The sequence below is a fragment of the Bradyrhizobium genosp. L genome, assembly GCF_015624485.1.
Lineage (GTDB): Bacteria > Pseudomonadota > Alphaproteobacteria > Rhizobiales > Xanthobacteraceae > Bradyrhizobium.
Window position 1 is genome coordinate 6824442 of sequence record NZ_CP061378.1, and the last position, 114142, is coordinate 6938583.

107 protein-coding genes and 1 pseudogene (2 of these 108 only partly in view) are annotated in these 114142 nt (G+C 65.5%); 55 read left to right on the top strand and 53 right to left on the bottom strand.

The annotated features are described in order from the left end of the window. Positions 1-1302, top strand: partial view of an aromatic ring-hydroxylating dioxygenase subunit alpha gene (locus IC762_RS32525; RefSeq protein ID WP_195786164.1) — the 3' portion only. Its footprint begins 57 nt before the window's first position; only the last 1302 of its 1359 coding nucleotides appear in the window; its start codon lies beyond the left edge, outside the window; it ends in the stop codon at positions 1300-1302. Between the two features lie 193 nt (positions 1303-1495). Further along, the gene (locus IC762_RS32530; RefSeq protein ID WP_195786165.1) at positions 1496-2932 is read left to right on the top strand and encodes a glutamine synthetase family protein; all 1437 of its coding nucleotides are present in this window, start codon (positions 1496-1498) and stop codon (positions 2930-2932) included. Positions 2933-3078: 146 nt separating this feature from the next. Here the strand turns inward: IC762_RS32530 and IC762_RS32535 are convergent, their stop codons facing one another. From IC762_RS32535 to IC762_RS32570, 8 genes are all read right to left on the bottom strand, one after another. Continuing rightward, positions 3079-3807: an ABC transporter ATP-binding protein gene (locus tag IC762_RS32535; protein ID WP_246801348.1), complete on the bottom strand. Its 729-nt coding sequence runs from the start codon at positions 3805-3807 to the stop codon at positions 3079-3081. Beyond that, positions 3800-4567, bottom strand: a complete 768-nt coding sequence (locus tag IC762_RS32540) for an ABC transporter ATP-binding protein (RefSeq protein WP_195790387.1) — start codon at positions 4565-4567, stop codon at positions 3800-3802. Before IC762_RS32540 ends, IC762_RS32535 begins: the two co-directional genes overlap by 8 nt. Positions 4568-4571: 4 nt before the next feature. Further along, positions 4572-5519 (bottom strand): branched-chain amino acid ABC transporter permease, encoded by a 948-nt coding sequence (locus IC762_RS32545; RefSeq protein WP_195786166.1) that lies wholly within the window; start codon positions 5517-5519, stop codon positions 4572-4574. After that, positions 5516-6433: a branched-chain amino acid ABC transporter permease gene (locus tag IC762_RS32550; protein WP_195786167.1), complete on the bottom strand. Its 918-nt coding sequence runs from the start codon at positions 6431-6433 to the stop codon at positions 5516-5518. The genes IC762_RS32545 and IC762_RS32550 overlap by 4 nt, the downstream gene beginning before the upstream one ends. A gap of 207 nt (positions 6434-6640) precedes the next feature. Then, positions 6641-7813 carry an ABC transporter substrate-binding protein gene (locus IC762_RS32555; RefSeq protein WP_195786168.1) on the bottom strand — a complete coding sequence of 391 codons (1173 nt, stop codon included), beginning with the start codon at positions 7811-7813 and terminating at the stop codon, positions 6641-6643. A 473-nt stretch (positions 7814-8286) separates the two neighbouring features. Then, positions 8287-8958 carry a flavin reductase family protein gene (locus tag IC762_RS32560; protein WP_246801349.1) on the bottom strand — a complete coding sequence of 224 codons (672 nt, stop codon included), beginning with the start codon at positions 8956-8958 and terminating at the stop codon, positions 8287-8289. 2 nt (positions 8959-8960) lie between these two features. After that, positions 8961-9872: a fumarylacetoacetate hydrolase family protein gene (locus tag IC762_RS32565; protein ID WP_195786169.1), complete on the bottom strand. Its 912-nt coding sequence runs from the start codon at positions 9870-9872 to the stop codon at positions 8961-8963. 10 nt (positions 9873-9882) lie between these two features. Further along, positions 9883-11010, bottom strand: a complete 1128-nt coding sequence (locus tag IC762_RS32570; RefSeq protein ID WP_195786170.1) for a cupin domain-containing protein — start codon at positions 11008-11010, stop codon at positions 9883-9885. 119 nt (positions 11011-11129) lie between these two features. On the opposite strand from IC762_RS32570, the gene IC762_RS32575 reads away from it, so the two are divergent. Then, positions 11130-11864 (top strand): GntR family transcriptional regulator, encoded by a 735-nt coding sequence (locus IC762_RS32575; RefSeq protein WP_195786171.1) that lies wholly within the window; start codon positions 11130-11132, stop codon positions 11862-11864. Positions 11865-11990: 126 nt separating this feature from the next. Continuing rightward, positions 11991-12542, top strand: coding sequence for a DUF805 domain-containing protein (locus IC762_RS32580; protein WP_195786172.1), 552 nt, complete (start codon positions 11991-11993; stop codon positions 12540-12542). 101 nt (positions 12543-12643) lie between these two features. Here IC762_RS32580 and IC762_RS32585 read toward each other — a convergent pair whose 3' ends face one another. After that, positions 12644-13576, bottom strand: a complete 933-nt coding sequence (locus IC762_RS32585) for a sigma-70 family RNA polymerase sigma factor (RefSeq protein WP_195786173.1) — start codon at positions 13574-13576, stop codon at positions 12644-12646. Between the two features lie 20 nt (positions 13577-13596). Beyond that, positions 13597-13905, bottom strand: coding sequence for a hypothetical protein (locus IC762_RS32590; protein ID WP_195786174.1), 309 nt, complete (start codon positions 13903-13905; stop codon positions 13597-13599). 182 nt (positions 13906-14087) lie between these two features. Here IC762_RS32590 and IC762_RS32595 point away from each other — a divergent pair, with 182 nt between their 5' ends. Together IC762_RS32595 and IC762_RS32600 are read left to right on the top strand one after the other, a co-directional pair. Then, on the top strand, positions 14088-15494 hold the full coding sequence (locus IC762_RS32595) for a DHA2 family efflux MFS transporter permease subunit (RefSeq protein ID WP_195786175.1): 1407 nt from the start codon (positions 14088-14090) through the stop codon (positions 15492-15494). A 116-nt stretch (positions 15495-15610) separates the two neighbouring features. After that, the gene (locus IC762_RS32600) at positions 15611-16885 is read left to right on the top strand and encodes an NAD(P)/FAD-dependent oxidoreductase (RefSeq protein WP_195786176.1); all 1275 of its coding nucleotides are present in this window, start codon (positions 15611-15613) and stop codon (positions 16883-16885) included. Positions 16886-17155: 270 nt separating this feature from the next. Here IC762_RS32600 and IC762_RS32605 read toward each other — a convergent pair. Then, a pseudogene (locus IC762_RS32605) lies at positions 17156-18366 on the bottom strand (ABC transporter substrate-binding protein). Positions 18367-18402: 36 nt separating this feature from the next. After that, the gene (locus IC762_RS32610; RefSeq protein ID WP_195786177.1) at positions 18403-19605 is read right to left on the bottom strand and encodes a cytochrome P450; all 1203 of its coding nucleotides are present in this window, start codon (positions 19603-19605) and stop codon (positions 18403-18405) included. A gap of 82 nt (positions 19606-19687) precedes the next feature. Between IC762_RS32610 and IC762_RS32615 the strand changes: the two genes are divergently transcribed. Continuing rightward, positions 19688-20212, top strand: a complete 525-nt coding sequence (locus IC762_RS32615; protein ID WP_246801350.1) for a MarR family winged helix-turn-helix transcriptional regulator — start codon at positions 19688-19690, stop codon at positions 20210-20212. 428 nt (positions 20213-20640) lie between these two features. Here the strand turns inward: IC762_RS32615 and IC762_RS32620 are convergent, their stop codons facing one another. After that, on the bottom strand, positions 20641-22497 hold the full coding sequence (locus tag IC762_RS32620; RefSeq protein WP_195790390.1) for a feruloyl-CoA synthase: 1857 nt from the start codon (positions 22495-22497) through the stop codon (positions 20641-20643). Positions 22498-22869: 372 nt separating this feature from the next. Here IC762_RS32620 and atzF point away from each other — a divergent pair, with 372 nt between their 5' ends. After that, the gene (atzF, locus tag IC762_RS32625) at positions 22870-24657 is read left to right on the top strand and encodes an allophanate hydrolase (protein WP_195786178.1); all 1788 of its coding nucleotides are present in this window, start codon (positions 22870-22872) and stop codon (positions 24655-24657) included. 110 nt (positions 24658-24767) lie between these two features. On the opposite strand, the gene IC762_RS32630 is transcribed toward atzF, so the two are convergent. From IC762_RS32630 to ugpB, 10 genes are all read right to left on the bottom strand, one after another. Further along, positions 24768-25505: a GntR family transcriptional regulator gene (locus IC762_RS32630; RefSeq protein WP_195786179.1), complete on the bottom strand. Its 738-nt coding sequence runs from the start codon at positions 25503-25505 to the stop codon at positions 24768-24770. A gap of 47 nt (positions 25506-25552) precedes the next feature. Beyond that, positions 25553-25942 carry an oxalurate catabolism protein HpxZ gene (gene hpxZ, locus IC762_RS32635; RefSeq protein WP_195786180.1) on the bottom strand — a complete coding sequence of 130 codons (390 nt, stop codon included), beginning with the start codon at positions 25940-25942 and terminating at the stop codon, positions 25553-25555. Position 25943: 1 nt separating this feature from the next. Beyond that, the gene (locus tag IC762_RS32640; RefSeq protein WP_195790391.1) at positions 25944-27320 is read right to left on the bottom strand and encodes an AtzE family amidohydrolase; all 1377 of its coding nucleotides are present in this window, start codon (positions 27318-27320) and stop codon (positions 25944-25946) included. A gap of 26 nt (positions 27321-27346) precedes the next feature. Further along, positions 27347-27526: a DUF4089 domain-containing protein gene (locus IC762_RS32645; protein ID WP_195786181.1), complete on the bottom strand. Its 180-nt coding sequence runs from the start codon at positions 27524-27526 to the stop codon at positions 27347-27349. A gap of 20 nt (positions 27527-27546) precedes the next feature. Then, on the bottom strand, positions 27547-29322 hold the full coding sequence (locus tag IC762_RS32650) for a dipeptide ABC transporter ATP-binding protein (RefSeq protein ID WP_195786182.1): 1776 nt from the start codon (positions 29320-29322) through the stop codon (positions 27547-27549). Between the two features lie 82 nt (positions 29323-29404). Beyond that, the gene (locus IC762_RS32655; RefSeq protein WP_195786183.1) at positions 29405-30304 is read right to left on the bottom strand and encodes an ABC transporter permease; all 900 of its coding nucleotides are present in this window, start codon (positions 30302-30304) and stop codon (positions 29405-29407) included. Positions 30305-30306: 2 nt separating this feature from the next. Next, the gene (locus tag IC762_RS32660; RefSeq protein ID WP_195786184.1) at positions 30307-31320 is read right to left on the bottom strand and encodes an ABC transporter permease; all 1014 of its coding nucleotides are present in this window, start codon (positions 31318-31320) and stop codon (positions 30307-30309) included. 315 nt (positions 31321-31635) lie between these two features. After that, positions 31636-33255 (bottom strand): ABC transporter substrate-binding protein, encoded by a 1620-nt coding sequence (locus IC762_RS32665; RefSeq protein ID WP_195786185.1) that lies wholly within the window; start codon positions 33253-33255, stop codon positions 31636-31638. Positions 33256-33494: 239 nt separating this feature from the next. Next, a complete protein-coding gene (locus tag IC762_RS32670; RefSeq protein ID WP_195786186.1) occupies positions 33495-34442 on the bottom strand; it encodes an aminoglycoside phosphotransferase family protein in 948 nt (315 codons plus the stop codon). Between the two features lie 158 nt (positions 34443-34600). Continuing rightward, on the bottom strand, positions 34601-35839 hold the full coding sequence (gene ugpB / locus IC762_RS32675; protein ID WP_246801728.1) for a sn-glycerol-3-phosphate ABC transporter substrate-binding protein UgpB: 1239 nt from the start codon (positions 35837-35839) through the stop codon (positions 34601-34603). A 268-nt stretch (positions 35840-36107) separates the two neighbouring features. On the opposite strand from ugpB, the gene IC762_RS32680 reads away from it, so the two are divergent. From IC762_RS32680 to IC762_RS32705, 6 genes are all read left to right on the top strand, one after another. Then, on the top strand, positions 36108-37103 hold the full coding sequence (locus IC762_RS32680) for a TRAP transporter substrate-binding protein (protein ID WP_195786188.1): 996 nt from the start codon (positions 36108-36110) through the stop codon (positions 37101-37103). 43 nt (positions 37104-37146) lie between these two features. After that, positions 37147-39204, top strand: coding sequence for a sensor histidine kinase (locus IC762_RS32685; protein WP_195790392.1), 2058 nt, complete (start codon positions 37147-37149; stop codon positions 39202-39204). Continuing rightward, positions 39174-40922, top strand: a complete 1749-nt coding sequence (locus IC762_RS32690) for an ATP-binding response regulator (protein ID WP_195786189.1) — start codon at positions 39174-39176, stop codon at positions 40920-40922. The genes IC762_RS32685 and IC762_RS32690 overlap by 31 nt, the downstream gene beginning before the upstream one ends. Continuing rightward, positions 40919-41656, top strand: coding sequence for a response regulator (locus IC762_RS32695; RefSeq protein WP_195786190.1), 738 nt, complete (start codon positions 40919-40921; stop codon positions 41654-41656). Before IC762_RS32690 ends, IC762_RS32695 begins: the two co-directional genes overlap by 4 nt. A 193-nt stretch (positions 41657-41849) precedes the next feature. Continuing rightward, positions 41850-44903 (top strand): DNA polymerase I, encoded by a 3054-nt coding sequence (gene polA, locus IC762_RS32700; RefSeq protein ID WP_195786191.1) that lies wholly within the window; start codon positions 41850-41852, stop codon positions 44901-44903. Between the two features lie 371 nt (positions 44904-45274). Then, complete coding sequence (locus IC762_RS32705) at positions 45275-45910, top strand: LysE family translocator (protein WP_195786192.1); 636 nt, start codon at positions 45275-45277, stop codon at positions 45908-45910. A gap of 117 nt (positions 45911-46027) precedes the next feature. On the opposite strand, the gene IC762_RS32710 is transcribed toward IC762_RS32705, so the two are convergent. Continuing rightward, a complete protein-coding gene (locus tag IC762_RS32710) occupies positions 46028-46654 on the bottom strand; it encodes a glutathione S-transferase family protein (protein WP_195786193.1) in 627 nt (208 codons plus the stop codon). A 202-nt stretch (positions 46655-46856) separates the two neighbouring features. Here IC762_RS32710 and pyrE point away from each other — a divergent pair, with 202 nt between their 5' ends. Together pyrE and IC762_RS32720 are read left to right on the top strand one after the other, a co-directional pair. After that, a complete protein-coding gene (gene pyrE, locus IC762_RS32715; protein ID WP_195786194.1) occupies positions 46857-47420 on the top strand; it encodes an orotate phosphoribosyltransferase in 564 nt (187 codons plus the stop codon). A 291-nt stretch (positions 47421-47711) separates the two neighbouring features. Next, positions 47712-48485 carry a DUF2865 domain-containing protein gene (locus IC762_RS32720; protein WP_195790393.1) on the top strand — a complete coding sequence of 258 codons (774 nt, stop codon included), beginning with the start codon at positions 47712-47714 and terminating at the stop codon, positions 48483-48485. Here IC762_RS32720 and IC762_RS32725 read toward each other — a convergent pair whose 3' ends face one another. Beyond that, complete coding sequence (locus IC762_RS32725; protein ID WP_195786195.1) at positions 48486-48917, bottom strand: hypothetical protein; 432 nt, start codon at positions 48915-48917, stop codon at positions 48486-48488. 192 nt (positions 48918-49109) lie between these two features. Between IC762_RS32725 and IC762_RS32730 the strand changes: the two genes are divergently transcribed. Next, on the top strand, positions 49110-49403 hold the full coding sequence (locus IC762_RS32730) for a GIY-YIG nuclease family protein (protein WP_195786196.1): 294 nt from the start codon (positions 49110-49112) through the stop codon (positions 49401-49403). A gap of 287 nt (positions 49404-49690) precedes the next feature. On the opposite strand, the gene IC762_RS32735 is transcribed toward IC762_RS32730, so the two are convergent. Further along, positions 49691-49921 carry a hypothetical protein gene (locus IC762_RS32735; protein WP_195786197.1) on the bottom strand — a complete coding sequence of 77 codons (231 nt, stop codon included), beginning with the start codon at positions 49919-49921 and terminating at the stop codon, positions 49691-49693. Positions 49922-50216: 295 nt separating this feature from the next. Between IC762_RS32735 and IC762_RS32740 the strand changes: the two genes are divergently transcribed. The 3 genes from IC762_RS32740 to rocF all read left to right on the top strand — a co-directional run bounded on the left by IC762_RS32740 (position 50217) and on the right by rocF (position 54874). Further along, positions 50217-52736, top strand: a complete 2520-nt coding sequence (locus IC762_RS32740) for a glycogen/starch/alpha-glucan phosphorylase (protein ID WP_433995866.1) — start codon at positions 50217-50219, stop codon at positions 52734-52736. A gap of 240 nt (positions 52737-52976) precedes the next feature. Continuing rightward, positions 52977-53795: an acyl-CoA thioesterase gene (locus tag IC762_RS32745; protein ID WP_195786199.1), complete on the top strand. Its 819-nt coding sequence runs from the start codon at positions 52977-52979 to the stop codon at positions 53793-53795. Positions 53796-53902: 107 nt separating this feature from the next. Continuing rightward, the gene (gene rocF / locus IC762_RS32750; RefSeq protein WP_195786200.1) at positions 53903-54874 is read left to right on the top strand and encodes an arginase; all 972 of its coding nucleotides are present in this window, start codon (positions 53903-53905) and stop codon (positions 54872-54874) included. A 314-nt stretch (positions 54875-55188) separates the two neighbouring features. On the opposite strand, the gene IC762_RS32755 is transcribed toward rocF, so the two are convergent. Further along, the gene (locus tag IC762_RS32755; RefSeq protein WP_195786201.1) at positions 55189-56805 is read right to left on the bottom strand and encodes a phosphoenolpyruvate carboxykinase; all 1617 of its coding nucleotides are present in this window, start codon (positions 56803-56805) and stop codon (positions 55189-55191) included. Positions 56806-57629: 824 nt separating this feature from the next. Further along, complete coding sequence (locus IC762_RS32760; protein WP_195786202.1) at positions 57630-58367, bottom strand: HugZ family protein; 738 nt, start codon at positions 58365-58367, stop codon at positions 57630-57632. 244 nt (positions 58368-58611) lie between these two features. Here IC762_RS32760 and IC762_RS32765 point away from each other — a divergent pair, with 244 nt between their 5' ends. The 5 genes from IC762_RS32765 (at position 58612) to IC762_RS32785 (ending at position 62606) form a co-directional block, all read left to right on the top strand. Continuing rightward, positions 58612-59313 carry a response regulator transcription factor gene (locus IC762_RS32765; RefSeq protein ID WP_195786203.1) on the top strand — a complete coding sequence of 234 codons (702 nt, stop codon included), beginning with the start codon at positions 58612-58614 and terminating at the stop codon, positions 59311-59313. A 110-nt stretch (positions 59314-59423) separates the two neighbouring features. Next, positions 59424-61232 (top strand): sensor histidine kinase, encoded by a 1809-nt coding sequence (locus IC762_RS32770; RefSeq protein ID WP_195786204.1) that lies wholly within the window; start codon positions 59424-59426, stop codon positions 61230-61232. Further along, a complete protein-coding gene (locus tag IC762_RS32775; protein WP_195786205.1) occupies positions 61229-61795 on the top strand; it encodes an HPr kinase/phosphorylase in 567 nt (188 codons plus the stop codon). The genes IC762_RS32770 and IC762_RS32775 overlap by 4 nt, the downstream gene beginning before the upstream one ends. Before the next feature lie 86 nt (positions 61796-61881). Continuing rightward, positions 61882-62283 carry a PTS sugar transporter subunit IIA gene (locus IC762_RS32780; RefSeq protein WP_021076632.1) on the top strand — a complete coding sequence of 134 codons (402 nt, stop codon included), beginning with the start codon at positions 61882-61884 and terminating at the stop codon, positions 62281-62283. After that, positions 62280-62606, top strand: coding sequence for an HPr family phosphocarrier protein (locus IC762_RS32785; RefSeq protein ID WP_195786206.1), 327 nt, complete (start codon positions 62280-62282; stop codon positions 62604-62606). Before IC762_RS32780 ends, IC762_RS32785 begins: the two co-directional genes overlap by 4 nt. Positions 62607-62839: 233 nt before the next feature. Here IC762_RS32785 and IC762_RS32790 read toward each other — a convergent pair whose 3' ends face one another. The 3 genes from IC762_RS32790 to IC762_RS32800 all read right to left on the bottom strand — a co-directional run bounded on the left by IC762_RS32790 (position 62840) and on the right by IC762_RS32800 (position 66675). After that, positions 62840-64453: a glycosyltransferase family 39 protein gene (locus tag IC762_RS32790; protein ID WP_195786207.1), complete on the bottom strand. Its 1614-nt coding sequence runs from the start codon at positions 64451-64453 to the stop codon at positions 62840-62842. An 80-nt stretch (positions 64454-64533) separates the two neighbouring features. Beyond that, positions 64534-65301 (bottom strand): M15 family metallopeptidase, encoded by a 768-nt coding sequence (locus IC762_RS32795; RefSeq protein WP_195786208.1) that lies wholly within the window; start codon positions 65299-65301, stop codon positions 64534-64536. Continuing rightward, a complete protein-coding gene (locus tag IC762_RS32800; protein WP_195786209.1) occupies positions 65302-66675 on the bottom strand; it encodes a YARHG domain-containing protein in 1374 nt (457 codons plus the stop codon). It lies immediately after the preceding gene. 160 nt (positions 66676-66835) lie between these two features. Here IC762_RS32800 and lepA point away from each other — a divergent pair, with 160 nt between their 5' ends. The 5 genes from lepA (at position 66836) to IC762_RS32825 (ending at position 73162) form a co-directional block, all read left to right on the top strand. Then, positions 66836-68647 carry a translation elongation factor 4 gene (gene lepA / locus IC762_RS32805; RefSeq protein WP_195786210.1) on the top strand — a complete coding sequence of 604 codons (1812 nt, stop codon included), beginning with the start codon at positions 66836-66838 and terminating at the stop codon, positions 68645-68647. A 101-nt stretch (positions 68648-68748) separates the two neighbouring features. Continuing rightward, the gene (locus IC762_RS32810) at positions 68749-69081 is read left to right on the top strand and encodes a hypothetical protein (RefSeq protein ID WP_195786211.1); all 333 of its coding nucleotides are present in this window, start codon (positions 68749-68751) and stop codon (positions 69079-69081) included. Between the two features lie 166 nt (positions 69082-69247). Next, a complete protein-coding gene (locus IC762_RS32815; RefSeq protein ID WP_195786212.1) occupies positions 69248-70420 on the top strand; it encodes an acyl-CoA dehydrogenase family protein in 1173 nt (390 codons plus the stop codon). A gap of 258 nt (positions 70421-70678) precedes the next feature. Continuing rightward, entirely contained in the window at positions 70679-72646 is a 1968-nt protein-coding gene (locus IC762_RS32820; protein WP_195786213.1) for a methyl-accepting chemotaxis protein, read from the top strand. Between the two features lie 63 nt (positions 72647-72709). Further along, complete coding sequence (locus tag IC762_RS32825) at positions 72710-73162, top strand: DUF1801 domain-containing protein (RefSeq protein WP_195786214.1); 453 nt, start codon at positions 72710-72712, stop codon at positions 73160-73162. A gap of 225 nt (positions 73163-73387) precedes the next feature. On the opposite strand, the gene IC762_RS32830 is transcribed toward IC762_RS32825, so the two are convergent. Together IC762_RS32830 and IC762_RS32835 are read right to left on the bottom strand one after the other, a co-directional pair. Next, a complete protein-coding gene (locus IC762_RS32830) occupies positions 73388-75583 on the bottom strand; it encodes a putative bifunctional diguanylate cyclase/phosphodiesterase (protein ID WP_433995929.1) in 2196 nt (731 codons plus the stop codon). Between the two features lie 384 nt (positions 75584-75967). Then, positions 75968-76405: a L,D-transpeptidase gene (locus IC762_RS32835; RefSeq protein WP_210338406.1), complete on the bottom strand. Its 438-nt coding sequence runs from the start codon at positions 76403-76405 to the stop codon at positions 75968-75970. Between the two features lie 197 nt (positions 76406-76602). On the opposite strand from IC762_RS32835, the gene mepA reads away from it, so the two are divergent. The 7 genes from mepA (at position 76603) to IC762_RS35640 (ending at position 83583) form a co-directional block, all read left to right on the top strand. Beyond that, entirely contained in the window at positions 76603-77547 is a 945-nt protein-coding gene (gene mepA / locus IC762_RS32840) for a penicillin-insensitive murein endopeptidase (protein WP_195786216.1), read from the top strand. 99 nt (positions 77548-77646) lie between these two features. Further along, complete coding sequence (locus IC762_RS32845; protein ID WP_195786217.1) at positions 77647-79221, top strand: serine hydrolase domain-containing protein; 1575 nt, start codon at positions 77647-77649, stop codon at positions 79219-79221. Positions 79222-79287: 66 nt separating this feature from the next. Next, positions 79288-79794, top strand: a complete 507-nt coding sequence (locus tag IC762_RS32850; protein ID WP_195786218.1) for a hypothetical protein — start codon at positions 79288-79290, stop codon at positions 79792-79794. Between the two features lie 192 nt (positions 79795-79986). Further along, complete coding sequence (modA, locus tag IC762_RS32855) at positions 79987-80772, top strand: molybdate ABC transporter substrate-binding protein (RefSeq protein WP_195786219.1); 786 nt, start codon at positions 79987-79989, stop codon at positions 80770-80772. 4 nt (positions 80773-80776) lie between these two features. After that, positions 80777-81472 carry a molybdate ABC transporter permease subunit gene (modB, locus tag IC762_RS32860; RefSeq protein ID WP_195786220.1) on the top strand — a complete coding sequence of 232 codons (696 nt, stop codon included), beginning with the start codon at positions 80777-80779 and terminating at the stop codon, positions 81470-81472. Between the two features lie 2 nt (positions 81473-81474). Then, a complete protein-coding gene (gene modC / locus IC762_RS32865; protein ID WP_195786221.1) occupies positions 81475-82146 on the top strand; it encodes a molybdenum ABC transporter ATP-binding protein in 672 nt (223 codons plus the stop codon). Positions 82147-82239: 93 nt separating this feature from the next. After that, the gene (locus tag IC762_RS35640) at positions 82240-83583 is read left to right on the top strand and encodes a hypothetical protein (protein ID WP_283816312.1); all 1344 of its coding nucleotides are present in this window, start codon (positions 82240-82242) and stop codon (positions 83581-83583) included. Between the two features lie 205 nt (positions 83584-83788). Here IC762_RS35640 and IC762_RS32875 read toward each other — a convergent pair whose 3' ends face one another. Further along, on the bottom strand, positions 83789-85582 hold the full coding sequence (locus IC762_RS32875) for a potassium/proton antiporter (RefSeq protein ID WP_195786222.1): 1794 nt from the start codon (positions 85580-85582) through the stop codon (positions 83789-83791). Between the two features lie 273 nt (positions 85583-85855). Between IC762_RS32875 and IC762_RS32880 the strand changes: the two genes are divergently transcribed. Beyond that, the gene (locus IC762_RS32880; protein ID WP_195786223.1) at positions 85856-87172 is read left to right on the top strand and encodes a mechanosensitive ion channel family protein; all 1317 of its coding nucleotides are present in this window, start codon (positions 85856-85858) and stop codon (positions 87170-87172) included. A gap of 148 nt (positions 87173-87320) precedes the next feature. Further along, on the top strand, positions 87321-88148 hold the full coding sequence (map, locus tag IC762_RS32885; protein ID WP_195786224.1) for a type I methionyl aminopeptidase: 828 nt from the start codon (positions 87321-87323) through the stop codon (positions 88146-88148). 26 nt (positions 88149-88174) lie between these two features. Here the strand turns inward: map and IC762_RS32890 are convergent, their stop codons facing one another. Then, entirely contained in the window at positions 88175-88894 is a 720-nt protein-coding gene (locus IC762_RS32890; protein ID WP_195786225.1) for a DNA-3-methyladenine glycosylase I, read from the bottom strand. A gap of 184 nt (positions 88895-89078) precedes the next feature. Here IC762_RS32890 and IC762_RS32895 point away from each other — a divergent pair, with 184 nt between their 5' ends. Both IC762_RS32895 and radC read left to right on the top strand, forming a co-directional pair. Next, entirely contained in the window at positions 89079-89933 is an 855-nt protein-coding gene (locus IC762_RS32895; protein ID WP_195786226.1) for an intradiol ring-cleavage dioxygenase, read from the top strand. Between the two features lie 51 nt (positions 89934-89984). Then, complete coding sequence (radC, locus tag IC762_RS32900) at positions 89985-90698, top strand: RadC family protein (protein ID WP_195786227.1); 714 nt, start codon at positions 89985-89987, stop codon at positions 90696-90698. A gap of 130 nt (positions 90699-90828) precedes the next feature. Here radC and IC762_RS32905 read toward each other — a convergent pair whose 3' ends face one another. The 4 genes from IC762_RS32905 to IC762_RS32920 all read right to left on the bottom strand — a co-directional run bounded on the left by IC762_RS32905 (position 90829) and on the right by IC762_RS32920 (position 94349). Next, positions 90829-91290 carry a DUF3237 domain-containing protein gene (locus tag IC762_RS32905; RefSeq protein WP_195786228.1) on the bottom strand — a complete coding sequence of 154 codons (462 nt, stop codon included), beginning with the start codon at positions 91288-91290 and terminating at the stop codon, positions 90829-90831. Positions 91291-91294: 4 nt separating this feature from the next. Further along, entirely contained in the window at positions 91295-92611 is a 1317-nt protein-coding gene (locus tag IC762_RS32910; protein WP_195786229.1) for a TRAP transporter large permease, read from the bottom strand. A gap of 6 nt (positions 92612-92617) precedes the next feature. Next, positions 92618-93184 carry a TRAP transporter small permease gene (locus IC762_RS32915; protein ID WP_195786230.1) on the bottom strand — a complete coding sequence of 189 codons (567 nt, stop codon included), beginning with the start codon at positions 93182-93184 and terminating at the stop codon, positions 92618-92620. 142 nt (positions 93185-93326) lie between these two features. Beyond that, positions 93327-94349, bottom strand: a complete 1023-nt coding sequence (locus IC762_RS32920; RefSeq protein ID WP_195786231.1) for a TRAP transporter substrate-binding protein — start codon at positions 94347-94349, stop codon at positions 93327-93329. Between the two features lie 281 nt (positions 94350-94630). Between IC762_RS32920 and pobA the strand changes: the two genes are divergently transcribed. Together pobA and IC762_RS32930 are read left to right on the top strand one after the other, a co-directional pair. Continuing rightward, positions 94631-95800 (top strand): 4-hydroxybenzoate 3-monooxygenase, encoded by a 1170-nt coding sequence (gene pobA / locus IC762_RS32925; protein WP_195786232.1) that lies wholly within the window; start codon positions 94631-94633, stop codon positions 95798-95800. 214 nt (positions 95801-96014) lie between these two features. Further along, on the top strand, positions 96015-96455 hold the full coding sequence (locus IC762_RS32930; RefSeq protein WP_195786233.1) for a PaaI family thioesterase: 441 nt from the start codon (positions 96015-96017) through the stop codon (positions 96453-96455). Here IC762_RS32930 and IC762_RS32935 read toward each other — a convergent pair. Then, positions 96452-97345: a LysR family transcriptional regulator gene (locus IC762_RS32935; RefSeq protein ID WP_195786234.1), complete on the bottom strand. Its 894-nt coding sequence runs from the start codon at positions 97343-97345 to the stop codon at positions 96452-96454. The genes IC762_RS32930 and IC762_RS32935 overlap by 4 nt on opposite strands. 118 nt (positions 97346-97463) lie before the next feature. On the opposite strand from IC762_RS32935, the gene IC762_RS32940 reads away from it, so the two are divergent. Further along, entirely contained in the window at positions 97464-98090 is a 627-nt protein-coding gene (locus tag IC762_RS32940) for a pyridoxamine 5'-phosphate oxidase family protein (protein WP_195786235.1), read from the top strand. Positions 98091-98182: 92 nt separating this feature from the next. On the opposite strand, the gene IC762_RS32945 is transcribed toward IC762_RS32940, so the two are convergent. Continuing rightward, positions 98183-98911 (bottom strand): glutathione S-transferase family protein, encoded by a 729-nt coding sequence (locus IC762_RS32945; protein WP_195786236.1) that lies wholly within the window; start codon positions 98909-98911, stop codon positions 98183-98185. 62 nt (positions 98912-98973) lie between these two features. Beyond that, positions 98974-99207: a hypothetical protein gene (locus tag IC762_RS32950; RefSeq protein WP_195786237.1), complete on the bottom strand. Its 234-nt coding sequence runs from the start codon at positions 99205-99207 to the stop codon at positions 98974-98976. A 169-nt stretch (positions 99208-99376) separates the two neighbouring features. On the opposite strand from IC762_RS32950, the gene IC762_RS32955 reads away from it, so the two are divergent. After that, positions 99377-100075, top strand: a complete 699-nt coding sequence (locus tag IC762_RS32955; protein WP_195786238.1) for a helix-turn-helix transcriptional regulator — start codon at positions 99377-99379, stop codon at positions 100073-100075. Next, the gene (locus IC762_RS32960) at positions 100075-100404 is read left to right on the top strand and encodes a YkgJ family cysteine cluster protein (protein ID WP_195786239.1); all 330 of its coding nucleotides are present in this window, start codon (positions 100075-100077) and stop codon (positions 100402-100404) included. The genes IC762_RS32955 and IC762_RS32960 overlap by 1 nt, the downstream gene beginning before the upstream one ends. Before the next feature lie 32 nt (positions 100405-100436). Here IC762_RS32960 and IC762_RS35190 read toward each other — a convergent pair whose 3' ends face one another. From IC762_RS35190 to IC762_RS32975, 3 genes are all read right to left on the bottom strand, one after another. Continuing rightward, positions 100437-100742, bottom strand: a complete 306-nt coding sequence (locus IC762_RS35190) for a hypothetical protein (protein ID WP_210338407.1) — start codon at positions 100740-100742, stop codon at positions 100437-100439. Between the two features lie 308 nt (positions 100743-101050). Beyond that, positions 101051-101449, bottom strand: coding sequence for a hypothetical protein (locus IC762_RS32970; RefSeq protein WP_195786241.1), 399 nt, complete (start codon positions 101447-101449; stop codon positions 101051-101053). Positions 101450-101616: 167 nt separating this feature from the next. Next, on the bottom strand, positions 101617-101970 hold the full coding sequence (locus tag IC762_RS32975; protein WP_195786242.1) for a DUF3307 domain-containing protein: 354 nt from the start codon (positions 101968-101970) through the stop codon (positions 101617-101619). Positions 101971-102007: 37 nt separating this feature from the next. Between IC762_RS32975 and IC762_RS32980 the strand changes: the two genes are divergently transcribed. The 3 genes from IC762_RS32980 to IC762_RS32990 all read left to right on the top strand — a co-directional run bounded on the left by IC762_RS32980 (position 102008) and on the right by IC762_RS32990 (position 104474). Further along, the gene (locus IC762_RS32980) at positions 102008-102355 is read left to right on the top strand and encodes a hypothetical protein (protein WP_195786243.1); all 348 of its coding nucleotides are present in this window, start codon (positions 102008-102010) and stop codon (positions 102353-102355) included. A gap of 75 nt (positions 102356-102430) precedes the next feature. Next, positions 102431-103837 (top strand): TAXI family TRAP transporter solute-binding subunit, encoded by a 1407-nt coding sequence (locus IC762_RS32985; protein WP_195786244.1) that lies wholly within the window; start codon positions 102431-102433, stop codon positions 103835-103837. A gap of 130 nt (positions 103838-103967) precedes the next feature. Beyond that, positions 103968-104474 (top strand): ArsI/CadI family heavy metal resistance metalloenzyme, encoded by a 507-nt coding sequence (locus IC762_RS32990; protein ID WP_195786245.1) that lies wholly within the window; start codon positions 103968-103970, stop codon positions 104472-104474. A 44-nt stretch (positions 104475-104518) separates the two neighbouring features. Here the strand turns inward: IC762_RS32990 and IC762_RS32995 are convergent, their stop codons facing one another. Together IC762_RS32995 and IC762_RS33000 are read right to left on the bottom strand one after the other, a co-directional pair. After that, the gene (locus IC762_RS32995; protein WP_195786246.1) at positions 104519-105274 is read right to left on the bottom strand and encodes a Crp/Fnr family transcriptional regulator; all 756 of its coding nucleotides are present in this window, start codon (positions 105272-105274) and stop codon (positions 104519-104521) included. Positions 105275-105415: 141 nt separating this feature from the next. After that, positions 105416-105778 carry a PRC-barrel domain-containing protein gene (locus IC762_RS33000; protein ID WP_195790395.1) on the bottom strand — a complete coding sequence of 121 codons (363 nt, stop codon included), beginning with the start codon at positions 105776-105778 and terminating at the stop codon, positions 105416-105418. A gap of 344 nt (positions 105779-106122) precedes the next feature. Here IC762_RS33000 and IC762_RS33005 point away from each other — a divergent pair, with 344 nt between their 5' ends. Genes IC762_RS33005 through IC762_RS33015 form a run of 3 tightly spaced genes read left to right on the top strand, consistent with a single transcriptional unit; the run spans position 106123 to position 106826 of the window. Continuing rightward, the gene (locus tag IC762_RS33005) at positions 106123-106311 is read left to right on the top strand and encodes a hypothetical protein (RefSeq protein WP_195786247.1); all 189 of its coding nucleotides are present in this window, start codon (positions 106123-106125) and stop codon (positions 106309-106311) included. 27 nt (positions 106312-106338) lie between these two features. Then, positions 106339-106554, top strand: coding sequence for a hypothetical protein (locus IC762_RS33010; protein WP_195786248.1), 216 nt, complete (start codon positions 106339-106341; stop codon positions 106552-106554). Positions 106555-106604: 50 nt separating this feature from the next. Then, positions 106605-106826: a hypothetical protein gene (locus IC762_RS33015; RefSeq protein ID WP_195786249.1), complete on the top strand. Its 222-nt coding sequence runs from the start codon at positions 106605-106607 to the stop codon at positions 106824-106826. Positions 106827-107079: 253 nt separating this feature from the next. Here the strand turns inward: IC762_RS33015 and IC762_RS33020 are convergent, their stop codons facing one another. Together IC762_RS33020 and IC762_RS33025 are read right to left on the bottom strand one after the other, a co-directional pair. After that, entirely contained in the window at positions 107080-107979 is a 900-nt protein-coding gene (locus IC762_RS33020) for a DUF6537 domain-containing protein (protein ID WP_195786250.1), read from the bottom strand. Positions 107980-108000: 21 nt separating this feature from the next. After that, positions 108001-108669, bottom strand: a complete 669-nt coding sequence (locus IC762_RS33025) for a Crp/Fnr family transcriptional regulator (protein WP_195786251.1) — start codon at positions 108667-108669, stop codon at positions 108001-108003. A gap of 315 nt (positions 108670-108984) precedes the next feature. Here IC762_RS33025 and IC762_RS33030 point away from each other — a divergent pair, with 315 nt between their 5' ends. Next, positions 108985-110097 (top strand): cyclic nucleotide-gated ion channel, encoded by a 1113-nt coding sequence (locus tag IC762_RS33030; RefSeq protein WP_195786252.1) that lies wholly within the window; start codon positions 108985-108987, stop codon positions 110095-110097. A gap of 11 nt (positions 110098-110108) precedes the next feature. After that, positions 110109-110894 carry an enoyl-CoA hydratase/isomerase family protein gene (locus tag IC762_RS33035; RefSeq protein ID WP_195790396.1) on the top strand — a complete coding sequence of 262 codons (786 nt, stop codon included), beginning with the start codon at positions 110109-110111 and terminating at the stop codon, positions 110892-110894. Between the two features lie 223 nt (positions 110895-111117). Here the strand turns inward: IC762_RS33035 and IC762_RS33040 are convergent, their stop codons facing one another. Then, a complete protein-coding gene (locus tag IC762_RS33040) occupies positions 111118-111576 on the bottom strand; it encodes a DUF6157 family protein (protein WP_195786253.1) in 459 nt (152 codons plus the stop codon). Positions 111577-111588: 12 nt separating this feature from the next. Then, positions 111589-112233, bottom strand: coding sequence for a glutathione S-transferase family protein (locus IC762_RS33045; protein ID WP_195786254.1), 645 nt, complete (start codon positions 112231-112233; stop codon positions 111589-111591). Between the two features lie 77 nt (positions 112234-112310). Here IC762_RS33045 and IC762_RS33050 point away from each other — a divergent pair, with 77 nt between their 5' ends. Beyond that, positions 112311-113315, top strand: a complete 1005-nt coding sequence (locus IC762_RS33050; protein ID WP_195786255.1) for a helix-turn-helix transcriptional regulator — start codon at positions 112311-112313, stop codon at positions 113313-113315. Between the two features lie 3 nt (positions 113316-113318). Here IC762_RS33050 and IC762_RS33055 read toward each other — a convergent pair whose 3' ends face one another. Then, positions 113319-114029, bottom strand: coding sequence for a nitroreductase (locus tag IC762_RS33055; RefSeq protein ID WP_195786256.1), 711 nt, complete (start codon positions 114027-114029; stop codon positions 113319-113321). A gap of 2 nt (positions 114030-114031) precedes the next feature. Then, positions 114032-114142: the end of an acyl-CoA dehydrogenase gene (locus tag IC762_RS33060; protein ID WP_195786257.1), read on the bottom strand. Its footprint extends 1134 nt past the window's final position; 111 of the gene's 1245 nt are visible here — the last part of the coding sequence; its start codon lies beyond the right edge, outside the window — the gene reads right to left on this strand; the stop codon is at positions 114032-114034.

Genomic DNA, 114142 nt, shown 5'->3' on the forward strand with positions numbered 1-114142 from the left:
GGCAAGCTGATGCGGAAGTACTGGCAGCCGGCGGCGCTGGTGGACGAATTGCAGGGCGAGCGCCCGGTGCGCCCGGTCAAACTGCTCGGCGAGAACCTGGTGCTGTTCCGCGACAAGGACGGCTGCTACGGGCTGATCGATCGCCACTGCGCGCATCGCGGCGCCGACCTCGCCTTCGGCCGGCTGGAGCATGGCGGGCTGCGCTGCGCCTTCCACGGCTGGCTGTTCGACGCCAGCGGCCAGTGCATCGAGACGCCGGCCGAGCCGGTCGGATCGCAGCTCTGCAAGGGCATCAAGCAGCGCGCCTATCCGGTGGTCGAGAAGAGCGGCATCCTCTGGGCCTGGCTCGGCGAAGGCGAGCCGCCGTCGTTTCCCGAGCTCGATTGTTTCGTCGCGCCCGACAGCCACACCTTTGCGTTCAAGGGACATTGGGGCTGCAACTGGCTGCAGGCGCTCGAGGTCGGCATCGACCCGTCGCACGCCTCCTTCCTGCATCGCTTCTTCGAGGACGAGGATACGTCGACCGGCTACGGCAAGCAGTTCCGCGGCGCCTCCGAAGGCACCGACATGCCGATGACCAGGATCATGCGCGAGTTCGATCGGCCCATCATCAATGTCGAGCACACCGAATACGGGCTGCGCCTGATCACGCTGCGCCAGATCGACGACGAGCGCACCCATGTGCGGGTGACCAACCAGGTCTTCCCGCACGGCTTCGTGCTGCCGATGTCGACCGAGATGACGATCACGCAGTGGCACGTGCCGGTCGATGACGAGAACTGCTACTGGTATGCGATCTTCACCAGCTTCACCGCGCCGGTCGACAAGCAGAAGATGCGCGAGCAGCGGCTCGAGCTCTATGAGCTGCCGGACTACACCTCGCGCAAGAACCGGTCGAACGACTACGGCTTCGACCCGCACGAGCAGGCGACCGCGACCTATACCGGCATGGGCGCCGACATCAACGTGCACGACCAGTGGGCGGTGGAATCGATGGGCGCGATCCAGGATCGCACCAACGAGCATCTCGGCCAGAGCGACAAGGCGATCGTGCAGTATCGCCGCCTGCTGCGGCAGGAGATCGAGAAGGTCGCGGGCGGCGAAACGCCGATCCTGGTCCTCGATGCGGCCTCGGCGCGCAGCATCCAGGGCCCGGCGACGATGGACGGCATCGGCCCGACCCAGGGCTGGGAGCTCTACTGGATGGAGGTCGACGTCAAGCGCCGCCGCGGCGCGCCCTGGGCGGCGCCCGTGCCGCGCGAGATCGCCGACAATGTGCATCGTTTGACGGCGGCTGAGTGATGTTGGCTTCGATGGCGCAGCACCGCACTCTTCACCTCGCCCCGCCTGCGGGGAGAGGTCGGATCGCATCACCAGATGCGATCCGGGTGAGGGGGTACAGGTCTATCGATACATCTCACCCGCGGAGAAAGCCCCTCACCCCAACCCTCTCCCCGCGAAGAGCGGGGAGAGGGAGAAGCAAAGGAGTGACGCCGTGAGTTTCGTGGAGCGCCACGGGTTATGGTCGGACGAGCAGAAGGACGCGGCACTGCGCCTCCGTCGCGTCGTCGAGGAGAAGAACCTCGAAGTTGTCAGGCTGTCCTTTCCCGACCAGCACGGCATCCTGCGCGGCAAGACATTGATCGCCTCCGAAGCGCTGCGCGCGCTGGAGAGCGGCTGCTCCATCACCACGTCGCTGCTCGCCAAGGACACCTCGCACAAGACGGTGTTCCCGGTGTTCAGCGCCGGCGGCGGCTTCGGCATGAAGGAGATGGAGGGCGCGGCCGACGTGCTGATGGTCGCCGACCCCACCACGTTCCGTGTGCTGCCCTGGGCGCAAAACACCGGCTGGCTGCTCTGCGACCTGCATTTCGGCGACGGCCGCCCGGTGCCGTTCGCGACCCGCAACCTCTATCGCAAGGTGCTCGATCAGCTGACGCGCCGCGGTTACGACTTCGTTGCAGGCCTCGAAGTCGAATTCCATCTGTTCAAGCTCGACGATGCGCACATGGCGCCTGACGATGCCGGCCAGCCCGGGCGGCCGCCCGATGTCAGCCTGCTGTGGCACGGCTACCAGTATCTGTCCGAGCAGCGCTACGACCTGATGGAGCCGGCGCTGGAGAGCATCCGCCGCGACATCATCGCGCTCGGCCTGCCGCTGCGCTCGGTCGAGCTCGAGTTCGGCCCGAGCCAGTGCGAATTCACCTTTGCGCCCACCGTGGGGCTCACGCCGGCCGACACCATGGTGCTGTTCCGCTCGGCAGTGAAGCAGATCGCGCGCCGCCACGGCCATCACGCCACCTTCATGTGCCGGCCGAAGCTGCCGAACGTGTTCGCCAGCGGATGGCACCTGCATCAATCGCTGGTGTCACGCGCAAGCGGCGCGAATGCCTTCATGGCGAACGAGACCGGCGAGCCGCTCAGCGCATTCGGCCGCGCCTGGCTTGCCGGCCTGATCGAGCACGCGCGCGCATCGACCGTGTTCACGACGCCGACCATCAACGGCTACAAGCGCTATCGCTCCTATTCGCTGGCGCCGGATCGCGCGATCTGGGGCCGCGACAACCGCGGCGTGATGATCCGCGTGCTCGGCAGCGCAGGCGATCCGGCGACACGGCTGGAGAACCGGATCGGCGAGCCGGCCGCGAACCCCTATCTCTACATGGCCTCACAAATCCTCTCCGGCCTCGACGGCGTCGATCGCAAGCTCGATCCCGGACCGTCAGCCGACATGCCCTACGAGACCAAGGCTGCGCTGCTGCCGAAGTCGCTGCGCGAGGCGGTGTTCGCGCTCGACGACGATCCGTTCTTCCGTGAGGCGCTGGGGCCGGAGTTCGTGGACTATTATGTCCACATCAAGAACGCGGAGATCGAGCGTTTCCAGGCCGAGGTGACGGACTGGGAGCAGCGCGAATATTTCGAGATGTTTTGAGGCCGTTCGTCGTCCCGGCCCCAATACCCCGGATGTTGATTGCTGAAATGGGCTGAGGCCACAGCGCGCTCTAACAATGCGCTTCTGTGGTTATGGGTCCCGGCCTTCGCCGGGACGACGTTGGAGTATGGCGCGACAGCGGTGGCTTAAATCCCAAGATACTTATGCTGCAAATCCGGCTCGGCGATCAGCTGCTCGCTTGTGCCGCTCCACACCGTCTTGCCGCGCTCGATGATGTAATGGCGGTCGGCGATGCGCGAGAGGTTCTCGACGTTCTTGTCGATCACGAGCACCGACTGCCCGCGGCCCTTCAGCATCGACAGGCAGCTCCAGATCTCGTCGCGGATCAGCGGCGCAAGGCCTTCAGTCGCCTCGTCGAGGATCAGGAGCCTTGGGTTGGTCATCAGCGCGCGGCCGATCGCGAGCATCTGCTGCTCGCCGCCGGACAGCGTGACACCCATGTTGCTGGTGCGCTCGGCGAGCCGCGGGAACAGGGCGTGGATTTTTTCGAGCGTCCACGGGTCGGATGCACCCTGGCGATTGCCCGAGGCGGCGACGAGGTTCTCGCGCACGGTGAGGTTCGGAAAGATCTGGCGTCCCTCGGGCACCAGGCCGATGCCGAGTTTTGCGATCCTGTAGGACGGCATGCCGCGCACGGCTTCGCCGGCGAATCGGATGGCGCCTGATCGTGCCGGGGTCAGGCCCATGATCGAGCGGATGGTCGTGGTCTTGCCCATGCCGTTGCGGCCCATCAGGGCGACCATTTCGCCGGACTTGATCCGCAGCGACAGGCCGAACAGCACCTGGCTCAGGCCATAGCAGGTCTCGATCGCGTCGACTTCCAGCAACGTCTCAGCCATTCTGGGTTCAGCCATGGCGCGTCACCGCGTGCTGCTCGCCGAGATAGGCGCGCTTGACCTCGTCATGCTTGCGGATCGCATCCGGCACGTCGCAGGCGATGACGCGGCCATAGACCAGCACCGTGATGCGGTCGGCGAGCGCGAACACCGCCTCCATGTCGTGCTCGACCAGCACGATGGTGACTTCCTTGCGCAGCTCCTTGAGCAGCGCGACCATCCGCGCCGATTCCGTGACACCGAGGCCGGCCATCGGCTCGTCCAGCAGCAGGAGCTGCGGCTTGGTCGCGAGCGCGACCGCAAGCTCGAGCTCGCGCTGCTCGCCATGGCTCAATTGCGACACCACGACATCGGCGCGCGCACCGAGCCCGACGCGCTCCAACGCAGCGCGCGCGGTCTCGCGCAGCGGCTTCTCCTTGCGCGCGTTGCCCCAGAAGCGGAAGGAGTGGCCGTCATGCGCCTGCGCCGCCAGCGCGACATTGTCGAGCGCGGAAAAATCCTTCAGCAGCGAGGTGATCTGGAACGAGCGCGCCAGCCCGAGCCTGGAGCGCTTGTAGGACGGCAGATGCGTGACGTCGCGGCCGCCGAAATAGATGGCACCGGAATTCGGCATCACCTGGCCGGTGAGCTGGCTGATCAAAGTGGTCTTGCCGGCGCCGTTGGGACCGATGATGGCGTGCAGCTCGCCCGGCACGACTTCCATCGACAGATTGTCGGTCGCGGTGATGCCGCCGTAACGGCGGACCAGATTGTCGACGCGGAGCAAGGGTTCAGCCAAAGAATTAGGCACGGCTCATCCTCCCGAGCAGGCCCATGATGCCGCCGCGCGCGAACACGACGATCAGCAGCAGGACGGGGCCGAGGACCAGCCCCGAAAATTCGGTGAACTGCGACAGCAGTTCCTCGAGCAGGAGATAGACGATCGCGCCGATCACGGGCCCGAACAGCGAACCCATGCCGCCCAGGATCACCATCACCATAAGATCGCCGGAGCGGGTCCAGTACATCACGGCCGGGCTGACGAAATCGGTGTTGTTGGCGAGCAGCGCACCGGCGAGACCGCAGATGGTCCCTGCGATGACGAAGCAAACCAGGCGGTAGCGATTGGCGTGGAAGCCGATCGCCTGCATGCGCTGTTCGTTGGAGCGGACGCCCTGCACCACCAGGCCGAAGCGCGAATTGACGATCCGCCAGATCAGTGAGATGCCGCCGAACAGGCAGGCGAGGCAGAGGTAATAGAATTGCGTGCGGTCCGACAGGTTGATCAGGCCGCCGAAATCGCTGCGTTTGTAGACGGTCAGGCCATCGTCGCCGCCATAGCGGGATAGGCCGGAGGTGATGTAGTAGGCCATCTGGGCAAAGGCCAGCGTGATCATGATGAAGTAGACGCCGCGGGTGCGCAGCGAGAGCGCGCCGATCACCAGCGCGAACAGTGCGGACACCACGAGCGCGACCGGCCACTGGATGAAGCCGGAGCCGATGCCCTCGGCGGCGAGGATGCCGACCGCATAGCCGCCGATGCCGAGATAGGCGGCGTGGCCGAAGCTCATCATGCCGCCATAGCCCATGATCAGATTGAGGCTCGCGGCCGCCAGCGCGAAGATCACGATCCGGGTGAACAGCGTGAGGATGAAGATGTTGCCGGTCAGCGCCGAATAGACCGGCAGCAGGACCAGGGCGGCGCACAGCAGCGCCACGACGGCATTGGCGACGTTGAGCTTGGGCATCATCGTTTCGCCGCCGGAAACAGCCCTTCAGGCCGGACCACGAGGATGATCGCCATCAGCAGATAGATCAGCATCGACGACAGCGCCGGCGCCGCGGTCGAGGCCGCCGCACCGCTCAAAACCTTGCGCAAGAGGTCGGGCAGGAAGGCGCGGCCCATCGTGTCGATGATGCCGACGAAGAGCGCGGCCATGAACGCGCCACGGATCGAGCCGATGCCACCGATCACGATGATGACGAAGGCGAGGATCAGGATGTTCTCGCCCATGCCGATCTGCACGGTGAGGATCGGCGCCTGCATCAGGCCGGCGAGGCCGGCGAGCGCGGCGCCCAGGCCGAACACCAGCGTGAACAGCAGCTTGATGTTGATGCCGAGCGCGCCGATCATCTCGCGGTTGGAGGCGCCGGCGCGGATCAGCATGCCGATGCGGGTGCGCATCACGACGAGATAGAGCAGCGCCGCGACCGCGAGCGCCACCGTGATGATCGCAAGGCGGTAGGCTGGATAGTACACGCCCGGAATGATCTGCACGGGGACCGTCAGCCAGGTCGGCAACGGCAGCGCGAGGCCGGCCGGTCCCCAGATCAGGCGGACGGCATCGTTGAAGAACAGGATCAAGCCGAAGGTCGCGAGCACCTGGTCGAGATGGTCGCGGCCATAGAGATGCCGGAGCGCGACATATTCCAGGACAATGCCGAGCAGCAGTGTGGCCCCCAGCGCCAGCAGCGCGCCGAGCACGAAGCTGCCGGTCCAGGCCACGAAGGTCGCCGCGAAATAGGCGCCCATCATATAGAGCGAGCCGTGCGCCAGGTTGACGAAGTCCATGATGCCGAACACCAGCGTCAGGCCGGCTGCGAGCAGGAACAGCAGCAGGCCGAATTGCAGGCCGTTCAGGAGTTGTTCGACGACGAGATACATGGACCCTTCATATCGGGCTGAAACAAAACGGCGGCAGCGCATTTGCGCCGCCGCCTTTACGGCTTGTCGTTCTCCCTCGCCCCGCCCTTGCGGGGAGAGGGTTGGGGTGAGGGGCTGCCTCCACGAACGGAGTTCGCGGAAAGAGCCCCTCACCCGATTGCTTCGCAATCGACCTCTCCCCGCAAGAGCGGGCGAGGTGACTTCAAATCACTTCATCGGACACTTGTCGTGAAACTTGTCCTGGTCGTCCTTGACGATGGTCGCGACCGTCTTCAGCGACAATTGGCCGTCGGCATCCTTGACCACGTCCTGCAGGTAGAAGTTCTGGATCGGGATGTGGTTGTTGCCGTACTTGAACGGACCACGCAGCGACTTGAAGTTGGCCTTCTCCATCTCGGCCTTCATCGCGTCCTTCTTGGTGAGGTCGCCCTTGACAGCGACGACCGCGCTGTTGATGAGCTGGGCGGCGTCGTAGGCTTGGGCGCCGTAATAGGTCGGACGCAGGCCCGGATATTTCTTGCGATAGTCCTCGACGAACTTCTTGTTCTCCGCGTTCGGCAGGTCGTTGACCCATTCCTGCGCGCCGGGAATGCCGATCGCATTGTCCTTCTGCAGCGGCAGCGACAATTCGTCGACCGTGAAGGCCGTATAGAGCGGGATCTGTGCCTTGATGCCGGCCTGGGCATATTGGTTGAGGAACTGGACGCCGGCGGCGCCCGGGTAGAACACGAAGATCGACTCGGCCTTGGAATTGCGCGCCTTGGTCAGCTCGGCGGAGAAGTCGAGCTGGCTCGGCCACACCGTGTATTCCTCGCCGACCACCTCACCCTTGAAGGTGCTCTTCAGGCCGGCGAGCATGTCCTTGCCGGCGGCGTAGTTCGGGCCGATCAGGAACACCGACTTGACGCCCTTCTGGTTCATGTAGAGGCCCATCGCGGCGGGCGTCTGGTCGTTCTGCCAGGAGGTCGAGAAGGTGTAGGGCGAGCACAGTTCGCCGGCGAGCTGCGACGGACCGGCATTGGCCGAGATCAGGAAGGTTTTGGAATCGGCCGCGGTCTTCAGCGAGGCCAGCAGCACGTTCGACCAGATGTAGCCGACGATGAAATCGACCTTGTCGGATTGCACCAGCTTCTCGGTCTTCTGCTTGCCGACGTCAGGCTTCTGCTGGTCGTCCTCGTAGATCACCTCGACCGGCTTGCCGTCGATCTTGCGGCCGAGATGGTCGAGCGCGAGCTCGAACGAATTGCGCATGTCGTTGCCGATCACGGCGGTCGGGCCGCTGAAGGTCGACACAAAGCCGATCTTGATGCTGTCAGCCGCCGCCGCCGGCTGCGCCAGCGCCAAACCCATGGCGCCCGCCAGCCAAAATGCCTTCTTCATATTCACTCCCCTCCTCAGCCAAAACTCTCCGCCAGCCCATCGAAACCGGTCTGGCGCCGCGCTTTTGCGCGCGGTTCTCGTGACCTGTTTTGTGCGCGATATCGCAACTCTGCGGCAAGCACGAACCGATGGCGGTGATTTAGAACCTTCGGCGCATACCCCAGCACCTTGCATCATAATTCGTCCAAATCGGCCATGGCAAGAAATATAATGCCGGTTGCGTAGGCAACTATTGTCGCAGGCCAATCCTTTTGCTCGACCGGCCTGAGAGTATGCGAGGCTATCTTCCCACCCGACGGTGTCATCGCCCGGCCTGTGCGCAATTGCGCACATGGACCGGGCGACCCAGTACGCCGCGGCCCGTCGGCTCAAGCACTGCCGTCTCTGGAATACTGGATCACCCGCATGCGCGGGTGATGACACCGAGTGAGATGGGTAAATCAGGCCGTCACCCCCGAGCGATGCCATCGCGATCACGTCGCGTGCCCCGGCTGGGGCGGATCGGCGCCGCGCCGCTGCCATTCCGCCCAGCTCGGCCGGTCCATCTGGAACAGATCGGTGCAACGGGCATACCAGCCGCTACCATGCATGCGGCCGATCAGTTGCAGCGCCGGCGTATCGATGTGGCAGCGCTCGGCGTCCAGCACGACCGTGGCGTCGACATGGGCGCGGACGATGCGGCCGATCACTGCGGTCTGGCGCGGGCCGGTGACCAGCGACGACAGCACGCGGCACTCGAACGACACCGGCGATTGCTTGATGCGCGGCGGCTTCACGGCATCGCAGGGCGACGCGGTGAGGCCGGCCAGCGCCAGTTCGTCGATCTCCGGCGGCGCATCGATGCAGGTGATGTTCATCGCGGAAGCGGTCGCCTCGGACACCAGGTTCACCACGAACTCGCCGGTCGCCAGGATATTCGTCGCGGTGTCCTTGAACCGCCCCTGCCCCGCCAGCAGCCCGATCGCCAGGGTCGGCGGCTCGTGGCCGAGCACGTTGAAGAAGCTGTAGGGCGCCGCGTTGACGATGCCGTCTTCGGATAGCGTCGTGACCCAGGCGATCGGCCGCGGCGTCACGGTGGCGGTCAGTATCTTGTAGCGGTGCGCGGCGTCCAGCGTCTCCATGTCGAACAGCATTTTGGCGCTCATGCTCAGACCGCCACCACGGGATGGCGCAGCCCGCCGATACCAGCCACGCCGGCCTCGACGACATCGCCCGGCCACAGCCATTCCTGCGGCGAGCGTCCGGCGCCGACGCCGTCGGGCGTGCCGGTCGCGATGATGTCGCCGGGCTCGAGCGTGATCGCCGCCGAGATATCCGCGATCAGATGCGGGACCTTGAACAGCATGTGGCGGGTGTTGGAGCGCTGCTTTTCGACGCCGTTGACGGTGAGCCAGAGATCGAGCGCGTGCGGGTCGGAAATCTCGTCCGCGGTGACGATGCACGGCCCGAACGGCGCGTAAGTGTCCTGGCCCTTGGAATAGATCCACTGGCCGGCGCGGCGATTGTCACGCGCGCTGACGTCGATCATCACGCTGTAGCCGAACACGACGCCGAGTGCGTCTCTCTCCGCGACGCGGCGCGCGGTGCGGCCGATCACCACCGCAAGCTCGACCTCCCAATCGAGCTGCTGCGTGATCGCCCTGTTGTGCTCGATCGCCTCGTCCGGGCCGATCACGCTGGTCGGCGGTTTCGAGAAGATCACCGGCTGCTTCGGCAATTCCTTCGCGGTGTCGAGGGCGCGCGAAGATTCCGCGACGTGCTCGACATAGTTCAGCCCGATGCCGAAGATGTTTTTGCGCGGCCGCGGGATCGGCGCCAGCAGCTTGACGTTGGCGAGCGGCAGCGCGGCACCCACCGGCCAGCCGTCGTTGCGCTCGGCCAGCAGCTTCTTCAGCGCGGCCGGGGCGGCCGGCCCCAGATCGATGAAATCGAGCATCGCGGCCGACAACGGCACGCCGGCATGGCTGCCGATGCGTTCGACGTCGACGACGAGATCATCGACGATGGCACCGAGGCGGGCGGCAGCCTCGACATGGGCGCGGTAGGTAACGAGACGCATCTGGACTTTCCTACGTGGCCGGCTTCTGCCGGCCCTCATTGTCGCCGAACGCTTCCTCCCGGTACAAACCGAGCGAATGCATCACGGGCAGATCGTTGAAGCCGAACAGGCAGGCATCGTCGCTCGAGGAGGCGTTGGCGTGCTCGTGCCAGGCCCAGGACGGCACGCAGAAGATGTCGCGCTCTTTCCAGTCGAACCGCTTGCCGTCGATGATCGAATGGCCGCGTCCCTTGGCGACCTGGTAGATCGCGCAGCCGGTGTGACGATGCGCCTTGGTCGCTTCGCCTGCCCGCAGCAGCTGCATCGAGGCGCCGATCGTCTGCATCACCGGGCCACCGGTGACTGGGTTCACGTAGTTCATGAGGATGCCGTCGTAGGGCGAGCCGTCACTCGCCTTGCCGTAGCGCTGCAACGCCTCGTAGGTCGGGCCCCACTCGTATTTGAGCAGCGGCGAATAGCCCTTGCTCCATTCCGCGCCGGCCGGCCGCAGGCCGGGATTGCCCCAGGCGTGGCTCATGTCGTCGACGGGATAGCCGACCTGCTGCTGCATCTTCGGATGCACCGCGTAGAAATTCGCTTCCAGCGCATTCACCAGGGGAATGTCGAGGCCGTCCTGCCAGATGCAGGCCGTGCCGTCGCTGTCGACGCCATGCTCGTGCCAGGTGCCGTTCGGTGTCAGCACGAAATCATTGGCGCCGAGCGTCAGCTTGTGGCCATCGACGATGGTGTAGGCGCCCTTGCCTTCCATGATGAAGCGCAGCGCGGACGCCGAATGCGCATGCGCCGACGCCACCTCACCGGGATGCATCACCTGCAGGCCGGAGTAGAGCCAGCCGACCGCGGCGGCATGCTCGCGGCGGCCCGGATTGTTCAGATAGATCACGCGGCGGCCGGCTTTTTCCGGCGAGACCAGCTCGACCGAGCGCAGCACGTGCCGGCGCAGATCCTCGTAGCGCCAGAGCACCGGGACGGATGATGATTTGGGCTGCCAGGGCTCGATCTTGTTGGCGACGGTCCACAGCGCGCCGGCATCGAGGTTTTCCAGCTCGTCGTAGTAGGCGAGCAGCTCGGGCGTGTCTTCGACATTGGCCCGCCCGGCGACGTCTTCGCGATGGTTTTCACGAGGTCCTGTTGCCATCTCGGCCTCCTGGCTGTTGCCATCATATAAAATAGTAACTATCTTCGATGCAATATAGAATTTTCGAAAGAATTGGCCGGATCGCGTGAACTGGCCAAGACTCCGGAGACATCAAGGACATGGCAAATCCGGCTGGAGACCGCCGCACCGTCGCTGAGGCCGCGGGAGAGCCCGCGACCCTCGGCGAGGCGGCCTATCAACGCCTGCGCGCCGACATCGTCGCCGGCGTGCTGGAAGCTGGCAAGCCGCTACGGCTGGAAGCGCTGCGGCAACGCTATGGCTTGAGCTTTTCGCCGCTGCGCGAGGCCTTGATGCGGTTGCAGTCGGAGCGCCTGGTGCTGTCGACGGCGCTGCGCGGCTTCTCGGTCGCGCCGCTGTCGCGCGCGGAGATGAAGGATGCCACCGAGACCCGCATTCTGATCGAATGCGAAGCGCTGCGCCGCGCGATGCGCGATGGCGACGACGATTGGGAGGCCGGCATCGTCGCCGCGTTCCATGCGCTCGGCCGGCAGGTCGAGCGCATGGCGAAGAGCTCCGGCAAGGCCGACGCCGCCGATGTCGCGGCGCTGGAGGAGCGACACCGGCAATTCCACCATGCGCTGATCGCCCGTTGCGGATCGCCGCGCCTGCTCGAGCTCGCCGACCAGCTCTATATCGAGACCCAGCGCTACCGGCTGCCGAGCCTGGTCGGCCAAATCGCGGGAACGCCGCCGCGTGACGTCACCGCCGAGCATCGCGAGATCATGGACGCCACGCTCCGCCGCAGCGACGACGCGGTCGGCCACCTGGCCGCGCATTACCGGCGGACCGCCGCCGCGATCGAAGCCGCGATGGCCTGGCCACGACCGGCGTGACCGCGCACCTCGTGCAATTTGACGTAAGCCTGCAAGCATTCGGAAACCACGCGCCGGCAAGGCGTGGCACGCTTCACGGAGTTGAAAGCATGATCGGGTGACGCTTCCCCCGGAGGGGAACGTCAGATGTTGAATTACCTGTTTGGCTTCAATGCCCGGATCGGCCGGTTGGCCTTCTTCTTCGGCAGCTTCGTGATCGGCTGCGGCTACGTGATGCTGGTCTACGGCGTCACCGGCAACGCGCTGGCGAGCGGCCGGACCGATGTGCTGCTGGCGCAGGCCGCGAGCAACACCCCGCTGGTGATCGGCTTCTATGCCACGCTCGCCATCAGCTTCATGCTGCAATCGATGCGCGTCCGCGACATCGGCTGGGACCCGGTCTGCGTAATGATCGGGTGGGTTGGGCTGGTCGTGCTCGATCGGGTGATCGCGTCGCGATTTCCGGAGTATGCCCTGACCTACCAGCACACCAACACTGTGGCCGGCGCGCTCGTCAACGGCGCGCTGATGCTGGCGCTATTGTTCTGGCCGGCGCCCCGGTCCGAGGAAGCGCAGTCGAGCCCGTACGATTCGGGCAGCGAGTCCAGCGGGGTCTGGCGCAACAGCAGCGCGCCCACCGCGTCCACCAACCGCATCGCCCGCGTCGCCAGCGGCGAATTCGGCGGACGGACGCGATAGCAGCCCACTGTCGTCCCTGCGAAATCAGGGACCCATAACCACAGGGTCCAGGGTTGAAGCGAGCTGGGACCCCAGCATTGCATAGCAATTCGCATTGGTGGTTATGAGTCCCGGCTCGGAGGCCGGGACGACACTGAGTTTGTTGCCGCATCCACTGTCCACTCCGCGCCCTCGACGGCATAGGGCGCGTAGCGGAAATCGCGGATGGCAGCGACCCTGTCGACGGCCCACTCGATCAAGATGAACGACTTCGGCGCATCCGGCTGGCTCGGGTCGAACACCAGGATCGCGGGACGGCCCTCGACCTGCCCCGCCACCAGGCGCCAGTCGCTGGCCGCAGAATAATTGCCGAAATATCGCGACACCTCGGCCTTGCCGTTCATCCGCTTGCGGTTGACGAGCTCGAGCCTGATGTCGTCGGCGATCATGGCGCGGATGGCGTCGAAGTCGCGGGCGTTGAAGCTGTCGACATAGGCGTGCAGCCTGACGCGATCGGCCGCCGAGAGGCCGGGCTGCGGCGCATCGTCCGGCTCGCCGGCGAACTCACGCAGCTGCGTGCGTCCGCGATGCAGCGCGGCCTTCACCGCGGGCAGGCTGAAATCCACGATGCCGCAGACCTCCTGCAAGGAGCAGCCGAGCACGTCCATCAGGATCACGCATGAGCGCTGCGCCACCGGCAGGCGCATGAAGGTGCGCAGGCTGCTTGCCGCGATCTGGCGGCGCTCGACGTCATCCAGTTGGTCGGCGATCATCTCCACCTCCTCGGCCGACTGCATCGCCTGCTGCCGGTTGCGACGGCGCAGGAAATCGAGCGCCGTGTTGTGCGCGATCCGGAACAGCCAGGCTTCGGGATGATCGATCGGCACGGCGGATGCAAAGCCCGCCACGGCCTTGATCAGCGCGTCCTGCAGCACGTCCTCGCCGTCGATCACCGAGCCGACCATGCGCGCGCAGTAGCGATGCAGCCTGGGCCGCATCGCCGCCACCAGCGCCTCGATATCGATCGCGGCCCGCGGGCCGGGAGATGATGTCATCGGTACTCCGCCTGATCCGTTCAGGACCCGTCCAGCATACGATAATTGCCGATGATCCGGGCATTCTTCACCAGCGGCGGCTCGGCGCAGCGGTCGCGGATGCCGTCCTGGAAGGCCTGGAACGCCGCGAGCTTCGGGATCGGGCTCGAGCCGTCCTCGGCCGCGGCCTCGACGAAATGGATGAAGGTGTCGTCCTCCAGCCGCAGCGTCAGATAGCGCACGCCATCGGGATTGGCCGCCTTCAGCTCCGCGAACACCGCCGCCACCAGCTCGGCATTCCTGTCGGCCAACTCCGGCTTCGTCTTGTACCTGATCAGGGTCCGTCTCATCGCTCGCTCCTTCTCATTGTCCCGGCCCCAAGCGGCCGTGTCAGCCCCAAGGACGTTTGCCGACGGCAGAAGGATGCGGTCCGGCAAAAAATATTATCGGGCCGCATCCTTTGCCCCTTCCGGGCCGTCCTGGCCTGCGGAACGCGCCGCGACAGTGCGGCGCGACAAACGGAGCACGGGCAATGCAGACCCCGACCGACCGCGCCGAACAGAACTGGGTGCTCGGCGTCACCGCACTGGCATCCTTCATGATGGCGCTGGATGCCATGATCATCACGACGGCCTTCGCGACCATCCGCGCCGACTTCGACAGCCCGGTCGAGACGCTGCAATGGACCGTCAACGCTTTCAACCTGACCTTCGCGGTGCTGCTGCTCTCCGGCGCCGCGCTCGGCGACCGCTTCGGCCGCCGCCGGATGTTCGCGGCCGGGATCGCGCTGTTCGTGCTGGCGTCGGCGGCCTGCGCGCTGGCCGGCAATGCCGCGGCATTGATCGCAGCCCGCGCCCTGCAAGGCGCCGCCGCTGCGCTCGTGATGCCGCTGGCGATGGCGATCCTGAGCGGCGCGTTCGGCCGCGAGCAGCGCGCCCGCGCGCTCGGCATTTTCGGCGGCATCACCGGATGCGCGCTGATCATCGGGCCTGCGATCGGCGGCTTCATCACCGAGCATTTCGGCTGGCGCTGGATCTTCTGGATCAACCTGCCGATCGGCCTGATCGCGATCGCACTGGTGCTCGCGCGGCTGCACGAAAGTTTTGGTCCGGCGGCGCCACTCGATATCCCCGGGCTGGCGCTCGTCGCCGTCGCGGCGCTGGCGCTGGTCTGGGGCCTGTTGCGCGGCAACGCCGTCGGCTGGGCAAGCGCGGAGGTGACGGGCTCGCTGATCGCCGGGTTGGTCTTCGCGCTGGGCTTCGTGCTGTGGGAATTGCGCGCGGCGGCGCCGATGGTGCCGATGCGCCTGTTCGGATCGCGCGCCTTCGCGTCGGGCATCGCCGCGAGCCTGCTGTTCTATGCCGCGATGTATGGCGTGCTGTTCCTGCTGCCGCAATTCCTGCAGATCACGCTGGGCTTCGATCCGTTCGGTGCCGGACTTCGCCTGCTGCCGTGGACCGCGACGCTGTTCGTCACCGCACCGGTGGCCGGCGCGCTCGTCAACCGCTTCGGCGAGCGGGCGCTCGTGGTGACCGGCCTGCTGATGCAGGCGATCGGGCTCGGCTGGATCGCCGAGATCGCGAGCCCATCGATTTCCTACGCCGCGCTGGTCGCTCCGCTGGTGCTCGCCGGCGTCGGCGTGTCGATGGCCATGCCGGCCGCGCAGAACGCCGTCCTGGGCTCGGTCGCGGTGACCGAGATGGGCAAGGCGTCCGGCATCTTCAACATGGGGCGCTTCCTTGGCGGCATGTTCGGCATCGCCGCGCTGGTGGCGGACTTCTCCGCCAACGGTGCGGCGGATTCCCCTGCTCATTTCGAGAGTGGATTTGCCGCGGCGATCAGCCTTGCCGCCGTGCTGTCGCTCGCCGGCGCCATTGCCGGTTTTTTCCTCCCCGAACGGCGACGCAGCGCCACTGCCATCGCGCCGCAGGACGCGTGACGGCCGGCGACAATAGGGTTTCGCTATCGGGCAATCGGGCAATTCGTATTGGAAGGGGGCCGCGAAGTGACTACATAATGAGGCGACGGAGCCGTTCGAAACCGAGGCGAAATCGCATGACGCAAGCGCTGGCCGGATCTCATCGCGTAGTCATCGTCGGCGCCGGTTTTGGCGGCCTGGAGGCCGCGTTCGGGTTGCGCGGCGCGCCGGTCGAGATCACGCTGATCGACCGCCGCAACCACCATCTGTTCCAGCCGCTGCTGTACCAGGTCGCGACCGCGTCGCTTGCCACCAGCGAGATCGCCTGGCCGATCCGTTATCTGCTGCGCGACCGAGGCGAGGTGACGACGCTGTTCGCCAATGTCTGCGGCGTCGATGCCGCAACCAAGCGCGTCGCGCTCGATGACGGCGACAGCATTCCCTACGACACGCTGATCCTCGCCACCGGCGCGCGCCACGCCTATTTCGGCCATGACGAATGGGAGCCGTTCGCACCCGGGCTGAAGACGCTGGAGGATGCCACCACCTTGCGGCGGCGCATCCTGGTCGCGTTCGAGCGCGCCGAGCGTGAGACCGATCCCGCCGTGCGCGCGGCGCTCTTGACCTTTGTCGTGATCGGCGCCGGTCCGACCGGCGTCGAGATGGCCGGCACCATTGCCGATCTCGCCAAGGACACGCTGCCGCGCGACTTCCGCCATATCGACACCCGGATGGCACGCGTGGTGCTGATCGAGGCCGGAGCGCGCGTGCTCGCAGGCTTTCCCGACGATCTCTCGGCCTATGCGCAGCGCGCGCTGGAGAGCCTCGGCGTCGAGGTGGTGCTCGGCGAGCCCGTCACCGAGTGCACCGCCGACGGCGTGGTCTACGGCGGCAAAGAGCTCGCCGCGCGCACCATCGTGTGGGCCGCCGGCGTCCGCGCCTCGCGCGCCGCCGAATGGCTGAACGCGCCGGCCGACCGCGCCCAGCGATTGCAGGTCGAGCCCGATCTGACGGTGCCCGGCCATCCCGACATCTTTGCCGTCGGCGACACCGTCACCATCAAGGACACCGACGGCAATCCGGTGCCCGGCATCGCACCGGCGGCGAAGCAGGAGGGACGCTACGCTGCGGCCCTGATCACGGCGCGGCTCAAGGGCGAGACATTGCCGCCGTTCCGCTACAAGCATGCCGGCAGCCTCGCCCAGATCGGCAAGCGGCTCGCCGTGATCGATTTCGGCTGGCTGAAGCTGCGCGGCGCGCTGGCGTGGTGGATCTGGGGCATCGCCCACATCTACTTCCTGATCGGCCTGCGCAACCGCGTCGCGGTCGCGCTGAGCTGGCTCTGGGTCCACGCCCGCAACCAGCGCGCGGCAAGGCTGATCACGCAGGGCAGCAGCAAGGTGGGGCAGTAGCGCTATGCCTCGTAGCGACGTTCCGCACTCCGTCGCCCTGACAAGCACGCAATGAGGTAAGCACGACGGTCAGGCTCCCTCTCCCCTTGCGGGAGAGGGGTGGCCGCGGGCGAGACGGTTGATGTGAGCGTCGGTCTCGCAAGATCGCGTAGCGGTCGCACACAAATAGATAGACCACTCGCGTGGTACCCCTCTCCCCAACCCTCCCCCGCAAGGGGGGAGGGAGCCCGTCCGCCGGTGCTTGCCTGACTTGGCGTCGCGGCGAGAGGCTCACTTCACCAACGCACACCCACCATCCGCCAGCGGTCGGAACGCCTGATCGGCGGGGATGGTCGCGATCAGCTTGTAGTAGTCGTAAGCGTACTTCGACTCGTCCGGCTTCTTCACCTCGAACAAATACATCGGGTGGATGACGCGACCGTCCTGGCGGATGGTGGTCTCGCCGAACAGCTTGTCCTGGCCCTTGAACGTCTTCATCTGCGGCACCACCACCTTGGCATCGTCGCTGCCGGTGGCGGCCACAGCGTTGAGATAGGCGAGCGTCGAAGCATAGACGCCGGCCTGGTTGCCGCTCGGCATCTTGCCGTTCATGCCGGGGCGCGCGGCGAAGCGCTTTGCAAACGCGCGGGTGTCGTCGTTCATGTCCCAGTAGAAGGCCTCCAGCAACCGCAGGCCTTGCGCGACCTTCAGGCCCATGCCGTGGATGTCGTTCACGAACAGCAGGAACCCGACCAGGGTCTGGCCGCCCTGCTGGATGCCGAACTCGGCGGCCTGCTTCACCGCGTTGATGGTATCGCCGCCAGCGTTGGCGAGGCCGATCACCTGCGCTTTCGAGTTCTGCGCCTGCAGCAGGAAGGAGGCGAAGTCCGAGGTGCCGAGCGGATGCTTGCTGGAGCCAAGCACCTTGCCGCCATGCTTCTCGATAAAGTTGGTCGCCTCGGCCTCGATGCCCTTGCCGAGCGCGTAGTCGACCGTGACGAAGTACCAGTCCTTGCCGCCGCGCTGCATCATCGCCGCCGCGGTGGTGTTGCCGGTCGCCCAGGCGTCATTGACCCACTGAATGGTGTTCGGCGAGCAGGCCTTGCCGGTGAGATCGGAGCTTGCGGTCGACGAGGCCAGGAACGTCATCCTGGAATCGCGCAGGATGGTGTTGACGCGAGCCCGACGGCCGAGTTCGGCACGTCGACGATGGCATCGACGCCCTCGACATCGAGCCATTTGCGCGCGATCGCGGAACCGACGTCGGCCTTGTTCTGGTGGTCGGCATAGACGATCTCGACCTTGATGCCCTTGCCGCCGCCGTTGAAATCTTCCGCGGCCATCCGCGCGGCTTCCACCGAGCCCATGCCGTTGGTGTCCTGGAAGATGCCGGAAATGTCGTTGAGCACGCCGACCCGCACCACGCCGCCGGAGATTTCTGCGCGGACGCTGCCCGCGGCGCAGGCCAATGCCAGCGCCAGACCGATCCTGAAGCCCCTCATCGCATTCCCCCTCATGTGTTGTTGATGGCCGGCCTGTCAGGCCGGCGTGATCTCGACCGGCAGGCTGGTGAGCCCGCGCAGCGTGTTGTTGAAAAGGCGCGTTGGCTCGCCGGTCATTTCGATCCTGGCCACGCGGCGCGCCAGCGCTGCCATCATCACCTCGCCTTCGAGGCGGGCGACCAGCTGGCCGACGCACATATGGATGCCCGAGCCGTAGCCGACATGGCCCGAGGTGCGGCGCGTGATGTCGTAGCTGTCGGGCTTGTCCCAACGGCGCGGATCGCGGTTGGCCGCGGCGAGGAACATCAGCACCTTCTCGCCTTCCGGAATCCGGGCGCCAGAGAGCTCGGTGTCGCGGGTGGTGGTGCGGAAGAAGGTCTGCACCGGGCTTTCGAAGCGCACGGCTTCCTCGAAGGCGTTGCGCGCCAGGGTCGGATCGCCGCGCAACTTCTCGAACTGGTCCGGGAAACGCGCCAGGCAATAGACGGCGGCGCCGATGCCGTTGACGGTGGTGTCGAGACCGGCCGACAGCAGCGAGCGCACCAGAAGCGGCGCCTCGATCTCGGTGATGGCGCCGGTGTCGACATGGGCGTGGATGCAGGCACCGATGCCGCCGGGGGTGAGATTGTCGCGCTGGCACTGCTCGGCGACATAGGCCTGGTGCGGCGCCGAGCGCTCGATCGCCTCCTTGCGGAGCTCGTTCGGCGGCCCGAAGGCGTTGAACACCAGGCTCGCGTAAGGCAGCAGATGCTCGCGGCCGTCCGGCCGCAAGCCGAGCGCATCCGGGAAGATCGAAAGCGGATAGGCTTCCGCGAGATCCGCGATCACGTCGAACCGGCGCTTCTCCAGCAGCGCATCGACACAGGCCTCCGCGGCGGCGGCAAATCGTCCCCGCAGCTGCTTCATCACGGTCGCAGACAGCACCGAGCTCAGCACCGCGCGGGTGCGGCCATGCGCCGGCGGATCCGCCTCCAGGATCAGGCTCGGCGGCCGCCACGGCTTCTCCTTGGCGAAATCGCTCAGGCCGACGCCGCGGCTAGAGCAGAACGTCGCGGGATCGTTCAGCACCGCATAGACCTCGGCATAGCGCGCCACGCCATAGACGTTCCATTTGTCGAGGTAGACCACGGGGGCAGCCTCGCGCAGCCGCTCATGGGTCGGGAATGGGTCGGCGAAGAAGTCAAGCGCGAACGGATCGACGTCGAGATGCGCGACGAATGTACCGGCTGTTGCAGTCATCGGGACCTCCCTAGGTTTGTTCTTGTCAACACGCGCTGCATGTTGCTTGCTCCCGATGCAATTCGCAGCGATGATTTGAGAGATGAGCAGCCAGCCCCTCCCCCGAAAGCCCCGCCGGCCACGACCGGCCGATCCCGCAGACGCTGCCGATGGGCCGCTGCTCGACCTCAACCGCTATGTGCCGGCGTTCATCACCTTCATCGGCAACAAATTGTCGAACAGCGCCACCGCCTTTTACCAGAAGAATTTCGGAGTCAACGTCACCGAGTGGCGGATCATCTCGCAGCTGGCGATCGAGCCGGGCATTCCGGCCTCGCGGATCTGCCAGGTGATCGGCTTCGACAAGGGGCCGGTCAGCCGCAACCTCGCGGCGATGCAAAAGCGCGGCCTGCTGACGATCCGCACCGCGCCCGACGACGGCCGCACCCACGCGATCTCGCTGACCGCCCGCGGCCGCGCCGTGCACGACAAGGTCATCGTCGCCGCGCTGGAACGCGAGCGGCGGTTGTTGGCCTGCCTCAAGAAGGACGAGCGGGAAGTGCTGATCGACCTGCTGCGCCGCCTGCATGAAAATCTCGGCGCCGTGACCGGGCAAGGCACGAGCTGACGGCATAGCCCGGCCGCGCGCGGACCCCTGCGGCGCGGCGGCGTTCCCGACGCTTTCGACTGTTATCCCTGACGTTCGCGCCATGCTGCGCAACAGTCTCCTCCCAAACGCGTGGCCGTTGACCGGCCCGCCGATTGGCAGGGAAACTCGCACAGCTTAGTTGCCTTGGCAACTAAAAAGCCGCGTGTGCAGCGCGGCAAGAGGAAGCAGCCGCCGGACGGGTTGGGCTGGGCGCGGCCGACGGCGTGGATACACAGCCGCACCACAAATTCACTGTCGTCCCGGCGAAGGCCGGGACCCATACGCCGCGGCTTCTCTTGGGGCCCGTGGGGAGTCTCGAGGCACGTGGGGAGACATTGTGCGCGACAACGTGCGTCTGCGGTTATGGGTCCCGGCCTTCGCCGGGACGACGGCGGTGGGTGCGGTGACTATCCGGCACAGCCGATCGGCTCGCCCGACGCATCGTCCTCCAGGATCGCCACGGCCGCGGCGCGGCGGGTCAGGACCGCGCGCTGGTTGACGTAGCCCTTGTCGGTGATCTCCCCGCCATCGACCGAGGCCGGCTCGGCCAGCAGCAGCGCGCGGCTGGCGTGGCCGGAGGAATGGCCGCCTTGTGCCTTCAGCTTTGCCAGCCCTTGGGCGATCGCGGAACGGACGGCGGCGTGACCGATCACGTCGTGCGCGCCGGCGCTCTCGGAAAGCCCGGCCAGGGCGCGGCAGGCGGCGAGGTTTGGAAATACCAGAAAGCGCACCTCGTCGCGGCCATGGCCGGAGACGACGATGTCCTGCACCAGCGGCGCCAGCGCCGCCATGCCGGCGACGCGCAGCGTGCCGACGCTGACCCAGGTCCCGGAATTGAGCTTGAAATCCTCGGCGACGCGGCCGTCGAAGAACAGGCCGAGCTCGGGCCGGTCAGGATCGGCAAAGGTCACGGCGTCGCCGATCTTGTAAAAGCCTTCGTCGTCGAAGGCCTGCGCGGTGAGCTCGCCCGCCTTCCAGTAGCCCGGCGTGACATTCGGCCCGCGCACGCGCACCTCGAGCTTGTCGCCGGACGGCACCAGCTTCAGCTCAGTACCGGGAATCGGCACGCCGATATTGCCGGAACGTTTGGCGAGGAAGTGGCAGTCGGTCGCAAGCGGCGAGGTCTCGGTCGAGCCCCAGGCCGAGACCATCGGCAGCCGGCGGCCGACGGTCGCGAGCGACAATTCCTCCAGCGCGTCCCAGAGATTCTGCGGCAGCGCCGCGCCTGCATAGAAGGCGAATTTGGTGCCGGCGAAGAATCTGCTGCGCAACGCCTCGTCGGTGCGCAGCGCCGCGATCAGCATGTCGAACCCGCGCGGCACGTTGAAATAGACCGTCGGCACCACGCTGCGCAGGTTGGCGAGCGAGGTCGCAAACAGGCCGGGCGCCGGCTTGCCGCCGTCGATGTAGAGCGTGCCGCCGTTGCGCAGCACCAGGTTGAAATTGTGGTTGGCGCCGAAGGTATGGCTCCAGGGCAGCCAGTCCAGGATGATGAGTGCGTCACCGGACTGCTCGAGGAAGCTCCAGGTCTGCGCCTTGGCCTGCTGGCTCGAGGTCAGCATGCGCTGGGTGTTGATCACGGCCTTCGGCGTGCCAGTCGAGCCCGAGGTGAACAGGAATTTCGCGATCGTATCCGCCGTCACCGCGGCGAAGGCTGCTGCGACGGCGGGCGTCTCCGGCGTTGCTGCAACGGTCCGGAACGGCAGCGCGTCGGCATCGTCAGGATTGCCGCTGACGATGGTTGCCTGATGCAGCGCTTTGATCGCCGCGAGCGCCGCCGCGAACGGCTTTGTGCCGGCGACGTAGATCGCGCCGGGCTCAAGCAGGCTGATCATGCCCTTCAGCTTGTCGAAGTCTCGGGACATCAGCGAATAGGCCGGCGAGATCGCGGCCGAGGGCACCCCGACATGCTGGGCGGCGAGCGCAAACAGCGCGTGATCGATGCTGTTGTCGGAGAGGATCACGAGCGGCCGCTCGGCGTTGAGCCCCCGCGCCAGGATCCAGGACGCGGCCTGGCGGACGATGCCAAGCGCCTCACGATAGGTGACGGTGGTCCAGGGCGCCTCGGCACCGGCGCGCTCGCCGAGGAAGACGCGATCCGGCATCCGCCCGGCCCAATGCTCCAGCCAGTCGCCGACGCAGCGCGCGCTGGCGCGCAACGGCGTTGCGGACCGCAGCAGAATGCTGCCGTCCGAGCGGCGGTCGGCAACGATCGCGGGCGCAGCAAACAGCGCGAGCGGATCGTCGCCGCTGATCGCGGGCATCGTCATGGTCTCCTCCTCGCCCATGTCTTGCAGGATCGCGTTGCAATCCCGGCCAGGCTCTTTGGTCTGACGTCGACGTATCCCAATTTGTTGTCATCAACAACAATCTTCCAATCGGCGTCTGACGCCGCGGCTCCGACGCCACCGTACTGGCAACACCTGACTGGTCCTGCTCAAAAACAGGGCAGCCAGATCCGCAAGCCCTCGAAACGCGTTCTTCGCAATCACACCAAGGCCCTGAAAAAATGGAATAATCGTGCTGACGGCGGACCTCGGGCAATTGTACACAATGGCACATTGCTTGCTTCGATCCACCTGCCATTCCTTCGCGCAAGGCCGTCGCCTTGCTGCTCAACAGACAGGGCCGATCACGTGACCGAGACTGTCGCAGCCATCCTCGCCGCGCACCGCGCCGGCGCGATGACCCCGGTGCAAACCGTGGCGCGCAGCTATCAGCGCATCCGCGACCACAACGATCCCGCCATCTTCATCAGCCTGCGCGACGAGGCGGACGCGATCGCGGAAGCCAAACGGCTCACGGATCCGACGCTGCCGCTCTACGGCGTGCCGGTCGCCGTGAAGGACAATATCGATGTCGCGGGCCTGCCGACCACCGCCGCATGCCCGGCTTTTTCCTATATGCCGACGCAAGACTCCACGGCGGTCGCGAAGCTGCGCGCGGCCGGCGCCATCGTCATCGGCAAGACCAATCTCGACCAGTTCGCCACCGGCCTGGTCGGCGTGCGCTCGCCCTACGGCATTCCCAAAAATCCGGTGCGCGACGACCTCGTGCCGGGCGGATCGAGCTCGGGTTCGGCGGTTGCGGTCTCGGCCGGCCTGGTGCCGTTGGCGCTCGGCACCGACACCGCGGGCAGCGGCCGGGTGCCGGCGATGCTCAACAACATCGTCGGCCTCAAGCCGAGCCTCGGGCTGATCTCGACCGCAGGGCTGGTGCCGGCGTGCCGCACGCTCGATTGCATCTCGGTTTTCTCGCTCACCGTCGACGACGCGATCACAGCGCTCGGTGTAATGGCAGGGCCCGACAATGCCGACCCGTTCTCGCGCGACCGGCCGCTGGCGCCGATCGCGGCGTTTCCGGCGAAGCTCAAGCTCGGCATTCCCAAGAACGGCCAGTTGATCTTCTTCGGCGATCGCGAGTCGGAGAAGGCCTACGACGAGGCGTGCAGGCGCTGGCAGGCGCTCGGCGCAACTCTGGTCGAATTCGACCTCGAGCCGTTCTACGAGACCGCGCGGCTGCTCTATGAGGGCCCGTGGGTCGCCGAGCGCTACCTGGTGATCCGCGACCTGCTGGCCTCGTCGCCTGACGCGATCCATCCGGTGACGCGCGAGATCACCATTCCCGGATCGCGGCTGTCGGCCGCGGATACGTTTGCTGCCCTCTACCGCTTGCAGGCGCTGCGCCGGGTCGCGGAACGCACCTTCGGCGATCTCGATGCGATCGTGCTGCCGACGGCGCCGACGGTCTATTCCGCCGCGCAGGTGCTGGCCAACCCGATCGAGCTCAATTCGCGGCTCGGCACCTACACCAATTTCGTCAACCTGCTCGATCTCTGCGGCCTGGCGCTGCCGGCGGCGATGCGCCCCGACGGCGCGCCATTCGGCATCACGCTACTCGCGCCGGCCGGGCGCGATGCCGAGCTTGCCAGCATCGGCCGCGTATTCCACGCCGACACCGGCCTTGCTATCGGCGCGAAGGCCCTGCCGCAGCCGCCGCTGGCCGCCGTGCCTACGCAGGCCGGCGCCGGCGAGATCACGATCGCGGTGGTCGGCGCGCACCTCTCTGGCATGGCGCTGAACGGCGAATTGACCGCGCTGAACGCGCGCCTGCTCGAAGCGACCGTCACCGCGCCGGACTACAAGCTCTACGCCCTCGACACCACGCCGCCAAAGCCCGGCATGCTGCGCATCGAGGCCGGCGCCGGCGCGTCGATCAAGCTCGAGCTCTGGGCGATGTCACCGGCCGCATTCGGCAGCTTCGTCGCCGCGATCCCGCCGCCGCTATCGATCGGAACGATCCGGCTAGCGGATGGGCGGGAAGCGAAGGGTTTCATCGTCGAGCCCGCCGCCATCAACGGCGCGAAGGATATTTCGGCCTATGGCGGCTGGCGGGCCTTCATGGCAGAGCGAGCGAAGGCGTAGGGTGGGCAAAGCGGAGCGTGCCCACCATCACGAGCGGAATACTGATGGTGGGCACGGCGCTCTGCGCCTTTGCCCACCCTACGGCTAGCCGGCGCACCGGAACGACGAGGCTACACCGACACCGCGTAAATCTCATACTCGCCACGCACCAGCTCGATATGGGCACGCATCGCGGCCGCGGCGCCGGCGCGGTCGCCGCGCAGGATGGCGACGACGACGCGGTCGTGCTCGGCGTGGGATTTTGCGAGGCGGCCGAGATTGCGGAACTGAGCGCGGCGGAACGGCTGCACGCGGACGCGGGTGGCGAGCGTCATTTCGGCGATGTAGGCGTTCTGCGATCCCGCATAGATCGCGTTGTGGAAGCGCTCGTTGACGGCGTGGAACCGGTCCGGATTGCCGGTGTAGCTCAGCACCCGCAATTCCTCGTGGATCGCTTCCAGCGCGTGGCGCTCCGCCGGCGTCATCCGTTCCGCGGCAAGGCCGGCGCACATCGCTTCCAGCTCGGCCATCGCCTCGAACATGCCGGTCAGACGATCCAGCGACGGCCGCGCCACCACCGCGCCGCGATGCGCGCGGGCATCGACCAGGCCGCTCGCGGCGAGCTGCCGCAGCGCCTCGCGCACCGGGGTGCGCGAGACGTTGAAGCGGCGCGCGATGTCGGTCTCGTCGAGCGCTGCGCCCGGCGCCAGCGTGCCGCGCACGATCTCGTCGGCAAGCTGCAGCCGCAGCTCCTCGGCGCGGGTGACCTTGTCGGCCAGCTGTGACGGACGATCGACACGCGGCACAAGCGCGTCCTGCTCCGCGCCTTGCAGCGGTGGTGCTCGCGTCGGAAGATCGTCCAGGCTCATGCCTCACTCACCTTATATCTGAGCATGATCTTTGCGGAAGATCGGGATCATGCTCGTGGTTCGTCGATGATGCTGACATGGGCCGCGACGATTCTCCAGCCCTCGGGGCAGCGGAACCAGGTCTGCATCTGGCGGCCCACCTTGCCCGGAGTTGACTCCCGATAGAACAAGGTCGAGGCGATCGCAGTGTCGCGGCCATAGGTCGTGATCACGGTGCGGTCGAGCTTGCGCGTCAGCCCGACCGGCGAGCGCCCGGCGCGGAAAGCCATGATCTCCGAGTAGCCATAAAGATTCTCGGCGATGCCATAGCGCAGCGTGCGGCTGTCGTTGCGGAACAGTTCGTCGAGCAAAGCGACGTCGTTCGTCACGAGCGCCTGTTCGTAGCGCTCGAACTGGGCGGTGACCTCGGCGACCACGTCGGGAAGATCGATGTCCATGTCAGATTCCTCTCGGCGCGGGAGCTACGGCAACGCCCATCTGTTCCAGCGCGTAAGCCACACGCAGCGCTATATCCTCGCGCCAAGGCGCGGCGATCAGCTGCACGCCAATCGGCATCGGCTCGAGCGGCACCGGCACCGCGACCACGGGCAAGCCGATGAAGGAGATCGGCTGGGTGTGGATGCCGATGTTGGCGCGCACCGGCAGCTCCACGCCATCGAGCGTGAAATTGACCTGGCCGAGTTTCGGCGCCGTGCACGGCGTCGCCGGCGCAAGGATCACGTCGACCGATTTGAACAGTTCCAGCACCTTGGCGCGATACCAGCGGCGGAATTTCTGCGCCTTGTCGACATGGACCGCCGGGATCATCGCGCCGGCGATCAAGCGGTCGCGCACCGCAGGATCGAAATCGTTGGGACGCTTGCGCAGGCGATCGAGATGCAGCGAGGCGCCCTCGGTCGTGGTGATGATGTAGGCCGCGGCACGGGCACGCGCGGCTTCGGGGAGCTCGACGATCTGCGTCGCACCCAGCGCTTTCGCCACGCGCGCGACGGCCTCGGTCGCTTCCGGGAAGACGTTCTTCTGGAAATAGCCGCCGGCGATCGCGATCCGCAAACCGCCGATATCATGGGGCAGCAAAGGCAACGTCGGCTCGAAGGAGCGCGCGGCACAGCCGGCATCATCGGCATCTGGCCCCTGCATCGCGTCGTAGGCGAGCGAGAGGTCTTTCACATTGCGCGCGAACGGGCCGAGATGATCGAGGCTCGCGACGAACGGAAAGGAGCGCGCGCGCGACAGCCTTCCGTAAGTCGGCTTCAGGCCAAAAATGCCGCAGAACGACGACGGCACGCGGATCGAGCCGTTGGTGTCGGAGCCGAGCGCGATCGGCACCAGCGCGCCGCCGACCGCGCTGCCCGAGCCGCCCGAGGAGCCGCCGGTCATCCGCGTGGGATCATGCGGGTTACGCGACGGGCCGTCGTGCACGTTCTCGCCGGTGAAGTCGTAAGCGTATTCGCCCATGTTGAGCGCACCGACCAGCACGGCGCCGGCCGCCTCAAGCCGCTCGATCAGCGTGGCGTCGCGCGGTGACGGCGGCAGGTCGCGGTTGATCTTCGAGCCCGCGCGCGTCGCGAGCCCCTGCACGTCGAACAGGTTCTTCACCGCGAAGGGAACACCGGCGAGCGGACCGACCGGTTTGCCGGCGGCAATCGCGGCGTCGACCGCCTTGGCGTTGGCACGGGCGCGGTCGGCGGTGACGTCGGTGAAGGAGTTGAGGACCTTGTCGTGCGCAGCGATACGCGCAAGCGCGGCTTCGGTCGCCGCAACGGCGGTCATCTTGCGACTTGAGACGGCTTGCGCGATTTCGGCGGCCGACATCAATGGGGATTGCTCGGACATGGCAATCAGGCCGAATAGATCGCCGCCGACTCGGTCTCGTCGGGCAGCGGGAATTCATCGACCAAGCGGGCCAGCCGCAGCGAGACGTCGAGATTGGCGCGCACCGCGGGACGCCAGGCGTCCTCCAGCGGCAACGCCATCGCGTGGGCGACGGCGTCGATATAGTCGTCGAGTGGATCGGCCATTTCGCTCCCGTTCGATTTTCTCAGTGCGTCGGCAACGGCGGATGCGGGATCGCCGTCAGCAGCTCCCTTGTATAGGCATCCTGCGGATTGCCCAAGACCTGTTGGGACGTCCCCTGCTCCACGATGCGCCCTGAGCGCATCACGATGACGCGGTCGCATAGCAGGCGCACCACGTTGAGATCGTGCGACACGAACAGGTAGCTCATGCCCATCGACTGCTTGAGGTCCTGCAGCAGGTTGAGCACCACGGCCTGCACCGAGACGTCGAGGGCTGCGGTCGGCTCGTCGAGGATGACGAGTTTTGGATGCAGCGCGATCGCGCGCGCAATGCCGACGCGAGCCTTCTGGCCACCGGAGAGCTGGTGCGGGAAGCGATCCAGGAGATTGACCGGCAGGCCGACCAGGCGCGCGAGCTCCTCGCAACGGGCGCGGAGAGCGTCGCGGCCCCTGATGTCGCCGAGCTGCAGGATCGGGTCGATGATCGCGCGCGCCGCAGTGAAGCGCGGATTGAGGCTGTCGGTCGGATCCTGGAATACCATCTGGATCCGGCTGCGCCGCGGCAGCCGCGCGAAGGATTGCGGCATGATGCCGCCGATGTCCTCGCCATCGAACAGGATACGGCCGGAGGTCTGGTCCAAGAGCCGCATCACCATCATCGACGTGGTCGACTTGCCGCAGCCGGATTCGCCGACCAGGCCGACGCTCTCGCCATGGCCGACATGGAAGCTGATGCCGTCGACCGCGCGGAAGACTTCCTCCTCGACCGGCGGCTTGCGGCCGAACAGTTTTGCGAGCACCGAGCTTGCGCCCTGGCGGGGATATTCCTTGACGAGCTTTTCGACGGAGAGGAGCGGTTGCCTGGTCTCGTCACTCCCGGGCTTGCCCCGGGGGTCCATCGACGAAGAAGCATCTTGCGAAGCCGGATGGATGGCCGGGTCAAGCCCGGGCATGACGGAGTTGGGCTTCACTTCCTCCTCCGGCAATAGATCGCGCAGCGACACGCCGAGCCGCGGCGTCGCGCGCATCAGCTTCTTGGTGTAGGCGTGCTGGGGCGCGGCGAAGATGTCGGCCGATTTCGCGGTCTCGACCACGCGGCCCTTCTCCATCACCACGACACGGTCGCAATAGGCCGCGGCGAGGCCGAGATCGTGGGTGATCAGGATGGTCGACATCGCGCGACGCTTGGTCAGCTCGACGATCAAATCCATCACCGCCTTCTGCGTCGTGACGTCGAGACCGGTGGTCGGCTCGTCCGCGATCAGGAGCTGCGGATTGCAGGCCAGCGCCAGCGCGATCACGACGCGTTGGCACATGCCGCCGGACAGTTCGAACGGATAGGCGTGATAACGCTCGCGCGGGCGGGCGATCTTGACCTGCTCCAGCGCCTCGATCGCCTTCTCGCCGCGGTCGTCAACCTGCGCCTGCTGCACGTGCTGGCGCAGCACGTCCTCGATCTGGTCGCCGACCTTGCGGATCGGATTGAGCGCGGCGCGCGGGTTCTGGAAGATCATCGAGACCTCGCGGCCGCGCAGGTCGCGCATCTGGCTCTCGGTGGCCGCCTTGACGTCGATGCCGGAGAACATCACCGAGCCCTCGGCGATCCTGCCGGCACGGTCGAGGATGCGCATCACCGCATACGACGTCACCGACTTGCCGGAGCCGGACTCGCCGACGATGCCGACGGTCTCGCCCTTGCCGACGGCGATGTTGACGTGCTGCACGGCCTTCACGATGCCGCGGCGGGTAGAGAATTCGACCGTGAGGTCCTGGACGTCGAGCAGCGGCTGAGGGCTCATTGGTGCCTCCTATCCAAAAAGCCGCAAAACAACCCCATGCAAAGGTGCGGAGAGGTAGCGAGGCACCGCGCCGAGACAGCCATCACGTCCTCCGCTGCGGGTCGACGATGTCGCGCAGGCCGTCGCCGAGCAGGTTGAAGCAGAACACCGCGATCATCAGGGCGAGGCCCGGGAACAGCGCGATCCACCATTCGCCCGACACCATGAAGCCGGCGCCCTCGGCGACCATGATGCCCCATTCGGCGGTCGGCGGCCGGACGCCGAGACCGATGAAAGAGAGGCCCGCGGCGTTGAGGATGGCGTAGCCCATGGTCAGCGACATCTGCACGATCATGATCGGCATGATGTTCGGCAGGATATGCACCAGCAGGATGCGAAACTCGCCATTGCCCGACAGCCGCGCCGCCTGCACGAAGCCGGCGTTGCGGCGGACATTGGCCTCGGCGCGCGCGACTCGCGCATAGAGCGGAAAATTCACGATCGCGGTGGCGATGATGATGTTCTGCACGGTGTTGCCGAGCGCAGCGACGATGCCCATCGCCAGCACAAACAGCGGGAAGGCCATGATGGTGTCGGCGATGCGGCCGACGATGCGGTCGGTCCAGCCGCCGAAATAGCCGGCGGCAATGCCGGCCAGCCCGCCCATCAGGAACACCAGCACGACGGAGGCGATCGCGATGAAGGTGTCGAGCCTGGTTGCGACGATGACGCGGCTGAAGATGTCACGACCGAGCTGGTCGGTGCCGAACCAGTGCGCCGACGATGGCGCCTTCAGCGCAGCGGCGGTGTCCGACGCCAACGGATCGTAGGGCACGATGTAGGGGCCGAACAGCGCGGCGAACAGGATCAGCACCAGCAGTGCGAAGGCGAAGCCGGTGACCTTGTTCTCGCTCAGCACGTAGCGTGTCTGATCGAGGATGGCGGCAAGCCCGGAGGTCCGCGCGGGACCGGCAGGCTCGACTGTCGGCGCGACGGTGCTCATGGTTAGCCCTCCAGCCGCACGCGTGGATCGATCACGCCATAGAGAATGTCGATGATGAGATTGAGCAGCACGTACATGACCGCCATGGTCAGCACGAAACCCTGCACCGGCGCGAAGTCGGAGGCGATCAGCGCCTCCACAGCATAGGAGCCGATGCCGGGCCAGGCGAAGACTTTCTCGACCAGCACGTTGGCGCCGAGCAGGAAGGAGAACACCATGGAGAGCGTGGTGATCACAGGCAGCATCGCGTTGCGGAAGGCGTAGGTGACGATCACCTTGCCCGGCGACAGGCCGCTGGCGCGCGCGGTGCGGACGAAATCGGAGGCCAGCACCGCCAGCATCGAGGCGCGCGTCATGCGCGCGATCGGCGCCAGCGAGAAGATCGCAAGCGTCACGGCGGGCAGGATCAGTTGGCTGAGCGCCGAGCGAAACGCTTCAGGATCGCGCGCGATCAGCGTGTCGATCAGGTAGAAACCAGTGACCGTCGGCGGCGCGGTGGCGAACACGTCGAGCCGGCCGAGCGGCGCCGGCGACCAGCCGAGCCGGAAATAGAACACATAGACCAGCACCAGCCCGGTGAAGAACACCGGCAGCGACACGCCGGCCGTGGTCGTGACCCGACAGAGGTGATCGATCCAGGAGCCCGGCCGCGTCGCCGCCAGCACGCCGAGCGGGATCGCGATCACGATCGAGACGACGAGGCCTAGCAGCGTCAGTTCGGCCGAGGCCGGCAGGCGATTGCGCAATTCAGCCGCGACCGGCTGGCCCGTCGTCAGCGACGTCCCGAAGTCACCGTGCGCGAGATCGTTGGTGTAATGGACAAACTGCTCGATCAGCGGCTTGTCGAAGCCGAGCTTCTTCCTGATCTGCTCGACCGCCTCTTTCGTCGCCGCGGGACCGGCGAAATATGCCGCCGGATCGCCCGGCAGTGCACGCGTGAGCAGGAAGGTGACGATCACGACGCCGATCAGCGACGGGATCGCGAACAGCAGCCGCTTGCCGATCAGGGACAGCATGGGTGCTCCCCCGCAGCATAGTGAAGAGCTACAACGGCAGTGGCAGGGCTCCCTCCCCCCTCGCGGGGTCCGAGGCGAGCGAAGCTCGCTCTTGAGGTTGGGGAGAGGGGTGCCGCTTGCTCCGCTGCGAGATGGAATCGGATTCTGCGAGAGGTTGTTCGGGATGCGGCGAAATAGCTCAGCACCGTTGTGCTCGACGTCTTCGTTCTGCGTATGCGGCTCACCCCTCTCCCCGCCCTCCCCCGCAAGGGGGGAGGGAGCCTGACGAGAGTGCTCACCTCACTTGCGCACGGCGATGTGTCGTGGACCATCGCCTCACCCCTTCGCCAGCGAGCGGTAGTCGAGCCGGCGGTGGAACCAGTATTGGTAGCCCGAAATGTTCTTCTGCATCGCGACGTTGACGAAGGGCTGGTAGAGCGGGATGCGGGGGATGTCGGTGAAGGCGAGGTCGACGAAGCCCTTCACGTTCGAATCGTAGGTTGCGTTGTCGCCGGTCGCGGCGGCCGCACGCGCGCCGTCGATGAGCTTGTCCATCTCCGGCGACTTGTAGCTCATGGTGTTGAAGATCGAATTGTTGCCGTGATAGCACCAGTAGAAGAAGTACTCTGGGTAATCGAGCCAGCCCGAGAACACGTTGGTGAACAGCGGCATTTCCTTCTTGGTCAGCTCGGTGCGCCAATTGGCGCCGGGCACCTTGTTGATCGTGGTCTTGATGCCGATCTGGGCGAGGCTCTCCTGCACCAGCACGCAGAGCGGCTCGTTGACCTGCGCGAAGTTCAAATCGAATGACAGCGTGGTCTCGAAGCCGTTCGGCGCCGCTTCCGCCATCAACGCCTTCGCCTTCGCCATGTCGGTCGCGTATTTATGCGGCTGCGGCCAGGCCACCTCGGTCGGCTTGTCGGCCGGCGCGCCGAACATCGGGTTCGCCAGCCCGAACATCACGGCGTCCATGATCTTCTGATAGGGCAGCGCATAGGCCACCGCCTGCCGCACCTTGAGGTTATCGAACGGCGGCCTGGTGACGTTCATGCCGATATACTGGATGCCGTTGGAGAACGGCAGCGAGACCACGTTGAGCTTGGCCTCCGCCTTCATCTCCTGGAAGTCCTTGTTCGGCAGTTCGTAGGAGATGTCGGCATCGCCGCGCTCCAGCAGCGCGCGGCGGTTGCCGGCCTGCGGCACCATGCGCCAGATCACACGCTTGATCTTCGGCAAGGGACCGCCGACCCAGGCGTCGTTGCGCTCCATGATGACTTCGGTGCCGGCGGTCCATTTCGTGACCTTGTAGGCGCCGGAGCCCGCGGTCTGCTGTTTTGTAAATTCGAGGCCCCAGGGATCCTTTTCGCTGGCGTTCTTCTTCACCAGCTCGGAATTGACGACGCAGGGCACGATGACCGCGAGGTCGGGGATGGTGAGCTTGTCCTTCTTCAGGAAGTCGACCCGCACCGTGTTGTCGTCCACGACCACGAACTGCTCGGGCTTGGTCAGCGATCCCGCACTCATCTGGAAAGTCGGGAAGCCGCCGACGCTCACCGCACGATCCAGCGACCATTTGACGTCCTTCGCCGTCACGGGCGTGCCGTCGTGAAATTTGGCGTTCTTCCGCAGCTTGAAGGTGACCGACATGTCGCCGATGCTCATGTCCTCGGCGAGTTCGCCCTTGAACTTGTCACGGTCGTAATAGGGCACGCCGCCCGGGCCGCTCTTCATCTCGTGGCTGATCAACCGGTCGTAGCAATTCCACGACACCTCGTAGCCGGGCACGTTGGTGCCGACGCCGTGGATATCGAGATTGTTGGGGCCGCCCTCGGAGACGATCAGCAGCGTCTCGGACCGCGCGTCGGCCTTGGCCGGCGACCAGATCGCGGGCGCCGTCGGCACGAGCGCGCCCGCCGCCAGTCCGGATGCCGATTTGAGGAAATCGCGACGCTTCATGTGATGCTCCAAATGCCTTTTGGGAAAAACGGCCTCTGGAACTGGGATCGCAAGGTTCGTGCCAATCCTTAACGAAGGCTTATTTCGCGTTAGCGCGCTGGAATCTCAGGACAAAATCCGGATCGGTATTGCGGTCTGGCAGCGTCGAATTGCATACAAAGACGGACTTTCTGCTCAATATGAGAGCAGCACGACCCTGCTGCTTGCTTTTGATGCGCGGCTGATAACGGTCCAAAAAACTAGACCGGCCAGATCAGCTCCTGCAGCTCGACGAGATCATCGACCTGGTCCGGCCAGCCCGGGATGCAGATGTGGCGGAGCGGATCGCTGGCCCGATGCAGCAGCATCAGCGCCATCAGCCGCCGCTTCAGCGCAAACGTCACCTCGCTGGGTGGAATGCCGAAGCCATCGAACAGGCTGCGCACCAGCCGCGGCTGGCCGGCCGCCATGAAGGCGCTGGGGCCGAGCAGGTCGTATTCGCGCCATCCGGCCTGCACGTCGCCGAAGTCGAACAGGCCGGCGACATGCCAACCGTCGCCGCGGCGCGCCAACAGGAAGTTTTCCGGGATGTATTCGCCGACGAGGATCACGCGCGATGCGTCGATCGGAAGCAGTGCCTCAGCGTCGCGCAAGAGATCGTCGAGCCCGGCGAGGAATTTTTGCGGCAGCCCCAGCCGTTCGTGGCGGGCGCGGCACTGCGCGATCTGCCCGCGCAGAAAGACATCCCAGCGCGGCTCGATCGCCAGCAGCGGACCCGGCGGCACGCGCTGCACTTCCGCAATCACGGCACCGACCTCGCCCAGCACGCGCTCCCGCTCGGCTGCCGCAAGCTGCGGCCACACCTGCGAACCCACGACGCCTTCGAGCCGGGTAATGATGAGATAGGGCCAGCCATCACGCTCGCCGACTGCTGCGAGATCGGGAATCGGAATGCCGAGCTGGCCGCGCAGCTGCTGGAGCGCGGCATGCTCGGAGACGAATTGCGGACGCAGAAACGGCGGAAAGAGTTTCAGGATCAGGCCGTCGTCGAGGCCAACGACGAGATTGGTGCCGGTCGAGAATACATGTGGCGTGATGCAGGCGAGCCCGTGGCTTTCGGCGATCTCGCGCACGATCGGAAGGAAGCGCGAGGTGTCGCCGCGCCAGGCGCGATAGCTGTCGTAGTCGGTGATGGATGGAAGATGCATCGGCGCGGCCTCCCCACGCTGTCGTCCTGGCGAAAGCCAGGACCCATTACCACCGAATTTAGTTGTAAGCGGGATCGTGGCCCCGGTCTCGTGCGACAATGAGCGGCCGGGGTAATGGGTCCTGGCTTTCGCCAGGACGACGGCTGAGTGCGCCACGCTCACCGGTCCGGGTTGGCGCGCTCGAACTGGCGCAACAGCTTGTTGCCGCGCTCGACTGCGTTATCCATCGCGGCTTGCGCGGAACGCTTGCCGGAAAACACCTGCTCGAGCTCCTCCTCGATGACGTCGCGGACCAGGACGAAGGAGCCGAGCCGGATGCCCTTCGAATTGTCGGTCGGCGGCTTCAGCGTCACCTCCTCGATCGAAATCGACGCGCCGGGATTGCGGTCGTAGAAGCCCTGCGTGCGCGAAAGATCGAACGCGGCGCGGGTGATCGGCAGATAGCCGGTGTTCTGATGCCAGCTGGCCTGCACCTCGGGCCGCGACAGATAGGCGAAGAACTTCGCCACGCCGGCATATTCGGCGCGCGGCCGGTCGCGCAGCACCCACAGCGTGGCGCCGCCGATGATCGAGTTCTGCGGCGCGCCCTGCACGTCGGGATCATACGGCATCATGCCGTAGCCGACCTCGAACTTCGAATTGGCCTTGATGTCGGCGCGGGTGCCGGACGAGCCGATGAAGATGCCGCATTCGCCCTTCTGGAAGCGCGGCTCGGCCGCCTGCCCGCGCCCGCTGTAGTCGAAGATCTTGGTCGACTGCCAGTCCGCGAGCTGCGCGATGTGGCGCACCACGATCGGATTGTTGAAGATCAATTGTGCGTCGAGCCCGCCGAAACCGTTGGCCTTGGTCGCGAGCGGCAGATTGTGGAAGGCGGAAAAATTCTCGACATTGATCCAGGACGGCCACGACGTGGTCACCCCGCACATCATGCCCGCCGAGCGCAGCCGCTTCGCCGCCGCGCCGACGTCGGGCCAGGTCTTCGGCGCGACCTCCGGATCGAGCCCGGCCGAGCGGAACATGTCCTTGTTGTAGTAGAGGATCGGCGTCGAGGCGTTGAACGGAAACGACAGCATGTTGCCGTCGAGATCGGCGTAATAGCCGGCGACCGCCGGCAGATAGGCCGAGGGCGTGAACGCCTCCGACTGGTCGCGCATCAATTCATACACCGGATAGATGGCGCCGCGCGCCGCCATCATGGTCGCGGTGGCGATCTCGTTGACCTGCACGATCGCCGGCTGGCTGCGCGAGCGGAAGGCGAAGATCGCCGAGGTGACGGTCTCGGTATAGTTGCCCTTGTACGAGGGCACGATCCGGTATTCGGACTGCGAGGCGTTGAAATCGGCGGCGAGCTTCTCGACCTGCTTGCCGAGCTCGCCCGACATCGCATGCCACCACATGATCTCGGTCGCGGCGCGCGCGGGCGATGCGAGCAGAACGGCCGCTGCGGCTGCGAGCGGCAGGAATTTCAGAAGGAGTTTCAAACCGAGCTTCACGGCGCCTCCGCTTGGCAACACGCCGTCATAGTGCGCAACCGTCACGGTTGCAATCGACACCGCCGGTTGCAGGCGGATTTAACGATTGGCCGATGGGCGAAGCAGCGCGGTTCTGCTAAAAATGTGTTGAACCTTTTCGTCCCGCCCAAGACCCAAATCACAAGGGGAATTGTTGCCCGTGTACCGCCGCGCCGTCCTTTCGCGGACCATGATGTTTGTCGTCGCGCTGTTGTGTACGGCGGTTTCGGCGACGGCCTTTGCGCGCGAATTCCGCACCGCCGACACCCAGAATGAGGACTATCCCACCGTCCAGGCGCTCAACTACATGGGCCGCCTGATCGCCGAGCGCACCGGCGGCCGGCACCGGATCGTGGTCTTCCACTCCCGCCAGCTCGGCGAGGAAAAGGAAACCCTGGAACAGACCCGGGCCGGCGCCATCGACCTCAACCGCACCAATGTGGCGCTGATCGGCACCATGGTGCCCGCCGTGAACGTGCTGGCGATGCCGTTCCTGTTTCGGTCGCTCGAGCACCTGCAAAAAGTGCTCGACGGGCCGATCGGCTCCGAGATCCTGAACAGCTTCGAGCCCTATGGCTTCGTCGGGTTGACCTTCTACGATTCCGGCGCCCGCTCGATCTACAACAGCGTCCGCCCGGTACGGTCGCTCGACGACCTCAAGGGCATGCGGATACGCGTCCAGCAATCGGAGCAAATGTCAGACATGATTCGTGCGCTCGGCGCCGAGCCGGTCGAATTGCCCTACGGCCAGGTGCTGACCGGGCTTGCGACCAGGCTGATCGACGGCGCCGAGAACAACTGGCCGTCCTTCGTCACCACCGGCCACTACAAACATGCCGGCTACTACACGCTGACCCAGCATACCATGAGCCCGGAAGTGCTGGTGATGTCGCTCAAGGCGTGGTCCAGTCTGTCGGCGGAGGACCAGGCGATCTTCCGCGATGCGGCGCAGCGCTCCAGCGTCTATATGCGGGCGAAATGGCATGAGCTCGAGGCGCAGTCGCGCAAGCAGGCGGAGGAGGCAGGCGTCAAGATCATCAGCGACATCGATCGCAAGCCGTTCGAGGCGGCGATGGCCGGCATCTACGCCAAGGCGCAGCGCGATCCCGCGATCGCGGCGCTGATCGACCGCATCCGCAACGTGGAGTAGTCAGATCTTGGCCGCGCCCCGACAGGACAGGACCACGGGACGGCTGCCGGGCTTCGGCCAGCAGGGCCGCTTCCGCATCGTCCAGTTGCTGCGCGCGGTCCCGATCCGCTGGCGCATCCTGTCGATCGCGCTGCTCAACTCCGCCGTCGTGATCGTGCTCGCGGTCTTGATCTGGAACGGCTCCAAGGGGCTCGGCTCGGCCTGGGAGGATGTCCGCCAGGTCCGCGAATCCGACAAGATCCTGGCCAGGCTCGAAAGCGAGACCTCGCGGCTGCAGAACCTGATCCACCGCTATATCAACCAGCCGAGCCCGGATCTGTTCGCGGAGATCCTGCTGCTGCGCGAGGCGGTGCTGGGAACGCTGACCAACCGCGCCTCCACCGATCCGATGCTCTCCGGCTCGGTGGAGGAGCTCGAACGCGCCACCAGCCGCTTCCTCGACGGCTTCGGCGAATTGCGCGGCCTGCAGACCAAGATCACCAAGACCTATGACGATCAGGTTCTGGCGCCGACCCGGGACATGGCCGGTCTCTATTCGATCATCGAGGGCGCGACCGGCCATCGCGACGCGCTGATCTGGCCGGCGCTGGGCAAGTCCCGCGAAGCGTTCACCTCGCTCCTGGTCGCCGCCAACACCTATTATCTCTCGCTCTCCTCGACGTCCGCCGACGAGGCTCGCCGCAATATCGATACGATCGAGAACACGATCCCCGTCATGACCGATCTGGCGGAGAATGACCTGCAGCGCATGGGGCTGGCGCGGCTCAAGGTCAAGACCGCGGAGCTGCGCGACGGGCTCGCCAGGCTCAGCGAACAGCTCACGAGCCGCACCGATTTGTTGCGCAACTCGATCGACGCCAGCCAGGCCGACGCGATCGGCGCGATCGACGGCCTCTCGGTCAAGATGCGCCAACGCGAGCAGAAGGCGCAGGAGCGGTTCGACCGCACCTTGTACTCGATTACGCGCCGGGTGATGCTGATCGCGGTGCTCTTCCTCGGCATCATCCTGTCCGCCGGCGTGATGATCGCGCTGTCGATCCGGCTGCCGCTGGCGCAGATCATGGCGTCGATGCGCGCCATCACCTCGGGCGATTACGACCGTCCGGTGCAAGGCACTTCCGCCAAGGACGAGATCGGCGCGATGGCCCGCGCGGTCGAGGTGTTCCGCGAGAACGCCATCGCCAAGGACAAGACCGAGGACGAGCTGCGCACCGCCAAGGAGAAGGCCGAGACCGCGCTGCTGGAGCTCAACGCCGCGCAGCAGAACCTGATCGACGCCGAGCGGCTTGCCGCGCTGGGCGGCCTGGTCGCCGGCGTCGCGCACGAGGTCAACAACCCGATCGGCATCAGCCTGACGGTCGCCTCGAGCTTCGCCCGGCGCGCCGAGATATTCGAGAGCGACCTGAAGACCGAGCCATTGCGCCGCTCCAGGCTCGACGAATTCGTCCGCAGCTCGCGCGATGCGGCGCAGCAACTGGTCGCCAATTTGCAACGCGCCGGCGAGCTGATCCAGTCCTTCAAGCAGGTCGCGGTCGACCGGTCGCACGCCGAGCGGCGCCAGTTCGGCCTGAGCGAATCGACCGACCAGATCGTGGCGAGCCTGCGGCCGGTGTTGAAGAAGGCCGTCATCACGCTGATGGTCGACGTGCCCGAGGGCCTCCTGATCGACGGCTATCCCGGCGCCTACGGCCAGATCTTAACCAATCTTTTCCTCAACGCCGTCAATCATGCCTTCGCCGATGGCCGCACCGGCACGATCACGATCTCGGCGCGCGGGCGCGGCGCCGACGATGTCGAGATCATCTTCGCCGACGACGGCGCCGGCATGACGCCGGACGTGCAGCGGCAGGCGTTCGACCCGTTCTTCACGACGCGCCGCAACGAAGGCGGCACCGGCCTCGGCCTCCATATCGTCTACAACCTGGTCACCCAGCAGCTCGGCGGCCGCATGATGCTGGAGTCAAGGGTAGGACAAGGCACCACTTTTCGCATTATCATGCCCAGGATCGCCAAAGGGCAGCCGACGGACCAGCCCAAGATCACTGACGCAGCAGCCGACGGAACCAGTCAATGGCCGAACAGGACGATGTCCTCCAACTGATCGACGACACCGAGAGCCCCCCGGAGGACTCGCCGGTCCGGAAATGGAAGATCGCCGTCATCGACGACGATCACGCCGTGCATGAGGGCACCCGCTTCGCGCTGAGCGACTATAATCTGAACGGCGCGACGCTGGAGATCCTCTCGGCCTATTCCGCGGCCGAAGGCCGCACGCTGATGCGGGACAATCCCGATATCGCCGCCGTGCTGCTCGACGTCATCATGGAGACCGACGTCGCCGGTCTCGAGCTCGTCGAATACATCCGCAACGAGATCAAGAACGAGACCGTCCGCATCATCCTGCGCACCGGCCAGCCCGGCCAGGCGCCGGAGCGGCGCGTCATCGTGCAGTACGACATCAACGACTACAAGGCGAAGACCGAGCTCACCGCCGACAAGCTGTTCACCTCGCTGACCGCGGCGCTGCGCAGCTACCAGCAGCTCGAACGCATGGTGCAGACCAGGCGCGGGCTCGAGATCATCATCGACGCCGCCTCCACGCTGTACGACTTCAAGTCGATGCAGCGGCTCGCCGAGGGCGTGCTGACCCAGCTCGCCTCGCTGCTCAACGTCGACTGCGCCGGCATCCTCGTGCTGCGCGACGACGGCAATGCCGCGGCGGCCGACTTCTCGGTGCTGGCCTGCTCGGGCTGCTACAGCCGCTTCATCGGCACCACCTCCTCGAAGGCGCTCGATCCGGACCTGCGCTCGATGGTCGAGGAAGCCTTCCATCGCCGCAAGAACGAATTCGCCGACCATCGCAGCGTGCTCTATTCGCGCACCGGGTCTGGCCGCGAAGTGGTGGTACTGCTGCAGGCCGAGCGCCAGCTCTCCGACACCGACCGCGCGCTGGTCGAGATCTTCTCCAGCCGGCTGTCGATCGCGTTCGACAACGTGATCCTGTACCAGCAGCTGCACGAGGCCAACAGCCAGCTCGAGGACCGCGTCGCGCAGCGTACCCGTGCGCTGATGCAGGCCAACCGGCGGCTGTCGGCGCAGTGGCTGCGGCTGCAGCGCGCCAACGGCTTCAAGAACGAGATTTTGGGCACCGTCGCCCACGATCTGAAGAACCCGCTCGGCGTGATCCTCGGCCGCACCGAGATGCTGACCGAATTGATCGGCGCCGGCTCGCCCAAGGAAAACGTCACCGCGCAGGTCGAGCACATCAGGGACGCCACCAAACGATTGACCTCGATGGTCGATCATCTGATCTCGGATGCGATGGCCGACGCCTTCGACATCACCATCCGCCGCGAGCCGGTCGATGTCGCCGGGCTGGTCAACGAGGTGACCGAGGCCAATTTGCCGTCGGCGGTCAACAAGCAGCAGAGCATCTCGGTGTCCGGGCCGGATCACTTCGTCACGATGTGCGATGCCGACCGGATCCGCGAGGCGATCGACAACCTCGTCAGCAACGCCATCAAATATTCGCCGATCGGCGGCAAGATCACGGTCAGCGTCCGCCATGAGGGCGACAACACCGTGATCCGGATCGCCGACCAGGGCCCCGGCCTCAGCCCGGAGGACCTCGGGCGGCTGTTCGGCCGGTTCCAGCGGCTGTCGGCCAAGCCGACCGCGGGCGAGAGCTCGACCGGCCTCGGGCTTTCGATCGTCAAGCGCATCATCGACATGCATGGCGGCCATGTGACCGCGCAGAGCCCCGGCCCCGGACAGGGCTCGACCTTTACGGTTACACTGCCGGCGACAGAGCACGCATGAGCCAGACACCGCATATCTTCATCGTCGACGACGAGGCGCCGGCCCGGGAGATGGTCGGCGATTACCTCAAGATGCACGGTTTTGGGGTCACCCTGTGCGACGGCGGCAAGAGCCTGCGCAAGGAGATCGAGACCAGCGTGCCCGACCTCGTGGTGCTCGACCTCAACATGCCCGAGGAAGACGGGCTGTCGATCATCCGCGACCTCAAGAGCAAGATCAACGTCCCCGTCATCATGCTGACAGCTACTGCCAGCCCGATCGACCGCGTGGTCGGGCTCGAGCTCGGCGCCGACGACTATGTGGCGAAGCCCTGCGAGCTGCGCGAGCTGATGGCCCGCATCCGCTCGGTGCTGCGGCGGAGCGGGCCGGCCAAGCCCGCCGCACCGGAACCGGCCGCGGCCAAGGCCGACAAGGAACAATTGGTGCGGTTCGGCACCAAATGGCTCGATCTGGAGGCCCAGGCGCTGCGCGACGACGAAGGCAACGAGCACCCGCTGACCGCCTCCGAATTCGGCCTGCTCAAGGTGTTCGCGGCCAACCCCAAGCGCGTGCTGTCGCGCGAGCGGCTGCTGGAACTCGCCAATGCCCGCGACGCCGAAGCCTTCGACCGCGCCGTCGACCTGCGCATCATGCGCATCCGCCGCAAGATCGAGTTCGATCCGACCAAGCCGTCGGTGATCCGCACCATCAGAGGCGGCGGCTATCTGTTCTCGCCGACCGGCGACAAGGCCTAATGTCGTCCCGGCGAAAGCCGGGACCCATAACCACGACGGGTGGTTGTTGGAAGATCGTCGCGCCGCTCGCCCATTACAACCGCCGCGGCGTATGGGTCCCGGCCTTCGCCGGGACGACGGATAGCTGTGCGGCACGCACGGAATCCATGTCGTCAAGGCTGTCAATTCGCGCAGAAATCCCTAAGTTTCCGCCATGCCGAAGACAGCCCCCCAAGCCCCCGCCAAATCCGCTTCCAAAGCCGCGGAGACCGACGCGCCAAAGCCCGTTGCCGCCAAGGCGGCCGCGAAGGGCGACCACATCTTCCTGGTCGATGGCTCGGGCTACATCTTCCGCGCCTATCACGCGCTGCCGCCGCTGAACCGCAAATCGGACGGGCTGCAGGTCAACGCCGTGCTCGGCTTCTGCAACATGCTGTGGAAGCTGCTGCGCGAGATGCCCGAGGACAACCGGCCGACGCATCTGGCGATCATCTTCGACAAGTCGGAGATCACCTTCCGCAACAAACTCTATCCCGACTACAAGGCGCACCGGCCGCCGGCGCCGGACGATCTGATCCCGCAATTCGCGCTGATCCGCGAGGCGGTGCGCGCCTTCGAGTTGCCCTGCCTCGAGCAGGTCGGCTTCGAGGCCGACGACCTGATCGCGACCTATGCCCGGCTCGCCAGCGAGCGCGGCGCGACCACGACGATCGTGTCATCGGACAAGGATCTGATGCAGCTCGTCACCGACAAGGTGGTGATGTTCGACACCATGAAGGACCGCCGCATCGGCCGCGACGAGGTGATCGAGAAGTTCGGCGTGCCGCCGGAGAAAGTCGTCGAAGTGCAGGCGCTGGCCGGCGACTCCACCGACAACGTGCCCGGCGTGCCCGGCATCGGCATCAAGACCGCCGCGCAGCTGATCATCGAATATGGCGATCTCGAGCAGCTCTTGTTCCGCGCCACCGAGATCAAGCAGCCGAAGCGGCGCGAGGCGCTGCTGGAGAATGCCGAGAAGGCGCGGATCTCGCGGCAACTGGTGCTGCTCGACGACAAGGTCGAGCTCGACGTGCCGCTCGATGATCTCGCCGTGCACGAGCCTGACTCGCGCAAGCTGGTCGCCTTCCTCAAGGCGATGGAGTTCTCCACCCTGACCCGCCGCGTCGCCGACTTCGCGCAGATCGATCCGGCCAATGTCGAGGCCGATCCCGGCAACAAGAGCGGCGCCAGCGTGTTCTCGCCGCTGCCGCCGTCGGACGTGACGCCGGCGCCCGGCGACGCGTCAGCTGCCGCGGCGGCGCCAGCCAGGGAACGCGCCAAGCCGAGCGGCGCCCGCGACGACAAGAATTCGAGCCTGAAGGGCACGCCGGCCGCGCTGGCGGAGAGCAGCGGCGAGGCGATCAAGCACATCGGCTTCGATCGCAAGGCCTACCAGACGATCGGCAGCCTCGATCAGCTGAAGACCTTCGTCGCGCGCGTGCAGGACACCGGCTATGTCGCGATCGAGGCGATGTCCGACTCGATCGACCCGATGCAGGCCGAGCTCTCGGGGCTGGCGCTGGCGGTGGCGCCGAACGAGGCCTGCTATGTGCCGCTCGGCCACCGGCAGCCCGGCGGCGGCGCCGGCCTGTTCGACGCCGGCCTCGCGCCGGGCCAGCTCAACGCCGCCGAGGCGCTTACCGCACTGAAGCCGGTGCTGGAATCCGCCGGCATCCAGAAGGTCGGCTGCAACGTCAAGTTCACCGAGGTGATGCTGGCGCAGCACGGCATCACCTTGCGCAACACCGACGACGCCCAATTGATGTCCTATGCGCTCGATGCCGGCCGCGGCTCGCATGCGCCGGAGGCGCTGGCCGAGCGCTGGTTCGGCCATGCGGTGGTCAATTACGGCGGCCTGGTCGGCAGCGGCAAGGGCAAGCTGACCTTCGATCAGGTCACGATCGACAAGGCCACCGAATACGCTGCCGAAAGCGCCGACGTGATCCTGCGGCTGTGGCGCGTGCTGAAGCCGCGCCTCGTCGCCGAGCGGATGACGACGGTCTACGAGACGCTGGAGCGGCCGCTGGTCGCGGTGCTGGCGCGGATGGAACGCCGCGGCATCTCGATCGACCGCCAGGTGCTGTCGCGGCTATCAGGGGATTTCGCCCAGACCGCCGCGCGCGTCGAGGCCGAGATCCAGGAGATCGCCGGCGAGCCGGTCAATGTCGGCAGCCCCAAGCAGATCGGCGACATCATCTTCGGCAAGATGGGATTGTCCGGCGGCACCAAGACCAAGACCGGCGCGTGGTCGACCACCGCGCAGGTGCTCGACGATCTCGCCGAGCAGGGCCACGAATTCCCCAAGAAGATCCTGGAGTGGCGCCAGGTCTCGAAGCTGAAATCGACCTACACCGACGCGCTGCCGAACTACGTCAACCCGCAGACCCATCGCGTGCACACCACCTACGCGCTGGCCGCGACGACGACCGGCCGGCTGTCGTCGAACGAGCCGAACCTGCAGAACATCCCCGTTCGTACCGAGGACGGTCGCAAAATCCGCCGCGCCTTCATCGCGACACCGGGCCACAAGCTGGTGTCGGCTGACTACTCTCAAATTGAATTGCGGCTGCTCGCCGAGATCGCCGACGTGCCGGTGCTGCGGCAGGCGTTCCGCGACGGGCTCGACATTCACGCGATGACCGCGTCGGAGATGTTCGGCGTGCCGATCAAGGACATGCCGAGCGAAGTGCGCCGCCGCGCCAAGGCGATCAATTTCGGCATCATCTACGGCATCTCGGCGTTCGGCCTCGCCAACCAGCTCAGTATCGCCCGCGAGGAAGCCTCGGCCTACATCAAGAAATACTTCGAGCGCTTCCCCGGCATCCGCGCCTATATGGACGAGACCAAGGATGCTTGCCGCAGGAACGGCTACGTCACGACGCTGTTCGGCCGCAAGATGTATTATCCCGACATCAAGGCCTCCAATGCCTCGGTGCGCGCCTTCAACGAGCGCGCCGCGATCAACGCCCGCCTGCAGGGCACCGCCGCCGACATCATCCGCCGCGCCATGATCCGGGTCGAGGGCGCGCTGGCCGAGAAGAAGCTGTCGGCGCAGATGCTGCTGCAGGTGCATGACGAACTGATCTTCGAGGTGCCGGACGACGAGGTCGCCGCGACGCTGCCCGTGGTGCAGAAGGTGATGCAGGACGCGCCATTCCCGGCGGTGCTGCTGTCGCTGCCGCTCCAGGTCGACGCGCGAGCGGCGACCAATTGGGACGAGGCGCACTAGCGAAGCCGCGCATGCGGCTCCGCTCCAGGTAAGGTGAGCACCTGCAGACGGGCTCCCTCCCCCCTTGCGGGGGAGGGTTGGGGAGAGGGGTGCCACACGGGTGGTCTCTCGATCGCGCGTGAACGACGCGAGCGATCTTGCGAGACAAACGTTCGCCTCAATCATCGCGCCCGCGGCTACCCCTCTCCCCACCCTCTCCCGCAAGGGGAGAGGGAGCCTGACCGATGTGCTCACCTTACTTGCAGTGTGCAATTAGTCGTTTCCAAATCCTCGCACCGGCGTTTCGGCGACATTGCTCCGAGAGCAATTCAAACGTGGCCTCGCACCACACCGCGCGCTAAACATGCGCGCATCCCCTCGCGAGTCTTCTCATGCCCCACACATCCGCTTTGCTCGGCTTTGCGTTCGTCTCGCTCGGCATGGTGCTGACGCCGGGGCCGAACATGATCTATTTGATCTCGCGCTCGATCACGCAAGGGCCGGCGGCCGGCATCGTGTCGCTCGGCGGCGTGGCGCTCGGCTTCGTGTTCTACATGCTATGCGCGGCGTTCGGCATCACAGCGCTCTTGTTCGCGATCCCCTACGCCTATGACGCGCTGCGCTTCGCCGGCGCGGCCTATCTGCTGTGGCTGGCGTGGCAGGCCGTGAGGCCCGGCGGCCGCTCGCCGTTCCAGGTCAAGCAGCTTCAGGTCGATGGCCCGCACAAACTGTTCGCGATGGGCTTCGTCACCAACCTATTGAATCCGAAGATCGCGATGCTCTATCTGGCGTTGCTGCCGCAGTTCATCGATCCCGTCGGCGGCAGCGTGCTGGCGCAGTCGGTGATGCTCGGCTCGATCCAGATCGTGATCAGCGTCAGCGTCAATGCGACGATCGCGCTCGCCGCCGGCTCGATCGCGGTGTTCCTCGGCACGCGCCCGACCTGGCTTTTGGTGCAGCGCTGGCTGATGGGCACGGTGCTGGCGGGGCTCGCTATGAAGATGGCGCTGGAGGCGCGGAGGGCGTGAGCCCAACTCGTCATGCGCGGGCTTGACCCGCGTATCCATCGTCTGCGTGAGCAGACAGACAAAGCCTTTCGCGAAGAGGATGGATTGCCGGGTCAAGCCCGGCAATGACACAGCCCATCAATCCAGCTTCGCTTCCATGCCCCGTTTCGTGCCGGGCCGCGCCATCAGCGCGTCGTACCAGCGCTTGACGTTGGGGAAGTCGGATAGCTCGACCTTGTGGCGCGGGTGGCGCCAGGCCCAGCCGAGGATGGCGAAATCCGCCACCGAGAGATCGCCGGCGACGAAGGCGCGCCCGTCGAGCCTGCGGTCCAGCACGCCGTAGAGCCGCCGCGTTTCAGCCATGTAGCGCTTCAAGCCGTAGGCGCGGTCCTGCTCGTTCTCCAGTGCGATGAAATGATGCACCTGGCCCGGCATCGGGCCGAAGCCACCCATCTGCCACATCAGCCACTCGTAGACAGCAATCCGCTCCGCCAGCGGCTTCGGCAGGAACTTGCCGGTCTTCTCGCCGAGATAGAGCAGGATCGCGCCGGATTCGAAGATGCTGACAGGCTTGCCGCCGGGGCCATCGGGATCGACGATCGCCGGGATCTTGTTGTTCGGGCTGATGGCGAGGAAGCCGGGCGCCATCTGCTCGCCCTTTGAGATGTTCACCGGGATCACCTTGTAGGGCAGGCCCATTTCTTCCAGCGCCACGGAAATCTTGCGGCCATTGGGCGTGTTCCAGGTGTGCAGCTCGATGGTCATTTTCGCTTCCCCTCCAACTGTTTGGCGCTTGCTTAAGAGGAATGGAACGGCCGCACAAGCCGCGCTGTCCGCAAGCGCCTCCGCCAAAATCGCGGCGTGAGCGCTGTTGACGGGCCGATTTCCGCGCTGGAATGTGCCGGAAAGCGCCGATAGATTGCCGCCCGCCGCGCAACCCCCAGCCAACCCCTCGAGGGAAGAAGCCTTGTCCAAATCAGCCTCCCGCGCCCGTCTCGCCGAAATCATCCGCAAGCGCTCGTTCGGCCGCGGCGAGATCACCTTGGCATCGGGGCGCAAGAGCGACTTCTATTTCAATTTGAAGCCGACGATGCTCGACCCTGAGGGCGCCGCCCTGCTCGCCGAGCTCACCTATGAGGCGCTGAAGGACGACAGGCTCGATTTCGTCGGCGGGCTCGAGATGGGCGCCGTGCCGCTCGCCGGCGCGATCGCGCAGCTGTCCTGGCTGAAGGGCCATCCGATCGCGGCCTTCTTCGTGCGCAAGAAGCCGAAGGAGCACGGCGCGCGGCTCGCGGTCGAGGGCCTCGCCAAGGGCGAAACGCTCGCCGGCAAGCGCATCGTGATCGTCGAGGACGTCACCACCACGGGCGGCTCGGCGCTGAAGGCGGTGGAAGCGGTGCGCGAAGCCGGCGGCGAGATCGCGCTGGTGTTCACGATGGTCGACCGCGAGGAAGGCGCGACCGAGACGTTTGCCGAGGCGGGGCTGACGTTCCGCGCGCTGTACAAGGCCGGTGAGTTTTTGAAGGGCTGAGCCGCTCGCCGCATTTCCCAGTCGTCATGCCCGGGCTTGACCCGGGCATCCACGTATCTCTCACCGCACTGAATCGACGTCGTGGATGGCCGGGTCAAGCCCGGCCATGACGAGATTGTATCGACCGCGCCATCCGCGTTTCTTCCGTCGCCCCAACCACCGATCAATCCCTCGTTTACCATCCCGCATTATGGTTACTCCGCCGGGGCATCTCGTCGCCGCGGCGTGTTGCGTCGGGTGGAGTTGGCGTTGCGTACAGAGTTGAGTGATCGGCGCGTGCGGCGCTGCGTGATGCTTGTTGCCGCGACGCTTGCGGGTTCCAGCGTGGTGCTGCCCGCCCCTGTCTCGGCCGAAGGCCTGTTCGATCTCTTCTTCGGTGGCGCCCAGAAGCAGCAGAGCCGGCAGGCTCCGCCGCAAGCCAATTTCTTCGCCGATCCATTCGGCAACAACCAGCAGCCCGAGCGGCCGGCGGCGCCGGTGGCGCGTGTTGCAGGCTCCGGCCCGGCGTTCTGCGTGCGCAGCTGCGACGGCAAATATTTTCCGCTGACCATGCGGGGCAATGCCACGCCGGTGCAGATGTGCCAGGCGTTCTGCCCGGCGACCCCGACCAAGGTGTATTACGGCAGCAATATCGACAGCGCATCGTCCAGCACCGGCGCGCGCTATGCCGACAGCGAGAGCGCCTACGCCTATCGCAAGGAACTGCACGCCGACTGCACCTGCAACGGCCGCGATCCGGCGGGCCTCGCGCCGGTCGACCTCGCGCTCGACACCTCACTGCGCGCCGGCGACGTGATCGCCACCACCGACGGCCTCGTCGCCTACACCGGCATCCGCGTCGGCAACGACCAGGCCTTCGACTTCACGCCGGTCGCCTCTTATCCCGGCCTGACCTCCGAGATCCGCGCGCGGCTCGGCGAAATGAAGGTCGCCCCGGTCACCGCCGAGATCGCCGGCGACGCGCCGCTGCCGGAAACAAGACGCGATGTTGGGCCTTCAGCCCCATCCTCGGCAGTGCCGAAGAGCACCACGGCAAAGCCCGCCAAGCGGGCCGAGGCAAATTGATCAGCGGCTGACGATCACGCCGATCACGTTCGGCGCGGCCAGATATTTGTCCTCGATCGCGGCGCGCGCGGCGGCCCGGTTCTCCGGCGTGAGCAGGCCGCGCTTCTCGGCCAGGATCATCCAGCAATAGCCCCACCAGTCGGTCAGCATGCCCTGATCGTCGACCAGATCGTAGCCCGCTTCGGCGGCGAAGATCCGCGCATGGGCCTCGTCGAGCGCATCCAGCCAGGCGTGGTCCGCGACCGAGAACAGGTCGTCGCTGAAATCATCGGTGGTGTAGCCCCAGATCGACATGCAGACCGCGTTGAACTCGCGGTCGATCTGGTCGTCGTCAACCCGCTGCCGCCGCGAGGCCTGATGCAGCCGCGACAGCGAGCGCGCGAAATCGGCAATCCGGGTGAGCGCGAATTGATCAAAGGCGATGGTGGACATGTAGCCCTCGCGGGAACGGGAGACCATAGATGTTGTGTCGGCAGGCGCGCCGAATCACAATGATATATCAAAGACTTGCTAAAGTGTTCTTAATTCGTTCTGGTTGGTTTATGGTTTGTGAGAATGTCGTCCCGGCGAAGGCCGGGACCCATAACCACCGCCGTTCACCGTCTGCACCGTCGGTTGCCAGTGATGACCACGCCCGTTGCTTACTACGTCTACATTCTCGCAAGCCGTAGACACGGAACGCTCTACATCGGTGTCTGTAGTGACCTTGGCAATCGACTAACGTTGCATCGCTCAGGACGTGGCTCGCAGTTCGTCAAGAAGTACGGCGTCACGCGACTTGTTTATGTAGAGATCTACGCCTCGCCGCTGGAAGCGATTGCGCGCGAAAAGGCTCTGAAGGAATGGCGGCGTGATTGGAAAATTCGCTTGATCGAACAAGACAATCCGGAGTGGGGCGACCTGTCCCATCTTATCTGACGGCTGTGGTTATGGGCCCCGGCCTTCGCCGGGGCGACAAATTTGGCGGCCCTAACAGGCCCCCAAAAGCAATTTGGGCCGCTGAGTGATGTCAGCGGCCCGCGTCAATAATTGCTTCGGAATGAAATCGCCCTGCCCCCACGCCGGACAAGCTCTCTCCTAAAGCAATCGTTAAGTTCTGGGAATCCGTGTCATTCCGGTGTTCCCGCATTGAAACCGGCCAACAGCCCACTTGCCCCGGCGGGCCGTGCGCGCGCTGGAGCTTTGCACGCCGCCGAGCCGGTGGCTCAGTTCACGGCCGACAGCAATTTGTCGCCGCACGCGCTGGCGTAGAACTTGCCGCCGCAGTGCCGCTTGATGGCGATGCAACGGGCGGCCGGCGTGGCGTTCTGCGGGACGCTGAAGCCGCAACTCAGACCATCGGCGCTGCGGCCCAGCCTGCCTGCAGCGGCGGCGCTGGTTGCGGTGATGCAGATCACGAGCAGTGCAGCGGCAGCGATCTCGATCAGCAATCTCATCGACGCCTCCTCCGCTAAATCGTCGCAAAGTCACGGCTTTCCGCCTCGATCATAACACCGGTCACAGCGCGCCCGAAGCCCCTCAAATCGGCCCGGTCTTTGCATAAAATGACGGCAGCGCGTTGTGCACGGTCGTCACTCAGACGGGTTTCGATTGCCGTGCAAGGCGCGTATCATTACCTCCGAGCACGATCCGGAAACATCGAAACCGGTGTTCCCCGTCAGGCTCAACAAGGGGATCGGACCATGATGCGCGTGACCGCGTCATGATCCGGAAAAATCTGAACGGCAGGGATTGGGCGCGTTGCACGAACTCACAAACCAACCGGCGTTGAACCAGCCGGTCGATGAACTGGCGCTGACCGACATCAAGGGCGCGATCCTCACCAAGTTGCGGCTTGCGATCGGCAAGGATGCGACGATGGCGACGCGGCGCGACTGGTACAAGGCGGCGGCGCTGGCGCTGCGCGACCGCATCGTGCATCAGTGGCTGACGGCCGAGAAGCAGAGCTACGACGCCGGCGCCAAGCGGGTCTATTACCTGTCGCTCGAATTCCTGATCGGTCGTCTGTTCACCGACGCGCTGAACAATATGGGCCTGCTGTCGGTGTTCGAGGCCGCGCTCGGCGATCTCGGCGTCGACCTGTCGGACCTGCGCAAATGCGAGCCGGATGCGGCGCTCGGCAATGGCGGCCTCGGGCGTCTCGCCGCCTGCTTCATGGAGAGCATGGCGACCCTGGCGATCCCGGCGATCGGCTACGGCATCCGCTACGATTTCGGCCTGTTTCGCCAGATCATGAAGGAGGGCTGGCAGCAGGAATATCCCGACGAATGGCTCGCCTTCGGCAACCCCTGGGAATTCCAGCGGCCGGAGGTGGTTTATAACATCCATTTCGGCGGCACCGTCGAGCATGTCGACGACCGCGGCCGCGATCGCGCCACCTGGCATCCGGCGGAAACCGTCGAGGCGATGGCCTACGACACGCCGATCGTCGGCTGGCGTGGCCAGCACGTCAACGCGCTTCGGCTGTGGTCGGCGCATGCGCCCGATCCGCTCAAGCTCGACGTCTTCAATACCGGCGACTATGTCTCGGCCAATGCCGAGCAGGCGCGCGCGGAGGCGATCTGCAAATTCCTCTATCCGAACGACGAGAGCGCGGCGGGCCGCGAGCTCAGGCTGCGCCAGGAATATTTCTTCGTCTCGGCCTCGCTGCAGGATCTCGTCAAGCGGCATCTCTCCTCCGACGGCGGCCTGCGCAACCTTGCGCAGAAGGCCGCGGTGCAGCTCAACGACACCCATCCGAGCCTTGCCGTCACCGAGCTGATGCGCATCCTGGTCGACCTGCACAATTTCCGCTGGGACGAGGCCTGGAAGATCACGGTCGCGACGCTGTCCTACACCAATCACACGCTGCTGCCGGAGGCGCTGGAGACCTGGCCGGTGGAGCTGTTCGAGCGGCTGCTGCCGCGGCATCTCGAGATCATCTACCGGATCAACGTGGCCCACCTTGCGCTCGCCGAGGAGCGCTGCCCCGGCGACATCGAATATCGCGCTTCGGTGTCGCTGATCGACGAGCGGAGCGGCCGCCGGGTGCGGATGGGCCAGCTCGCCTTCGTCGGCTCGCACCGCATCAACGGCGTCTCGGCGATGCATTCCGATCTGATGAAGGAGACCGTGTTCCACGATCTCCATCACCTCTATCCCGGCCGCATCACCAACAAGACCAACGGCATCACCTTCCGCCGCTGGCTGATGCTGGCCAATCCCCGCCTCACCGCGCTGTTGCGCGAGGCCTGCGGCGATGCCGTGCTGGACGATTTCTCGCTGCTGGAACGGCTCGAGACCCACTCCAGCGATCTCGAATTCCAGAAGCGTTTCCGCGACGTCAAGCACCACAACAAGCTGGCGCTGTCGCGCCTGATCGGCGAGCGCAACAACATCAAGCTCGATCCGTCGGCGCTGTTCGACGTGCAGATCAAGCGCATCCATGAATACAAGCGGCAGCTGCTCAATATCCTGGAGACGATCGCGCTCTACCACGCGATGAAGGACGAGCCTGACGCAAACTGGGTGCCGCGGGTCAAGATTTTCGCCGGCAAGGCGGCGGCGAGCTACCGTTACGCCAAGCTGATCATCAAGCTGATCAATGACGTTGCCGAGGTCGTCAACAACGACGCCTCGCTCAATGGCAGACTGAAAGTCGCCTTCCTCGCCGACTACAATGTCAGCCTCGCCGAGGTGATCATCCCGGCCGCCGATCTCTCCGAGCAGATCTCGACCGCCGGCATGGAGGCATCCGGCACCGGCAACATGAAGCTCGCGCTCAACGGCGCGTTGACCGTCGGCACGCTGGACGGCGCCAATATCGAGATCCGCGACGCGGTCGGGGCGGAGAACATCGCGATCTTCGGCCTCGAGGCCGGCGACGTCATGGTCCGCCGCAAGCAGGGCCTGGACGCCAGCGACATCATCCGCAGGTCGCCGCGGCTGGAGCGCGCGATCCGCGCCATCGAGAGCGGCGAATTCTCGCCCGGCGATCCGGCCCGCTTCGCCTCGATCGGCCACGCGCTGCGCTATCTCGACCACTACATGGTCTCGGCCGATTTCGATTCCTACTACGACGCGCAGCGCGGCATCGACGCGCGCTGGCAGATTCCCCCGGCCTGGACCCGCGCGAGCATCCTCAACGTCGCGCGGATGGCGTGGTTCTCCTCCGACCGCACCATCCGCGAATATGCCGAGGAGATCTGGCACGTCCCGGTGCATCCGAGCGCCCCACCACTGATTGGCGCCCGGCGCGAGGCCAAGGGGTAACCAGCGGGAATCCCGGCGCGCGGAAATCCATGACCTCAGACGTCATTGAAATCCGAAACATAGCCCGCGATATTGCTGACGGCCGTCCGCCGTCATTGCGAGCCACCCGGTCGGCGCAAAGCGCCGCCGGATGACAAGCTCCGCGAAGCAATCCATCATTCCACATATGCGGAGCCATGGATTGCTTCGTCGCTTCGCTCCTCGCAATGACGACGGACAGACTTTGCATTCGAGGATTTGATGCTCACCAAGACCCCGCATTTGTTCGACGAAGCCACCGCCGTCACCGCCGGCGACAGCCGCTGGCAGGGGCGGACCAGCCCGGATTACTGGGCGTTCGTCGGCCCGTTCGGCGGCTGCACCGCCGCGACGATCCTGCGCGCGCTGATGCAGCATCCGCAGCGCGCCGGGGATCCGCTGGCGCTGACGGTGAACTACTGCGCGCCGATCGCCGAGGGCGCGTTCGATCTCGATGTCCGCCTGGTGAAAGCCAATCGCTCGAGCCAGCACTGGTCGGTCGAGATGACGCAAGGCCGCGGCGAGGTCGCGACGCTGGCGACCGCCGTTTTCGCCGAGCGTCGGCCGTCATGGTCGCACCAGCCCGTCGAATTCCCCGGCGCAAAACCGTTCGAACAACTCAGGCCCCATCCCAAGCTGAAGATGACCTGGGCGAACCAGTACGACTTCCGCTTCATTGACGGCGAACCGAAGCTCGGAGCCGCCGCGCCGGACGAGCCGTCGAGCGCCTATTCGAAGATGTGGATTGCCGACCGCGTGCCGCGCAAGGTCGATGCGCTGTCGCTGATGTCGATGTCGGACGCGTTCTTTGGCCGTGTGTTCCATGCGCGGCATGAGCTGGTTCCGTTCGGCACGGTGTCGCTGACGACCTACTTTCACGCCGATACGGAAGACCTCGACGCCGAGGATACCACCCGCCTGCTCGCGGTGGCGGACGCGAAGATTTTCCACAAGAGCTACGGCGATCAGCACGGAGAATTGTGGTCGCCCTCCGGCCGCCTGCTCGCCACCACGACGCAAATCGCCTATTTCAAGGCGTAGAGTGTTTTGCGGCGGAGGGTGGGCAAAGCGAAGCGGGCCCACCCTCGGGAGCACGGCTGGGACTGGTGGGCACGCTTCGCTTTGCCCACCCTGCGAGGCCACGACGCATGTCTGACACGTCAAAACATCAGCGCATCGCGCTGCTCGGCGTTCCCATCGAGATCGGCGCATCGCAGGCCGGTCCGCTGATGGGACCGGACGCGTTGCGCACGGCAGGAATCGCGCGCCTGCTCGAGCAGCTGGGCTTCCAGGTCGACGATCACGGCAACCTAGCGATCCCGGCCGTCGTCGCCGACGGCGAGGCGCCGGCCAACACCAGATTCTATGACGAGGTGAAGACCTGGACCCGCGCGCTGTCGGAGCGCGCCTATTGGCTGGCGCATTCCGGCGCGATCCCGATCTTCATGGGCGGCGACCATTCGCTGTCGATGGGATCGGTCAACGGCGTCGCGCGCTACTGGCAGGAAAAAGACCGGCCGCTGTTCGCGCTGTGGGTCGACGCCCATACCGACTACAACACGCCGGCCACCACCATCACCGGCAACATGCACGGCATGTCGGCCGCTTTCCTGTGCGGCGAGGACGGGCTCGACGATTTGCTGGGTGGGCTGCCGCGCGCCACCATCCCGCCCGACCAGCTCGACGTGATCGGCGCGCGCTCGATCGATCCGCTGGAGCGCAAACTGCTGAAGCAGCGCAACGTCTCGATAGCAGACATGCGCCAGATCGACGAGTTCGGCGTCGCCGTGCTGACGCGACGCGTGATCGAGCGCGTGCGCGCGAAGAACGGCGTGCTGCACGTCTCGTTCGACGTCGATTTCCTCGATCCGTCGGTGGCGCCGGGCGTCGGCACCACGGTGCCGGGTGGTGCGACCTATCGGGAAGCGCATCTGATCATGGAGCTGCTGCACGATTCCGGACTGGTGTGCTCGCTCGACATCGTCGAGCTCAACCCCTTCCTCGACGAACGCGGCCGCACCGCCCGCGTCGCGGTCGAACTGATCGGCAGCCTGTTCGGATTGCAGATCACGGATCGGCAGACGCCGAGCAACGCGGTGCTGCCTGAGATGGGGGAGTAGCGGCGCGCGACCACGCAGTCCCGTCATCCTGAGGTGCGCGTGAGTATGTGATTCACAAGCGGCGCCAAATCTCCAGAGTCGTCCCGGCGCAGGCCGGGACCCATAACCACCGATGATCATTGTTACGCGTTGGTGGAAGGACGAGTCCGGCCCACAACATCCGCTGCGGAGTATGGGTCCCGGCCTTCGCCGGGACGACCGTGGGGCGCCGTTCGCTGCTCAACGTCACGGATTGAGATATCGCCGAGCCGGCCGGGCAAACAAAAAGGCGGCCGCAAAGGCCGCCTTTTCAAACACGGGATCCGTGCGCGCCGCTACTCCGCCGCCAGCTTCACGTCCGGTGCCGCCGCGCGGACTTCGGCGTCGACCTGGGCTTCGAACTTGGCGAAGTTCTTGGCGAACATGCCGACCAGCGCGCGCGCGGTCTTGTCGAACTCGGCCTTGTCGGCCCAGGTCTTGATCGGATCGAGGATGTGCGGCTCGACACCCGGCAGCGAGGTCGGCACCGCGAAGCCGAAATACTTGTCGGTGCGGAAGTCGGCGTTGCGGAGCGAGCCGTTCAGCGCCGCTGACAGCAGCGCACGGGTCACCTTGATCGGCATGCGGCGGCCGGTGCCGTATTTGCCGCCGGTCCAGCCGGTGTTGACCAGCCAGCAATCGACATCGTGCTTGGCGATCAATTCGCGCAGCAGATTGCCGTAGACCGAGGGATCGCGCGGCAGGAACGGCGAGCCGAAACAGGTCGAGAATTCCGGCTGCGGCTCGTTGCCCAAGCCGCGCTCGGTGCCAGCGACCTTCGCGGTGTAGCCGGACAGGAAGTGATACATCGCCTGCGCCGGCGTCAGCTTGGCAATCGGCGGCATCACGCCGAAGGCGTCGGCGGCCAGCATCACCACGTTCTTCGGATGCGGCGCGCGGCCGCTGCGCGAGGCGTTCGGGATGAATTCGAGCGGATAGGCCGAGCGGGTGTTCTCGGTCTTCGAGCCGTCGTCGAAATCGGGCATGCGATCATGATCGCCGAGCACGACGTTCTCCAGCACGGCGCCGAAGCGCTTGCTGGCGGCGTAGATCTCGGGCTCGGCCTCGGCCGACAGCTTGATGCACTTGGCGTAGCAGCCGCCTTCGAAGTTGAAGATGCCGTCTTCGCTCCAGCCATGCTCGTCGTCGCCGATCAGCGTGCGCTTGGGATCGGCCGACAGCGTGGTCTTGCCGGTGCCGGAGAGGCCGAAGAAGATCGCGCTGTCGCCGTCGGGGCCGACATTGGCCGAGCAATGCATCGGCATCACGCCCTTCTCGGGCAGATAGAAGTTCAGCGTCGTGAACACGCTCTTCTTCATCTCGCCGGCATAATAGGAACCGCCGATCAGGACGATCTTGCGGGCGAAATCGATGGCGACGACGTTCTCCGATTTGCAGCCGTGGCGTTTCGGATCGGCGCGGAAGCTCGGCAGGTCGATGATGGTGAGTTCAGGCACGAAGCTCGCGAGCTCCGACGCATCGGGGCGGATCAAGAGCGTGCGGATGAACAGCGAGTGCCAGGCAAGCTCGGTGAAGACGCGGGTCTTGATGCGATGGGTCGGATCGGCGCCGCCGTAGAGATCCTGCGCGAACAGCGTCATGCCTTCGGCATGCGCGATGAAGTCGGCATAGAGCGCGGAGAACTGCTCCGAGGTGATCGACTGGTTGCCGGCCCACCACATCGACTTGTCGGTGAGGCCGTCGCGGACCGTGAACTTGTCCTTCGGGCTGCGGCCGGTGAACTCACCGGTATCCGCGCAGAGCGCACCATCGGCCGAGAGCACCGCTTCGCCGTTGCGCAATGCGTGCTCGTAGAGCTGCGGCGCGCCATAGTTCCAATGCACGCCTTTGAGATTTTTTAAGCCGAATTTGTCGGCGCCGAAGGCACCGTTATGCACGCCCGTCTCTTGCACGAAGAACCTCCTCGAACCCGCGTATCCTTGTTCGCGCGAATGTCGCCAAACGCGCCCCGCCGCGGTGACCGCCTCTGGAATATAGCCTTCCGGCTTTGGTCCGGCGACCTAATAGTGGGGAACGCCGGGCTTGCCAAGCTAGTCCATCGGGTTTTGGTTTATTCCAAGGCAGCCACTTCATCAGATGCTTATGCCGCAGCGCGGGAGCGTTTCGCTTCGCTTTCGTTTTGCACTCGTTTTCGCGGAAGCGGCGCGACGTGACGTCGGCGTTTTCCCCGAAAGCAGTGCATTGCGATGCACAAAGGGTGCCACTCGGCAGGCTGCGCCCGCGACGATCGGAGAAAACAGGAAGCAGAATGGCGGCTATGCATTTCGCGGCGTCAATGCAGCGATGAGACCGCGCATGCGCTAATCCCGCGCCGCAGCGCCGGGCTTGTCCTTGGCGATCGACTTGCACAGGGTTAGCGGCACTCATCGCTGGTCAGCTTGAGCTCGACAGTTTCGGGGTTACCGTCGAATCCATCTCAATGCTTGGCGGCAACGAATGTTCCGTGCAGCGCGTGGGCGGCAGCACGCTGGCCAGTGCGCGCGCAGACGCCCATGCACATCGCGATACGCGTCACGCGCGCGCTCTGACGTTGCGACATTTGCGGTGCCGTCGCAGATGCAAAATGATCGCGCTGTCACGGCATCACTGCGCGCAACAGATTCCGCGCCAAGCGATGGCGGCAAGCGATGATCGCGCAATCGCACTGCCGGTGCGACACGATGCCTCGCTGCCTTCGGGACTTGCGCGTCAGGACTTGCGCTTCAGGACTTGCACATCAGGACTTGGCGCGCGCCTCGCCCGCGAGCCGGACCAGCATCTTGCGCAGCTCGGTGCCGTTGGTGACCCTTTCCGGGAAATCGAGCCGCAGCGTGTTGCGGCCGGCCTGCATGTCCATGCCATCGGGGTCGCAGCCGGTGCAGCCCCAGTCCGCGCTGTCGGCCCCGAGCAGGCGGGTGGCATAGAGGTTCATGGCCTCGCGGTGATCCTCGTTCATATGTGCCACGGCGCCCGGCTCGGCCTCCAGCAGAGCCGTTGCGTCGCCGAGATCGGTCAGCACCTGCTCAGGCCTGAGGTCAACGATGCGGCCAAATCCGGCGACCAGGTGGACGGCGTGTGGCCGTATCCGAAAAAACGAAAAATCCTTAAATTTGACAAAGGCTTCGGCGGATGGATGGGCGCTGAGGTAGCGTCGGCTGGCAAGCTCCCGCGCGGCCTCCTCGGTAACCTCCTCCGCCTGCCCCGCGAGCATGATCCGGGCGCCTTCCAGCGGATCACCTCCCACGCGTTCGTCCAGCATCAGCGACACCCGGGCGTCGGCCAGGATGTTCTTGGTATGCAGTGCCAGACGCGAGATCAGCAGCAGCGGCGAGCCGTCCGGGTGGCTGGCCAGATTGACCAGCGAGCAATAGGGATCACCGCTGCCGGCCATCAGCGTGGCAAGCGCGCCCTGACGGCTGCGGCGGAGCAGCGAGCGGGCGAGACGGGCAGGGTCGAAATCAGTGGTCGGCTGCATGGAACTATCGGGTCATTTTAAGGCGGAACCGGCCACTTTTTTGTGAAAAAAGGGCCTTTCCTCAGGGTGTCAGGGTGCTATACGGGACCCAACGCGTGGGTCGCAGAAGCTGTTTTTGCGGAACTCGGTCACACTTCAGCCCAGCTTGCATTGCTCGTTGACCGCGTTCGAAGCCCAATTATACGGCGCGTCGCCAGAGTGCCCGCCGTTTAAGCCTAAGCCACTCTCATTGTGAAAGCAGCACATGCCCACAATCGCCTTGGTCGACGACGACCGCAACATTCTCACCTCCGTCTCGATCGCGCTCGAAGCCGAAGGCTATCGCATCATGACCTACACGGACGGTGCGTCGGCGCTGGATGGCTTTCGCACCTCGCCGCCCGATCTTGCGATCCTCGACATCAAGATGCCGCGCATGGACGGCATGGAGACATTGCGACGGCTGCGCCAGAAGTCCGATCTGCCGGTGATCTTCCTCACCTCCAAGGATGAAGAGATCGACGAATTGTTCGGCCTCAAAATGGGCGCCGACGATTTCATCCGCAAGCCGTTCTCGCAGCGCCTGCTGGTCGAACGCGTCAAGGCCGTGCTCCGCCGCGGCCTGCCGAAGGACCCCGCCGCGCCGCCGAAGGAGCCCGATGCACGCGCGCTCGATCGCGGCCTGCTGCGGATGGACCCGGAGCGCCACACCTGCACCTGGAAGAACGAGCCGGTGACGCTCACCGTGACCGAATTCCTGATCCTGCAGGCGCTCGCCACCCGCCCCGGCGTGGTGAAGAGCCGCAACGCGCTGATGGACGCCGCCTATGACGACCAGGTCTATGTCGACGACCGCACCATCGACAGCCACATCAAGCGGCTGCGCAAGAAGTTCAAGGTGGTCGACGACGAGTTCGAGATGATCGAGACGCTATACGGCGTCGGCTATCGCTTCAAGGAAGCCTGATCTGCGCTTCCGCAGCGGTTTGTTAACTGACAGGTCGGGCTCGGCTGGGGTAGACTGTCGCAGCCGCCTGCTTCGCGGGACGAATTCCAGACCAACCGGCAGCATCGCCAGTGCTTGATCGAACGCAGCTCGAGCAGGGACTGAACGCCGAGGACGCGTCAGAGCTCCTCGATCGCGACGGCGTTGCCGACGACGCATCGACGGACAAGGGCTGGTGGCGCCCGCTCGGCTGGCTGCGCCGCGCCGGGCAGTTTTTCTTCGCGCTGTCATTCTCGAGCCTGACGCGCCGCATCGTCTCGCTCAATCTGGCCGGCCTGGTCGCGCTGGTCGCGAGCATCCTCTATCTGTCGCAATTCCGGCAGGGCCTGATCGAGGCCCGCACCCAGAGCCTGATGGTCTATGCCGAGATCATCTCGGAGGCGATCGCGGCATCGGCGACCGTCGAGGGCAATACCGTCACCATCGATCCCGACCGGCTGCTCGATCTCAAGCCGGGCGAGAGCTTCGGCCAGCCGGATGAATCGGCGGATTTCCCGATCAATCCCGAGCGCGTAGCGCCGATCCTGCGCCGGCTGATCGCGCCGACCAAGACCCGCGCGCGCATCTTCGACCGCGACGGCGGGCTGATCCTCGACAGCCGCAATCTGTTCGCGCGCGGCGACGTGCTGCGCTTCGAGCTGCCGCCGCCGTCGGAAGTGCCGTCGCTCTACGAGAAGACCAAGACCACGATCAAGACCTGGCTCAACCGCGGCGACCTGCCGGTCTACCGCGAGCTCGGCCCCGAAGGTGGCAAGGGCTATCCCGAGGTTGCGCAATCGCTCGAGGGCGTCAACAGCAGCATGGTCCGCGTCACCGAGCGCGGCGCGGTCGTGGTGTCGGTCGCGGTGCCCGTGCAGCACTTCCGCGCGGTGCGCGGCGCGCTGATGCTGACCACCCAGGGCGACGACATCGACCAGATGGTGATGTCGGAGCGCCTTGCCATCCTCAAGATCGGCGGCGTCGCCTCCGCCGTCATGATCATGCTGTCGCTGCTGCTCGCCAGCACGATCGCGGGCCCGGTGCGACGGCTCGCGGTCGGCGCCGAGCGCGTCCGTCACCGCATCCAGACCCGCGTCGAGATCCCCGATTTCACCGGGCGGCGCGACGAGATCGGCCATCTCTCCACCGCGCTGCGCGACATGACCAATGCGCTCTACAGCCGCATCGAGGCGATCGAGATGTTTGCCGCCGACGTCGCGCATGAACTGAAGAATCCGCTGACCTCGCTGCGCTCCGCGGTCGAGACGCTGCCCTTGGCGCGCAACGAGAACAGCCGCGCGCGGCTGCTCGCGGTGATCGAGCATGACGTCAAGCGGCTCGACCGCCTGATCTCCGACATCTCCGACGCGAGCCGCCTCGATGCCGAGTTGCAGCGCCAGGACATGGCGCAGGTCGATCTGCGCCGGCTGTTGACCACGCTGACCGGCGTCGCCAACGAGACCCGGCTCGGCCACGACGTCGCGGTCGAAGCCCGCTTCGAGGGCCGCGGGCCGACCGACCCGTTCGCGCTGCCCGGCCATGATTCGCGGCTCGGCCAGGTGATCTCCAACCTGCTGTCGAACGCACAGTCGTTCTCGCAAGCAGGCCAGAAGGTCCGCATCGTCTGCCGCCGCGTCCGCGGCGAGGTCGAGATCGTCGTCGATGATGACGGGCCCGGCATCGGCGAGGATGCGCTGGAGCGGATCTTCGAGCGCTTCTACACCGACCGGCCGCACCAGGGCTTCGGCCAGAATTCGGGCCTTGGGCTCTCGATCTCCAAGCAGATCATCGAGGCGCATGGCGGCCGGATCTGGGCCGAGAACCGCCCTGGCCCCGCCGATGAGGACGGCAACCCCACCGTCGCCGGCGCGCGCTTCGTGGTCAGGCTGCCGGCGCTATGAGCGGCAATTCAAGCGTGCACGCCTCGGCCGTGCTGGTCGGCGAGCGGGCGGTGCTGATCCGCGGGCCGTCGGGTTCCGGCAAATCCCGCCTGGCCTTCGAGCTGATTCTCGCCGGCCGCACGGGGGCGCTTCCGCCGGCCATTTTGGTGGGGGACGACCGTGTCCATCTCGACACAGCTGGCGAACAATTGTGGGTCCGCCCGGCGCAGCAATTGGCCGGCCTGATCGAGATCCGGGGCCTCGGAATCCGCCGCTGCCCGTTCGTAGCCGAGGCCGAAGTCGGGCTCGTCGTCGATCTTGCGGCTGAAGACGCCGAGCGGCTGCCGCCGCCGGAAGCGCTTACGATCTGCATTAATGGTGTTTCAATACCGAGAATCCCTATTTCGGCCCATTTCCAGCCCCTGCTACCGGTTGTCGCAGCGCTGACGACAACCGAAAGTTCATGTTGCCGTAATCTTGCGGGCAATTGTGGGAAGGGAATTGGTAACCATATCACATCCACTATCGCGCCGGATTTGATCGGCGCAGCCTCCCCTCTCTACCGCCAGGATCAGGGAGACTAGCCAAGATGCCCCTTGCGCGGGGGCTCTGGATGGTCAAAGTGGCGCGTTCGTGCGGTGCACCAAAGAGCGCCCGCGAGGAGTTTCCGATGATTGGTCTAGTGCTGGTGACCCATGGGCGCCTTGCCGACGAGTTCAGAGCGGCGCTCGAACACGTGATGGGTCCGCAGAAACAAATTGAAGCAATTACGATCGGAGCCGAGGACGACTCCGATCTCTGTCGAAGCGACATCATCGAAGCGGTGAATCGCGTCGACAGCGGCGACGGGGTTGCGATCCTCACCGACATGTTCGGCGGCACGCCGTCCAACCTTGCGATCTCCTGCATGAGCCGACCGAAGGTCGAAGTGCTGGCAGGCATCAATCTTCCCATGCTGGTCAAGCTTGCCAAGGTTCGCGAGGAGCGCTCGTTGCCCGATGCGATCGCGATGGCCCAGGAAGCCGGCCGCAAATACGTCACCATCGCCAGTCGCGTGCTCGCCGGCAAATGAGCGACGAGGCCCCGGGCACCAACGATGTCGGCCCGGGCGTGCCTGCCGACGCCATCTCCCGCGAACTCCTGATCGTCAACAAGCGCGGCCTGCATGCGCGGGCATCGGCCAAATTCGTCCAGCTGGTGGAGCGCTTCAACGCCGACGTCTGGGTCACGCGCGGCGGCGAGACCGTCGGCGGCACCTCGATCATGGGGCTGATGATGCTCGCCGCGGGCCCGGGCACCACGGTCCTGGTGTCCGCCAAGGGCGTGGAAGCGCAGGCCGCACTCGATGCCATCGCCGCGCTGGTCGCCGACAAATTCAACGAAGAAGGCACGTAGGGCGCCACGCACAAAGCGCCGTAGGGCGGGCAAAGCGCAGCCTGCCCACCCTTTCGCGTCTCGCTCGGTGTCATCACCCGCGCATGCGGGTGATCCAGTATTCCAGAGACACCAGTGATAGAATCGAGAGGTCGCGGTGTACTGGGTCGCCCGGTCCATGTGCGCAATTGCGCACAGGCCGGGCGACGACAGTGGTGGATATGCACAAAGTTCCGCGTCCTCTCCGCAGTTCGCTACTTCCCCGGCGGCACGAAATAGATCTTCCACACCGTCGATGGGCCGGGATGCCCCAGGAAGAAGCGCTGCGTGGTCATCACCACCTGCTCGGCGTCCTTGGCATGCTCCGCCATCCAGGTCTGGCACGGCGTCGCATAGTCCGGCTCCTTGGTGTCGCAGATGCCGATGAAGCCGAAACGCCTGGCTTCATCGAGCGAGGTCAGTCCCGACGACCACGCCTCGTCAGGCATGATCGCGGCCGGATGATCGGTGCTGTAGAACGTCATCGGCTCGGCGACGTCGGATCGCGCGATCACGACCGCCCAGCGCGAGTGGAATTTCATCTGCCAGGTCTCGGTCAGCTCGCGCGCGAGCTCCGAGCGCGCGGCATAGGTCGATGCGCTGTTGTGGTTCGTCGCCATTTCGTGGGTGGCGATGCTGGGCGCGGCGAGCAAGGTCGCCAGCGTGACCACGAGCCAGATCGCTGTGATCGCAAACAGCGCCGTCAGCGGCACGCGGAGCTGCGGTATCGCGACCAGCGCGAGCGGCACCAGGAAGAACAGCGGAATGCCCCAATCGGTCTTGATGTAGATCGAGAACGCCAGCGCGCCGAGCGGCGGCCCGATCGCGACGATGGACTGCACCAGCCAGACGTTGAGCGCCTGCGCGGGATTGACCGCCGGACTCGGTTCGCGCGACCAGATCCGTGCCCTTGCCTTCGATGGCCGCCACGGCAGCGCCCCGAGCAGCAGTGCCAACAGGCCAAGCAGGACCGGCGCGGCGAGCAGCGCAAGATTGTGCCCGATATAGCCGATCACGTACTGGACGTTGAGCGCGCGGTTCGACAGCGCATAGACGTCGCCGGCATAGGTGAACGGCACGAAGTTCACCTCCTCCAGCCAGACCAGATGCGGGATCATCACGACGAGCATCGTGCCGATCGCAACCCACGGCGCCGGCGAGCGCAGGAAGGCGAGGCGCTGCGGATGGATCAGCGCGGCAAGTCCGACCGCCCCGATCACGGTCAGCACCCAGTATTTGGTCAGCAGCGCCAGCGCGCCGGCGAAGCCGAGCAACAGCCCGGATTTCACGCTGCGCTTCTCGAACGCGTTGAGATAGGCCAGCACCAGCAGCGGCAGCGGGATGAGCTGCGCGAGATCGGCGTTGTACTTGAAACCCTTGAAATTGAAGATCGGGTAGAGCGCCAGCATCACGGTCGCGAAGAAGGCGCGACGGCGGTCGACGACGCGCACCGCGATCAGCCAGCACACCACCAGCGCGAAGCTGACGGTCGCCATCGCGAGCGCATAGGTCGACCAGTTGGTCACCGGGAACACCCTGAACCAGACCCCGGCGATCCAGCCCGACAGCGGCGGATGCTTGCCGTAGCCGAGCAGGAAGCGCTGGCCCCAGGCATAGGCTTCCGCGACGTCCATATGGACGTCCTGCGCGGCCTTGAGCTTGACCAGGATCGCCGTCCACAGCACCGCGTGGACCAGCGCGAAGCTGATCACGAGCCAGAGGCTCAGCTTGGGATCGGTGGCGCGCGAGGCGAGCCATGCAGCGATCCGGCGAACCGAGCGCTTGCGGTTGGTGCGGCGTGCGGCGGGAAGAGTGGAGGCGGTCGACATGGTCTCTGGGTAGCGCGTTTTTGCGGTCGGTGAAATCAGCTTGGCGTGAGAAGAAACTCAAATCCGGGGCAGCTCGCGCCTCACTTCCCGAGCAGTTCCGGCCGGTATTCGAAGTGCATGGTGTCGTAGTGATACCATTTGCCGCCCCAGATGAAGCCGTGGCGTTCGAAGATCTCCACGATCTCCGGCGGCATCCGGTTCTTGTAGGGAATGGTTTTGCCCTTGCCTGCCCACAGCCAGTAATCCGAATATTTGAGGTTCAAATCGATTGCAGCCGCATAGCCATGCATGCTCATCCGCCCGGTGTCGGCGACCGGGCGGCACGACAGCACGCCGGCGATCGGAAACGCCGCGGCGCGCAGCGCGGGCTCGAGCGCGTCGATCTCGGCGGAGACCTGCTTGAGACGCTCGTCGATGCCGTTGACCCGCGTGACCTGGACCGGCTTGCCCCACGCGTGCGACAGCCAGTTGATCGTGACCAGATTGCGGTTGATCGCACCCGTGGTGCAGTCGCCGTACATCTTCTTGAAGAACGCCTCGTTGCGGAAGCGGCCGGGATCGACATTCACCGCCGGCGGCGCCGACGCGCCGGCCGGATAGGCGAGCCGCATCTGGTCGAGGATCGAGGCATTGCGCAGCAACTGCTCGAACGGCTTGTCGGCGAGGCCGTCGTCGACCGGCATGACCGTGCCGTCACGCCAGGTGATCGTCGTGTCGTCGTGCCCGGACAGCGCGTCGGGATAGGCGCGCACCAGACGATCCAGCAGCTCGCTCCTGCTTTGGGCATGCGCGGACAACGGCAGCAGCGCGAGCAAGGCGAGAGCGGGCAGCCACCATCGGGCGGGCATTCAGCGCTTTCCGACCCGGTCGATCAAAGCCACGTTGGCCTCTTCGATCGCATTGAGCCTCGGATTCCAGGTGCTCGGCGCATACCAGGGGAAGCGGGCGAAATAGGCCTTGAGATCGGCGGCTTCGAAATAGCGCCCCCGGCGGGCGAAGATCTCGTTGCGGGCGATCCGCAGATCGTTGCCGGACAATCGCTGCAGATCGCCCGGCGTCAGCAGGCGCCGGTCGGAGTCCGGGAAGATGAACCCGCTGGGCACGGCGCCGCCACCGGATTCGAGGCGATCGAGCAGCGCGACGTTGGCGCGTTCGACCGCGTTGAGCTCGGGATCCCAGGTCCGCGGCACGTACCAGGAGAATTTGCTGAAGCGTGCGGTGAGGTCGGGCGCATTGAAATAGCGTCCGCGCCTGGCAAAGATTTCGTTGCGGGCGATCCGCAGGTCATCCTTGCTCAGCGCCCTGAGATCGCCTTCGGTCAGCATGCGGCTGTCCGAATCCGGGAAGATGAAATCCGACTGGGTCCGCATCGCCGGCGGCTCTCGTGGCGGCAGGTTTTGTTGCGGCGGAATCACGGTTGAAGGCGGATCGGCGGTTGCGACCTGGTTGGTCGCAGCCGGGGCGGACCCGCTGCCGGCAAAATAGAACGAGCCGTCGATCGGCGAGGTCGAGACCCAGGGCTGCTGCGCGCTGCCCGTGGCGCGTTTGACCACGAGCCCGACCTGATTGAACGCCTGCAGCACGTCGAGCCCGGGCTTTTGCATGGTGTCGACCAGCGCACGGGTAAAGGGGCTGTGGCCATCATCGCCGTCGAGCGCGACATTGCCAGGCTGGGTCGCATAGGACAGCAGCGTGCCCTCCGGCGCGCGGATCTGCGCCAGGCCGCCATCGGCGGCGCGCAGGCCGCGGCCGCCGAACGGATTGTTCCGGCAGGCGTCGAGAATGACGATGTTGAGCCGCGTGCCCGCCCCTTCCATCTGTCGCAGCACCAGCCCGACATCCACCATCTGGAAGTCGACATCGGCCTCGCGCACGGGATTGGCCGAAACCGGCACCAGATAATTGGTGCCGCGAACCTGGATGCCGTGGCCCGCGTAGTAGAACAGCGCGACATCGGCGCCCATCAGCTGGCCGCCGAAGCGCTGGATCGCGGTGTCGAAGCCGGCCTTGTCGAGATCGAGCTGGGCCCGGCCGCCGACCAGCGCGAAGCCCAGCCGCTGCAGCGTCTCGGCCACCATCTGCGCGTCGCTGGTCGGGTTCTGCAGCCGCGAGACGTTCTGATAGGCGGAGTTGCCGACCACCAGCGCAATGCGCTTTTCGGCGGCCGCCGGCGCGACGAACAGGACGGCGAGCAGTCCAGTGGCGAAGAGGATCCAGCGCATCGAGCAATTCCGGCTTTCAGGCCGCCAGACCTAGCAGAAACAGGCCCGGAAATCGATCACGGCAGCGTGCAGAAAGGACGCGGATGATTCGCCGTCATACCCCTGCAAAATAGTGCAATATGGTTGCCCGCGCGGGGGTGCGGATGCTATCCCGCGCCCCATGACAACTGCCCCGATTTCCAACATCCGCAACTTCTCCATCGTCGCCCATATCGACCATGGCAAATCGACCCTGGCCGACCGGCTGATCCAGATGACCGGCGGGCTGTCGGACCGCGAGATGGCGGGCAAGGAGCAGGTGCTCGATTCCATGGACATCGAGCGCGAGCGCGGCATCACCATCAAGGCGCAGACCGTGCGCCTCAACTACCGCGCCAAGGACGGCAAGGACTACATCTTCAACCTGATGGACACCCCCGGCCACGTCGACTTCGCCTACGAGGTGTCGCGGTCGCTGGCGGCCTGCGAGGGTTCCCTGCTGGTGGTCGACGCCAGCCAGGGCGTCGAGGCGCAGACGCTCGCCAACGTCTACCACGCGCTCGACGCCGGCCATGAGATCGTGCCGGTGCTCAACAAGGTCGACCTGCCCGCGGCCGAGCCGGAGAAGGTGAAGCAGCAGATCGAGGACGTGATCGGCATCGACGCATCCGACGCCGTGATGATCTCGGCCAAGACCGGGCTCGGCGTGCCCGACGTGCTGGAGGCGATCGTGACCCGCCTGCCGCCGCCGAAGGGCGACCAGAATGCAACGCTGAAGGCGCTGCTGGTCGACAGCTGGTACGACGTCTATCTCGGCGTGGTCGTGCTGATCCGCGTGGTCGACGGCACCATGAAGAAGAATAGCCGCATCCGCATGATGGGCACCGGTGCTGCCTACGATGTCGAGCGCGTCGGCTTCTTCACGCCGAAGATGACGCAGGTCGACGAGCTCGGCCCCGGCGAGATCGGTTTCATCACCGCCGCGATCAAGGAAGTCGCCGACACGCGCGTGGGCGACACCATCACCGACGACCGCAAGCCGATCACCGAAATGCTGCCCGGCTTCAAGCCGGCGATCCCGGTGGTGTTCTGCGGCCTGTTCCCGGTCGATGCCGACGATTTCGAGACGCTGCGCGCCGCGATGGGCAAGCTCAGGCTGAACGACGCCAGCTTCTCCTTCGAGATGGAGACATCGGCCGCGCTCGGCTTCGGCTTCCGCTGCGGCTTCCTCGGCCTGTTGCATCTGGAGATCATCCAGGAACGGCTGTCGCGCGAGTTCGATCTCAACCTGATCGCGACCGCGCCGAGCGTGATCTACAAGATGCACCTGACCGACGGCCAGGAGATCGAGATCCACAATCCCGTCGACATGCCGGACGTGGTGAAGATCGCCGAGATCGAGGAGCCGTGGATCGAGGCCACCATCCTCACCCCCGACGAATATCTCGGCAGCGTGCTGAAGCTGTGCCAGGACCGCCGCGGCGCGCAGAAGGAGCTCACTTACGTCGGCTCCCGCGCGATGGTGAAATACGACCTGCCGCTCAACGAAGTCGTGTTCGACTTCTACGACCGCCTCAAATCGGTCTCGAAGGGCTACGCCTCGTTCGACTATCATCTGACCGACTACAAGCCGGCCGATCTCGTCAAGATGCAGATCCTCGTCAACAACGAGCCGGTCGACGCGCTGTCGATGCTGGTGCATCGTACCCGCGCCGAGGGCCGCGGCCGCGCCATGGTCGAGAAGATGAAGGAGCTGATCCCGCCGCACATGTTCCAGATCCCGATCCAGGCGGCGATCGGCGGCAAGGTGATCGCGCGCGAAACCGTCCGCGCGCTGCGCAAGGACGTCACCGCGAAGTGCTACGGCGGCGACATCACGCGCAAGCGCAAGCTTCTGGAGAAGCAGAAGGAAGGCAAGAAGAAGATGCGGCAGTTCGGCAAGGTCGACATCCCGCAGGAGGCTTTCATTGCCGCGCTGAAGGTGGATAGCTGAGGCGCTGCTTCGGCTACGATGGAACATGCATTATTGCCGCAGCAACAAATCGCACCATGATTTGAATCGCCATCGCGCAGTGGGATGACTATGGTGCGAGCATGTCGCGCATCCTCGCTCTTTCAATCGTCATCATCGCCTTGCTCGCGCCGGACCTGAGTTCGGCCGCGTCGGCGAAAAAGCAGCGTACCGCGCGCTGGCACGGCTACGGCTTCCTGCCCGGCTACCGCCAGCCGCCCAACCCGACCATTCCGGTGCTCGGCCCGCGCGGCGCCGCGCGCGGCTATCCGGACTGGTCGCCGCAATACTTCGACGGCGAGGATTGGCACTATTTCGGCCGGCCCGGATTCCACGGCGGCGGACGCTACAATGGCGGCAGCTACGGCCCGTGCTGGAGCTGGACGCCGATCGGGCGGGCCTGGAATTGCGGCTAGCCCCTAAGCTTCGCCACAGCGCGCGCTTGGCCGCGATTTCGCAGCACCACGTCATCACGAGATAGCTGATCTGCGACGGTGGTATCCCACCTTGCCCTCGTCAGCCGGATCGGCCACCATCCGCGCATCCGCCCAACAAGAATGCAAAACGGGGCAGAGGAAGCGCATGAACAAGCCGCAGGGTTTTGATCTCGTCGAACGGGCGCGCGCGCTACAGCCGCTGATATCAGGCGACGCCGACGAGATCGAACGGACGCGGCGGCTGACGCCGGCCGTGACCTCGGCGCTGGTCGAGAACAACCTCTATCGCGCACTGCTGCCGAAGAGTCTTGGCGGCGCCGAGGCGCCGCTGGAGGCCTTCATGCAGATGCAGGAGGAGATCGCCAAGGCCGACGCCTCGACGGCCTGGTGTCTCGGCCAGTGCGCCGTCTGCGCCATGACCGCGGCCTATCTCGAACCCGATGCCGCCGGCGAGATCTTCAACACCGCGCCCGGCATCCTGGCCTGGGGTGCGATCGCGCATGAGGTTCGCGCCGAGCCCGGCGGCTATCGCGCCAGCGCGCGCTGGGATTTCGCGTCCGGCTCGCGGCAGGCGAGCTGGCTCGGCGCCCATGTCCGCGTCGTCGAAGCCGACGGGAGCCAGCGCAAGAAGGCCGACGGCGCGCCGGAGATCCGCACCATCCTGTTCCCGATGAGTTCGGCCACCATGTACGATGTCTGGGACGTGATCGGGCTGAAAGGCACCGGCACCGATTCCTATTCGGTCGACAATCTGTTCATCCCGGAAAAATTCGCAGCGCTGCGCGACGATCCCGCCGCGTGTCGCGAGCCGGGGCCGCTCTACAAGCTCACCACCAACATGGTGTTCAGCATGGGCTTTGCCGCGACCTCGCTCGGCGTTGCGCGCGCGATGCTGGATGCGGCGACCGAGTTGGCGCGCGGCAAGACCCCGCAAGGCCTCAAGGCGATGCGCGAGAACAACGCGGTGCAGGGCCAGATCGGCCGCACCGAGGCGAGCCTGCGTGCCGCGCGCGCCTATCTCTATGCCACGGCTCACGACGTCTGGCGGGATCTCGCCGCCGGCGATCCCATCACCGAGGCGCATCGGATCGCGATCCGCATCGGCTCGACCTGGACCATCCACCAGTCCGCCGCGGTGGTCGACACCGCCTACCACATGTCGGGGGCGACAGCGGTGTTCGCCAGAAATCCGTTCGAGCGGCGGTTTCGCGACATGCACGCGATCGCGCAGCAGATCCAGGCGCGCGACACCCAATATGAGGACGCCGGCAAGGCGATCCTGGCGGGCAATCTGGGCGCTTCGCCAACGTCGCGGTAACGCAGCGCTGCGCTCCTCGCCCCGTTCTTAGCCCACCATTCACGGCATACTCGCGATGGTGGGCACGCTCCGCTTTGCCCACCCTACGGCTTGAGCGATGTGGCGCACCCTTTCCGTCATTGCTCGCCTATCGTTTGGGCATGATCTCCGCAACATGCTCGGATTGTGACGGCAATACCGCCCCGCGACGGCGCGCAGTTGTTAAGCTTTTCGTGAGACTTTGCGGGCGGCGCTAATGCCTGGAGTTCCGCTCGTCCCATGTTCAAGCTTCGCTCGATTGCCGCCCGCCTGATCCTGGCGATCTCACTGACCGTTGCGGTCGCCTGCGCCATCCTCGGCGGCTTCTCGATCAGCCAGCAACGCGCGCTGACCCGGCTCGCGCTCGATCAGCAGCTCAAGCTGCAATATGACAGCGTGATTGCAGCGATCGACTATGAAGGACGCGCCGCGCTCGCGGTCTCGGCCGTGGTCGCCGCCCTGCCGCCGGTCGGCGAGGCCATCGCCAGGGGTGACCGCGACGGGCTCGGCAAGCTGCTCGGCGATCCCTGGGCGGCGATGAAGGCGCAAGGCATCCCGCTGATCACGTTCTGGCAGGCCCCGGCTGTGAGCTTCTACCGGGTCCATGCGCCAAAACTGTTCGGCGACGACGCCTCCGCGCGACGCACGACCGTGGTGGAATCGATCAAGGCCGGCAAGCCGATCGTCGGCGTCGAGCCCGGCCGCGAAGCACTTTCGATCTTCGGCATGACCCCGATCATGCGCGATGGCAAGACCATCGCCAATGTCGACATCGGCGTCGCCTTCGGCAAGGAGTTCGTCGACCGCGCCAAGAAGCGTTTTGGCATCGACCTCGCCGTGCACTCCTTCGACGGCCAAAACTTCAAGCGGCTGTCCTCGACCTTCGGCGACACCGTGGTCGCGACGGCGGAGGAGCTCAAAAGCGTGATGAACGGCACAGCACTGCTGCGCGACGCTGTTCTCGACGGCCACGCAGTCGAGCTCTATGTCGGCCAGATCAGGAACTATGCCGGCGAGCCGGTCGCCGTGCTCGAGATCGTCAAGGACACCTCGGACTATGCCGCCGCCGCTGCCAGCGCGCAGCGCAATCTGATCCTCGGCACGATCGCGATCCTCCTCGCAGCCGTGCTGCTCGCCTTCCTGCTCGGGCGCGGCCTGTCGCGGCCGCTGACCGCGATCACGGCGGTGATGAACCGGCTGTCCAGCGGCGACACCAGCGTCACGATACCCGGCAGCGACCGGCGCGACGAGCTCGGCACCATGGCCAAGGCGGTCGACGTGTTTCGGCGCAGCATGGTCGAGACCTCGTCGCTGCGCGAGGCCCAGGAAGCCGACAAGGCGAAGGGCGCGCTGGAAAAACAGGCGTTGCAGCGCCAGATGGCCGACCGCTTCGAAGCCGACGTCAAGGGCGTGGTCGCCGCGGTCGCGCACGCCACCGGCGACATGCAGCGCGTCGCAACCGAGATCACCACCAGCGTCAACGGCGCCTCGGAGCGGACCACGGCGGCAGCCGCCGCCTCCGAGCAGGCGTCAGCCAGCGTCAATGCCGTCGCCGCGGCGACCGAAGAGCTGGCGTCCTCGATCACCGAGATCGGCCGCCAGGTCACCCATTCCGCCCACGTCGCCGACAACGCCGTGGTCAAGGCCAGGGAAACCACCGAGATGGTGACGAGCCTTGCCGCATCCGCCGAGAAGATCGGCGACGTGCTGCGCCTGATCAGCGCGATCGCCAGCCAGACCAACCTGTTGGCGCTCAACGCCACCATCGAGGCGGCGCGTGCCGGCGAAGCCGGTCGCGGCTTTGCCGTGGTCGCCGCCGAGGTGAAGGGGCTGGCGAGCCAGACCGCCAAGGCGACCGAGGAAATCGCCGGCCAGGTCAGCGCGATCCAGTCGGCCACCGGCAATTGCGTCGGCGCGATCGGCGACATCAGCGGCACCATCCGCGAGATCTCCGGCATCGCCACCGCGATCGCCGCCGCCGTCGAGCAGCAGGATTCCGCGACGCGCGAGATCGCCCGCAGCGTGCAGCAGGCCTCCGCCGGCACCGTCGAGGTCTCCAGCAACGTCGCCGGCGCGAGCCAGGCCGCCGGCCAGTCCCGCGCCCTCACCGGCAACGTGCTGGACGCCGCAAGCCAGCTCGGCGACCAGGCGGCGGCGCTGTCGCAGAGCGTCGATACGTTCCTGGCTGGGCTGCGCAACGCCGCGTAGGCTGCGAAGTGTTTGACGCTGACGGCGCTGTGGTAGACAGATGCGTCCCATCGCGGAGCCACCATGCCCAAGCCGGCCAAACGCGCGACCAGTAAGCCTCGTCCACAAGCAACCGCCGCAGCTCCCCCACAGACATTGTTCGGCGCCTATCCTGCGCCCGTCAAGGCGAAGCTCCTGGCATTGCGACGGCTGATCTTCGAGACCGCCAAGGCGACCAAAGGCGTCGGCACGCTCGAGGAGACGCTGAAATGGGGCCAGCCGAGCTACCTGACACCGCAGACCGGAAGCGGCAGCACGATCCGGATCGACCAGGTGAAGCCCGGCGCGGACCAGGTCGCGGTCTACTTCCATTGCCAGACCAATCTGGTCGAGATGTTTCGCGAGCTCTATCCCGAGCTCAGCTATGGCGGCAATCGCGCGATCCTGCTCGACGTCAAGGACGCGCTGCCGGGCGCCGCGCTGCGCCACTGCGTGGGCCTGGCGCTGACGTATCATTTGAACAAGCGGAAGACGTGATTTCGTAGATCGTAGGATGGGTGGAGCGAAGCGATACCCATCGCCTGGTGCCGCTCGTGAGATGATGGGTTTCGCTACGCTCTACCCATCCTACGCTACTGACGTATCATCCAAACAAGCGGAAGAATTCGTAGGGTGGGCAAAGGAGCGTAGCGACGTGCCCACCTTCAGTTGTCGTGCTCGTGATGGTGGGCACGCTTTGCTTTGCTCACCCTACGATCCACCCTACGCCACCAGCGCCTCGGCCCCGCGCTGGGCCTGTAGCAGGCTGACGACCTCGGCATTCGGCCGGGCCCGGCTGAACAGAAAGCCCTGGCCCTCGTGGCAGCCTTCGGCGCGCAGACAGCTCAATTCGGACTCGGTCTCGACGCCTTCCGCCGTGATGGTGACGCCGAGCCCGATGCCGAGGCTGACGATCGAGCGCACGATTGCTTGCGCATCGGGATTGGCGCCGAGGTCGCGGACGAAGGATTGGTCGATCTTGATCTTGTCGAACGGGAAGCTGCGCAGGTAGCTCAGGCTCGAATAGCCGGTGCCGAAATCGTCCATCGACATCCGCACCCCGAGCGCGCGCAGCGCGTGCAGCGTCGCCAGCACCTGGCTGCTTTTCTCCAGCAGCAAGGTCTCGGTGATCTCGAGCTCGAGCCGGCGCGCCGGCAGCCCGGACTGCTTCAGCGCGTCGGTGACGACAGACAGCAGATTGCCGGTGCGGAATTGCAGCGGCGACAGATTGACCGCAACACGAACGTCGTCCGGCCACTGCGCCGCATCCATGCAGGCGCGATGCAGCATCAGCCCGCCGAGCGCATTGATCAGGCCGGTCTCTTCCGCCACCGGAATGAACTCGCCGGGCGAGATCATGCCGCGCTCCGGATGCGGCCAGCGCACCAGCGCCTCGAAGCAGGTGATCCGTCCGCTCGCGAGATCGACCAGCGGCTGGTAGTACGGCCGCAGCCCCTCGTTCTGGATCGCATCGCGCAGATCGAGCTCGATCTTGCGCCGGCTCTGGGCGCGCGCATCCATCTCGGCCTCGAAGAACGAGAAGGTGCCGCGGAAATCGCTCTTGGCGCGCGACAGCGCCATGTCGGCGCTCTTCAGGAGCTTCTCCGAATCCTCGCCGTCGCCGGGCGACATCGCGATCCCGATGCTGGCGCCGATCACCACCGAATGACCCTCGAGCAGATAGGGCTCGCCGATCGCCTCGAGGATGCGCCGGGCCAGCAGCACGGCGTCCTCGGGCCGCGTCACGCCGCCCTGCACGATCGTGAACTCGTCGGAGTTGAGGCGGGCCAGCGCGTCCTCGTCGCGCAAGGTCGAGCGCAGGCGTTTTGCCACCCCGCGCAACAGCTTGTCGCCGATGCCGTGGCCGAGCGTGTCGTTGACCGCCTTGAAATTGTCGAGCCCGAGCATCAGCACCGCGACCTTGTCGGTGCTGCGGCGGGTGTGCTGCAGCATCTCGTCCATCTGCTGACGCAGCAGATTGCGGTTCGGCAGGCCGGTCAGGCCGTCATGCTGCGCCATGAAGGCGAGCCGCGCCTCGGCCCGCTTGCGCTCGGTGATGTCCATCAGCGCGAGCAGCACCGCCGGCTGGTCGCCATGCATCAGCTGGCGCGAATAGATCGCCAGATCGATCAGCGTGCCGTCGGCGCGCACATGCTTCCAGGTCCGCGCCGCCTGCTCGTCGCTGCTGCGCCCCGAGGCCCAGGGCAATTCGGCGTCGAACGCCTGCAGGTTCTTGATCGTCAGCTTCTCGAATTCGGCGCGGGCATACCCGTAATGGGCGATCGCCGCGTCGTTGACGCCGAGGATGTGCTCGCCGTCGAGCGCGCAGACGATCATCGGCACCGGATTGCTGTCGAACAGCAGGCGGAACGAGGCCTCGCGCTGCTTCAATTCGGTGATGTCGACGCGCAGACCGACGATGCCGCCGTCCGAGGTCAGCCGCTCCTCGATCAACACGACGCGGCCGTCGGCCAGCACCTGCTCGTGCCGTTCGCCGGGCTGGTACATCTTCCTGACCCGCTCGGCGATCCATTCCTCCTCGCGGCCCTCGGCCTCGGGATAGTCGCCGCGCTCGACGCCGATGCGGATGGTGTCTTCGAGGCGCGCGCCGCGCTCGAACAGATCGGCGCTGCGCTGGTAGATTTCGGAATATTTCTTGTTCCAGAGGATGTAGCGGCCCTCGGCATCCAGGAACACGATGCCCTGCGGCAGGATATCGATCGCCTCGCGCAGACGTGCGTTCGATCTGCGGGCTTCCGCGATCGCGGCTTCTGCCTGCGCGCGCTGGCGCACCAGTTCGCCGATCTCGACAGCGGCGCGGCGCGACGGGCCCGACAGGCGCGGCGCCGGCTTGGCCTGATCGCCGCGCCGTCTGGATCCGATCGCCGGCTTCGACTTCTTGATTTTCTTTGGCCGCATCATCGGAGTAGCACGCCCCACGCGCATTTCAGCTCGGTGGCATTTCTCCGATAAGTATCTGAAAAATTGGTATCTCTTGACGAGTAGCTGCGCTGCCTGAGAAGACCCGGCTTGCCCGCTTTGCAGGCGCATTCGCGCACCGCGCGAGCTAGCCCCGCCGTGCAAGCGCGATCGATCGGAGATTTACGGGCGGAAGCGCCGATGCATGGTGAGGATTGGGTAAACGACCGCGCGATTGCCCAATCCATGCGCTGAACTCCGCCCGCGCGCATCAATATGTGTCAACGTGCGACAGGGTTATCGCGCGGTTAAGGCGCGCGATGGCCTCTCCCCGTTGGGGAGAGGTAAACCGAACCTGCGGCCAAGCCGATTCGACATTCCGCTTTAGTTCGTGATCTCGATGCGCGTGCTGCCGCGGCCTTCGCGTTCGACGAGGCCGTAGAGCGCGGCAGCATGCGAGGGATGCAGGCGCACGCAGCCATGCGAGGCCGGTCCGCCGAGACGGGCGAGATCGTTGGTGCCGTGGATGGCAAAGCCGCCATGGAAGAAGATCGAATACGGCATCGGCGAGTTGTAATATTTCCGCGAGAACCAGCGGCGCGCCATCATCTGCGGATGGAAGACCCCGTTCGGGGTGCCGTAGCCGCTGCGCCCGGTCGACACCGGCCAGCTGTAGCGCGGTGCGCCGTCGACGCTGACCTCCATGCGCTGCGATGATTTATCGATGTGGACGACGACGTCGGCGCGCGCCGGAGAGAGTGCCGATGCCATCATGGCAACCACGGCTGCAAATGCCAGCCGTACGCGAAATACGTTTGTCATAATACGCCTGCCCTGAAATTTTATTTAGTCGCATGATGTCGCCCGCGACCTGGATTTGTAAAGTGCCGCAGGTCACACGCAGACGGAGAAGCCGCGGGTAATCTTAATCCAGCCTGTGGGCGATCAAGCGATTGCGATGATAGCGCCGTTCGCTTGCGTCGAATCCATGTTAGCCTCGCGCCGACAGAGTGATCCGAATGACACCCCGCCGGCTTCTGATCCCGCTCCTGCTCTCTGCTCTTGCCGCCGGCAGTTTTGCCTGGGCGCAGGACAAGGGCACCGTCAATCCGAAACCGCTGCCGCCGCTCGCTAACCCTAACGACCCGAAGCTCGGGGCGAGGGAATTGTTCGCGCGCAAGGTGTTGCCGGCGGCGCTGCCGACCCGATCGATCGGCGGCTACACCAGGGGCTGCATCGCCGGCGCCGTAGCAATGCCGCTGAACGGCGACACCTGGCAGGTGATGCGGCTGTCGCGCAACCGCTATTGGGGGCACCCCGACATGATCGCGCTGTTGAAGCGGCTCGCCGCCAAGGCGCACAAGGACGCCGGCTGGCCCGGTATCCTGGTCGGCGACATCGGCCAGCCGCGCGGCGGCCCTGCGCTGAGCGGCCACGCCAGCCACCAGATCGGAATCGACGCCGACGTCTGGCTGACACCGATGCCGGATCGCAAATTGTCGCGCGAGGACCGCGAGGAGATGTCGGCGGTGATGATGGTGCGCGACGACCGGCTCGACGTCGATCCGCACGTCTTCACGCCGGGGCATCTGCTGGTGCTGCGCGATGCGGCGCAGGAGCCGGCCGTGCAGCGCATCTTCGTCAATCCCGCGATCAAGAAGGCGCTGTGCCGCGAGGCCAAGGGCGACCGCAGCTGGCTGTCGAAGATCAGGCCGTGGTGGGGCCACGACTATCACTTCCACATCCGCATGCGCTGCCCGCCCGGCAGTCCGGAATGCAAGGGACAGCCGTCGCAATCCGACGAGGACGGCTGCAAGCCGTCCGACCTCGCCTACTGGTTCAAGGATTCGGTGCTGCACCCAAAACCTTCACCAAAGCCGGAGAAGCCGCGGCCGCCGGTGACGCTGGCGCAGCTCCCGGCAGACTGTCGGACCGTGCTGAACGCGCCGGACGCCAAGCAATAGTGCGGCGGATTTTGCCGGCGGCAATTCATTGTCGCCGCAACTTGGGTTAGTATCGCTCCACGAACGCAACGATGACGACCATCGACCCGAGGAGCCGACATGCCTCTCAGAATTGCGATCACGGCGGCGCTGATCGCCACGCTGCAATGTTTCACCGGGTTGAGCACGCCCGTCAAAGCGGCCGATGACCCCGCTTCTGCGAACGCCGCTGCTGCGGAGATTCCCTGGCCGACCCAATCATGGCCGGTTTCGACGCCCGAAGAACAGGGCATGGACCCGGCGAACCTCGCCCGTCTGGTCGAGAACGTCGGCAGCTACAAGCAAGACAGCTTCATGGTCATCCGGCACGGCCGGATCGTCGCGGAGGCCTATTACGCGCCTTATGTGGCCGGCATCCCGCACGACCTCAGGTCGGTGACGAAAAGCGTGATCGGAACGCTGGTCGGGATCGAAGCCCAGCGCGGCGAGCTGGATGATGCCAATCGCGCCGTCCTGGATTTCTTCGCCGACAAACCGCGTATCAACGACGACGACATCAAGCGGGCGATGACGGTCCAGCACCTGCTGGACATGACATCGGGCATCAAGTGGCGGGAAAGGGCCTACACGCCGGACGAGACCATCATGCAGATGTATCGAAGCCCGGACCGCGTGAGCTTCGTGCTCGACCAGCCGATGTCGAATGCACCCGGGACGCAGTTCTACTACAACAGCGGCAATCCCTATGTGCTGTCCGCCCTGATCACCAGGAAGACCGGCCAGAGCGCGTTTGATTTCGCCAAGAAGGAATTGTTCGCGCCCCTCGGCATCACCAACGCCACCTGGGGCCGCGTCGACGCCCAGGGCGTCACCGATGGTGAATCCGGGCTCTACCTCACGCCGCACGACATGGCGCGGATCGGCTATCTCTATCTCCATGACGGCATGTGGGACGGCAAGCAATTGATCCCGCGATCATGGGTCGAGCGGGCGAAAGCCGGGCCGGTGAAGGCCACGTTCGGATTTCATTACGGAAATCTGTGGTGGTCGCTCCCCGCGAAGAACGCCTACATGGCGCGCGGCCGCCATTCGCAACTGATCCTGGTGCTTCCGAAGCTGGACATCGTCGCGGTGATGACCGGCGTCCTGCGCGACGACGAGTATTACGCGGTCCCGCGCCTGATCGACGACATCTCGAATGCAGTCAAATCCGAGACCGCTTTGCCGGCCGATCCGATCGCAGAATCGCTGCTCACCGTCGCGATCCGCCAGGCTGCGACCGAACGGCCGTCCGCGCTGGGCGGCACGCCCGAACTGGCCAAGACGGTCTCGGGGCGGACCTATCGGATCGACAACAACGATCTGCACGTCAAGACGTTCGCGCTCAATTTCGTCGGGTCGGACTCGTCCTGGACGATCACCACCGAGACCGGAAAGCCGGATCATCCCGAGCAGCAGTTCACGGGACCGATGGGGCTCGACGGCACGTTCCGCACCAGCGCGCCGGCGTTCTACGGCATCAACGCCGTCAGGGGCCGCTGGCTCAACGAACATACCTTCGCGCTCGAACGCCGGATTCTCGGCCATGGTGAAACGCAGAGCTGGTTCCTGACATTCGACGGCAACAAGGTGAGCGTCGCATTCGAGAATACCGACGGCGCCAAGGCTGAACTGCATGGGGAAGCCATGGAATGAGCCGGGAAGATCGGCTAAATCGGGTCAGCTGATCTCCTCATTCCTCATGATTGCGTTGGACTGGACATGCACAAACCGCTCCTCACCGCATTGCTGTTGATCGTCTCGGCCCCCGCCTTCGCGGCGGAGGAGCCGAGCGGCTGCGACAAATTCAAATGGCCGATCGACCATGCGCGCGCCGCGCTGACCGCGCCGGACCGCGCCAAGCTTGCCTCGGGCAGCGAACAGGCGGCATTGCCGTCGACCGCGATCACGCTGGCGCTGGTGACGCCTGCGGACGCCAAATTGCCGACGCCGCCCGAGCGCGCGCCCAAGGACGGCACCTTCGCCGGCTTCACCAGCTTCAAGACCGCGCCGAAGGCCGGGCTCTACACCGTCAGCCTGTCGGCCGGCGCCTGGGTCGATCTGGTGCAGGACGGCCATTTCCTGAAGCCCAAGGCGTTCAGCGGCGCGACCGATTGCGAGGGGATCCGCAAGACCATGAAGTACGAGTTGACCGCGAGCCCGTTCGTGCTGCAGGTCAGCGGCGCAAAGGACAACTCGCTCTCGATCGCGATCCAGCCCTCCGAATGAGGGCGCTCCGTTAGACAAAGGGTCGCCTTTACCCGTCACACCAGCCTGATATTGTTGGTCTATCGCGATATTCCGGCGGCCGTAAGCCGTCCGGAAAGCGGCAGAACAGCGCTTCGGCCCTTCGCACCCCACCCACCCAACGCCCGATTTGCGCGTGACCGTTCGCGCGCGAACTCGCACGGAGCGCTTCTCATGCAACGTATCGCCGGACTTTTCACCGCCTTCGTCATCCTGCTCGGCGCGATCCATTCGCCGGCGAAAGCCGAGGACAAGACGCTCACCGTCTTCGCCGCGGCCTCGATGAAGAACGCGCTCGACGACATCGACGCGGCCTATACCGCCAAGACCGGTGTCAAGGTCAACGCCAGTTACGCCGCGAGCTCGGCATTGGCAAAACAGATCGAGCAGGGCGCGCCGGCCGACGTGTTCGTCTCCGCCGACACCGACTGGATGGACTATGCGATCAAGCAGAAGACCATCAACGAATCGACCCGGGTGAACCTGCTCGGCAACTCGATCGTGCTGATCGCGCCGAAGGATTCCAAGATCGACAACGTCGCCATCGCCCCCGGCTTCGATCTCGCCAAGCTCGCCGGCGACGGCAAGATCGCGACCGGCGACGTCAAGGCGGTGCCGGTCGGCAAATACGCCAAGGCCGCGCTGGAGAAGCTCGGCGCCTGGCAGGCCGCCGAGCCGAAATTCGCGATGGCCGAGAGCGTGCGTGCCGCGCTGACGCTGGTGGCGCGCGGCGAGGCCGTGCTCGGCATCGTCTATTCGACCGACGCCAAGGTGGAGCCGGGCGTCAAGATCGTCGGCACCTTCCCGGCCGATACGCATCCGGCGATCATCTATCCGGTCGCGGCGACCACGACCGCGAAGCCGGAGACCAATGATTATCTCGCCTTCCTGCGCACTTCAGCGGCCAAGGCGATCCTGGAGAAGTACGGCTTCAAGTTCCTGATCACTCCGACGACCTGACCGCGTGTTCGATATCTCGCCAACCGAATGGACGGCGATCCTGCTCTCGCTCAGGGTCGCCGTCATCGCAACCTTGGTGGCGACGCCGTTCGGCATCGCGTTCGCGTGGCTGCTGGCACGGCGCGATTTTTGGGGCAAATCGCTGCTCGATGCCGCCGTGCATCTGCCGCTGGTGCTGCCGCCCGTCGTCACCGGATATCTGCTGCTCCTGACCTTCGGCCGCCGCGGCCTGGTCGGCGGTTGGCTCGCCGACCATCTCGGCATCGTGTTTGCCTTCCGCTGGACGGGAGCTGCGCTTGCCTGCGGCGTGATGTCGTTTCCGCTCTTGGTGCGGCCGATCCGGCTCTCGATCGAGGCGGTCGACCGCCGGCTCGAGCAAGCGGCTGAGACGCTCGGCGCCGCGCCGTGGCGGGTGTTCGCGACCGTCACGCTGCCGCTCGCGCTGCCCGGCGTGCTCGCCGGCATGGTGCTCGGCTTTGCCAAGGCGATCGGCGAGTTCGGCGCCACCATCACCTTCGTCTCCAACATTCCCGGCGAGACCCAGACCATCTCGTCCGCCATCTATTCGCTGATCCAGACGCCGGACGGCGACACTGCCGCGGCACGACTCGTGATCATCTCGGTCGCGCTGGCGGTCGGGGCATTGGTCGCAGCCGAAGTGTTTGCGCGCCGCGCCACCGCGCGCCTGCACGGGCAATAGCGATGCTGCGCGTCGACATCACCAAGCAGCTCGGCGAGTTCACGCTGACGGCGGCCTTCTCCAGCGAGGGCCGCGTCACCGGCCTGTTCGGGGCCTCCGGCTCCGGCAAGACCTCGCTGATCAACATCATCGCGGGGCTGCTGCGCCCCGACCGCGGCACCATCGTGATCGACGGCGAGACCGTCGACGACACCGCGGCGCGCATCCACGTCCCGACCTATCGCCGCCGCATCGGCTATGTGTTCCAGGATGCGCGGCTGTTTCCGCATCTCGATATCAGGCAGAATCTCGACTACGGCCGCCGCATGAACCGCCTCACTGAGGATCCGGCGCAGCGCAAGCGCATCGTCGATTTGCTCGATATCGGCGCACTGCTGGACCGCCGCCCCGGAAAGCTCTCCGGCGGCGAGCGCCAGCGCGTCGCGCTCGGCCGGGCGCTGCTGTCGAAGCCGCGCCTCTTGCTGCTCGACGAGCCGCTCGGCGCGCTCGACGAGAGCCGCAAGCTCGAGATCCTGCCCTATCTGGTGCGGCTGCGCGACGAGGCCGGCGTGCCGATGGTTTATGTCAGCCACGACGCCGCCGAGTTGCGCCAGCTCGCCACCCAGATCGTGATGCTGCGCCGCGGCCAGGTGACCGCGTTCGGCGGTGTCAAGGTGCTGACGTCGGGCGCCTAGCTGGTCGTGCCGCAAAAGGCGGCATAAGATTGCCCAGCTTGTCGGCTAGGCGCCGATCGGAGCGCCACACGGGCGCGTGAGGAAAGGCATATTGTGCGACTGACCGGCTGGATATTGCTGCTGATCGGCCTCTTGCTGTGCGCGACCATCGCCTGGGCGCCGCTCGGCTTCCTGCTGATGGGCATCGGCCTGATCTCGCTGCAGGTCGCCGAGCGCAGCCGGCAGCGGGCGGATTTCGCGGTGGTCCGCCCCGTCGGACTGTTGCCGCCGCCGGTCGGCGCCGGGCTGCGGCCGCCGACCTTCGAGCCGGTCGTGCCGCAGCCGGATGCCCCACCGGCGCGGCAGCCCCGCCGGGTGGCCTGGCCCAGCAAGAGCAGCGACGGTCCCTATGACCGGGAGGCGTGGGGCCGGCTGGTCGAGAGCGACCCCGACCTGGCGCAGCTCGCCCACGTCCTTGCCGATTACGGCCCGCAATATGTCGACGAGCTGGCAGCAAGCTATCTCGCTGCACCTGACAAGAGCCGGCTCGGCGCGATCGTCGACGGCATCATCGCCAAGGCGCGCGGCACCCAGGCAAAGCCGGTTCCGCCGCCGATTCCGGCACAGGGATCGCGGCCACCGCCGCCACTGCCCCGGGTAGAGCCCCAGCCCATGACCGTGCCGGCTGAGGACCGCAGGCCAAGCCCCGCTCCGCCAGCAGCGGCCTCGCCACCGCCCCCGCCGTTGCCGGTCAACCCGGCCGATACGCTCGAGGCATCCCTGATCGCAGCCGTCGAGGAGGCCTCCGCCAAGGCGGCCGCCGAGCGTGCCGATCCGCCCATCAGGCCGACACAGAGCCGTCCGGTAACCCGGCGCGAACCCGCGTTCCGCAGCGTGCCGAGAGACTCCAAGCCGGACATCACCGCCGACGCCAAGCCCGCTGCGCCGCCGCCGCTGCCGGCAAGCGGATCCCCCGATCTCGAAGCGTCGCTGATCGCCGCGGTCAACGAGGCCGCCGCGAAGCGCAGCGATGTCCCGAGGCCGGCGCCGCCGCCGGAGCGGACGCCGATCGTCGCAAAGCGCGCGCCCGATATCCGGGTCGTCGCGAAGGAGCCGAAGCCGGCTTCGCCACCCCCGGTGCCGCCGTCGCGCAAGCCCGTCGACGATCTCGATGAGTCGCTGCTTGCGGCGCTTGCCGAAATCTCCGGCGACAAGCTCGGCATCAAGCCCGACGCTGCGCCCAAAGCCTCGCCGGACGTCAAGGCTCCGCCAGACCTGAAGGCTCCGCCAGAGCTGAAGGCTCCGCCTGAGCTCAAGCCCTCGCCGGCCCCCGCAGCCGCGCCGAGCCCGCCCGCCACGGCCCGCGCCGAGACCACACCGAGCCCGCCGGTCGACGACGACCTCTCCGAGATGATCAAGAAGTTCGCGCCGGACTCGAGCTTCCTGCGCAAGCAGTGACGCCGCGGCCGCCAGCCTCAAGATGACGGGTTGATAGATCAGCTTATTCGGTGTCATCACCCGCGCATGCGGGTGATCCAGTATTCCAGAGACCGCAGTGCTTGAGCCGAGAGGCCGCGGCGTACTGGGTCGCCCGGTCCATGTGCGCAATTGCGCACAGGCCGGGCGATGACAGCGGTGGATGAGGACATCGCTTCACATCCTCTCACACGCCCGCCACCGAGGCCCAGATATTGGCGAGCTTGCGCCTGACGATTTGCATGCGGGTCTGCGGCGCCGGCTCCTCCTCTTCCTCGGGCAGGCGGAGGCCGACGACACTGACCCGGCCGCCGCTGATATTGCGCGCCACCAGCACGATCGTATCGAGCGCGAGCTCCGCGCCTTCCTTCGGCGCGTGGGCGAGATGGACGTCGAAATAGTCCGACAGCGTCAGCCTGGCTTCGCGCTCGTCGACCTTGACGCCATAGATCTCGGCGAGCTCGCCGAGCGTATGCTCGCCCGAGACCATGAAGTCGCCGAGCAGATGCGGATCGGGCGCGGCGGACGGCGGCATGTCGACAAAGAAGCGGTCGAGCGCCTCGGCGCGCTCCGGCGGCGCCAGCAGATAGATGTAATCGCCGGGCGCGACCGGATCGGCCTCGACCGGCGTCAGGATCCGTTCGTCGCGGATGACGAGCGTCGGCTTCGACCAGGACGGAATCAGTCCGCGGCGGAAATACAGGCTCTTCGGCCGCACCGGATAGCCGACCAATTGCTGCTCGAGCTGGCCCGGCAGATCCAGTTCGACGCGACGCGGACCGCGCTCGGCACGCGGCAGCGCGACATGCAGCCGCCGGGCGGCGGGCGCCAGTGTCCAGCCCTGCAACAGCAGCGAGATGATGACGACGACGAAGGCGACGTCGAAATAGAGGTAGGCCTTCGACAGACCCACCAGCATCGGGATCGAGGCGAGGAAGATCGCGACCGCGCCGCGCAGGCCGGTCCAGGCGATGAACACCTTCTCCCGCCAGTTGAACTTGAACGGCGCAAGACAGATCATCACCGCCAGCGGACGCGCGATCAGCATCAGCGCGAACGCGATCAACACCGCGCCGCCGAGGCTCGAGAGCAGCCGATGCGGCGACACCAGCAGCCCGAGCAGCACGAACATCACGATCTGCGCCAGCCAGGTCGCGGCGTCGAGGAAGGTCACCACTGAATTGTGCGCCCGGGTCGGCCGGTTGCCGATGATGATGCCGGCGAGGTAGACCGCAAGGAATCCGGAAGCATGCACGATCTGCGAGCCGCCGAAGATCACCAGCGCCGCCGTGGTGACGAACGGCGCATGCAGGCCCTGTGGCAGCGCCACATGGTTCAGCGCGATCACCACCAGCCGGCCGCCGATCACGCCGATGATGGCCCCTAGCACCGCCTCCTGGATGAACTCCATCGCAATGTGCGAGGCCGAGCTCTGGCCGACCGAGATGAACTCGACCAGCATCAAGGTGAGGAAGATCGCGAACGGATCGTTGGTGCCGGATTCCGCCTCCAGCGTGGCGCCGACGCGCGGGCGCAGCCGCAGACCCTGGGTGTGCACCAGCAGGAACACCGCCGCTGCGTCGGTCGAGGCGACGACGGCGCCGACCAGCAGCGACTCGGTCCAGTTGAGGTCCAGCACATATCTTGCGACCGGTGCCGTAATCAGCGCGGTCAGCAGCACGCCCGCGGTCGCGAGCACCATCGAGGGCACCAGGACGGTGCGGATGCTGGCAAACCGCGTCTTCAATCCGCCGTCGAACAGGATCAGCGCCAGCGCCACCGAACCGACCAGATATGTGGTGCGGACATCGTCGAACTGCAGCCGTCCCGGCCCGGAATCGCCCGCCAGCATGCCGACCAGCAAGAACACCAGCAGCAGGGGGGCGCCGAACCGCAGCGCGAGCAGGCTCGAGAGGATTCCGGCCATCACCAGAACCGCACCGAGCAGGATCGCTATACTGACCGAGTCGAGGGATGCCATGCGTGTTCAGAAGGGACCAAATACTTGCAATTGCATCCTTATCGTCGCCACACTTCGACGCCAACCGATTTCTGCCGACAGCGGCAATCTGCCCGCTTGGCGTCTTGTTTGAGCATGATCCTTCCGGAAAACCGCTTCACAGTTTTCCGGATCATGCTCTAGGTCGCCTCGACACTGTGTTGTATCGATGGTCGCAGCCGTGCCCTTGTGGGATTCTCCCCGCGCATTCGAATCACATTTGCCTGACCCGCGCTTCGAGTTGAGATTTTGCCGATGGACATGAGCTGGAAAGACGTCCTGGAATTGATCCGAACGACGGCGAGCTCGTTCGGGGCCGAGATCGCCTCACCGTGGTTCTATCTGCAGTTCGGCATCATCCTCGCGGCGGCCGGCATCGCCTACGCCGCCGACACCGCGATCCACGCCCGGGTCCAGATGTCGTCGCTGGCGACACGCTGGCCGTTGCCGCTCCGGCATTTCGCGCGGGTGATGGTGGCGAGTGCCTCCACGGCGGTGTTCGCCGTGCTGATGGTGATCTCGCGCATCGTGATGTGGCATACGACCTGGCCGAGCCGCAGCTATCTGGTCGCGGTCTCCGCCAAGCTCGCGCTGGCCTGGCTGGTGATCCGGCTCGTGACCTCGGTGATCGACAACGCCTTCATCGTCAAGCTGGTCTCGATCGCGGCCTGGTTGGTGGCAGCGCTCAGCATCATCGGCCAACTCGACGGAGCCGCCGACATGCTCGATTCGGTTGCCATCGTGGTCGGCGGCCTGCGCCTGACGCCGCTGCTGTTGATCAAGGCCGGCGCGGTCCTGATCGTGGCGCTGTGGCTGACCAACATCGCCAGCAATTTCGCCGAGAGCCGCATCAACCGCGCCAGCGACCTGACGCCGTCGATCCAGGTGCTGCTGGTCAAGATCATCCGGATCGGCCTGATGGTGCTGGCGATCGCCATCGCGCTCGACGCGGTCGGCATCAATTTGCAGGCGCTCGCGGTGTTCACGGGTGCGGCCGGCGTCGGCATCGGTCTCGGCCTGCAGAAGATCGTCGCCAATTTCATCAGCGGGCTGATCCTCCTGGTCGACAAGTCGGTGAAGCCCGGCGACCTCGTCACCATCGGCGACAATTCCGGCAAGATCAGCGCGATGAAGACCCGCTACATCTCGGTCGCTGCCGGCGACGGCCGCGAGTTCCTGATCCCGAACGAGGACCTGGTGACGCAGAAGGTCACCAACTGGACCTACACCGACAAGAACACGCTGGTGAAGATCGCCTTCTCCACCAATTACGACGCCAATCCGCGCCAGGTCTGCAAGCTCGCGGTCGAGACCGCATCCGCCCATCCGCGCGCCACCAAGGGCAAGACGCCCAACGCCATCCTGACCGAATTCGCCGAGGCCGGCATGAAGTTCTCCCTGACCTTCTGGATCGCCGATCCCGACGGCATGGACGGCGTCAAGAGCGACGTGATGCTGGCACTGTGGGACGCTTTCAAGCAGGACGGCATCAAGGTGCCCTACCCGGTCCGGGAACTTCGCATCCGCGGCGGCGCGCTGCCGGTCGAGAGCGTGGTCGAGGTGTCGGGTTAACCCTCGAAGGCGCTGTTCCGGGCCCGGGTTGGCCCGGAAATTATCCGTTTCGGCATCGTCCCCATGCCCAAGCTTGGCTTGCGCGCGGCGCGCCGATCATTAAATTAGGCCCCAAAATCAGCCCTTTGCCGAGAGAAACTGCCCGCCCATGAGTTATATCGAAGCCTCCGAACAGACCGCCCTCCGCAAGACCGGCCAGATCAAGCTGCACGGCGCGAGCAGCTTCGTCGGCATGCGCAAGGCAGGTGCCCTGGTGTCGAAGTGCCTCGATGCGCTCACCGACATCGTCAAGTCGGGCGTCCCGACCTCCGTGATCGACGAGTTCGTGCGCAAGTTCGCGTTCGACCACGGCGCCTATCCGGCGACGCTGATGTATCGCGGCTATCGCTACTCGACCTGCACGTCGATCAACCACGTGGTCTGCCACGGCATGCCGGGCGACCGCCCGCTGAAGGAAGGCGACATCGTCAACGTCGACGTCACCTTCATCGTCGACGGCTGGTACGGCGACTCCAGCCGGATGTATGCGATCGGCCCGATCGCGCGAAAGGCCGAGCGGCTGATCGAGGTGACCTATGAGGCGATGATGCGCGGCATTGCCGCGGTGAAGCCCGGCGCCACCACCGGCGATATCGGCCACGCCATCCAGAGCTATGTCGAGCCGCAGGGCATGAGCGTGGTGCGCGATTTCTGCGGCCACGGCCTCGGCCGCCTGTTCCACGACGAGCCGAACATCATTCATGTCGGCCGCCCCGGCGAGGGCGTGCCGCTGAAGCCCGGCATGTTCTTCACCATCGAGCCGATGATCAATCTCGGCAAGCCGCATGTGAAGATCCTGTCCGACGGCTGGACCGCTGTCACCCGCGACCGCTCGCTGTCGGCGCAGTTCGAGCATTCGGTCGGCGTCACCGCCGACGGCGTCGAGATCTTCACGCTGTCCGAGCGTCACGGCGAGAAGCCGTGGGTGCAGGTGTAACGGGTCGCGGTGTAGCGGCGGCGCGATCAGTAGTCGCTGCGCGTGCGCGCGGCGATCTCTTCGGGCGTGTGGTTGTCGCCGATCGACATCGCGCAGATGCGCGACAGATGCAGGTAGGGCAGCCCGGTCTCTTCGGCCCAGGCGTTGAACTGCGCCTGCACCTTGGCGAGATCGCGCTTCGACTTGACCTCCTCGGCAATGTCGAGCCCGGCATCACGCAGGCAGGTTGTGACGTCGCGCGATGTCACAAAACCGTCCCAGCCGAGGAAGCGCAGCAGCATCTGCCCGGTATTGCCGCCGAGCCGGCTGCCGCGTTTCGCCAGCAGATCCAACAGCCCGATCTCGTCGGATGACGGCCAGGCGGCAAGGAATTTGCCGAAACTGCCGTGCTCGCGCGCGATCTCCTGAATGAAGCGGCCATTGTCGCGCACCGACATGATCTTGGCGCCGTTGCGCACGATCCGCGCGTCGCTCGTCAGCTTCTCCCAATATTCGTCGGGCTCAAAGGCGAGCTTGGCGGGCGCGAAGCCGAGGAAGGCCTGCTCGAAACCTTCCCATTTGGCGTCGATCACGCTCCAGGCGAAACCCGCGCAGAAAACCCGCCTGGTCATCTCGGCCAGCACGCGGTCGTCGCCGAGTTTCGCCAGCGCCTTGGCGCCTGCCGGCGGGTGCAGCAGCTTTTCCAGCGCCTTCGGCCCGCCCTTGCGCTTCTCGGCGCGGGCCCGGATCACCTTGAACGAGGTCACGCGAGACACCTTTCCCAATATGACGAAACAAACATCTGGCGGCGACGAACGGTAGTTCGCTTGTCGCATCGTGGCAAACCGTCGCAGGCAACGCAGCGCCACACTACGAAACCGAACCGTCCTGATGTCGCCATGCTGGCCGGAGAATGGAAGCCCTGTTGGTCACGATCGACAGGAGTGACGATTGGACAAATCCACACGCCGCGGCGTCCTCGGCCTGATCTCGGCCAGCGCGGCAGGCCTGTTGCCGGCGCAACGCGCGCGTGCTGCATCCGAAAGCCGGCCGGTCGACAGCGTCGATGCCTGCATCCTGACGCCGCAGGCGGAGGAAGGGCCGTTCTACGCCGACCCGAAGCTGGTGCGCGCCGACATCGCCGACGGCAGGGCCGGCATTCCCTTGACCTTGCGGCTGCGCGTGATCGAGGCCGGCTCGTGCACGCCGATCGCCGGCGCACGCGTCGACATCTGGCACTGCGATGCGCAAGGCCTGTATTCGGCGTTCCGCGGCCAAGGCGACCAGCACACCATCGACGAATCGAGCAGCACGTTCCTGCGCGGCACCCAGATGACCGACGACGCCGGATGGGTCGCCTTCAACACGATCTATCCGGGCTGGTATGACGGCCGCGCCACCCATATCCACTTCAAGGTCTTCCTCGACCAGAAGAATGTCCTGACCGGGCAGACCTTCCTCCCGGATGCGCTGAACGAGTTCATCTACGCCAACGTGACGGAGTATGCCGGACGGCCGCGGCCGCGCACCACACTGAATGCCAACGATCATGTCGTCGAGACCGCCGATCCCGACCACCGCGCCTTCTGCGCGGTGAAGGAGGACAAGGACCGCTATGTCGCGACGCTGACGCTCGGCGTCGATCGCCGCGCCAACATCGCGCAGCAGGCGCGGCGCGGACCGCCACCGGGGCCACCGCCCGGTCCGCCGCCGGCCGGCATGACCTTCGGCGGCCCACCGCCATTCGGACGTCAGATCAAGGATCGGCTCGCGGCGCTGATCCCCGGCCTGAAGCGCAGCCAATAAGGCGGCGCGCAGGCCTTGCAAATCGCGGCCGGCACGGCAAGGTTGTGGCCGATGCCCGCCAAGCCCGATGACAGCCAGAATGACGCCGACGAGACGCCGCATTATCACGGCCATCGCGAGCGGCTGCGCGAGCGCTTCCATGCGGCGGGTCCGGAGGCGCTGACCGACTACGAGCTTTTGGAGATGGCGCTGTTCGCGGCGATCCCGCGTCGCGACACCAAGCCGTTGGCAAAAGCGCTGTTGAAGAAATTCGGCTCGTTTGCCGAGGTCGTGCACGCGCCGGTGGCGCGGCTGCGCGAGGTCGACGGTGTTAAGGACGCCTCGATCAACCAACTCAAGCTGCTGGCGGCAGCCGCCGGCCGCATCGCCAAGGGCGAGATCAAGCGCAGCGTCGCGCTGTCGTCTTGGAACGAGGTGATCGACTATTGCCGCTCCAGCATGGCGTTCGCCGACAAGGAGCAGTTCCGCCTGCTGTTCCTCGACAAGCGCAACCAGCTGATCGCCGACGAGGTGCAGCAGACCGGTACCGTCGACCACACCCCGGTCTATCCGCGCGAGGTGATCAAGCGCGCGCTGGAATTGTCGGCGACCGCGCTGATCCTGGTGCACAACCATCCGAGTGGCGACCCGACACCATCGCAGGCCGACATCCAGATGACGAAAGCGATCGTCGAGATCGCTAAGCCGCTCGGGATCGCGGTGCATGACCACATCATCGTCGGCAAGAACGGGCATGCGAGCTTGAAGGGCATGCGGCTGATGTGAAGATTGCGCCGTCATTCCGGGGCGACGCGTAGCGTCGAGCCCGGAATCCATTCATACACCGGCGATGCGGTTCGATTGATTCCAGGCTCGCGCTTCGCGCGCCCCGGAATGACGAGAAGGGAGCAGGGGCTCACAACACCTGGTGCACGTCGATCACGACGCGGTCGGCGTGGCGGGCGGCGGAGGCGATGAAGAGGTGCTGCATCAGCCAGCGGTAGTTCTCCGCACCGGTTTCGAATTTCGGCACGGTGCGGAAATAGATCAGCTTCGGGTCGACCGGCTCGCCACGCTTCAGCTTTTGCAGGAGATCGACCGGCCCGAAGCGGATGCCGCGGTTCTCGACATAGACCACCGCACCGTCGTCGGTTTCGAAGGCATATTTGGCCTCGAGGTCGATCAGTTCGTTGGGGCGGATGATCTGGAAGTCGGCGCCGAAGGCGAGCACCTTGCCGTTGACCTTTTCGCCCCTCACCTCGCCGCCGATGATCGGGATGATGCGGCGAACGCCGGTGCCGATCTCGCCGGCCGAGGTCACCTCGCCGATGCGGGCCGTGATAGTGAAGACGTAGCGCGTCTCAATCGCCGGGGTCATCTGCCTAGCCTATCATGCGCTGCGGCAGCCAGGTCGCAAGCAAAGGAAACAGGATCAGGATCACCAGCCGGATCAAATCGGTGATGACGAACGGCAGCACGCCGACGAAGATCGTCGACATGTTGACGTCCTTGATCACGCTCTTGATCACGAACACGTTCATGCCGACCGGCGGATGGATCAGGCCGAGCTCGACGGTCATCACGATGATGATGCCGAACCAGATCGGATCGAAGCCGAGCGAGGTGACCACCGGAAACACGATCGGCACGGTGAGGATCACCATCGCCATCGCATCCATCAGGCAGCCGAGCACCAGATACATCAGAAGGATCAGCGCCAGCACGCCATAGGGGCCGATGCCGAGCCCGGTGAGGAATTCGGTGACGTTCTGCGGCGTCTGGGTGATGGTGAGGAAATAGCCGAAACACAATGCGCCGATCAGCACGGTGAACACCGCGGCCGCGGTGCGGGTCGCCTGCAGCAGCGATTGCAGGATGCCGTCCTTGGTCAGCTTGCCGCGCAGGATGCCGATGATGAAGGCGCCGACCGCACCGACCGCGCCGGCCTCGGTCGGAACGAAGAAGCCGCCATAGAGGCCGCCGATCACGAACAGGAACAATAGCAGCGGCGACCAGACGTCGCGCAGCGCAGCCAGGCGCTCGCTCCACGCGGCCTTCTTTCCCGCCGGCAGGAATCCCGGCCGGGTCACGCCGATGATACCGATCGTGATCATGTGCATGAGGATCGCGAGCAGGCCCGGGACGACGCCGGCGATGAACAGCTTGCCGATGTCCTGCTGGGTGATGATGCCGTAGACCGCGAGCACGGTGGACGGCGGCAGCATCGCCCCTAACGTGCCGCCGACCGCGATCACGCCGGTCGAGAACGACTGCGGATAGCCGAAGCGGCGCATCTCGGGATAGGCCACCGCCGAGAAGGTCGCGGCGGTCGCCACCGACGAGCCGGAGATCGCGGCGAAGCCGCCGCAGGCGGCGATGGTGGCGATGCCGAGCCCGCCCTTCCAGTGGCCGACGAAGGTGTTGGCGGCGCGGAACAGCTCGCGGCTGATGCCGGAGACGGAGACGAATGCGCCCATCAGCAGGAACATCGGGATCACGCCGAACGAATAATCGGTCACCGTGCGCATCGTGGTCTGGCCGACCAGCTTCAGCGCCGGCGCAAAGCCGGTGAGATAGCCGAAGCCGGTGATGCCGACGAGGCCCATCGCCATGCCGACCGGCACGCGGAGCAGCATCAGAGCGAACAGGCAGACAAAACCGATGACGGCGACGGTCTCGGGACTGAGGTCAAGACTCATCGCCGGCTACTCCGCGGTCTTGATCTTGGCATCGTGGATGTCTTCCGGATGGAAGATCAGCCGCCAGGTGCGAATCGCGATCAGCAGCACCGCGGAGACGTCGCCGATCCACGACACCAGGAAGAACGGCCAGACCGGCACGCCGAGGTCCATGGTGACGATGTGGCTGTTGCGGGTATCGATCACCTTGTCGACCAGCGTGTAGGTCTGCACCGTCACCACGAACAGCAGCACCAGCGTGGCGAAGATGTCGATCCAGCGCTGATGGCGCGGCGAGGAATTGGCCCAGACCAGGTCGACAGTGATGTGGGTGCCGCGATAGCTGGTCGCCGCGATGCCCCAGAAGATCAGGATGCCGAGCAGGAATTGGCCGAAATTGTAATAGTCGGGGATCGTGACCGCGAAGAATTTACGCATGAACACCGCGGTGAAGGTGTTGAGCGCGACGACGCCGACGAAGAACGCCGCGACCCATTCGATGGAGTCGATGAAGCGGTCCATGATGTTCTTGCGCGCCGGCGCCGGCGGGCCGGTGATGGCGCCGTCCTGGGTGACTTCGGATGTTGTGGCCATGATTCGATCTTCGTTTCCGACGGCTCGTCCGGCTCGTCATTCCGGGATGCGCCACTCGGCGCAGGCCCGGAATCCATATTCACGATCGTGGTGATGGATTCCGGTCTCGCGACTTCGTCGCGCCCCGGAATGACGACGGGCCTCACATCCCCGCGTCGAACTTCTTCAGCGTGGCCTGCAGGTCGGCGTCGATCTTGTCGGCGTCGCCGCCCGCCTTCTTCACCGCCTCGGCCCAGCTGTCATGCAGCGGCTTGACCGCCTTCTTCCATTCGGCGAGCTGATCCGGCGTCAACGGATAGACCTCGTGGCCTTCCAGCGCCTTCATCTTGACGCGGCCATTGGCCTCGAAATCGGTCCAGGGGTCGGTGACCTTGGATGCCCATTCCGGCGTGCAGTGATCGTCGATCACCTTCTTCTGGGCGTCCGACATCGAATTGTATTTGGCGAGATTGATGTTGTAGGTGAACACCGTGGTGTAGAGCGGCACGTCCATGTGGTACTTCACCACCTTGTCGATGCCGAACAGGAAGATCGAGCCCCAGGGGAAGGTGATCTCGTCGGCGACGCCGCGCTCGATGGCGTCGCGGGATTCCGGCGCCGAGGCCTGCACATTGGTGCCGCCGAACATCTTCACCATCTCGCCGATCGTGCTCTGCGCCGGGCGCACCTTGACGCCGGAGAGGTCGCTCGGCAGCAGGATCTTCTTCTTGCCGTGCAGCGCGCCCGGATCGTGGATGAAGGCGAAGCACAGCTTGGTGTCCTTCATCTCGGTCGGCGCGTATTTGTGGTACCACTCGTTCAGCGCCAGCGTGCCCTTCTTGCCGTCGGAGAAGGTGAACGGAAGCTGGCCGGCGGCCGCGATCGGGAAGCGGCCGGGCTGATAGCCGGGATTGACATAGGTGACGTCGGCGATGCCGTCGCGCGCCATGTCGTAATGGTCGAAAGCCTTGCCGAGCTGCTCGGACGGAAACACCGTCACCTTGATGGTGCCGCCCGAGGCCTTCTCGATGTCTTCGGCCCAGAGCTTGGTCGCCGGCACCAGCGGATGCGCCGGCGGCACCCAGAGCGACACTTTCAGATTGACGGTCTTGTCCTGTGCCAGCACGGGCGCTGCGACCGGCACGACGGCGGCTGCCATCAGCAGCGCCAACAATGTCTTCCTCATCACGTCTCCTCCTCTCCATCACGGCGGGCTTGGCGCCCGGTCTCATTACTTAACATGTTATATATTTCGTCCGCATGTTCAAGACGAAATGCGCCGGCACGGACGCCACGTCGCACCCGGGCCCCATCCCGCCGTCTGCCATCTTGCGTTGCGGCGAACGCGGTTCGAGACGCAGACGCGCCTTGCCAAAACCGTTATATGATATAATTGCCATGGCAAGTTGACGGCGGCCGTGAGCGGGCGGCCGCGAAGCAAGCCTATCGCATCGGGAGGAGCAGGTATTGCGGACAAAAGTAGCAATCATCGGCGCAGGTCCGTCCGGACTGTTGCTTGGGCAACTACTTCATACTTTCGGCGTAGATAACATCATTCTGGAGCGGCAGACCCCGGACTACGTGCTGGGGCGGATTCGCGCCGGCCTGCTCGAGGAAGGCACGGTGTCCCTGCTCGACAGCGTGGGCGCCGGCACCCGCCTGCATCAGGAGGGCCTGATCCATCACGGCCTGGAGCTGGCGTTCGGGGGCGCGCGGCATCGCATCGACCTGCATGGCTCGACCGGCAAGAGCGTGACGATCTATGGCCAGACCGAAGTCACGCTCGACTTGATGAACGCCCGCAAGGCCGCTGGCCTGACCTCGATCTATTCGGCGGCCGACGTCAAGCCGCATGATTTCGACACCGACCATCCGCGCGTGACCTACGTGAAGGACGGCGTCACCCACGAGATCGCCTGCGATTTCATCGCCGGCTGCGACGGTTTCCACGGCATCTCGCGCGCCAGCGTGCCGGCCTCCGCGATCACCAGCTACGAGCGGGTCTATCCGTTCGGCTGGCTCGGCATCCTCTCCGAGACGCCGCCGGTCTCACCGGAGCTGATCTACAACAACCATGCGCGCGGCTTCGCGCTCTGCACCATGCGCTCGAGCCACCGCAGCCGCTATTACGTGCAGTGCCCGCTCGACGATCATGTCGACCAATGGCCGGACGATCGGTTCTGGGACGAGTTGAGGCGGCGGCTCGACCAGAAGGCGGCCGACGAGATCGTCACCGGCCCCTCGATCGAGAAGAGCATCGCCCCTCTGCGCAGCTTCGTCGCCGAACCGATGCGGTTCGGCCGGATGTTTTTGGCCGGCGACGCCTGCCACATCGTGCCGCCGACCGGCGCCAAGGGACTGAACCTCGCCGCCTCCGACGTGCATTACCTCTCGCGGGCGCTGCGCGAATTCTACGACGAGAAATCCTCAGCCGGCCTCGACGGCTACTCGGCGCGCGCGCTGGCGCGGGTCTGGAAGGCGGTGCGGTTCTCCTGGTGGATGACCTCGATGCTGCACAAATTCCCCGACGAGGGCGATTTCGCCGCGCGCATCCAGATTGCCGAGTTGGACTATCTCGTCAGTTCCAAGGCGGCGTCGACCTCGCTGTCGGAGAATTATGTGGGGCTGCCGTTTTAAGCGGTGCCGTAGGGTGGGCAAAGGAGCGCAAGCGACGTGCCCACCATCACAAGCACGGAGCAAGACTGGTGGGCACGCTTTCGCTTTGCCCACCCTACGCTTCGGACCCGCTTTCAAACACACGCACAAATCCCGCTTAAAACTTTGTAGGCGGTGAAAGCGCCGGCGACATCGCGTTGAATGGCGGCAACGAAACGCCATCAGCGAGCTTCACATGACCACCGATGCATCCGTCGTCGATATCCCGGCCGGCTTCGAGCCGCTTTTCCGCAAGAGCCCGCTTACCGAACCCTGGGAGCCGATCTACGCCAGGAAGACCGACAAGGCCGTGATCATCGGACTGCGGCTGGCGCGGCCGCACACCAACGGCCGCGGGCTGATCCATGGCGGGCTGATCGCAGCGCTAGCGGACAACGCGATGGGCTATAGCTGCGCCCAGGCGACGGACTGGAAGACCACCTTCGTGACCATCTCGCTTGCGGTCGATTTCATCGGCACCGCCAACATCGGGCAGTGGCTTACGATCGAGAGCGACGTGCTCAAGACCGGCAGCACGATCTGCTTCGCGCAGAGCCTGATCAAAGCCGACGACGTCACCATCGCGCGCGCCAATGGCACCTTTCGCGTGGTGCCGAAGAAGCAGCCCGCGAACTAGCCAAAACGCCAGTCGGTGATCTCGGTGACGAGGTCGATGAAGGTCCGCACCTTGGCCGACAGCAGCCGCGTCGTCGGATAGACGATGTGGATCGGCACCGCCGGCTGCTCGAACTCGGCGAGTACGATCCTGACCCGGCGCGCTTTCAGCGATTCGGCGGCCTGGTAGAACATCAGGCGCGTCAGCCCGCCGTCCTGCTCGGCATACTGGATCGCGGCATCGGAGCTGTTGCTGGTGAAGCGCGGCGAAACCGCGACGCGGATCTCGCGGCCCTCCTCCACGAAGCGCCAGTCCGGCTCCGCGGTCATGGCGCCGAACTGGATGGTGTCGTGGCTTGCGAGATCGGCCGGCCGTTTCGGCTCGCCGCGGCGCTTGAGATACCCCGCCGAGGCCACCACGATCCGGCGCATGTCGCCGACATGCCGCGCCACCAGCGTCGAATCGGGCAGATGGCCGAGCCTGACCGCGAGGTCGACGCCGTCCTCGACCAGGTTGATCCTGCGATCCGACAGCCTGAGATCGACGCCGACCTCGGGATAGCGCTTCAGATAGGCCGAGACCACCGGGTTGACATGCAGCCGGCCGAAACCGAACGGCGCCGAGATCACCAGCCGGCCCGCGGGGCTGGTCCGCTCGCCCTCCACCGCCTCCTCGGCCTCGTCGACGTCGGCGAGGATGCGGCGCGCCCGCTGCAGATAGCGCGAGCCGGCGTCGGTCAGTGTCACCTGCCGGGTGGTCCGTTGCAGCAGCCGCGCGCCGAGCCGCTCCTCCAGCGCCGCGATCAGCCGCGTCACCGCCGACGGCGACAGGCCGAGCTTGCGCGCCGCCGGGGCGAAGCCCTCCAGGTCGGCCACGGCGACAAAGGCCTGCATGGCGTCGAAGCGATCCATGGGACTATTGCACATTAGGCAATAGTGAAGTGTCAATTGACAAGATTGCTTACAAGCCGGAAATGCCCATGTTGCACGGTGAGGACGACCGCTTCGTCGCCCATGGCGGGAGGCTCAGATGTCAGACGGCCACAGTGACGTCCGGTTCAGTGCGGCGGTCAAGGAGATCCAGACCCGTAAGGGGTCGCGCGAGGCGTATGCCGAGATGGAGGCGCAGGGCGGCACACGCACCGAGATCGATGAGAGCCTCGAAGCCTTCCTCGCCAACACCAACAGCTTTTATTTCGCGACCAGCTCGGCTGACGGGCAGCCCTATATCCAGCACCGCGGCGGCCCGAAGGGCTTCATCAAGGTGCTCGACAAGCAGACGATCGCGTTCGCCGATTACAGCGGCAACCGGCAGTTCATTACCCAGGGCAATCTGTCGGAGAACCCGAAGGCGTTCATCTTCGTGATGAACTATGCCTACCGCCAGCGCATCAAGCTGTGGGGCGAGGCGAAGGTGGTCGAGGATGATCCTGCGCTGACCCGCGCGCTGATGCCGCAGGGTTATCGCGCGCGGCCGGAGCAGGTGATCGTGTTCAAGCTTAAGGCGTGGGACATCAACTGCCCGCAGCACATCCCGCAGAAATTCGATGCGGCCGATGTCGCAGCCGCCCTCGGCTCGCGCGATCAGCGTATCGCAGAGCTCGAAGCGGAGCTCGCCGCATTGAAGGGCGAGCCCGCGCCTGCCCCGGCAGGCTAGAGCGTTTCGAGCGAAGTGGATACCGGTTCGCGTGAAGGAACGCGTCAAAACAAAAACCTAGAGCTTCGTTCCGATTCCATCGGAACGGAGCTCTAGGCCGCCTGCTGCAACGGCGCCCAGGCGAACTCGGGGTAATATCGCAGCATCATGCGGTCGGCATAGGCGGTGAGATTGTCGAATTTTTCGGTACGCGCGCGCAGCGGCGAATCGAAGAACGGCGTCAGGATCCCGGCGAGCATAGCGAACGCGGTGGCGTCGGTGCCGCAGGGCGCATTGCCCATCAGGTACGGCTTGTCGCCGAGTTGCACCGAAAGCGCAAACACCGAGCGCACCCCGAGATCGACGTCGTCGTCGGGCGCGTGACGGCCGAGGCCGCTCAGCAGATAGTTCTCGGCGACGCGAAACTGGGCGTCCTCGCGCAGCTTGTCGCGCATATGATCTGGCGCGCCGTCGAAGAAATGCGCGGGGCCCTTGGCGAAATTGGCGTCGTCGACCCAGCGCGCGCCGACCAGCGCCCAGTAGACGTGATGCTCGATCATGCGCTCATAGGCCCAGGCCTGCGCGCGGGCCTGCAGGCTGAGCGGCGCATCGAAATCGAAGCCGTATTTGCCTTCGACATGGGCGCGGATGAAGGTCGAATCGGCGATGGTCTCGCCGTCATCGGAGATGAACGGCAATTGCCCTTTGGGAGAGGCCGGCGGCATCGCCCGCTCCTTGACGTAGGAGAGCCCGGCCATCTTGAGCTGGACTTCGGTCTTGGTCACGAAGGGGCTGATCTCCGGCAGACCGAAGCCCGGGCCAAAGCCAAAAAGCGTAATCATATGAAGCTCCTGATTGCCTGATCGTAAAGTGAGGCTAGCGTGGCCCTGCTGCCACCATGGTGTCAGCAGTAGTGGCATTCACTGGCGAACGGCGGGACGTGAGCGAGGCGGCGAACCGCCTCGCTGACCCGCTTGACCACCCGCGCGCGGCCATACGACCAGACTGCGACGACCGACCGCGCCAGGAGCGCAATCAGGGCCCAGCGCATGTCGCCGGAGGTGGAGTAGACCGTGATCATTTGTTCCAGCGCGAAGGTCTGCGCGCGGCGGAAACCGAGTTCATCAAGATTCGTCATGGACAAATTCCCTTCACTTGAGGTGTTGTGCTGGTATAGCCCCCGCCTGCTGCCAACATACTGTCAGCAGCAGCGCGGCGGGACGCGAAAAGGTGGCACGCCGAGCGGCCGAACGGCCTGTCGGCAGAGCTGTCAGAGAGTTGCCAAGAAAGTTGCGAAGAGAGCTGCAATGCGACGCGCCGACCGGCTGTTTCAGATCATCCAGGTGCTCCGCCGCACGCGCAAACCGCTGACCGCGGATGCGATCGCGGCCGAGCTCGAGACCTCGAAGCGCACGATCTATCGCGACATCGCGAGCCTGATCGAGCAGCGGGTGCCGATCCGCGGCGAGGCCGGCATGGGCTACATCCTGGAGAAGGGATTCGACCTGCCGCCCCTGATGCTGACACCCGACGAGATCGAGGCCTGCGTGCTCGGCGCGCAATGGGTGGTCGGCCACGCCGATCCGGCGCTGGCGCGCGCGGCAGAGGACCTGATGGCCAAGATCGCCGAGACCGTGCCGGACCGGCTGCGGCCGTTCGTGCTGGAGCCGGCGAGCCGCGCGCGGTCGGCCTGGAACCGGGAGCCCGACCGCATCGACATGGTGAAGACGCGCAGCCAGATCCACGAGGGCAAGAAGATCACGCTGAACTATCGCGACGAGCAGGGCCGCCCCTCCGAGCGCACGATCTGGCCGATCGCGGTCGGCTATCACGAGGCGGTGCGGCTGCTCGCCGCCTGGTGCGAGCTACGCCGCGACTTTCGCAGCTTCCGCACCGACCGCGTCGTCGGCGCGGTCTATCATGACGACAAATATCCGGAGCGGCGCGACCTGCTCAGGGCGCGCTGGCGGCGCAGCCTGGTCTGGGAAGCACCGAGGGACACTTGATGGTGGAAGATGTCGGAGCCGCAGCGGAGAGCCCCTGCCAGGCCTGCGGCGCCTGCTGCTCCTATTCGGAGAACTGGCCGCGCTTCACCATCGAGGACGATTCCGAGCTCGACCTGATCCCGGCAGAGTTCGTCAACACGCGCCAATCCGGCATGCGCTGTGACGGGGACCGCTGTTCGGCGCTATCCGGCAAGATCGGCGTGGCGACGCGCTGCGAGGTCTATGCGGTGCGGCCGGAGGTGTGCCGCACCTGCATGCCGGGCGATGCCGAATGCGCGATGGCGCGGCGCCGGCACGGACTGCCGGCGATTCAGTCGCAGGCGACGTGATCGGAGCTGCGCCTTCGCGTCGCCCGACGGTGCTATTCGCTTCGCCCGAACTCGCAGCCGCTTTTTGCATACGAAGCGCGGTGGATGCCGTATTCGTCACGCGCAAAAGTCGGCTTGCAGAAGGCGGTCCATTTCTCGCGCTCCTTCTCGCGCGCGATGGCATCCAGTCGCTCCTGCTCGGGATCTCGGACCGGGTCCGGAATATAGGTCCAGGTCATCCTGCAGCTGCTGTAGCCGTAATATGCCGAAAAACTGCAATTCCGCGTGTGCACAAACGACCCTGCCAGCGAAGGCGATGCCCACGCAATGACGGCAACGGCCAAAATGAGCTTCCTCACGGGCATTCTCCACTTCCACCCCAGTGTCGCAAAATCGAACACGCGGGACAATCAAACTGTCGCTGAAAGGACCAGTCCTTCCGGCTGTTCGCGTCACCCGCGACCAAATCGCCTCGAAAACCCCGGCCTTTGGCCCCAAGCAACTTGTATCGCGCAACGCGCCGCAGAAATTGCAATAACTGGTCCAGCGCGCATCGCGGGCGCGGCCGCGTCACGATCCCCAAACGAAAATGGCCCGCACAAAGCGGGCCATTTTCTCATCGGGAGCGGTGACGAAGATCCGCGGCCCCAGCCGAGCCGGGACTGAACTAGACCGTCACCGCGTCGGTGACCTCCTCGTCGTCCAATTCGTCGACAACAGGCGCGAAGGTCGAGAGCGGCTTGGTCGACAGCGTGATCGGCTTGCGAGAGCCGTGCGAGGCGGTGACCGCACGAGCCGGCTCGCGTGACAGCGCGTACAGCGTCGAGCCGACGCGGCCGCCGACATTGATCAGCTCGCGCTCGGTGCAGCTCGAGGCGATGGCGAGCGCCAGCGCGTGCAGATGGCTGCGGTGGTAGCAGAACAGCGCCAGCCGCGCCCGGACGTCGGGTGCGACATTGGCGACCAGAAGCGACAGGCCATTGGGATTGGCGCGATACATCTGGCCGAGCAGGTCGTCGGCAACCGGGCAGGCTTCGTTCTCGAAAGCGTCGCGGCTTGAAAACATTTGGAAATCCCCCTTGATCCGGAAGATGCCGCGTAACTCTCTAACGAAAGGTTAACCACGGCCTCCGGTCGTCCACGGAGATGCTTGCCCGTTGCACGCGAATCACATCGGCACGCCGCGAACGGCCGATTCGCAGCTTCCGAGATGTCAGCGAGAGAAAGGGCCGCTCAGTTCGCGGCCATGTAGATCGACAGCCCGAATCCCGTCAGGTGATGCAGCGCCTGGTCGACCCCGATCAGGGTCCAGAACCAGGGATGGCCGGACTCCAGGGTCACACCGAAATGCGAGGCGCAGATGCCCTTGCAGCGGTCGATGATGATGTGGATGACGAAATCGATGAAGGCGACGTACCAGAAGCGAGGCGCCACCACCAGGATCAGCAGCAGCGCGACCGCGAGATGCACCAGGCAGTGCGCCAGCAGCGGCATCGCCCAGCCGGTCTTGCGGTCCTTGCCGATCGCCATCCAGGTGTTCTGCAGCATGAAGTCGGCGATGATGTGCTTCACGGTGAGAAGCAGCATCCATCCCACCAGGGCACCAACCGACACCGACGACGACATGGAGGGAAACGACAAGCTGACGCCCTTTGACTTGAATGAATCTGATCGCAAGAAATCCGTGTCGGGCCGTCAGCGCATCAAACCAAGACTTTCGCAAACCAAGAATTTTCGCAAACCAAGACTCGGCGAGCCAAGGCTTGTCTCATTTATGACATCTCCGGCCGCGGAAATCACCTGCGGCCCTCCCGAAAATCACACCCTGCATCCCCTCAGGAAAGTGGCGATCGTCATGTGGCACTGCGGCGCAGGTTGGATGGGGTTAACGTTACGCCCGGCAGCCGGTTTGCATTCGCTTCCGAGAGGTATATCGTCGTTGGAGGCGTGTGAAATTTTCTTTCCTTTATAGCCATTTACAAATTCACCGGGCAGCGCCGCGCCGGTTCGGCCGTGGCATATGGCATTCCCGGACGGGTGATGGGCGATGAATGCAGATGCCCCCAAGCCATTATCGATTTCCCCGCTGCCGGGGCCGCGCGTCCCGGTTGCCAAGAGCAACCGCGCGCAGATCATCCTCTTCACCATCCTGACACTGATCCTGTCGGCCGCGATCGTCTGGAGCGGCCGGGCTTGGCTGCGCAATTCAGAGACGCTGGTGTTCGCGGTCGGGGACCAAAGCGGCCCGGAGGCGAAGTTCGCGGCCCGGCTCGCCACCGTCTTGAAGAACAATTCGTCGCGGCTGCGGCTGAAGATCGCGCCCAATCCGGATAACGCCAAGGCGCTGGCGCAGTTCGACCGCCGCGACGCGAGCCTTGCGGTGCTGCGCACCGCCGCCAAGGTGCCGCCGCGCGCCCGCGCGATCGCGATCCTCGAGCATGACGTGGTGCTGGTGCTGAGCCCCGGCGGCAAGAAGATCAAGTCGCTGCCGGAGCTCAAGAAGAAGAAGATCGCGGTGGTCGGCGAAGGCGAGAACACCGTCAATTTCGTCCGCAGCGCGCTGGAGATCTCCGACAGTCCCGACGCCGCGCAGCGGGTACAGCAGGCGCCGCCGAACACGCCGTTCGACAAGCTGTTCGCATCTGGCTTTGCCGCGGTGGTGGTGATCGAGCACGCCTCGAAGATCATCAAGGACAAGACCTACGAGCAATATGCCAGGCGCAGCGGCGGCTTCACGCTGAACGCGATCGACGAGGCCAAGGCACTCGCCCGCAAATATCCGTCGATCTCGGAAGAAACGGTCTCGACCGGCATGCTATCGTCCTCGCCGGCGATCCCCGACGACGATGTCGACACCATCGGGCTGGAATGGCTGCTGGTGGCGCAGTCGCAGATGTCGACCACGACGGCGGCCGAGCTCGCCCGCATCGTCTACGAGAACAAGTCCGAGCTCGCGCTCGAGGACGGTTTCGCCTCCAAGATCGAGCCGGCGGCGACCGACAAGGACGCCTTCATCGTGGCCCATCCGGGCGCCGCCCAATACATCAACGACGACACCAAATCGTTCATGGATCGCTACAGCGACATGATGTATCTCGGCGCCGCCGCGCTCAGCGTGATCGGCTCGATCTTCGCCGCGATCTACGCCAAGATCACCCGGATCGCGCCCGAAAAAGCCAGCGAGCTGGCGGCCCGCATCCTCGACATCGGCGAGCGGGTGGAGCATTGCACCTGCGCCGACCATCTCGACGAATTGCAGGACGAGCTCGAGGCGATCCTGCGCGGCGCCGTGGTCGGCTTGCAGGACGGCACCGTCTCCAGCGACGGGCTCGACACCTTCAAGCTCGGCTACGAACTGGTCCGCGACGAGATTGCGCTGCGCCGCGACCACCTCAAGCGCCACCCGCCGGCGCAGGAGGACAATGTCGTGGTGGTGAAAGCCGCGAGCGGGTGAGCCTGACAAGTCGGGCCACACATTCACTGTCGTCCCTGCGAAAGCAGGGACGACAGTGAATGTGTGGCGAGGAAGGGGTAACAATTGTAAGGTGCGCGGAGGCGCGGCAGCGCGATCGAAAGGACCCTCCATGAAGCGCATGCACGTTCACGTTTCCGTCGACGATCTTTCCCGCTCGATCGGCTTCTACTCGGCGCTGTTTGCAGCCCAACCATCGGTCGTGAAGCCGGACTATGCCAAATGGATGCTCGATGACCCCAGGGTGAATTTCGCGATCTCGACGCGCGGGCGCGAGCCCGGGCTCGATCACCTCGGCATCCAGGTCGAAAGCCAGCAGGAACTGCACGAGGTCTACGACCGGTTGCGTCAGGCCGGCGGCGAGGTCATCGAGCAGGGACAGACCGCCTGCTGCTACGCCAAATCGGAAAAGTCCTGGATCGACGATCCGGCCGGCATCGCCTGGGAGACGTTTCACACCACCGGCGAAAGCATCGACTACGGCGACGGCAGCGGCGAAAACCGCGCCCGCGTCGCGCAAGAAAAACATGAAGCGAAGCACGAAGTGAAGCAGGGCGAAACGCAGAGCGCCTGCTGCGCTCCGCAAGCGGCGGCGAAGCCATCGACCGCCTGCTGCTGACGGAGCCGGACGCCGCTCACTTCGATACGCTCACTTAGGCGCGTTTACTTGGACGAGGCATCCGTGAAGCCGGCATCGAGCTGCCGCCCCTCGCGATCCATGTGCAAATAATTCGGATTGAACAGGCCGGCCTGCATCAACCGGTCGAGGTCGGGCACGGCAAGGGTCTTGCCCTTGAGCACGATCAGGCCTGCGGCGCGCAGCTCTTGTAGCGTGCGATTGACATGGACCTTGGAGAGACCGGTGGCATCGGCGAGATCGCCCTGGGTCAGCGGGAGATCGCAGCTGTCGCCCTTGGTGAGCCCGGCCAGGCGCAGCCGCAGCCAGATCTCGCAGAGCAGATGCGCCAGGCGCTCCAGCGCGGTACGCTGGCCGAGATTCATCGTCCACTCGCGCTGGATCGCGGCATTGACCAGGGTGTCCCACCAAAGCGCGGTGGCGATCCGCGCGTGTCGCGCAGCGACCTCGTCGAAGAACTCGCGCGAGAGGTCGGCGACCGACACCGGCGTGATGGTGCCGATCGAGTGGTCCATCTCGCGGAGGATCAGGACGTTGACGTCGCAGATGTCTCCGGGCAGCAGGAATGACACCACCTGGCGTCTGCCGTCCTCGAGCTGCTTGTAGCGACAGGCCCAGCCGGACAGGATCAGATGAACGTCTTTCGGACGGTCGCCCTCGCGCACCAGATCGAGACGCGGGCCGAACCGGCGCACGCGCTCCGACGTTGCGCGATTGAGGATGGCATGGTCCTCCGGCGAGAGCCGTACGAAGTTCTCCAATTTCCGGACAAGCGAAGCCAACAATGAAAATCTCCCGGCGTTTTCATCGGGTAACCGCCGGGCGACGTTCAATAACGTATGTTACATTTCACAGCTATTGAGGAATGTTCACTAGTGTACACACGCGCCAGATTTAATCTGGCGCGACACAGCGGGCGCAGCTCAGACCAGCGGCACGCCGTAATAGTCGTTGACCGCGCGCGTGGTGCCGATGTCGGCCCAATTCCAGTCGCGCTCGCTGCCGTATTTCGGCGCGCCGCGCAGCTGATCCTCGGTGACGCCGGTGACGTAGCCGCCAAGCCCGGTGTCGTATTTCAGCGACTCCCAGGGCAGCGGGTAGTGGTCGTTGCCGAGACCGAGGATGCCGCCGAAGCCGAGCACGGCGTAGGAGACGCGCCCGCTTTTCTTGTCGATCATGACGCGCTCGATCGAGCCGATCTTGCGATCGCCGGCGCCATAGACCGCGGTGCCCTCGACCTTGTCGCTGCCGATCAGATTGCCGATTTCCTTCTCGCCCGTCGCCATGTCCGCTGCCATGTCCCTTCTCCCGTTCAATGTCTCGCGTGTTGCGGGGCAACGGGCAGTCATCGCCATCGTTCCTGCGGCGATTGCGCGCGACGGCTAGCGGCGGCAGTTGTTCGTGGTGTTGCCACGGCCTGCGGGCCCCGGCGATGAAAACCGCCGAGGCCCGTCACCGGAGCGGTCCGCCGCTCTCGGGGAGCAGAGCGGCGAACGCATCGAGGCTACGCTTGGCTTGCCGGATCGTTCCTGCGGCCCGGGACAGGATTTTCGCACAAGCGAATGTCATGGGTTAACGACCGCCATTTGGAAATTGGCCTAGATTGCTGGTTCCCGGCTGGAGGCTGCAGATGAAGAAGAAGCGCAACAGGACACGGCCTCCGGGATCCTTCGAGGATCGCCTGCTGAAATTTGCCGAGGATGCGCGCCTTGCCGCACGCAAATTGCCGCCGGGCCGGGAACGCGACTCGCTGATGCGGAAGGCCAGACAGAGCGAGGCGGTGATGGACGTTAGCGAGTTCCTGACGCTCCGCAAATAACCTGCCCGACCAGAGGGAGGAATTGCAATGATCGATGAAAGATTTGACTCCCGTACGCTCGCCATCATGAACGCCGCGCTCGACAACGTCTGCGGCGGAACGGCCACTGGCGAGGAACACGTCACCCGTAGGCGCGTTGCCAGATACATCATCAAATGCGCCAAGAGCGGCAGGACGACGCTGACCGAGCTAACCGACGCCGGGCAGCAGGCGCTGACCAGGGCCACCGCCGCGGCAGGATGAAAGCGTAAGCCGCGCCTGCCGCTCTCGGCTTTCGTGAGAGGCAAAGACGCATGCGCATCGCCATCAGCATCGGCCTGATCGCCCTCCTGGTCGCCGTCGGGGCATACGCCTATGAAGGCTTGACCGTGACGGATGCGCCGGTGCCGACCTATGGCATCGTCGTGTTCACGATCGGGATTGCGGTGCTGGTCATCATCGGCGTCGGCCTGATGGGATTGCTGTTCTACTCAAGCCGTCGCGGCTACGACGAACCGCCGCACATCGAGCGGTAGTGTGCGCGACGATCCGTAGGGTGGGCAAAGGAGCGCAGCGACGTGCCCACCATCAACGACGTGCTCGTGATGGTGGGCACGCTCCGCTTTGCCCACCCTACGCTTTCTGCCAGTCCCGTCATCCTGAGGTGCGAGCTCTTGCGAGCCTCGAAGGATGAATCGGCCACCAGTTGGGCCGCTTCATCCTTCGAGGCTCGCCAAAGGGGCTCGCACCTCAGGATGACGGCGATAGATTTTTGCTCGGTCTCAACTCTTACTGCGATGCCGCCGCCGGCACCCGCGCCCGGATCTCGGCGATCTTGCGCTTCAGCGCGGCTTGGCGCGGGTCGGGCATAATGGAAGCGCGGGCCTCAGTGATCGCGCCGGCGAGGTCGGGGAGCGGCAGCGCGCCGTCGAACACCGGCTTGGCGAGACCGTCGATGATCGCATGCCAATCGGCGACGCCCTGGCGATACGGATCGCCATAGCCGCGGATCATGGTCGCGGTGTCGACGACGGAAGCGGCGGCGGCCGGCTGCTTGGTCAGGCTGCGGTCGATCATGTGCAGCCAGCGCTCGACCCAGACGCGCTCCTTGGCATAGCGGATCGAGAACATCCGCCAGCGCTTCAGGCCGGCCTCGATCCGCAGCCGCCGGACGCTGAAGCGGGTGTGGGCGGAAAAGCGGATCGAGACCCGGCGGCGGCGCCAACCCAACCTGTCGAGCCCGCCAAGCATGGGATCGGCGACCACCGCCGGCAACGCATCGATCAATTCGTCGAGCCGGAATTGCTTGGTGTCGTCGGCCGAGCGCGCGGTGAAGCCGCCGGCCGCGTTGACCTCGCGCAGCTTGAGCTGGGCAATGCGGATCGGATCCTGATAGGCCATGCGCTCGGCCATCAGTTGCGCGATATCGGCAAACAGCGAATCATCGACGCCGCGACGACCGGCGAAACGCCGGAGCCTGTCGATATAGAGCCTCGCGTAGCTCGTGCTCTGATACTCGGTCAGCAAGGCGATGGCCTCGGTGACGGCGGGCTCGAGATGCTCCGGGCAAGCTTCCGGCAGCAATGGCGGCCCGTCATCGTCGTCGCCGATGATGTCGGCGAAGAGATAACGCAGCGAAGCCAACAGACCGTCGTCATCCGGCACTGCGGTGCCTCCGGGACTGGTCATGATCCACTCGTCATAACGGGCTCATGCCGGCTTCGGCTCCGCGACCTGCGGCGTGGTGTGCTGCGCCAGCCGCTGTTCCAGGGTCGAGATGTTCTGGAACAGGCGCGCGCTGGCGAGCCGCAGGAAGTAGAAGCCGAACGCCGGATTCTGCACGTAGAGCTGCTCGACCTGGTCGTAGGTCACCGACAGCACCATGCCGCTCTCGATGCATTCCAGGGTCTGGGTCCGGGTGTTGGACGGCGACAGCATGCCGAACTCGCCGACGATGGCACCGACCGGCAGCTCGATGCCCGACTCGACCAGGCGGAAGCGGCCGCTGGTGATGTAGAACATGCTGTCGGCCTTCTCGTCCTTGTAGAACAGCACTTCGCCGGCGGTGCATTTGCGCTCGGTCGTGAACGGCCGCAGCCAATCCATCGACAGATCGCTGTTGACCGATTTCTTCACGTCGCGCACCAGCTGCAGCATCTGGTGCAGACGGTAGGTGTTCATCGGCAGCAGCACGGCATGCAGGATCAGGGTCGCGTAATTGTGGGTCGGGACCGCGGTCGCGATCAGGATGATGTTGGTCAGGATGGCGAACACGCGCAGCGGAATCATGGTCCGCATCGACAGCGTCGCGACCACGAAGATCGATGCGAAGAAGCTGCCGGCCGCGCCGGCGTGCTGCGCGAGATGTGAGGTATCCATCGGAAACCAACCAATTCTCAAGAAGTGAACAGAATTGCCTATTAGTCGCTGCAGTGCGGCCGAGGTCGCATCGTCCGCCCGCACCCCTGATATACGGTGAAAAAACGACGATTTGTCGGGATTCTCACAGTCGTGGGCGCAAAATCCGGACAGGATGGCTAGGCCATTCGTCCAACAGATGGGGAGACCGCGGGGATTATTCCGGTCGCCGCCTCTGCGTTGACGGCGCCTGGCCGGACGGGCAGGTTGCGGCGCAGGCCGCGCCTCTGGCAAAGCGTGGCCTTGATCGTTCACCGACAGGCAAATTCACGCCCGATGTCCAAGCGGATCGTCCTTCCGGCCTTGACGCGTTTCGTTTCGGCCACCGCCGGCCGCAACATGACCACGGCAGCCTATGTCGCGGTGACCGTCGGCGTCGCCATGATGGTGCTGCTGACGGTCGCACCGGCCTATGACGCGGCTCCGCACTGGGTCGACGCGCTGCTGTGGGCATGCCTGGCCTACTTCGTGTTCGAATGGCTGGTGCGGCTGCGCCACATGCGGCGACAGGACAAGCTCTGGTTCTATGCACTGTCCAGTGCAGGCGTGGTCGACGCGATCGGGGCGCTCGCGGTGCCGATCGCGCTGATCGCAGGCGTGCCGGCGAAGACGGCGTGGCTGCTCGGCATCCTCTGGGTGCTCAAGGTGGTGCCGGGCATTCCCGGCCTGCGCCAGCTCCGCCGCGTGCTGGTGGTGGAACGCGGCCCGCTGCTCTCGGTGCTCGTGATCTTCCTGATGGTGGTGTTCCTGGCGTCGGTCGCGGAGTATTACCTGGAACGCGACGTGCAGCCGCAAACCTTCGGCAGCGTGCCGGCGGCGCTGTGGTGGGCGGTGGTGACCTTGACCACGACCGGCTACGGCGACGTGGTGCCGATCACCCCGATCGGCCGCATCGTCGCGGCGATGGTGATGATCTCGGGGCTTGGCGTGTTCGGGCTGTGGACCGGTATCCTGGCGACCGGTTTCGCCAACGAGACAAGGCGCGACAATTTCCTGAGAACCTGGGAGACCGTCAGCAAGGTGCCGTTCTTCGCCACGCTCGGCCCGGCGGCGATCGCCGACGTCACCCAGATGCTGCGGACCATCGACCTGCCGCCGCGCACCACGATCATCCGCAAGGACACCAATGGCGACTGCATGTATTTCGTCGCCGCCGGCGAGGTCGCGGTGGACCTGCCCGGCCGCCAGGTGAAGCTTGGCGAAGGCGCGTTCATCGGTGAGATGGCGCTGCTCGGCAACACCAAGCGCGGCGCCAACGTCACGACCACCAAGGTGACGCGGCTCCTGGTGCTTGACCTGGTCGATTTCCGCCTGTTGATGGCCCGGCACCCGGAGCTCGCCGAGACCATCGACGCCGAGGCGAAGCGGCGCGAGCTCGAGAATCAATGATGGAGACCAAGATGGCCGATGCGGCCGACACCGGAAGCGGACCCGTGCTCGACATCGCGGGCGCTCGCGCCACGATCCGCCTCAACCGGCCGAAGCATCTGAACCGCCTGCAGGCGGAAGACCTCGGCGAACTCATGCGGCTGTTCGAGCGGATCGAGGCCGATCCTGCCGTGCGCGTGCTGGTGCTGACCGGCACCGGCCGCGCGTTCTCCGCCGGCTACGACCTCAACTCGGTGGCGGAGCGCGCGGTGAGCGAGAGCGAGCAGCAGAGCGCGGGCTCGGCCTTCGAGGTCGTGGTCAACCGGCTGGAGGATCTCGCCGTGCCGACGATCTGCCGGCTCAATGGCGGCGTCTACGGCGGCTCGACCGATCTGGCGCTCGCCTGCGACTTCCGCATCGGCGTCGATACCGCGGAGATGTTCATGCCGGCGGCGCGGCTCGGGCTGCATTACTACAGAAGCGGCATCAAGCGCTATGTGACACGGCTCGGCGTCGACAATGCCAAGATGCTGTTCCTGACGGCGCAGAAAATCCCGGCGCCCGAGATGCTGCGGATCGGCTATCTCACCGCGATGGTGCCGCTGGACGCCCTGGACGAGGAAGTCGACCGGCTCGCGGCGATCCTGGCCGGCAATGCGCCACAGGCGATGGCCGGCATGAAGCGCGCCATCAACGAATTCGCCCGCGGCGCACTCGACGAAGCCGCCGCCGATCAGCGCCACCGCGACAGCATGCGCGGCGACGAGATCAAGGAAGGCATCAAGGCGTTCGGCGAGAAGCGGGCGCCGAGGTTTTAGCTCGACGCTCCGCCCTCTCCACCCCCGTCGTCCCGGCGAAAGCCGGGACCCATAACCACAGGGTTGAGTTGTTGACGAAGGCTGTGGCCCCAGCGTCGCGAAGCAATGACCTTCGGTGGTTATGGGTCCCGGCTTTCGCCGGGACGACATCGAGTATATTGCGTCATCGGGAGTCATACCTTCACATTCCCTCAGGATGACGGGACTGAAGGCGTCGCCAGGTTCACCCCCGCTTGCTCCGCATCGCGCGCGTTTGCGCAAGCTTCGGGTCGGCGGCGAGCGCCTGGTAGGGCTTGCTATCGACGGCGTAGATCGCGATGCGGCCTTCGGCGTCGGCATGGACGCCCCAGCCGAAACGCTTGCCGAGCGGCGAAGCGCGCATGCAGGCCTGGCCCTTGGAGAAGAACGCCTCGCGGGCCAGACTGCGCTCCTGCTTCGTCGCCTTGGTGGCCAGCTCACGCCCTACAGCCGATGTCGCGAACACCACGTCGTCGGAGGTGTATCTGTAGGGCGCATCGGCAAGCATGGTGTATTGCAGCGTGCCCACCGTCGGCTTGTCGCCACGCGGCAACGGCTGCTCGCCGCGGCGCGCGGGGCAATCCTCCGCGACGCGGATGAAGGTGTTGACGACGTTGGTCGTGTGCAGCGCCTTGTGCAGCGCCTTCTGGAGTCCGTTGCCCATCGGCACATTCTATCACACGCCGGCCGCAGCGGCATGCGCCGCCGCCATCTCCTGGTCGGCGGCCGTGATCTTCTGGAAGGCGGGACGCGACGTGATGCGTTCGGCGAACCGGACAAAGACGTCCCGCTTCGGCACGATGCCGAACATCATGGTCCAGCTGAGGGCGATGCCCCAGAGGATGTCGGCCGACGTGATCTGGTCGCCGAACAGATAGGGGCCCCTGGCAAGCTGAGCTTCGAGCGCGCCCAGCATGGTGTCGTAGTCGGCGTAAGGCGACTGCGTCACCGGCGCGGGTGCGCGCTTCATGAAATGGTCGATCACGGCCGGCTCGAACGACGAACCGTAATAGGCGATCCAGCGCAGATAGGGGCCGCGGCGCGGATCATTCAGCGCAGGCGTCAGGCCGGCCTGCGGGAACAGGTCGGCGAGATAGATGGTGACGGCGACCTGCTCGGTCACCAGCGCGTCGCCATGGCGGAGCGCAGGCACCTTGCCGAGCGGATTGATCGCAAGATAGGCGTCCTTGCGCTGCTCGCCTGCCTTCATATTGAGGACGTGCAGGTCGTAGGGCGCGCCGAGCTCCTCCAGCAGCACCCGCGCGCCGGTGGCGCGGCTTTGCGGCGAATAATACAGCGTGATGCGGTCGGCGGCGGTCATGGGCGGTCTCCTTGCGTTCGTGGCGCGGCTGTTATGAGCTCCTATACCTGACATCTTGTGTCAGATATGATTTGCCCATGCGCGCGAGCCGGCTGTTTTCGATTCTCACCACCCTGCAGGCGCGGGGGCAGGTCACCGCGCCCGAGCTTGCCGAGGCCTGCGAGGTCTCGGTGCGCACGATCTATCGCGACATCGACGCGCTCGCGGCCTCCGGCGTGCCCGTCTATGCCGACCGCGGCGCCGAGGGCGGTTATCGGTTGCTAGACGGCTACCGGGTGCGGCTGAACGGCCTGTCGCAGGGCGAGGCCGAGGCGCTGTTCATGGCCGGCCTGCCGGGACCTGCGGCAGCGCTCGGCCTCGATGTCGCGATGACGGCGGCGCAGACCAAACTGATGGCGGCGCTGCCGGAGCATCTGCGGCCCAACGCGAGGGGAATGCAGCAGCGCTTCCACCTCGACGCGCCCGGCTGGTTCGGCGCGACCGAGGAGCCGAAGCATCTGCGCGCGATCGCCGGCGCGGTGCTGCGCGAACGCCTGATCGAGATCCGCTACCAGAGTTGGAAATCTGAAAGGCGCCGCCGCGTGGCACCGCTCGGCCTGGTGCTGAAGGGCGGCAGCTGGTATCTCGCCGGCCTCGTCGACGGCAGCGTGCGCAGCTACCGCGTCGCGCGCGTGCTCGATTGCGCCGCGCTGGAGCAACCGTTCGGGCGGCCCGACGATTTCGACCTTGCCGCCTATTGGCGCGCGTCGACCGAACGGCTGGAGACCGAGCTGCATCCGAACCAGGCCACCGTGCGGATGTCGCCGTTCGGGCTGAAACTGTTCGATGTCGTCGCGCATCCATATGTGAAGGCGCGCATGCAGCTTGCGGAGGCGGTCGATGCCGACGGCTGGCGGATCGTCACCATTCCGGTCGGCAAGACGGTGTGGCATGCCGCGAGCGAGTTGCTGCGGCTGGGCTCCGAAGTGGAGGTGATCGAGCCGCCTGAACTGCGCGAAAGGATGGCAGAAATGACGGCCGCGATGGCCGCGCGCTACGCAGCCCCGCCGCGACGCCGGGCCGTTGCCGCCCGGCGCGCCTGAGCATTACTCGTCGACGAACGTCACGGTATCCGCAACAGTCGCACGCGACGTGCGATAACTGTTCACCTTGTGCGCATGATCGGCATAGCCGAACGAGATGCCGCAGACCACGCGGCGGTCGTCGTCCAGCTTGAAGTGGCGGCGGATCAGGCCGGAGTGGCGGGCCAGCGCGGCCTGCGGGATGGTGCCGAGGCCGAGCGCCTGCGCCGCCAGGATGAAGTTCGAGACATAGGCCCCGCAATCGATCGCGCCATAGATGCCGAGCGGCTCGTTGGTGTGGATCACGACGACATGCGGCGCGCCGAAGAAATTGTAGTTTTCCAGCGCCTGCTTGGCGTAGGCAGCCTTGTCACCTCTGGCGATGCCGAGCGTGTTGTAGAGCTGGAAGCCGCTTTCGCGGCGGCGCTCCAGATAGACGCCGGCATATTCGCGCGGCGGCGTGAAGTCGTAGTCCTCGCCAAGGCCGCGCGCGGCCTCGGCATAGATCGCCTTGCGGAAGCGCTCCTTGGCCTCGCCGGAGACGATCAGGGTCTGCCAGGGCTGGCTGTTGCACCAGGACGCGGTGCGCTGCGCGACCGTCAGCACATGCTCGATGATGTCGCGCGGCACTTCGCGTTGCTCGAAGGCGCGCACCGAGTAGCGCTCATTGAGCAATTCCGAAAGCACGCCGATGCGGTCTTCGGTCGAAAAACGCGGTTTGGTCACGGCATCCATGGTCAACGCCCCTTGGTCGGGATCTTGTTGTAGGGCACATCCTTGTCGACGCGTATGTCGCCGGGCAGCCCGAGCACGCGCTCGGCGATGATGTTGCGCAAGATCTCGTCGGT

Excerpts from the sequence above, each read along its gene's own strand:
- ugpB (WP_246801728.1), bottom strand. The coding sequence starts at position 35,839 with ATGTGGTGGCATGCGATGTCGGGCGAGCTCGGCAAGCAGGTCGAGAAG.
- IC762_RS32935 (WP_195786234.1), bottom strand. The coding sequence starts at position 97,345 with ATGGATCGCTTCGACGCCATGCAGGCCTTTGTCGCCGTGGCCGACCTG.
- map (WP_195786224.1), top strand. The coding sequence starts at position 87,321 with ATGAGTTATATCGAAGCCTCCGAACAGACCGCCCTCCGCAAGACCGGC.
- IC762_RS33035 (WP_195790396.1), top strand. The coding sequence starts at position 110,109 with ATGGCCGATGCGGCCGACACCGGAAGCGGACCCGTGCTCGACATCGCG.
- IC762_RS32735 (WP_195786197.1), bottom strand. The coding sequence starts at position 49,921 with ATGAGATTGCTGATCGAGATCGCTGCCGCTGCACTGCTCGTGATCTGC.
- IC762_RS33030 (WP_195786252.1), top strand. The coding sequence starts at position 108,985 with ATGTCCAAGCGGATCGTCCTTCCGGCCTTGACGCGTTTCGTTTCGGCC.
- radC (WP_195786227.1), top strand. The coding sequence starts at position 89,985 with ATGCCCGCCAAGCCCGATGACAGCCAGAATGACGCCGACGAGACGCCG.
- modC (WP_195786221.1), top strand. The coding sequence starts at position 81,475 with ATGCTGCGCGTCGACATCACCAAGCAGCTCGGCGAGTTCACGCTGACG.
- IC762_RS32985 (WP_195786244.1), top strand. The coding sequence starts at position 102,431 with ATGAATGCAGATGCCCCCAAGCCATTATCGATTTCCCCGCTGCCGGGG.
- IC762_RS32610 (WP_195786177.1), bottom strand. The coding sequence starts at position 19,605 with ATGACTGCAACAGCCGGTACATTCGTCGCGCATCTCGACGTCGATCCG.
- IC762_RS32825 (WP_195786214.1), top strand. The coding sequence starts at position 72,710 with ATGCCCAAGCCGGCCAAACGCGCGACCAGTAAGCCTCGTCCACAAGCA.
- lepA (WP_195786210.1), top strand. The coding sequence starts at position 66,836 with ATGACAACTGCCCCGATTTCCAACATCCGCAACTTCTCCATCGTCGCC.
- IC762_RS32565 (WP_195786169.1), bottom strand. The coding sequence starts at position 9,872 with ATGCGTCTCGTTACCTACCGCGCCCATGTCGAGGCTGCCGCCCGCCTC.
- IC762_RS32795 (WP_195786208.1), bottom strand. The coding sequence starts at position 65,301 with ATGCCCGCCCGATGGTGGCTGCCCGCTCTCGCCTTGCTCGCGCTGCTG.
- IC762_RS32975 (WP_195786242.1), bottom strand. The coding sequence starts at position 101,970 with ATGCTGCTTCTCACCGTGAAGCACATCATCGCCGACTTCATGCTGCAG.
- IC762_RS32725 (WP_195786195.1), bottom strand. The coding sequence starts at position 48,917 with ATGTCCACCATCGCCTTTGATCAATTCGCGCTCACCCGGATTGCCGAT.
- IC762_RS32835 (WP_210338406.1), bottom strand. The coding sequence starts at position 76,405 with ATGACAAACGTATTTCGCGTACGGCTGGCATTTGCAGCCGTGGTTGCC.
- IC762_RS32555 (WP_195786168.1), bottom strand. The coding sequence starts at position 7,813 with ATGAAGAAGGCATTTTGGCTGGCGGGCGCCATGGGTTTGGCGCTGGCG.
- IC762_RS32665 (WP_195786185.1), bottom strand. The coding sequence starts at position 33,255 with ATGAAGCGTCGCGATTTCCTCAAATCGGCATCCGGACTGGCGGCGGGC.
- IC762_RS32600 (WP_195786176.1), top strand. The coding sequence starts at position 15,611 with ATGACGCAAGCGCTGGCCGGATCTCATCGCGTAGTCATCGTCGGCGCC.
- IC762_RS32575 (WP_195786171.1), top strand. The coding sequence starts at position 11,130 with ATGGCAAATCCGGCTGGAGACCGCCGCACCGTCGCTGAGGCCGCGGGA.
- IC762_RS32550 (WP_195786167.1), bottom strand. The coding sequence starts at position 6,433 with ATGTATCTCGTCGTCGAACAACTCCTGAACGGCCTGCAATTCGGCCTG.
- IC762_RS32785 (WP_195786206.1), top strand. The coding sequence starts at position 62,280 with ATGAGCGACGAGGCCCCGGGCACCAACGATGTCGGCCCGGGCGTGCCT.
- IC762_RS33015 (WP_195786249.1), top strand. The coding sequence starts at position 106,605 with ATGCGCATCGCCATCAGCATCGGCCTGATCGCCCTCCTGGTCGCCGTC.
- IC762_RS33025 (WP_195786251.1), bottom strand. The coding sequence starts at position 108,669 with ATGGATACCTCACATCTCGCGCAGCACGCCGGCGCGGCCGGCAGCTTC.
- IC762_RS32820 (WP_195786213.1), top strand. The coding sequence starts at position 70,679 with ATGTTCAAGCTTCGCTCGATTGCCGCCCGCCTGATCCTGGCGATCTCA.
- IC762_RS32695 (WP_195786190.1), top strand. The coding sequence starts at position 40,919 with ATGAGCCAGACACCGCATATCTTCATCGTCGACGACGAGGCGCCGGCC.
- IC762_RS32800 (WP_195786209.1), bottom strand. The coding sequence starts at position 66,675 with ATGCGCTGGATCCTCTTCGCCACTGGACTGCTCGCCGTCCTGTTCGTC.
- modA (WP_195786219.1), top strand. The coding sequence starts at position 79,987 with ATGCAACGTATCGCCGGACTTTTCACCGCCTTCGTCATCCTGCTCGGC.
- IC762_RS32730 (WP_195786196.1), top strand. The coding sequence starts at position 49,110 with ATGACCACGCCCGTTGCTTACTACGTCTACATTCTCGCAAGCCGTAGA.
- IC762_RS32615 (WP_246801350.1), top strand. The coding sequence starts at position 19,688 with ATGAGCAGCCAGCCCCTCCCCCGAAAGCCCCGCCGGCCACGACCGGCC.
- IC762_RS32630 (WP_195786179.1), bottom strand. The coding sequence starts at position 25,505 with ATGAGCCTGGACGATCTTCCGACGCGAGCACCACCGCTGCAAGGCGCG.
- IC762_RS32690 (WP_195786189.1), top strand. The coding sequence starts at position 39,174 with ATGGCCGAACAGGACGATGTCCTCCAACTGATCGACGACACCGAGAGC.
- IC762_RS33055 (WP_195786256.1), bottom strand. The coding sequence starts at position 114,029 with ATGGATGCCGTGACCAAACCGCGTTTTTCGACCGAAGACCGCATCGGC.
- IC762_RS32595 (WP_195786175.1), top strand. The coding sequence starts at position 14,088 with ATGCAGACCCCGACCGACCGCGCCGAACAGAACTGGGTGCTCGGCGTC.
- IC762_RS32535 (WP_246801348.1), bottom strand. The coding sequence starts at position 3,807 with ATGGCTGAACCCAGAATGGCTGAGACGTTGCTGGAAGTCGACGCGATC.
- IC762_RS32560 (WP_246801349.1), bottom strand. The coding sequence starts at position 8,958 with ATGAGCGCCAAAATGCTGTTCGACATGGAGACGCTGGACGCCGCGCAC.
- IC762_RS32655 (WP_195786183.1), bottom strand. The coding sequence starts at position 30,304 with ATGAGCACCGTCGCGCCGACAGTCGAGCCTGCCGGTCCCGCGCGGACC.
- IC762_RS32990 (WP_195786245.1), top strand. The coding sequence starts at position 103,968 with ATGAAGCGCATGCACGTTCACGTTTCCGTCGACGATCTTTCCCGCTCG.
- IC762_RS32920 (WP_195786231.1), bottom strand. The coding sequence starts at position 94,349 with ATGAGGAAGACATTGTTGGCGCTGCTGATGGCAGCCGCCGTCGTGCCG.
- IC762_RS32645 (WP_195786181.1), bottom strand. The coding sequence starts at position 27,526 with ATGGCCGATCCACTCGACGACTATATCGACGCCGTCGCCCACGCGATG.
- IC762_RS32910 (WP_195786229.1), bottom strand. The coding sequence starts at position 92,611 with ATGAGTCTTGACCTCAGTCCCGAGACCGTCGCCGTCATCGGTTTTGTC.
- polA (WP_195786191.1), top strand. The coding sequence starts at position 41,850 with ATGCCGAAGACAGCCCCCCAAGCCCCCGCCAAATCCGCTTCCAAAGCC.
- IC762_RS32980 (WP_195786243.1), top strand. The coding sequence starts at position 102,008 with ATGGAGGGAAACGACAAGCTGACGCCCTTTGACTTGAATGAATCTGAT.
- IC762_RS32545 (WP_195786166.1), bottom strand. The coding sequence starts at position 5,519 with ATGATGCCCAAGCTCAACGTCGCCAATGCCGTCGTGGCGCTGCTGTGC.
- IC762_RS32915 (WP_195786230.1), bottom strand. The coding sequence starts at position 93,184 with ATGGCCACAACATCCGAAGTCACCCAGGACGGCGCCATCACCGGCCCG.
- IC762_RS32620 (WP_195790390.1), bottom strand. The coding sequence starts at position 22,497 with ATGCCCGCGATCAGCGGCGACGATCCGCTCGCGCTGTTTGCTGCGCCC.
- IC762_RS33005 (WP_195786247.1), top strand. The coding sequence starts at position 106,123 with ATGAAGAAGAAGCGCAACAGGACACGGCCTCCGGGATCCTTCGAGGAT.
- IC762_RS32970 (WP_195786241.1), bottom strand. The coding sequence starts at position 101,449 with ATGTTTTCAAGCCGCGACGCTTTCGAGAACGAAGCCTGCCCGGTTGCC.
- IC762_RS32815 (WP_195786212.1), top strand. The coding sequence starts at position 69,248 with ATGAACAAGCCGCAGGGTTTTGATCTCGTCGAACGGGCGCGCGCGCTA.
- IC762_RS32745 (WP_195786199.1), top strand. The coding sequence starts at position 52,977 with ATGCTCACCAAGACCCCGCATTTGTTCGACGAAGCCACCGCCGTCACC.
- hpxZ (WP_195786180.1), bottom strand. The coding sequence starts at position 25,942 with ATGGACATCGATCTTCCCGACGTGGTCGCCGAGGTCACCGCCCAGTTC.
- IC762_RS32670 (WP_195786186.1), bottom strand. The coding sequence starts at position 34,442 with ATGCATCTTCCATCCATCACCGACTACGACAGCTATCGCGCCTGGCGC.
- IC762_RS32955 (WP_195786238.1), top strand. The coding sequence starts at position 99,377 with ATGCGACGCGCCGACCGGCTGTTTCAGATCATCCAGGTGCTCCGCCGC.
- IC762_RS32765 (WP_195786203.1), top strand. The coding sequence starts at position 58,612 with ATGCCCACAATCGCCTTGGTCGACGACGACCGCAACATTCTCACCTCC.
- rocF (WP_195786200.1), top strand. The coding sequence starts at position 53,903 with ATGTCTGACACGTCAAAACATCAGCGCATCGCGCTGCTCGGCGTTCCC.
- IC762_RS32570 (WP_195786170.1), bottom strand. The coding sequence starts at position 11,010 with ATGGCAACAGGACCTCGTGAAAACCATCGCGAAGACGTCGCCGGGCGG.
- IC762_RS32905 (WP_195786228.1), bottom strand. The coding sequence starts at position 91,290 with ATGACCCCGGCGATTGAGACGCGCTACGTCTTCACTATCACGGCCCGC.
- IC762_RS32760 (WP_195786202.1), bottom strand. The coding sequence starts at position 58,367 with ATGCAGCCGACCACTGATTTCGACCCTGCCCGTCTCGCCCGCTCGCTG.
- IC762_RS32710 (WP_195786193.1), bottom strand. The coding sequence starts at position 46,654 with ATGACCATCGAGCTGCACACCTGGAACACGCCCAATGGCCGCAAGATT.
- IC762_RS32875 (WP_195786222.1), bottom strand. The coding sequence starts at position 85,582 with ATGGCATCCCTCGACTCGGTCAGTATAGCGATCCTGCTCGGTGCGGTT.
- IC762_RS32775 (WP_195786205.1), top strand. The coding sequence starts at position 61,229 with ATGAGCGGCAATTCAAGCGTGCACGCCTCGGCCGTGCTGGTCGGCGAG.
- IC762_RS32705 (WP_195786192.1), top strand. The coding sequence starts at position 45,275 with ATGCCCCACACATCCGCTTTGCTCGGCTTTGCGTTCGTCTCGCTCGGC.
- mepA (WP_195786216.1), top strand. The coding sequence starts at position 76,603 with ATGACACCCCGCCGGCTTCTGATCCCGCTCCTGCTCTCTGCTCTTGCC.
- IC762_RS32650 (WP_195786182.1), bottom strand. The coding sequence starts at position 29,322 with ATGAGCCCTCAGCCGCTGCTCGACGTCCAGGACCTCACGGTCGAATTC.
- IC762_RS32810 (WP_195786211.1), top strand. The coding sequence starts at position 68,749 with ATGTCGCGCATCCTCGCTCTTTCAATCGTCATCATCGCCTTGCTCGCG.
- IC762_RS32780 (WP_021076632.1), top strand. The coding sequence starts at position 61,882 with ATGATTGGTCTAGTGCTGGTGACCCATGGGCGCCTTGCCGACGAGTTC.
- IC762_RS33010 (WP_195786248.1), top strand. The coding sequence starts at position 106,339 with ATGATCGATGAAAGATTTGACTCCCGTACGCTCGCCATCATGAACGCC.
- IC762_RS32640 (WP_195790391.1), bottom strand. The coding sequence starts at position 27,320 with ATGTCGGCCGCCGAAATCGCGCAAGCCGTCTCAAGTCGCAAGATGACC.
- IC762_RS33020 (WP_195786250.1), bottom strand. The coding sequence starts at position 107,979 with ATGACCAGTCCCGGAGGCACCGCAGTGCCGGATGACGACGGTCTGTTG.
- IC762_RS32660 (WP_195786184.1), bottom strand. The coding sequence starts at position 31,320 with ATGCTGTCCCTGATCGGCAAGCGGCTGCTGTTCGCGATCCCGTCGCTG.
- IC762_RS33040 (WP_195786253.1), bottom strand. The coding sequence starts at position 111,576 with ATGGGCAACGGACTCCAGAAGGCGCTGCACAAGGCGCTGCACACGACC.
- IC762_RS32590 (WP_195786174.1), bottom strand. The coding sequence starts at position 13,905 with ATGAGACGGACCCTGATCAGGTACAAGACGAAGCCGGAGTTGGCCGAC.
- IC762_RS32720 (WP_195790393.1), top strand. The coding sequence starts at position 47,712 with ATGCTTGTTGCCGCGACGCTTGCGGGTTCCAGCGTGGTGCTGCCCGCC.
- IC762_RS32850 (WP_195786218.1), top strand. The coding sequence starts at position 79,288 with ATGCACAAACCGCTCCTCACCGCATTGCTGTTGATCGTCTCGGCCCCC.
- IC762_RS32940 (WP_195786235.1), top strand. The coding sequence starts at position 97,464 with ATGTCAGACGGCCACAGTGACGTCCGGTTCAGTGCGGCGGTCAAGGAG.
- IC762_RS32950 (WP_195786237.1), bottom strand. The coding sequence starts at position 99,207 with ATGACGAATCTTGATGAACTCGGTTTCCGCCGCGCGCAGACCTTCGCG.
- IC762_RS32930 (WP_195786233.1), top strand. The coding sequence starts at position 96,015 with ATGACCACCGATGCATCCGTCGTCGATATCCCGGCCGGCTTCGAGCCG.
- IC762_RS32880 (WP_195786223.1), top strand. The coding sequence starts at position 85,856 with ATGGACATGAGCTGGAAAGACGTCCTGGAATTGATCCGAACGACGGCG.
- IC762_RS32830 (WP_433995929.1), bottom strand. The coding sequence starts at position 75,583 with ATGCGGCCAAAGAAAATCAAGAAGTCGAAGCCGGCGATCGGATCCAGA.
- IC762_RS32585 (WP_195786173.1), bottom strand. The coding sequence starts at position 13,576 with ATGACATCATCTCCCGGCCCGCGGGCCGCGATCGATATCGAGGCGCTG.
- IC762_RS33050 (WP_195786255.1), top strand. The coding sequence starts at position 112,311 with ATGCGCGCGAGCCGGCTGTTTTCGATTCTCACCACCCTGCAGGCGCGG.
- IC762_RS33000 (WP_195790395.1), bottom strand. The coding sequence starts at position 105,778 with ATGGCGACGGGCGAGAAGGAAATCGGCAATCTGATCGGCAGCGACAAG.
- IC762_RS32945 (WP_195786236.1), bottom strand. The coding sequence starts at position 98,911 with ATGATTACGCTTTTTGGCTTTGGCCCGGGCTTCGGTCTGCCGGAGATC.
- IC762_RS32790 (WP_195786207.1), bottom strand. The coding sequence starts at position 64,453 with ATGTCGACCGCCTCCACTCTTCCCGCCGCACGCCGCACCAACCGCAAG.
- IC762_RS32845 (WP_195786217.1), top strand. The coding sequence starts at position 77,647 with ATGCCTCTCAGAATTGCGATCACGGCGGCGCTGATCGCCACGCTGCAA.
- IC762_RS32960 (WP_195786239.1), top strand. The coding sequence starts at position 100,075 with ATGGTGGAAGATGTCGGAGCCGCAGCGGAGAGCCCCTGCCAGGCCTGC.
- IC762_RS33045 (WP_195786254.1), bottom strand. The coding sequence starts at position 112,233 with ATGACCGCCGCCGACCGCATCACGCTGTATTATTCGCCGCAAAGCCGC.
- IC762_RS32580 (WP_195786172.1), top strand. The coding sequence starts at position 11,991 with ATGTTGAATTACCTGTTTGGCTTCAATGCCCGGATCGGCCGGTTGGCC.